This window comes from Kitasatospora sp. NPDC101108 (assembly GCF_055584725.1).
Map to the genome: position 1 here is coordinate 1 of NZ_JBVJLM010000007.1, position 82,041 is coordinate 82,041.

General features: G+C 74.7%; 73 protein-coding genes and 2 pseudogenes. 40 read left to right on the forward strand and 35 right to left on the reverse strand.

The annotated features are described in order from the left end of the window. Positions 1 to 187 precede the first annotated feature (187 nt). The 5 genes from ACZ6Z8_RS17255 to ACZ6Z8_RS17275 all read right to left on the reverse strand — a co-directional run bounded on the left by ACZ6Z8_RS17255 (position 188) and on the right by ACZ6Z8_RS17275 (position 6,839). Positions 188 to 937: a hypothetical protein gene (locus tag ACZ6Z8_RS17255; RefSeq protein WP_465610563.1), complete on the reverse strand. Its 750-nt coding sequence runs from the start codon at positions 935 to 937 to the stop codon at positions 188 to 190. Between the two features lie 171 nt (positions 938 to 1,108). Beyond that, positions 1,109 to 3,769 (reverse strand): glycoside hydrolase family 31 protein, encoded by a 2,661-nt coding sequence (locus ACZ6Z8_RS17260; protein ID WP_465610565.1) that lies wholly within the window; start codon positions 3,767 to 3,769, stop codon positions 1,109 to 1,111. Between the two features lie 45 nt (positions 3,770 to 3,814). After that, positions 3,815 to 4,651: a carbohydrate ABC transporter permease gene (locus ACZ6Z8_RS17265; RefSeq protein WP_465610567.1), complete on the reverse strand. Its 837-nt coding sequence runs from the start codon at positions 4,649 to 4,651 to the stop codon at positions 3,815 to 3,817. After that, positions 4,648 to 5,550: a carbohydrate ABC transporter permease gene (locus ACZ6Z8_RS17270; protein WP_465610569.1), complete on the reverse strand. Its 903-nt coding sequence runs from the start codon at positions 5,548 to 5,550 to the stop codon at positions 4,648 to 4,650. The genes ACZ6Z8_RS17265 and ACZ6Z8_RS17270 overlap by 4 nt, the downstream gene beginning before the upstream one ends. An 11-nt stretch (positions 5,551 to 5,561) precedes the next feature. After that, on the reverse strand, positions 5,562 to 6,839 hold the full coding sequence (locus tag ACZ6Z8_RS17275) for an extracellular solute-binding protein (protein WP_465610571.1): 1,278 nt from the start codon (positions 6,837 to 6,839) through the stop codon (positions 5,562 to 5,564). A 380-nt stretch (positions 6,840 to 7,219) separates the two neighbouring features. Here ACZ6Z8_RS17275 and ACZ6Z8_RS17280 point away from each other — a divergent pair, with 380 nt between their 5' ends. The 5 genes from ACZ6Z8_RS17280 to ACZ6Z8_RS17300 are packed head-to-tail and all read left to right on the forward strand — an operon-like array spanning position 7,220 to position 16,833. Next, on the forward strand, positions 7,220 to 7,642 hold the full coding sequence (locus ACZ6Z8_RS17280; protein WP_465610573.1) for a CU044_2847 family protein: 423 nt from the start codon (positions 7,220 to 7,222) through the stop codon (positions 7,640 to 7,642). Beyond that, on the forward strand, positions 7,639 to 8,679 hold the full coding sequence (locus tag ACZ6Z8_RS17285; RefSeq protein ID WP_465610575.1) for a trypsin-like peptidase domain-containing protein: 1,041 nt from the start codon (positions 7,639 to 7,641) through the stop codon (positions 8,677 to 8,679). Before ACZ6Z8_RS17280 ends, ACZ6Z8_RS17285 begins: the two co-directional genes overlap by 4 nt. Next, a complete protein-coding gene (locus tag ACZ6Z8_RS17290; protein ID WP_465610577.1) occupies positions 8,679 to 10,208 on the forward strand; it encodes a VMAP-C domain-containing protein in 1,530 nt (509 codons plus the stop codon). Before ACZ6Z8_RS17285 ends, ACZ6Z8_RS17290 begins: the two co-directional genes overlap by 1 nt. A gap of 5 nt (positions 10,209 to 10,213) precedes the next feature. Continuing rightward, positions 10,214 to 11,377 carry an AAA family ATPase gene (locus ACZ6Z8_RS17295; RefSeq protein ID WP_465610578.1) on the forward strand — a complete coding sequence of 388 codons (1,164 nt, stop codon included), beginning with the start codon at positions 10,214 to 10,216 and terminating at the stop codon, positions 11,375 to 11,377. An 11-nt stretch (positions 11,378 to 11,388) separates the two neighbouring features. Then, positions 11,389 to 16,833 carry an SAV_2336 N-terminal domain-related protein gene (locus ACZ6Z8_RS17300; protein ID WP_465610580.1) on the forward strand — a complete coding sequence of 1,815 codons (5,445 nt, stop codon included), beginning with the start codon at positions 11,389 to 11,391 and terminating at the stop codon, positions 16,831 to 16,833. Positions 16,834 to 17,102: 269 nt separating this feature from the next. Here the strand turns inward: ACZ6Z8_RS17300 and ACZ6Z8_RS17305 are convergent, their stop codons facing one another. The 4 genes from ACZ6Z8_RS17305 to ACZ6Z8_RS17320 all read right to left on the reverse strand — a co-directional run bounded on the left by ACZ6Z8_RS17305 (position 17,103) and on the right by ACZ6Z8_RS17320 (position 20,880). Continuing rightward, on the reverse strand, positions 17,103 to 18,005 hold the full coding sequence (locus tag ACZ6Z8_RS17305) for an SAM-dependent methyltransferase (protein WP_465610581.1): 903 nt from the start codon (positions 18,003 to 18,005) through the stop codon (positions 17,103 to 17,105). A gap of 148 nt (positions 18,006 to 18,153) precedes the next feature. Continuing rightward, entirely contained in the window at positions 18,154 to 18,939 is a 786-nt protein-coding gene (locus tag ACZ6Z8_RS17310) for an FAD:protein FMN transferase (RefSeq protein ID WP_465611112.1), read from the reverse strand. Positions 18,940 to 18,970: 31 nt separating this feature from the next. After that, positions 18,971 to 19,456 (reverse strand): FMN-binding protein, encoded by a 486-nt coding sequence (locus ACZ6Z8_RS17315; protein WP_465610583.1) that lies wholly within the window; start codon positions 19,454 to 19,456, stop codon positions 18,971 to 18,973. A 56-nt stretch (positions 19,457 to 19,512) separates the two neighbouring features. Beyond that, positions 19,513 to 20,880 (reverse strand): ferredoxin reductase family protein, encoded by a 1,368-nt coding sequence (locus ACZ6Z8_RS17320; protein WP_465610585.1) that lies wholly within the window; start codon positions 20,878 to 20,880, stop codon positions 19,513 to 19,515. A gap of 231 nt (positions 20,881 to 21,111) precedes the next feature. Between ACZ6Z8_RS17320 and ACZ6Z8_RS17325 the strand changes: the two genes are divergently transcribed. Together ACZ6Z8_RS17325 and ACZ6Z8_RS17330 are read left to right on the forward strand one after the other, a co-directional pair. Next, complete coding sequence (locus tag ACZ6Z8_RS17325) at positions 21,112 to 21,852, forward strand: response regulator transcription factor (protein WP_465610587.1); 741 nt, start codon at positions 21,112 to 21,114, stop codon at positions 21,850 to 21,852. Positions 21,853 to 21,869: 17 nt separating this feature from the next. Beyond that, positions 21,870 to 23,318: a sensor histidine kinase gene (locus ACZ6Z8_RS17330; RefSeq protein ID WP_465611114.1), complete on the forward strand. Its 1,449-nt coding sequence runs from the start codon at positions 21,870 to 21,872 to the stop codon at positions 23,316 to 23,318. 51 nt (positions 23,319 to 23,369) lie between these two features. On the opposite strand, the gene ACZ6Z8_RS17335 is transcribed toward ACZ6Z8_RS17330, so the two are convergent. Continuing rightward, positions 23,370 to 24,371, reverse strand: coding sequence for a GlxA family transcriptional regulator (locus tag ACZ6Z8_RS17335; RefSeq protein ID WP_465610588.1), 1,002 nt, complete (start codon positions 24,369 to 24,371; stop codon positions 23,370 to 23,372). A gap of 139 nt (positions 24,372 to 24,510) precedes the next feature. Between ACZ6Z8_RS17335 and ACZ6Z8_RS17340 the strand changes: the two genes are divergently transcribed. Together ACZ6Z8_RS17340 and ACZ6Z8_RS17345 are read left to right on the forward strand one after the other, a co-directional pair. Then, a complete protein-coding gene (locus ACZ6Z8_RS17340; RefSeq protein WP_465610590.1) occupies positions 24,511 to 25,101 on the forward strand; it encodes an isochorismatase family protein in 591 nt (196 codons plus the stop codon). Positions 25,102 to 25,268: 167 nt separating this feature from the next. Beyond that, positions 25,269 to 26,252, forward strand: coding sequence for a hypothetical protein (locus ACZ6Z8_RS17345; protein WP_465610592.1), 984 nt, complete (start codon positions 25,269 to 25,271; stop codon positions 26,250 to 26,252). Positions 26,253 to 26,299: 47 nt separating this feature from the next. On the opposite strand, the gene ACZ6Z8_RS17350 is transcribed toward ACZ6Z8_RS17345, so the two are convergent. After that, the gene (locus ACZ6Z8_RS17350; RefSeq protein WP_465610594.1) at positions 26,300 to 27,061 is read right to left on the reverse strand and encodes an alpha/beta hydrolase; all 762 of its coding nucleotides are present in this window, start codon (positions 27,059 to 27,061) and stop codon (positions 26,300 to 26,302) included. A gap of 229 nt (positions 27,062 to 27,290) precedes the next feature. On the opposite strand from ACZ6Z8_RS17350, the gene ACZ6Z8_RS17355 reads away from it, so the two are divergent. Next, the gene (locus tag ACZ6Z8_RS17355) at positions 27,291 to 28,097 is read left to right on the forward strand and encodes a mechanosensitive ion channel family protein (protein ID WP_465610596.1); all 807 of its coding nucleotides are present in this window, start codon (positions 27,291 to 27,293) and stop codon (positions 28,095 to 28,097) included. Positions 28,098 to 28,110: 13 nt separating this feature from the next. Here the strand turns inward: ACZ6Z8_RS17355 and ACZ6Z8_RS17360 are convergent, their stop codons facing one another. Next, complete coding sequence (locus ACZ6Z8_RS17360) at positions 28,111 to 28,464, reverse strand: DUF6401 family natural product biosynthesis protein (RefSeq protein ID WP_402823608.1); 354 nt, start codon at positions 28,462 to 28,464, stop codon at positions 28,111 to 28,113. Positions 28,465 to 28,606: 142 nt separating this feature from the next. Between ACZ6Z8_RS17360 and ACZ6Z8_RS17365 the strand changes: the two genes are divergently transcribed. The 5 genes from ACZ6Z8_RS17365 to ACZ6Z8_RS17385 all read left to right on the forward strand — a co-directional run bounded on the left by ACZ6Z8_RS17365 (position 28,607) and on the right by ACZ6Z8_RS17385 (position 32,812). Next, positions 28,607 to 29,533 (forward strand): LLM class F420-dependent oxidoreductase, encoded by a 927-nt coding sequence (locus ACZ6Z8_RS17365; protein WP_465610598.1) that lies wholly within the window; start codon positions 28,607 to 28,609, stop codon positions 29,531 to 29,533. A gap of 143 nt (positions 29,534 to 29,676) precedes the next feature. Next, positions 29,677 to 30,300: a P-loop nucleotide/nucleoside kinase family protein gene (locus ACZ6Z8_RS17370; protein WP_465610600.1), complete on the forward strand. Its 624-nt coding sequence runs from the start codon at positions 29,677 to 29,679 to the stop codon at positions 30,298 to 30,300. A 100-nt stretch (positions 30,301 to 30,400) separates the two neighbouring features. Continuing rightward, positions 30,401 to 31,360 (forward strand): zinc metalloprotease, encoded by a 960-nt coding sequence (locus ACZ6Z8_RS17375; protein ID WP_465610602.1) that lies wholly within the window; start codon positions 30,401 to 30,403, stop codon positions 31,358 to 31,360. A 130-nt stretch (positions 31,361 to 31,490) separates the two neighbouring features. Next, positions 31,491 to 31,952 carry a universal stress protein gene (locus ACZ6Z8_RS17380; RefSeq protein WP_465610604.1) on the forward strand — a complete coding sequence of 154 codons (462 nt, stop codon included), beginning with the start codon at positions 31,491 to 31,493 and terminating at the stop codon, positions 31,950 to 31,952. Between the two features lie 53 nt (positions 31,953 to 32,005). Further along, positions 32,006 to 32,812: a DNA-formamidopyrimidine glycosylase family protein gene (locus ACZ6Z8_RS17385; RefSeq protein WP_465610606.1), complete on the forward strand. Its 807-nt coding sequence runs from the start codon at positions 32,006 to 32,008 to the stop codon at positions 32,810 to 32,812. 44 nt (positions 32,813 to 32,856) lie between these two features. Here ACZ6Z8_RS17385 and ACZ6Z8_RS17390 read toward each other — a convergent pair whose 3' ends face one another. Together ACZ6Z8_RS17390 and ACZ6Z8_RS17395 are read right to left on the reverse strand one after the other, a co-directional pair. Next, positions 32,857 to 33,492, reverse strand: a complete 636-nt coding sequence (locus ACZ6Z8_RS17390) for a nucleoside/nucleotide kinase family protein (RefSeq protein WP_465610608.1) — start codon at positions 33,490 to 33,492, stop codon at positions 32,857 to 32,859. Positions 33,493 to 33,542: 50 nt separating this feature from the next. After that, the gene (locus ACZ6Z8_RS17395; RefSeq protein ID WP_465610610.1) at positions 33,543 to 34,865 is read right to left on the reverse strand and encodes an outer membrane protein assembly factor BamB family protein; all 1,323 of its coding nucleotides are present in this window, start codon (positions 34,863 to 34,865) and stop codon (positions 33,543 to 33,545) included. Positions 34,866 to 35,012: 147 nt separating this feature from the next. Here ACZ6Z8_RS17395 and ACZ6Z8_RS17400 point away from each other — a divergent pair. The 9 genes and pseudogenes from ACZ6Z8_RS17400 (at position 35,013) to ACZ6Z8_RS17440 (ending at position 46,011) form a co-directional block, all read left to right on the forward strand. Continuing rightward, positions 35,013 to 35,583, forward strand: a pseudogene (locus tag ACZ6Z8_RS17400) (Uma2 family endonuclease). A gap of 135 nt (positions 35,584 to 35,718) precedes the next feature. Continuing rightward, positions 35,719 to 38,346, forward strand: coding sequence for a SpoIIE family protein phosphatase (locus ACZ6Z8_RS17405; protein ID WP_465610612.1), 2,628 nt, complete (start codon positions 35,719 to 35,721; stop codon positions 38,344 to 38,346). A 45-nt stretch (positions 38,347 to 38,391) separates the two neighbouring features. Continuing rightward, positions 38,392 to 40,059, forward strand: a complete 1,668-nt coding sequence (locus ACZ6Z8_RS17410) for a sensor histidine kinase (protein ID WP_465611116.1) — start codon at positions 38,392 to 38,394, stop codon at positions 40,057 to 40,059. A 137-nt stretch (positions 40,060 to 40,196) separates the two neighbouring features. Further along, complete coding sequence (locus tag ACZ6Z8_RS17415) at positions 40,197 to 40,865, forward strand: response regulator transcription factor (protein ID WP_465611117.1); 669 nt, start codon at positions 40,197 to 40,199, stop codon at positions 40,863 to 40,865. A 554-nt stretch (positions 40,866 to 41,419) separates the two neighbouring features. After that, positions 41,420 to 42,169 carry a LysM peptidoglycan-binding domain-containing protein gene (locus ACZ6Z8_RS17420; RefSeq protein WP_465610614.1) on the forward strand — a complete coding sequence of 250 codons (750 nt, stop codon included), beginning with the start codon at positions 41,420 to 41,422 and terminating at the stop codon, positions 42,167 to 42,169. A gap of 141 nt (positions 42,170 to 42,310) precedes the next feature. After that, the gene (locus tag ACZ6Z8_RS17425; protein WP_465610616.1) at positions 42,311 to 43,012 is read left to right on the forward strand and encodes a class I SAM-dependent methyltransferase; all 702 of its coding nucleotides are present in this window, start codon (positions 42,311 to 42,313) and stop codon (positions 43,010 to 43,012) included. Positions 43,013 to 43,156: 144 nt separating this feature from the next. Further along, entirely contained in the window at positions 43,157 to 43,912 is a 756-nt protein-coding gene (locus tag ACZ6Z8_RS17430; protein ID WP_465610618.1) for an SDR family NAD(P)-dependent oxidoreductase, read from the forward strand. A gap of 179 nt (positions 43,913 to 44,091) precedes the next feature. Continuing rightward, positions 44,092 to 44,697, forward strand: coding sequence for a TIGR03086 family metal-binding protein (locus tag ACZ6Z8_RS17435; RefSeq protein WP_465610620.1), 606 nt, complete (start codon positions 44,092 to 44,094; stop codon positions 44,695 to 44,697). Positions 44,698 to 44,733: 36 nt separating this feature from the next. Continuing rightward, a complete protein-coding gene (locus ACZ6Z8_RS17440) occupies positions 44,734 to 46,011 on the forward strand; it encodes an alpha/beta hydrolase family protein (RefSeq protein WP_465610622.1) in 1,278 nt (425 codons plus the stop codon). Between the two features lie 154 nt (positions 46,012 to 46,165). Here ACZ6Z8_RS17440 and ACZ6Z8_RS17445 read toward each other — a convergent pair whose 3' ends face one another. Then, complete coding sequence (locus ACZ6Z8_RS17445) at positions 46,166 to 46,630, reverse strand: (2Fe-2S)-binding protein (RefSeq protein WP_465610624.1); 465 nt, start codon at positions 46,628 to 46,630, stop codon at positions 46,166 to 46,168. Positions 46,631 to 46,678: 48 nt separating this feature from the next. After that, entirely contained in the window at positions 46,679 to 49,093 is a 2,415-nt protein-coding gene (locus ACZ6Z8_RS17450) for a xanthine dehydrogenase family protein molybdopterin-binding subunit (RefSeq protein WP_465610626.1), read from the reverse strand. 352 nt (positions 49,094 to 49,445) lie between these two features. Here ACZ6Z8_RS17450 and ACZ6Z8_RS17455 point away from each other — a divergent pair, with 352 nt between their 5' ends. The 3 genes from ACZ6Z8_RS17455 to ACZ6Z8_RS17465 all read left to right on the forward strand — a co-directional run bounded on the left by ACZ6Z8_RS17455 (position 49,446) and on the right by ACZ6Z8_RS17465 (position 52,088). Further along, a complete protein-coding gene (locus ACZ6Z8_RS17455) occupies positions 49,446 to 50,699 on the forward strand; it encodes an MFS transporter (protein WP_465610628.1) in 1,254 nt (417 codons plus the stop codon). Positions 50,700 to 50,803: 104 nt separating this feature from the next. Beyond that, on the forward strand, positions 50,804 to 51,535 hold the full coding sequence (locus tag ACZ6Z8_RS17460; RefSeq protein ID WP_465610630.1) for a Mut7-C RNAse domain-containing protein: 732 nt from the start codon (positions 50,804 to 50,806) through the stop codon (positions 51,533 to 51,535). A gap of 118 nt (positions 51,536 to 51,653) precedes the next feature. Further along, positions 51,654 to 52,088, forward strand: a complete 435-nt coding sequence (locus ACZ6Z8_RS17465) for a cupin domain-containing protein (protein ID WP_465610632.1) — start codon at positions 51,654 to 51,656, stop codon at positions 52,086 to 52,088. An 8-nt stretch (positions 52,089 to 52,096) separates the two neighbouring features. Here the strand turns inward: ACZ6Z8_RS17465 and ACZ6Z8_RS17470 are convergent, their stop codons facing one another. Continuing rightward, on the reverse strand, positions 52,097 to 52,912 hold the full coding sequence (locus tag ACZ6Z8_RS17470; protein ID WP_465610634.1) for a hypothetical protein: 816 nt from the start codon (positions 52,910 to 52,912) through the stop codon (positions 52,097 to 52,099). A gap of 130 nt (positions 52,913 to 53,042) precedes the next feature. Between ACZ6Z8_RS17470 and ACZ6Z8_RS17475 the strand changes: the two genes are divergently transcribed. Continuing rightward, positions 53,043 to 53,552, forward strand: coding sequence for an inorganic diphosphatase (locus ACZ6Z8_RS17475; protein WP_465611119.1), 510 nt, complete (start codon positions 53,043 to 53,045; stop codon positions 53,550 to 53,552). 123 nt (positions 53,553 to 53,675) lie between these two features. Here ACZ6Z8_RS17475 and ACZ6Z8_RS17480 read toward each other — a convergent pair whose 3' ends face one another. Beyond that, a complete protein-coding gene (locus tag ACZ6Z8_RS17480) occupies positions 53,676 to 55,013 on the reverse strand; it encodes a pyroglutamyl-peptidase I (protein ID WP_465610636.1) in 1,338 nt (445 codons plus the stop codon). A 69-nt stretch (positions 55,014 to 55,082) separates the two neighbouring features. Here ACZ6Z8_RS17480 and ACZ6Z8_RS17485 point away from each other — a divergent pair. Then, a pseudogene (locus tag ACZ6Z8_RS17485) lies at positions 55,083 to 56,278 on the forward strand (cytochrome P450 family protein). A gap of 82 nt (positions 56,279 to 56,360) precedes the next feature. Further along, the gene (locus tag ACZ6Z8_RS17490) at positions 56,361 to 57,401 is read left to right on the forward strand and encodes a TerD family protein (RefSeq protein WP_465610638.1); all 1,041 of its coding nucleotides are present in this window, start codon (positions 56,361 to 56,363) and stop codon (positions 57,399 to 57,401) included. A 97-nt stretch (positions 57,402 to 57,498) separates the two neighbouring features. Here the strand turns inward: ACZ6Z8_RS17490 and ACZ6Z8_RS17495 are convergent, their stop codons facing one another. Next, a complete protein-coding gene (locus ACZ6Z8_RS17495; protein WP_465610640.1) occupies positions 57,499 to 58,176 on the reverse strand; it encodes a C39 family peptidase in 678 nt (225 codons plus the stop codon). A 286-nt stretch (positions 58,177 to 58,462) separates the two neighbouring features. Beyond that, positions 58,463 to 59,128 (reverse strand): TetR/AcrR family transcriptional regulator, encoded by a 666-nt coding sequence (locus tag ACZ6Z8_RS17500; RefSeq protein ID WP_465610642.1) that lies wholly within the window; start codon positions 59,126 to 59,128, stop codon positions 58,463 to 58,465. A gap of 126 nt (positions 59,129 to 59,254) precedes the next feature. Between ACZ6Z8_RS17500 and ACZ6Z8_RS17505 the strand changes: the two genes are divergently transcribed. After that, complete coding sequence (locus ACZ6Z8_RS17505) at positions 59,255 to 60,292, forward strand: aldo/keto reductase (protein ID WP_465611121.1); 1,038 nt, start codon at positions 59,255 to 59,257, stop codon at positions 60,290 to 60,292. Between the two features lie 62 nt (positions 60,293 to 60,354). Here ACZ6Z8_RS17505 and ACZ6Z8_RS17510 read toward each other — a convergent pair whose 3' ends face one another. Then, a complete protein-coding gene (locus tag ACZ6Z8_RS17510) occupies positions 60,355 to 60,840 on the reverse strand; it encodes an FBP domain-containing protein (protein WP_465610644.1) in 486 nt (161 codons plus the stop codon). A gap of 71 nt (positions 60,841 to 60,911) precedes the next feature. On the opposite strand from ACZ6Z8_RS17510, the gene ACZ6Z8_RS17515 reads away from it, so the two are divergent. Continuing rightward, positions 60,912 to 61,481 (forward strand): TetR/AcrR family transcriptional regulator, encoded by a 570-nt coding sequence (locus ACZ6Z8_RS17515; protein ID WP_465610646.1) that lies wholly within the window; start codon positions 60,912 to 60,914, stop codon positions 61,479 to 61,481. 46 nt (positions 61,482 to 61,527) lie between these two features. Here the strand turns inward: ACZ6Z8_RS17515 and ACZ6Z8_RS17520 are convergent, their stop codons facing one another. Continuing rightward, positions 61,528 to 63,510: a BTAD domain-containing putative transcriptional regulator gene (locus tag ACZ6Z8_RS17520; RefSeq protein WP_465610648.1), complete on the reverse strand. Its 1,983-nt coding sequence runs from the start codon at positions 63,508 to 63,510 to the stop codon at positions 61,528 to 61,530. A gap of 156 nt (positions 63,511 to 63,666) precedes the next feature. On the opposite strand from ACZ6Z8_RS17520, the gene ACZ6Z8_RS17525 reads away from it, so the two are divergent. The 3 genes from ACZ6Z8_RS17525 to ACZ6Z8_RS17535 all read left to right on the forward strand — a co-directional run bounded on the left by ACZ6Z8_RS17525 (position 63,667) and on the right by ACZ6Z8_RS17535 (position 67,027). Further along, positions 63,667 to 64,545 carry an alpha/beta fold hydrolase gene (locus ACZ6Z8_RS17525; protein ID WP_465610650.1) on the forward strand — a complete coding sequence of 293 codons (879 nt, stop codon included), beginning with the start codon at positions 63,667 to 63,669 and terminating at the stop codon, positions 64,543 to 64,545. Positions 64,546 to 64,848: 303 nt separating this feature from the next. Continuing rightward, on the forward strand, positions 64,849 to 66,345 hold the full coding sequence (locus ACZ6Z8_RS17530) for an MFS transporter (protein ID WP_465610652.1): 1,497 nt from the start codon (positions 64,849 to 64,851) through the stop codon (positions 66,343 to 66,345). A 40-nt stretch (positions 66,346 to 66,385) separates the two neighbouring features. Next, positions 66,386 to 67,027 carry a maleylpyruvate isomerase N-terminal domain-containing protein gene (locus tag ACZ6Z8_RS17535; RefSeq protein WP_465610654.1) on the forward strand — a complete coding sequence of 214 codons (642 nt, stop codon included), beginning with the start codon at positions 66,386 to 66,388 and terminating at the stop codon, positions 67,025 to 67,027. Positions 67,028 to 67,042: 15 nt separating this feature from the next. On the opposite strand, the gene ACZ6Z8_RS17540 is transcribed toward ACZ6Z8_RS17535, so the two are convergent. Together ACZ6Z8_RS17540 and ACZ6Z8_RS17545 are read right to left on the reverse strand one after the other, a co-directional pair. Continuing rightward, positions 67,043 to 67,873, reverse strand: coding sequence for an ABC-2 transporter permease (locus tag ACZ6Z8_RS17540; RefSeq protein WP_465610656.1), 831 nt, complete (start codon positions 67,871 to 67,873; stop codon positions 67,043 to 67,045). Further along, a complete protein-coding gene (locus tag ACZ6Z8_RS17545; protein ID WP_465610658.1) occupies positions 67,870 to 68,781 on the reverse strand; it encodes an ABC transporter ATP-binding protein in 912 nt (303 codons plus the stop codon). The genes ACZ6Z8_RS17540 and ACZ6Z8_RS17545 overlap by 4 nt, the downstream gene beginning before the upstream one ends. Positions 68,782 to 68,906: 125 nt before the next feature. On the opposite strand from ACZ6Z8_RS17545, the gene ACZ6Z8_RS17550 reads away from it, so the two are divergent. Both ACZ6Z8_RS17550 and ACZ6Z8_RS17555 read left to right on the forward strand, forming a co-directional pair. Continuing rightward, positions 68,907 to 70,100, forward strand: coding sequence for a sensor histidine kinase (locus ACZ6Z8_RS17550; RefSeq protein WP_465610660.1), 1,194 nt, complete (start codon positions 68,907 to 68,909; stop codon positions 70,098 to 70,100). Next, positions 70,097 to 70,765: a response regulator gene (locus ACZ6Z8_RS17555; RefSeq protein ID WP_465610662.1), complete on the forward strand. Its 669-nt coding sequence runs from the start codon at positions 70,097 to 70,099 to the stop codon at positions 70,763 to 70,765. The genes ACZ6Z8_RS17550 and ACZ6Z8_RS17555 overlap by 4 nt, the downstream gene beginning before the upstream one ends. Positions 70,766 to 70,784: 19 nt before the next feature. Here ACZ6Z8_RS17555 and ACZ6Z8_RS17560 read toward each other — a convergent pair whose 3' ends face one another. The 5 genes from ACZ6Z8_RS17560 to ACZ6Z8_RS17580 form a co-directional block, all read right to left on the reverse strand. Further along, on the reverse strand, positions 70,785 to 71,561 hold the full coding sequence (locus ACZ6Z8_RS17560; RefSeq protein WP_465611123.1) for an SAM-dependent methyltransferase: 777 nt from the start codon (positions 71,559 to 71,561) through the stop codon (positions 70,785 to 70,787). A 137-nt stretch (positions 71,562 to 71,698) separates the two neighbouring features. Then, entirely contained in the window at positions 71,699 to 72,445 is a 747-nt protein-coding gene (locus ACZ6Z8_RS17565; RefSeq protein ID WP_465610664.1) for a hypothetical protein, read from the reverse strand. Positions 72,446 to 72,730: 285 nt separating this feature from the next. After that, on the reverse strand, positions 72,731 to 73,765 hold the full coding sequence (locus tag ACZ6Z8_RS17570) for a DUF1648 domain-containing protein (protein WP_465610666.1): 1,035 nt from the start codon (positions 73,763 to 73,765) through the stop codon (positions 72,731 to 72,733). Beyond that, a complete protein-coding gene (locus tag ACZ6Z8_RS17575) occupies positions 73,762 to 74,109 on the reverse strand; it encodes a GntR family transcriptional regulator (RefSeq protein WP_355672729.1) in 348 nt (115 codons plus the stop codon). The genes ACZ6Z8_RS17570 and ACZ6Z8_RS17575 overlap by 4 nt, the downstream gene beginning before the upstream one ends. A gap of 36 nt (positions 74,110 to 74,145) precedes the next feature. Next, complete coding sequence (locus ACZ6Z8_RS17580) at positions 74,146 to 74,439, reverse strand: hypothetical protein (RefSeq protein ID WP_465610668.1); 294 nt, start codon at positions 74,437 to 74,439, stop codon at positions 74,146 to 74,148. A 318-nt stretch (positions 74,440 to 74,757) separates the two neighbouring features. On the opposite strand from ACZ6Z8_RS17580, the gene ACZ6Z8_RS17585 reads away from it, so the two are divergent. Next, positions 74,758 to 75,312, forward strand: a complete 555-nt coding sequence (locus ACZ6Z8_RS17585; protein ID WP_465610670.1) for a universal stress protein — start codon at positions 74,758 to 74,760, stop codon at positions 75,310 to 75,312. A gap of 258 nt (positions 75,313 to 75,570) precedes the next feature. After that, on the forward strand, positions 75,571 to 76,203 hold the full coding sequence (locus tag ACZ6Z8_RS17590) for a GNAT family N-acetyltransferase (protein WP_465610672.1): 633 nt from the start codon (positions 75,571 to 75,573) through the stop codon (positions 76,201 to 76,203). A 14-nt stretch (positions 76,204 to 76,217) separates the two neighbouring features. Here ACZ6Z8_RS17590 and ACZ6Z8_RS17595 read toward each other — a convergent pair whose 3' ends face one another. From ACZ6Z8_RS17595 to ACZ6Z8_RS17610, 4 genes are all read right to left on the reverse strand, one after another. Continuing rightward, complete coding sequence (locus ACZ6Z8_RS17595) at positions 76,218 to 76,700, reverse strand: S1C family serine protease (protein WP_465610674.1); 483 nt, start codon at positions 76,698 to 76,700, stop codon at positions 76,218 to 76,220. Next, positions 76,697 to 77,200, reverse strand: coding sequence for a S1C family serine protease (locus tag ACZ6Z8_RS17600; protein WP_465610676.1), 504 nt, complete (start codon positions 77,198 to 77,200; stop codon positions 76,697 to 76,699). The genes ACZ6Z8_RS17595 and ACZ6Z8_RS17600 overlap by 4 nt, the downstream gene beginning before the upstream one ends. A gap of 71 nt (positions 77,201 to 77,271) precedes the next feature. After that, a complete protein-coding gene (locus ACZ6Z8_RS17605) occupies positions 77,272 to 77,883 on the reverse strand; it encodes a hypothetical protein (RefSeq protein WP_465610678.1) in 612 nt (203 codons plus the stop codon). Between the two features lie 146 nt (positions 77,884 to 78,029). Beyond that, positions 78,030 to 78,632 carry a CGNR zinc finger domain-containing protein gene (locus ACZ6Z8_RS17610; RefSeq protein WP_465610680.1) on the reverse strand — a complete coding sequence of 201 codons (603 nt, stop codon included), beginning with the start codon at positions 78,630 to 78,632 and terminating at the stop codon, positions 78,030 to 78,032. Between the two features lie 57 nt (positions 78,633 to 78,689). Here ACZ6Z8_RS17610 and ACZ6Z8_RS17615 point away from each other — a divergent pair, with 57 nt between their 5' ends. Continuing rightward, positions 78,690 to 79,895, forward strand: a complete 1,206-nt coding sequence (locus ACZ6Z8_RS17615) for an MFS transporter (protein WP_465610682.1) — start codon at positions 78,690 to 78,692, stop codon at positions 79,893 to 79,895. Positions 79,896 to 80,219: 324 nt separating this feature from the next. Here the strand turns inward: ACZ6Z8_RS17615 and ACZ6Z8_RS17620 are convergent, their stop codons facing one another. Together ACZ6Z8_RS17620 and ACZ6Z8_RS17625 are read right to left on the reverse strand one after the other, a co-directional pair. After that, positions 80,220 to 80,837 (reverse strand): TetR/AcrR family transcriptional regulator, encoded by a 618-nt coding sequence (locus ACZ6Z8_RS17620; protein WP_465610684.1) that lies wholly within the window; start codon positions 80,835 to 80,837, stop codon positions 80,220 to 80,222. Then, entirely contained in the window at positions 80,834 to 81,682 is an 849-nt protein-coding gene (locus tag ACZ6Z8_RS17625) for an oxidoreductase (protein WP_465610686.1), read from the reverse strand. The genes ACZ6Z8_RS17620 and ACZ6Z8_RS17625 overlap by 4 nt, the downstream gene beginning before the upstream one ends. Positions 81,683 to 82,041 lie beyond the last annotated feature (359 nt).

Sequence of the window (82,041 nt, forward strand, 5' to 3'; positions counted from 1 at the left end):
CTGCAGGGGGGACCCTGTGGGAGAGTAGGACGCCGCCGAACAATCATTCAGAAGAACCCCCATCCGGATTCCGGATGGGGGTTCTTCGCGTTTCCGGAACATGAATCGGCCGGTGAGCCGGGGGCCGGCGTCGCGAACCCGTAGGGCCGTGGGCCCGGCAGCTCTGCCGGGCGCACGGCGAGCACCGTCAGTCGACCGGCTGTCCGGGCCGTCCCGGCACCCACAGCGGGACGGGGCCGCCGCGCGGCATGGCGCGCGCCGCGTCCTGCTCCAGCCACCCGTCCACCCGCTGCGGATCGCCCTCGCTGAGTTCCACCAGCGCGGCCGCGGCGATCCGGGCGCAGCTCAGCAGGAGCGCGAGGGTGTCCTGGCGGCGGTGCCGCTCCCGCACGTAGGCCTCGCCGCGTTCCTCGATGCGCCGGCGGTGGTCCGGCGCCCCGTCCCCGGCGGTCAGCGCCTGGACGCCGTGCCACACCAGGGTGAGGGCGCAGGGCTCGGCCGGGTGGACCAGGCCCTCCCGGTCCGCCCGCTCGCGGCTCTCGGCCGAGCGCAGCCCGAGCCACTCCAGTGCCGTGGGCGCGTCCTCCCCGCAGGAGCGCAGGAGCAGTTCGGCGGCCAGTTCCGCGACGCTCGGCAGCACCGCCGAGGCCGGCAACCGCAGCCCGGGCGCGGGTGCGTCGCCGAACGACAGCCAGGCGTCCGCGAAGGAGGCGGCCTGCAGCCCGCCCATCCAGCCCGGCGCTGCACCGGTCGCCCCGCCCCTCCAGCCCGTCCCGCCCATCCAGCCCGGCGCCCCACCCGCTGCCCCGTCCGGGGCTCCGCCCGGCGCGACGCCCGTTGCTCCGAGCCACTCCCGGGCCCCCAGCCGGATCACTCCCACCGCGACCAGGTGTGCCGCGTCCTCGTCCAGTGCCGGCAGCCGTCGACTCCGCACCACGTACCCCCACCTGCGCTCGTGACCCCGTTGACCACATCCCATCACGCAGGGACGCGGACGAACTAGACAGGGTCACGTCACAAATCGGAACCGATGGCGGATGCGGCCGGCCCCGTCCCGCCCGGCGAGGACGATCCGGGCGGGACGGGGCCGCGTGGGGGCGGGTGGAGGTCAGTGGCCGCCGTGGATCAGGTGGAGGGAGAAGTCGTCGTCGGTGGGGACGGGCGCCGTCTTGACGTGGGTCACGCCGGCTTCCCGGTCGAAGTACCAGCCGGAGGCGGCGGAGTCGAGCGCGGCGGCCGAGTCCAGCCGGGGCAACGGGCCGCCCTGGGTGACGACCGTCCTGGGGGCGGACCGGCCGTGCACCGTGAAGCGGTACGAGCGGGCGTCGGGCTTGCCGCTGTAGCTCCCCTCACTCGCGCCGATCTGGACGGTGGTGACCGGTCCGTGGGCGTGGACGTCCACCTGCTGGGTGGCCGAGGAGCCCGCCGCGTACTGCCGGGTGACGCCGTCGTCCTCGTAGAGGGTGTAGGAGGAGTCGCCCTGGGGGTAGAGGTCGTAGTCGAGTTCGCCGCGGTCGCGGTTCTCCCAGGACAGCGTGCCCTGGGGCCACATCGGTACGATCGAGCCGCCCTTGACGAACAGCGGCAGGGTGTCGAGCGGGGCGGAGTACCCGTTGATCGTGGTGGGGCCCTGGTAGGTGCGTCCGGTCCAGTAGTCGGTCCAGGTGCCCTCGGGCAGGTAGATGCCGTCGCGCACCGAGGTGTCGGAGTAGACGGGGGCGACCAGGAAGTCCGGCCCGGCCAGGAACTCGTACTTGGCGTTCGGGCCGAGCGCGGCCGGGTCGTCCGGGTACTCCAGGGCGAGCGGGCGCACCGCGCCGATACCGGTGCGGGTGGCCTCGGCGGACAGGGTGTACATGTACGGCAGCAGCCGTTCCTTGAGCTGCAGGTACTTGCGGTTGATCGAGGTGTAGGGCTCGCCGTCCAGCCAGGGCTGCTGGTCGCGCTGCTGCTTGCCGGACATGTCCCTGGCCCAGCCGTCCATGGTCATGATGGTCGGCAGGAAGGCCTTCCACTGGAGGTCCCGGGTGTACATCTGGGGATCGCGGCGGAAGATCGAGCCGACGTCGCCGGTGTCGTAGGCGATGCCGGACATGGTGGCGCCGGCGTAGGTGGGGATCTGCCAGCGGATGTAGTCCCAGGACAGGCTCTGGTCGCCGCTCCAGAGCACGCCACAGCGCTGGGCGCCGGCCCAGGAGACGGGCAGCCAGACGAAGCCGCGGGCGTCGCTGTTGTCCTCGATGCCGGCCTTCGCCCGGTCGCAGGCGTTGAGCGCGAAGCCGTAGCCGTTGCCGACCCAGGCGACGTCGAGCTTGCGCACCCGGACTCCGGCCTTGACCTCCTCGGCCTGGTTGGGCAGGCCGTTCTGGGTCCACAGGCCGAGCTGGGCGTGGTCCTTGCGCAGGCCCTCGCCGGTCCGGGGGAGGTTCTCGTAGCCGCAGCCGTAGCCGTCGTTGACCAGCATCCAGCCGAGCGGCATCCGGTTCTGGACGTAGCCGTCGGCGACCTTGAGGGCGTCGGTGGTGTGGCGCTCGCCGCGGTTGGCGTTGTGCAGGTAGCAGTCGGAGTCGCCGGGCTCCAGGCCGTAGACCGGCGGCATGAAGGGCTTGCCGACCAGCGAGGTGTACTCGCCGATGACGGACTTGACGTCGCCGGTGAAGTAGTAGGCGTCCAGGCGGCGTTCCTGCTGCCCGGTGCGCACCGGGGAGCCGAAGTCGTAGATGCCGGGGGCGAAGGTGTTGCGGAAGACGCCGTAGCCGGCCGTGGAGACGTAGAACGGCTGGGAGTTGTTGTAGCCGCCCTCGTTCCAGTCGGTGCTGTTGGAGACGTGGACGGTCCGGTCGCGGTGGGAGAAGCTGCCGTTCTGCTCGCCGCCGCCGAAGAACTGCTCGTCGGCGCCGCGGGCCAGGCTCTGCCGCAGGCCGTTGGTGGACCAGCGCAGCGGGGCGGACTCCTGCCAGACGGCGGTGCGGTCGTCCGCCTGGTAGAGGCCGAAGCGCAGGGGGTGCTTGTAGACCCGCAGCACCAGGTGGCCGGAGCGGATGCCGTAGTAGTCGCCGGCGTCGAAGGTGGAGGTGCGGGTCTGGAGCGCGGGCTGTTGCCGGATGATGGCGCTGCCCACCGGGTCGGCGATGTCGCCGTCCGGGGCGGCGCGCAGGCGCAGCTGGTCGTCGGCGAGGAAGTCGACCTTGGCCCTGAGGGTGCCCGCGGAGATGTCGTAGCTGCCTCCGCCGCCGCCGAAGGAGGTGAGGTCGCCCGCGTCGGTGGTGCGGGGGAGGTAGGCGCGGCCGGTGAAGGAGCCGCCCTTGACGTCGTACGGGACGACCAGGACGTGGTAGGTGCCGGAGGCCTTCGGGATGACGGTGGCCTCGGGGTCGGCGGTGCCGGCGCTCTCGGCGACCTCCTTGCCGTTGGCGTCGTAGACGTAGAGGTCGAAGTCGTCGGTGGGGTTCTGCCACTGGATCGAGATCGGGACGCCGCCCTCGGGGTTGTCGTCCCAGTAGCCGGAGGGGACGTTGACCGTGAGGTCGAAGCGGCCGCAGACCGTGCCGTCCGGGTCCTGGGCGGCGGTGGGGCAGGAGGTGGCGCCGCCGAGGGTGCCCTTGGCGTAGGCGGGACTCTGCCAGCTGACGTCCTGGTGGCCGCCGTCCAGGACGGCGGCGGGTGGGCCGGCGGCGTGGGCCGGTACGACCGGGCCGGCCACGGCGGCGATGCTGGTGAGGGCCGCCGCGAGGGCGGCCCTCCGGAGGTGGGGTCGGAGCAGGCGCACGGGGGTCTCCTGTCGACTCTTGGATCAATCTGGCGGCTCGGAGGGTTACTTGACCGATCCGGCGGTCAGTCCGGAGACCACGTGCCGCTCGATCAGGGCGAACAGCACCACCACCGGGACGATCGCGACGACCGAGCCGGCGAACAAGTAGTTCCACTGGACGGTGTAGTTGCCGATGAAGCTGTTGATGCCGACGGTGAGCGGCTGGCTGCCCGGGTCGGTGGACAGGGTCAGGCCCATCACGAACTCGTTCCAGGCGGAGATGAAGGTGAAGATCACCGCGGTGACCACGCCCGGCAGGGCCAGCGGCAGCACCACCCGGCGCAGCGCCCCGAGCCGGCCGAGGCCGTCCAGCATCGCGGCCTCCTCCAGCTCCACGGGGATCGAGGAGATGTACGCCGTGAGGATCCAGACGGCGAAGGCCAGGTTGAAGGCGGCGTTGCAGAGGATCAGCGTCCAGACCGAGTTGAGCATGTCCAGCTGGTAGAACTCGCGGTAGAGGCCCACCAGCAGGGAGGTCGGCTGGAACATCTGGGTGACCAGGACCAGCAGCAGGAACAGCCGACGGCCCCGGTAGCGGACCCGGGCGGTGCAGTACGCGGCGGGCAGCGCGACCAGCAGCGCCAGCAGGGTGGAGCCGCCGGCGACCAGCAGGGTGACCCGCAGGTTGCCGCCCAGGGCCGAGTCGCGCCAGACGCCGGTGAGGTTGGACCAGGCGAAGTGCCGCGGCAGGTAGGTCGCGTCGCGCAGCTCGTCGGCCGGGCGCAGCGCGGTGACGACCATCTCCAGGTACGGGAACAGGAAGACCGCCGCCAGCAGCCAGGCCGCCCCCGCGAGGGCCAGGGTGCGCGGTGCGATCCGGCGCTGCCGGAGCTTCGTCAACTCTCCTCCTGGTTCCAGCGGCTGACCTTGAGGAAGGCCAGGACCATGAGCACCACGAGGGCGAAGTTGACCACCGACATCGCCGCCGACTCCCCGATGTCGGTGTCCTTCAGCTGGTACATGAACACCGTGCTGGTCGCGGTGTCGCTGCTCGGGCCGCCCTGGGTCATCCCCCAGATGACGGGGAAGGAGTTGAAGACGTTGATCAGGTTGATCACCAGGCCGACCAGGAAGGCCGGGCGCAGCAGCGGCAGGGTGATCCGCCGGTAGGCCTGCCAGGGCGAGGCGCCGTCCACCCTGGCCGCCTCGTACACCTCGGCGGGGACGGTCTGGAGGCCGGCCAGCAGGGTGTAGGTGGTGAAGGGCAGGGAGACGAAGACCGCGACGAACACCATCCAGGGCCAGGCGGTCGAGGGGTCGCCGAGCCAGTCCCGGGGGCCGTCGACCAGGCCGAGGTCGGTCAGCGCGGTGTTGAGCACGCCCGCCGTCCGGTCGAGCATCCAGCGGAAGCCGATCGCCGTCATCAGGACCGAGGCCGCCCACGGGGCGATCAGCGCCCAGCGGGCGTAACGCCGCCCGGGGAAGCGCTGGTCGAACAGCTGGGCCAGGCCGAGTGAGAGCAGCATCGTGAGGGCGACCACGGCGGCGGTCCAGGCGACGGTGGCGAGCAGCACGTGGCCGAGGTCGGCCTCGCCGAAGAGCTTGCGGTACTTGTCCAGCCCGGCGGAGCCGCGGACGAAGCCGCTGGTGCTGACCCGCAGGAACGAGGTGCGGACCATCTCGTAGACCGGCCACAGCACGACGGCGAGGATCAGCAGCACGGCCGGGGCGATCCACGGCAGCGGGCCGAACCGGCCCGGCCGGCGGCCCTTCCGCACGGGGGATTCGGAGGTCACCATCGGTTCGGCCGTCACTTGTTCGCGACGGCGTCCTGGGCCTTCTTCTGCAGGTCGCCCAGCACCTTGGCCGGGTCGCCCGAGACGGCGCTGCCGACGGACTTCTTGAGCTCGGCGGAGACCGCGTCCCAGGTGGTGTCGCCGAGCGGGTAGAACACGGCGTTCGGCAGCAGGGCGAAGAAGGGTTCGAGGTCCTTGTGCCTGCCGCTGCCGGTCATCTCGTGCAGCACGCTCTGGGTGACCGGCATCAGATTGTAGGTCTCGTCGAAGGCGAGCTGGTTGTCCTTGGCGTAGGCGAAGTCGAGGAACTTCCTGATCTGGTCGCGGTGGCCGTTCTTCTTGAAGGCCATCATCCAGTCGGCGACGCCGAGGGTGGACGTGAGCGGCCCGGCCTTGCCGGGGATCGGGGCGACGCCGTAGTCGACCTTGCCGTCCTGGGCCATCCGGATCAGCGAGGGGTGGCCGTTGAGCATGGCCGCCTTGCCGGCCGCGAAGTCGGCGAACGCGGTCTTGCGGTCGGTGGTGGCGGGGTTGGCGTAGGTCAGCCCCGGGTCCACCAGGTCGGACCTGAGCCAGCGGAAGGTGTCGATGTTCGCCTGGCTGTTCAGGGTGTAGGCGCCGTCCTTGCCGGTGGGCCCACCGCCGCTGCCGAGCTCCCAGATCATGCTCTCGCCCTGGGCCTCCTCCGGGCCGAGCGGCAGCGCGTACGGGGTGACGCCCGGCACCCTGGCCTTGAGCTGTTCGGCGTCCTTGCGCAACTCCTCCCAGCTGGTGGGGGGTTGGGTGATGCCGGCCTGCTGGAACAAGGCCTTGTTGTAGAACAGGGCGCGGGCCGAGGAGACGAACGGTATGCCGTACTGCACGCCCTTGACCTGTCCGGCCCGGGCGAAGCTGTCGATCAGATCGGCCCGGGTGCCGGGCGACAGCACGTCCTCCGCGGTGTACAGCAGGTCGTCGGCGACCTTGTCGGCGTAGCCGCCGGTCTGCAGGACGTCCGGCACGTTGCCGCTCTGGATCATCGTCTTGACCTGCTTGTCGATGTCGTTCCAGTTCACCACCCGGACGTCGACCTTGATGTCCGGGTGGGCCGCGGTGAAGGCGGTGGCGACCTTGTTCCAGTAGGCCTTCGAGCTGTTGGACTCCTTGTCGCCGTAGTCCGCGGCGACCAGCTTCAGGGTCACCTTGCCGTCCGCGTCGGTCCCGCCGCCACCACTGCCGCCGCTGCCGCAGGAGGTGAGGGCGAGCGCGCCGAGGGCGCACGCCGAGACGAGGGCCAGCACACGTTTGTCCACCGCAGTTACCGCCTTCGTGCGCGCTTGATCGGATGATCCAAGATGCTTGAAGAATGCTGGTTTTGAGCAGTTTCGAAAGAGCAGCTTGGTGCTTCGGGCGGTTCATGTCAATCGTGAGCGCAGTATTGAGCAAGGATGCGCCACGTTCGAGGCCTGCCGGGAGGCGCTCTGCGCAGAAACGCTCAAAGCCCCCGGGCGCACCGGACGCCCGGGAACCCGCTCGGCCGCAGGTGGCAACTCGGAAGCCCTCAGGAGTCCTTGAGGGTCCCTCTGGAGTCCTGGGGAGTGCCTCGGATGTCCGGCCCCGTAACGGTGGGTGGCCCGGACGCCGCGGTATTGTGGCGCGCGCAGCAGGGGCGGACGTGTGGGAGGGGAACGGCGTGGCCGGGGACGTGACGGTGCAGACGATCGACCTGGGGGACGGCACCACGGTGCGGGCCGAGGTCATCGGTGAGGTCGGCTTCGAGACGGCCGGCGACGAGGACGAGTTCGGGGACGTGGCGCTGCGGGACCGGGCCGCCCGGGTCGGCTCCGCGGTCGCGCTGTCGCTGGACCAGGTGCGCGGCACGGTGCAGGGCATCGGACGCTGGGCGGCGGAGACGATCGCCCAGGGCGGATCCGGGGCGCCGGACTCGTTCGAGGTCGAGTTCGGGCTCAAACTGGCCGTGAAGTCCGGGCAGTTGCTCGGCATCATCGCGGAGGCCGGGAGCGAGGCGGGGCTGACCGTCAAGCTCTCCTGGGACCTCGCGGCCCGGCGCGAGCGGGGCAACGGCACGGCGGCCGACCCTGCTGTTTCGGAGTGACCGGCCCGCTCCTCGATCGGGCCCGCGCCGAGGCGCTGCACCGCTGCGCCGTGCGGATCGAGGTGGCGAGCGGCTTCCGGGGCAGCGGTTTCCTGGTCGCCCCGGGGCTGGTGGTCACCTGCGCGCACGTCGTGCTCGACCGGCGCGGCGTGGCCGAGGGCCTGGTCGTCCGGACCGGGTCGGCCGGCTGTCCGGTGCTGCCCGGCGCCGTCCGGGCCGAGCCCGGGACCGTGGGCAACGGCTCGTTCGAGGCGTTCCCCGACCTCGCGCTGCTCGACGTCCCGGCGGCGGCCGCCACCGGCCACCCGGTCGCCCCGTTGGCGGACGGCGAGGCCGAGCCGGGCAGCTGGCTGACCGCCCTCGGCCACTCCGAGGCCACTCCCTCCCCGGGCGCCAACGCCGACACGGTCGCGCTCCAAGTGGTGGGCCGATCAGGGGAGTTCGTCCGGGTGAGCGGCTTCGTCCAGCCCGGCTTCAGCGGCAGCATGCTGGTCGGTCCGGACGGGCTGGTGCGCGGCGTGCTCAAGGGCAGCCGCTCGTACAAGCAGGACCTGGGCGGCTGGTACGTCCCGCTCGCCGCCCTGCTCGCCTTCCTCGGCCCGGCGGCCCCGGCCCCCGGGCTCGATCCGGCCGCCGGGCTCGGCCCGGCGCCTGAGCCGCCGCCCGGCGACGCCGAGTTGGTGACGGCGCTGATGGCCGTCCGGTACACCGCGCGGGCCGACGGGCGCTTCGACCTGCTGGAGCGGATGGGCGAACACCTCGGCCTGCCGCACTCCTTCGAGGTCGAGGAGCGCTCCGACCGCCGCGACCACCTGTTCCGCATCGTGCGCCGCTGCCGCCACCACCGCGACGCGGCGGCGGCCCTGCGCGCGCTGTACACGGCGCTGGAGGAACTCGCCCCGGACGACGGCGCGTTGGAGCGGCTCCGGTCCCTGGTGGAACGGGTGACGGGCGGTGCGACGGCGAACGGTGCGGTGGCGAACGGTGCGACGGCGGGCGGTGCGGTGGCCGACGGCAGGGGGAGCGGGCAGGGGTGATGGGCGCAGGGGCGTACGGCGGCTGGTCGCTGCGGACCGCCGTCGAGCCGGGGGCTGCCGCCGCGACCCCGTTCGAGGCGGCCGAAGGCCTGCTGGCCGAGATCCTGTTCGACTTCCAGGGGATCTCCCGACGGGAGTTCCGCCAGGGCGTCCTGGAGACGATGGGCCGCAGCCCGTCCTCCCGGCTGTTCCACCTGGACGTCAAGGAGGCCGACACCGCGCGCGAGCACGTCCGGGAGATCCTGCGCAGCATCCGCTGCGCCCGCGACCCCCGGGCCGTGCTCCGCTCGCTCGGCGAGGCGCTCCGGGACCACGACCCGTACGACGGCGCCCTGCCCTGGCTGGAGCTGGCCGTGCTGGCCCTGACCGCCGAGACCGGCCTGCCCACCGCCGTCCTGCTGCGCGTCATCGGCCTGCTGCGCGCGCTCACGCCCGCGCCGGGCCCCGAGCGGCTCCTCGTGCACGTGCCGCCGCGCGCCCCCGGCCGGAACCGGATCGACGGGCGGACGACCCTGCCGGAGCTCCTCGGCCGGCTGCTGGACCACTTCGGCGGCCCCGACCCCGGCTACGCACTGACCTTCCTGGACGGCCTGGTGCGGGACCCCGAGCTCGCCCTCCGGCATCCCCAACTCGCCGAGATCCGGTTGTTGTTGACCAGCCTCACGGTCGCCCGTCCGGCCCCCCGGGAGGAGGCGGCCGGCCGTCTCATCGTGCAGATCCGGCTGGACCCGGAGACCCCGGAGCACATCGAGGCGAGCCGCTACCACCTGCGGGCCGCCTACTACCGCCAGCCCCTGGCCGGCGGCCCGATCGAACGCCTCGACGACCTGGTCGCCGGCGACTCCCTCGCCAAGGAGGACCTGGTCACCGAAGGCAGCGCCCGACTGGCCGGCTGGCAGGCGCTGCTCACCGAGATGGCCAGGAGCAAGCGCAGCCCGGTGCGGATCGAGTTCCTGCTGCCCAAGGCACTGCTCGGCCACAGCGCCGAACTCTGGTCCCCGACCCCCGGCGGGTACCGGCTCGGACTGCTGCACCCCGTCGTGGTCCGCTCCCTGGACCGCTACATCAACCCGTGGCTGCAGACACCCGACTGGTACGAACGGTGGGAGCACCTGTTCGCCGAGACGATGGAGTGCGAGGCCGTCGACCGGATCGGCTGGCCGCCCCTGCACCCCGAACGGGCCGCCGACCTGCCCGGCTGGCTCGACGGCCGGCCCACCCTGGCCTGCCTCGGCCTCGACACCCCGTACGACGAACTCGACCCCCGGGTGCGCACGGCCGTGCTCGACGCCATGGTGTTCGACGGCGTCCCGGCCATGCTGTGGCGCCGCACCCCCGGCGCCCCGACGGACCTGGTCGAGGCCCTGCGCCGCGACCGCCCCCGCTCGCTGGCCCACCTGCCGGAGGCCGTCCACCGGCACCGCAAGGTGACCCGGGCGGCGGAGAGCCAGGACGGCATCACCCTGTTCTGGGACGACCCGAACTGCGTGGACCCGGACCAGGACGCCGGGTTTCCCGGGATGGTGTGAGGCGAATGGTTCCGAACGACCCCGACGACCCCGACGAGCGCAGTGACTTCGACGAGCGCTACGACTTCGACGAGCGCAGTGACTTCGACGACCGTAATCACGAGGAGCAGGCGGTAACGATGCCCGAGAACTGGTGGATCTACCGGGGCACCGGCGTGCCCCACGACGGCATCGCCGCCCTCCCGCCGGCCCCGGCCTGGCGCTCCTTCGGCGACTGGGTCGACAGCGAGGAGGAACTGCCGCCGCCCCCGGCCGACGACGCCACCGGCCCCACCGCCCGCAGGCTCGGCCGCACCCGGCAGGCCACCGCCTACCAGGCCGACGAACGCGAGATCCACCTCGTCAACCTGGCCCTGCACCTGCGCCGCCCGCTGCTGATCACCGGCAAGCCCGGCGTCGGCAAGTCCACCCTCGCCTACGCCGTCGCCCACGAACTCGGCCTCGGCCCGGTCCTCCGCTGGTCCGTCAGCAGCCGCTCCACCCTGCGCGACGGCCTCTACACCTACGACGCCATCGGCCGCCTCCACGAGGCCGGGCTGCGCGCCCCCCGGCACGACGGCGACCCGGCCGGCGACCGGCAGCCGCCCGCCATCGGCCAGTTCCTGCGCCTCGGCCCGCTCGGCACCGCGCTGCTGCCCTGGCGCACACCCCGGGTCGTCCTCATCGACGAGATCGACAAGAGCGACATCGACCTGCCCAACGACCTCCTGAACGTCTTCGAGGAGGGCGAGTTCGAGATCCCCGAACTCCAGCGCCTCGGCCCCGGCCCCCAGGAGGTCGCCATCGCCGACCCCGGCCGGCGGGCCACCGTGCGCGGCGGCCACGTGCGCTGCGCCCACTTCCCGCTGGTCGTCCTCACCAGCAACGGCGAGCGGGAGTTCCCCTCGGCGCTGCTGCGCCGCTGCGTCCGCCTGGAGATCCAGCCGCCCACCGAGGAACGGCTGGCCGCGATGGTCGCCGCCCACCTCGGCGCGGACCGGTCGGAGGACGGCCTCCGGCGCGCCGAGCTCATCACCGAGTTCCTGCGCCGCCAGCGCGAGGACGGTGCCGAACTTGCCAACGACCAGCTGCTCAACGCCCTGCTGATGGCCGAACGCGGCCTGTGGGGCAGCGGACCCGGGCGCGACGTCATCCACGACGTCCTGCTGCGCCCGCTCAACGAGAGCTGAGGCGGCGGCCGGTGGGCGCGTTCGGTACGGGCGGAGGGTTCGGGACGGCGGGGGAGTCCCGAGCGGCCGGCGAGTCCGGTACGGGGACGGACGTCGCGGGTACGGACGCCGCGGGGACGGACGCCGCGGCGCGGTCCGTGCTGCGCCGGGTGCTGGCCGCGCTCGTCGCCCCCGAGGGCGGGCAGCCGGACCCGCAGGACCTCGCCGACGTGCTGTGGATCGCCCGGCTGGCCGGCCTCGCGCCCGTGACCGACGGCCCGCCCGAGCCGTCCACCGAACGGCCGCCGGCCCCGCAATCGCCGGTGCCCCCGGAACCCGACCCCGTCCTGCCGCACCAGCGCACCGAGCGCGACGGACCGCCCGCCCCCGGACCGCCCGCCCCCACGCCCCCGCAGCCCGAGCCCACGGTCGAACTCCACCCCCGCTGCGCGCCCTCCGGCACCGAGCGGCCCGAGCCCGTCCCCCGCGGCGCCGAGGTCGTCCAGGTCACCCGGCCCACCGCCCTGCCCGGCGCCCTGGCCATCGCCCGCGCCCTGCGCCCGCTGCGCCGCCCGCTGGCCCAACGCCCGGTCGGCCACCGGCCGTTGCACCTCGACGAGGAGGCCACGGCGGCGGCGACCGCCGAAGCCGGTGTGCTGCTGCCCGTCTGGCACCGGGCCAAGCCCCGGTACGCCGTCGACCTTCTGGTCGACACCGGCGCCACCATGGCCGTCTGGCACGACCTCGCCGGTGAACTCGCCACCCTGCTGGAACGCCACGGCGCCTTCGAGGAGGTGCGCACCTGGTCCCTCGACACCGACCGGGACACCCCGCACCTCACCCCCTTCCGGCGTCGTCGCACCGCCACCCCACCGCCCGCCGACCCGGACCGCAACTGGTCCCGCCCGCTCGCCGACCCGCACGGGCGCCGCATCCTGCTCGTCCTCACCGACGGCGTCGGACCCGCCTGGTACGGCGACGAACTGGTGCCGTTCCTCGCCCGCGCCGCCACCACCGGTCCGGCCGCCGCCCTCCAGGTGCTGCCCCGCCGCCTCTGGCACCGTACCGCCCTGCGGGCCGCCCCGGTCGAGGCCCGGGCCGCCACCCCCGGCCGGCCCGCCCCGGTCCTGCGCACCGACACCGCCCTGCCCGGCATCCCCCGCGGCAGGGCCGGAGCCGCGGCCAGGGCCTCGGTGCGCTGGCTGCCGGTGCTGGAGATCGACGCCGACTGGCTCGCCCCCTGGGCCGACCTCACCGCGGGCCGCACGGCCGGCTGGACGCCCCTGCTCGCCGCACCGCTCAGCGGGGTCCCCCGCCCTCAGCGCCCGCGCGCCCGGGCCTCCGCCCCGCGCACCGCCGCCGACCGGGTCGCCGCCTTCCGGGCCGGCAGCTCCCCGCACGCGTACCGGCTCGCCTGCCACCTGGCGGCGGCGCCGCTGAGCCTGCCGGTGATGCGGCTGGTCCAGCGGGCGACCGTGCCGCGGTCGGGGCAGCGGGAGCTGGCGGAGCTGTTCCTGTCCGGGCTGATCGAGGTACGGGCGAAGGCCGCCGACCCGGACGAGGTGGTGTACGACTTCGTCGACGACGTACGGGAGGAACTGCTCGGGGAACTCACCCGGACGGAATCGGTACGGGTGCTGGACCAGGTGCTCGCCAAGGTCTCGGGGCGGGTCGCGGCGACGTTCGGCGGGACGCTCGACTTCCGCGCGCTGGCGGCCTCGGCGGGGGAGGGGCGGCACCGACTGCCGGACCGCAGCCGGCCCTTCGCGGAGGTCGCGGCGCGGGTGCTGGCGGGGGCGGGCGGTCAACACGCTTCGCTCGCACGGCACTTGGGACGTACGCTGGGCAGCGGCGGCCCGCCGGTCCGGAGGGAGCTGCTCACCCCGGCTCCGCCCGTCGTGAGCCCGCCGGACCCGCCGCGGATGATCGGGCGGCACGACGAACTCCACCGGCTTGAGCAGGCGTGCGCACCGGACGGGCAGGCCCGCGTGGTGGTGATCGATGCCGCTCCGGGGATGGGGAGGCGCCGGCTCGTCCAGGAGTACATCCGGCGCCACGGCGACCGCCATTCCTTCGTCCACTGGATCGACGGGCGGACCCCCGATGCGATGGAGGTCGGCCTCGGGCGGCTACGGGCCGCCCTCGGGGTGGACCGCGGCACCCCGATGAACGAGGTTCTCGGGGACCACCCGAACTGGCTGGTCGTCATGGACGCCCTGCGGCCGGGGATGTTGATCCACCGTGACCTGACCGCCCAACCGGCCGCCTCCGACTCCGGTTGCCTGATCGTCACCGTCAACTCGCGCGAGGGAATGCGCCTGCCCGCCGACGCGACGACCATCACCCTCGGCTTCCTCACCGAGGCCGAGCTGCGCGAGGAGATCCGCCACCGCCTCGGCGAGGACTACCAACGGATCGAGCACACCCAGGAGTTCGAGGCCCTGCTCGACCGGATGCCCCGGCGCCCGGACGAACTGGCGACCTGGCAGCTCGACGCCCAGCTGGCCGCCCTGGTCCTGCCCCCGAAGGCCGATGCGGCGAACGACTCGAAGAGCTTCCGCCTGCCCTGCCGGGCAGTGGCCCTGGCGGCAGTGCCCGGGCCGGACGGGCGCAGCGATCTCGCCGTCTACGGTGTGGACGGCCTGGTCCACTTCATCGACGCGGTGGACGGGCTGAAGTTCCGGAGCTCGCTGCTTCTCGACGTGACCTCCGACGTCGTCGCGATGGCCGCCCTCGGCGACGACCGGTTCGTCCTCTGCACCGCGGACGTCGACGGCGTGCTCCAGTTCTGGGACGCGGAGGACGGCTCCCTCACCGACAGCCAGAGCGGCCTCCCGTTCGAGCCGGTGGCGATGGCCGCCCACACCCATTCGGACGGGAGACAGTACCTCTGGATCTCCGACCTCCAGGGCCGCATGAGCCTCTGGGACGTCCAGAACGCAGTCGAGGTGGAACTGCCGGGCATCGCCGGTGGCTACCGCGCCTGGGCGCTGACCTCCGTGCCCCACCTGGACGGGCAGACCGCCCTGGTCGGTGTCGACCAGACCGGCACGGTGCGGCGCTGGCGGCCCGACACTCCCGACAGTCCCGACTTCGTCAGCAGCGACGGGATCGACCCCGATCTGGCGAGGACGATCGTCGGCATCGCCAGCGACGAGGACCACTGCGTCATCGCCTCGATCGGGGACCACGACGGCCAGGTCCACATCTGGGAGCTGGCGAACGGTCTGCGCGGCGGCGTGCACCAGGAGGCCGAACCCCGCACGGTCGCAGGGCGCTTCCGCCTGGTCGAGCGGATCGCCCAGGGACGGCAGAGCGAGGTGTGGCGGGCCAGGGACGAGCGGGACGGCGTGACCGTCGTCGTCAAGACCGTCGCGAGGGACCGCCTCGCGGTCCCCCTGGACGCGAACGAGTTCCTGGCGCAGGCCGCACGGCTCGCCGAACTCGACCACCCGGGCCTGGTCGCCTGCCACAGTGCCGGTGCCGACGCCGAACACCTCTACCTGGTCCACGAGTTCGTCGACGGACCCGACCTGCGGAGCCTGCTCGACGCGGGACCGCTGCCCCCGCCCGAGGCCGCGGCGATCGCCCACGGCGTGGCCGGGGCGCTGGAGTACCTCCACGGCCAGGGGCTCGCCCACGGCCGGATCGAGCCGGCCAACATCCTCGTCCGCCCGGACGGCAGCCCGGCCCTCTGCGACTTCGGGATCCACCTCGGCGGGCCGGCCGTCCCGGTCGTCCCGGCCGGTGACCTCCACGCCCTGGGCGGCGTGCTCCACGAGATGGGCATGCCCGAGGCCCTGCACGGGCTCGTCCTCGACCTGCTGCACCCGGACCCGCGCCGACGGCCGTCCTCCGCCGCCGAGGTCGCCCGACGGATCGCCGGCTCGGGCGCCCTGCGGCAGCCCGACCGGACTGCGGAACCCCCGGTCAGGTTCACCCTGCTCGGACCGCTGCGGGTCTGGCGGGACGAGCAGCCGCTGTCCGTCCTTTCGGCCGAGGAGCGGGCGGTCCTCGCAGCCCTGCTCCTGCACGCCCCGGAGCCCGTCCCGACGGCGAGCCTGGTCCACGCGGTCTGGGGTGATCAGCCGCCGCCCCAGGCGGAGGGCGCGCTGCGCACCCACGTCCTGCGGCTGCGGTCGGTTCTGGACGATCGCTCACAGCCGAGCGGCGCGGCCGAGACCGTGCACCTGGTGAGGGACGGCTACCGGCTGACGGTCGACCCGGGCTCGGTCGACGTGACCGTCTTCGAGGAGCAGCTCGCCGCTGCCGTACAGGCGGAGAGGGCCGGCGACATGCTGGCGGCCCACACGCTGGTGCGGTCCGCGCTCGACCTCTGGGAGGGCCCCGCGCTGGACGGCGTTCCGGGACCGTACGCCTCCCGGGAGCGCACCCGGCTCAACGAGCGGCGGATGGCGGCCACCGATGACCTGTACGCCACCGGGCTGGCGCTCGGGCGGCACCGGGAGCTCCTGACGGAACTCGAACTGCAGGTCGCCGAGAGCCCTTCGGATGAGCGGTTGTGCGCGCTGCTGATGCTCGCCCTCCACCGCTGCGGGCAGCAGACCGAGGCGCTGGAGGTCTACAGCCGCCTCGGGGCGCGGCTGCGGGAGGAGTTCGGCGTCGAGCCGGGCCGGGTGGTGGCGAGGATCCACCGGATGATCCAGGCGGACGACCTCCAACTCCGCAGGCCCGGCTGGGCCGAGGCGCTCATCGTGCCGCCGGGCGGCTCCGCCGCGCCCGCCGTCGTCGACGCCGACCAGCTCCCGCGCGGCGACGCGCTCCGGGGCGTGGCGATCGGGGTGGACGCGGCCCGACAGGCCCCCGTCTTCGTCGACTTCGACGCCGACCCGCTGTTCGCCGTGTTCGGCGAGGAAGGGTCCGGGAAGACCGCGCTGCTCCGGCTGCTGGTCAAGCAGCTCACCGAGCGGTACACCGCGGACCAAGTGGGCTTCCTGGTCGCCGACTTCCGCCGCACGCTGCTCGACGAGGTGCCGTCCGAGTACCTCATCCACTACGCGTCGAGCACACCGCTTCTGGAGACCATGGCGCGGATCCTGCGCGTCGCCGCCACCAGCCGTACGCCGGAGGCCCAGCAGAGCGCACCGGGCCGGCGGCGCCACAAGGACGTCTTCCTCATCGTGGACGACTACGAACTCCTCGCCGCCGACGGCGAGGACCCGCTGTCATCCCTCGCCGAATTCCTCCCGCAGGCCCGGGAACTGGGCCTGCGCGTCATCGTCGCCCGCCGCGCGGAGGGCACCGGCCGGGCCGGCTCGACCGAGCCGTTCCTCCGCACGGTGTGCATCCTCGGGGCCCACGGCGTGCTGCTCTCCGGCGACGGAGAGGAAGGCCCCCTGCTGGGTCTTGCGGCGCCCCGCTCCTTCCTCCCGGGCCGGGGAATCCGGGTGACCCCGAACGATCCGTCCGGGACACTGATCCAGACCGGCTGGCTCCCCACCCGAATCGGCGGATGACCGGCCGGTGGATCACCCGACGCACCCGCTGTACCTCGAACCCGGAGTGCCGGCAGGGGTGGTACCAGCGGCAGTGCGGGTTCTGCCGGTGCTGGTTCCCGATGGCCGGCAGGCTCGGGCCGGACTACGGGGCCTGCGCGAACGGGGTGTCGGAGTTCGACGGGACGGTGCGGTTCGAGCACGACGGCTGTGAACGGTTCGAGGACTCGGGTCGGTGGTCCATCCCGTCGGACTTCTGACGGCCGGGGCGCAAGGCAGGGTTCAGCGCCTCAGGGGCGGACGGCGAAGACCCAGCGGTTGGCGGCGAGGGCGTCGTCCGGTTCGGGGAGCGGGCCGCGGCCGTAGTGCCGGGTGAACTCGTAGGGCGTGTGGACGGTGGTGGACCAGCCGCGTGCGGTGAGGTCGGCAAGGGTGTCGGGGCGGGGGTCCGCGTCGAGCAGGGCGGGCAGGTCGATGCCCGTCCGGTCGCGGAGCGCGGTGTGGACCGGGTGGTCGCGGACCGCCGTGGACTCGGGGCCGAGCCTGGCCTCGTAGGCCAGGGTGGAGCCGGGGGCGCTCAACCGGTCGACGGCGGCGAAGAGTTCGCGTTCCGCCGGGCCGGGCAGGTGGAGCAGCAGGCCTTCGGCGAGCCAGGCGGTCGGGTGGCCCGGGTGGAACCCGGCGGCGGTCAGGGCCCCGGCCCAGTCGGTGCGGAGGTCGGCCTCGACGGCCGCCCGGTGGGCGGTGGGCAGGTCGGTCGCTGCGGCTTCCAACCCGTCCAGTACGCGCTCCTTGAAGGCGAGCACTTCGGGCCGGTCGACCTCGTAGAGGGTGCAGTCGCCGGGCCAGTCCAGCCGGTACGCCCGAGCGTCGAGTCCGGCCCCGAGCAGGACGACCTGCCGGGCGCCGAGTTGGACGGCCCGCAGCAGCTGGTCGTCGAACGCCCTTGTCCGCAGCGCGAAGTAGCGGCCGAGTCGCCCCCACAGCGGGTCGGCCTCGCCGTCGGGGACGTCGCGGGGGTGGACGGGCCAGTGCGCGGCGGCGGGGGCGGCGCGCACGAAGTGCTCGGCGTACCGGTCCCGGGCGAGGGCGTCGGGGCGGTGGGTCTCGATCGCCCGGGCGGCGGCGACCAACAGGGTGGTGAGCTCCACGCCCCCGGTCACGCCGGGGTTCTCCGTCACGCCGACACTCATGCGCCGCTCCTGCTGCTGGGGGACGGGCGGTCCGTGCCCGATCGGTTCCCCACTATCCGTCACCGGGCGGAGATCGGCGCGCCATGATCGCCGGGGTTCACCCGATGGGGGGAACTCGGGCCGACAGGAGCAAAGTTGGCACGGCCGGTCAGTATGCGGCGGTCGGCTGCCGGGCACCCGGCTGCCAGGGACCCGGCAGCCAGTCGGCCGGCCCGGAGGGTGGGAGGTGTCCGGGCAGTCCCGGCGTCCAGCGCTTGGACCCGTCCGGCAGCACCGCGAGCGCCTCCACCCCCGGCCGGCGGGCCGCCCAGGCCAGCGCGCGATCGGGGCCCATCGCGAAGGCGGCGGTCGCCCAGGCGTCGGTGCGGGCGATGCCGGTGCCCGGGGCGCCGACCAGGGTGAGCGAGGCCAGGCCGTCCGCCGGTCGGCCGGTGCGGGGGTCGAGGATGTGGGCACCGCGCTCGGCGGTGCCGGAGGTGGCGACGGCGAGGTCGCTGCCGGCCAGGACGGCGGCGAGCATGCCCGGTCGTCCGGGATGGGCGACGCCGAGCCGCCACGGACCGCCGCAGGTCTGCACGTCGCCGCCGCCGTTGACACAGAACTGCCGGGCGCCGGAGGTGCGCAGCAGCCGGGCGGCCTCCTTGATCGCCCAGCCCTTGACCCAGCCGCTGGGGTCGAGCCGGCCGCCGGGCCGCTCGGTGAAGTAGCCGTCGGTCTCGGCCGCCACCTCACGGCAGGCGGCGAGCACCGTGCGCACCTCGGGATCGCAGTCCTCCGGGGCGATCTCGCCCCGCCCGAGCCGGCTGATGTCGCTGTCGGGCCGGTAGGTGGAGAACACCGCGTCGATCCGGTGCAGCCGTTCGACGATCCGCCGTACCGCCTCGGGGGTGTCCGGTCCGGGGTCGCGGACGGCGATCGAGAACACGGTGCCCATCACGGGTTCGGCGTGCCGCAGCACCGGGGCCTCAGCCCTTCGCCCGGTCGAGGGCGCTCTGCAGCGAGCGGATGTAGCCGTCACTGGTGTAGGTCGCGCCGCTGACCGCGTCGATCCGGGCGTTCTGCGCGGAGATCGCCTCCTGGTTGAGCACGGGCAGGGCGTCGGCGTTGATCTCGCGGTCCCGGCGGTCCTGGCTCGGGTACTTGACCACGTCGACGGTGGTGATCCGGCTGCCGGCGAGGGTGACCTGCACCTGCACCGGGCCGTACCGGGTGTTCACGGTGTCCCCGCTGACCTTCCGGGTGGCGCCGCCACCGGTGGCGGGTGCGGGGGAGGCGGACGGGCCCGGCGAGGTGTCGGTGGTGCCGGAGCCGGACCCCGACCCCGGCCCCGACCCCGGCCCCGACCCCGAGCTGATCACCGGCGCGGACCCGGTCGCCTCGTGCGGTTTGAGCGAGAGCAGCAGCACCACCCCGGCAGCGGTGGCGGCACTGGTGACGACGGCTCGGCGCATGGACAGGACAACTCCTCCGGAAGCGTGGACGTGTAGGCGTGGGAAGTGGAAAGGGGTCAGAGGACGAAGGACTCGCGGTGGATGCGCCCCGCCCGCACCCCGGCCGCCCGCAGCGCCCGTACGGCCTCCTCGGCGACGGCCTCGGGCCCGCACAGGTACACCTCGTGCTCGGCCAGGTCCGGCACCAGCCGCGCGAGCGCCGCGCCGAGGTCCCCGACCTGTTCCCGCGAGCCGAGCAGCTCGTGCACCACCCCGCCGCGCCGCCGGGCGACCTCGGCCAGCTCGGCCCGGAACAGCACGTCCTCCGCGCGCCGCGCCCGCTGCACCAGCGTGACCTCGCCCGGCAGGGTCTCGAACAGCGCCCGCAGCGGCGTGATCCCCACCCCGACCCCGAGCAGCAGCACCTGGCGCTGCCGCTGCTGCCGCCCGGTGAACGCCCCGTACGGCCCCTCGGCCCGCACCCGTGTGCCCGGCCGCAGCGCGGCGACGGCGGCGCTGTGCCCGCCGAGGTCCTTGACGGTGAAGCGGAGGAAGTCCGGACGCGGCGGCGCGGACAGCGAGTACGGGTTGGCGGCCCAGCGCAGCCCGGGCGCCTGGAACTGCAGCCGGAAGAACTGGCCCGGCTCGGCGCGGAGTTCGTCCAGCCGTCGGCCGGAGAGGAACAGCGACACCACACCGGGGCCCTCCTGCCGCACCTCGGCCACCCGCAGGCCGTGCCGCCGGTCGAGCAGCCACGGCCGCAGCAGCCGGAACCAGCCGATCAGCGCCGCCGTGCCGAAGTAGAGCGCGTACCAGGCGGCCTGGCCGGGGCCGCCGCCCAGGTCGGCGCCGGTGGCCAGCTGGTGGGCGAAGGCGAGCGCGACGGCGAGGTAGGTCGCCAGGTGCAGGTAGTACCAGGTCTCGTAGGAGAGCCGGCGGCGGGCCGCCCGGGCGGAGACCAGGCCGGTGCCGAGCATCAGCAGGGTGCCCAGGGAGGCCTTGATCATCTCGGGGTAGTGGAAGACGATCTCCACGCCCTCACCGACCGGCCCGCGCCCGTCGGTGAGCGCGTAGCCCTGGACGACGGTCAGCACGTGCACCGAGACCAGGGCGACCAGCCAGCGTCCGCCGTACGCGTGCCAGCGGGCCAACCGGTCGGCGCCGACCCCGCGTTCCACCGGCGGCAGCCGGGCCATCAGCAGGAGCAGCACCGGTGCGGCGTACCCGGCGAGCAGGCCGGTGATCCGCCCGGCGCCGGTCAGCCACCCGGCCGCGCCGACCACGGAGGCGGTGTTCACCCACCACAGCCCGAGCACGCCGAGCGCCCCGGCGGCGATCAGCGCGAGCGCCGCGTTCGGGGGCAGGGCGAGCGGCGGACGGGCCGCCGCCCGGTGGCGCGGACGGGCGGGCACGGGCCGGGACTTCGGCGCGGTGGCAGTGGTCATCGGGTCCTCCTCGACTCCCGGCGGCGGCACGGCCCCGCCGAGGCGGTCCACGATCGCACCGCAAGCTCTGAGTCCCCTCTGAGGACAGCCCGCTCCGGTGCCCTCCTGGAGTGCCATCGCCGCAGGTCAGAAGTCATGTCAGGGTTCACGAACCAGATCCGGCGATCTCACGGGTTTCTCATCGCGGCGGGCCAGAATGACCGTCGCCCACCGCCCGACCCAGGGAGCACCATGGACGACACCGACGGCCGCCCGGACCGGCACCCGGACGACCGACCCGACTGGCGCGTCCTGGTCGTCGACGACGAACCGGACCTGGTGGAGGTGGTCTGCGGCGCCGTCCGCTACGAGGGCTGGCAGGCGCGGGGCGCGACCACCGGCCTGGAGGCCGTCCGGGAGGCGGCGCGGTGGCGCCCGCACGCCGTGGTGCTGGACGTGATGCTGCCCGACCTCGACGGCCTGGAGGTGCTGCGCCGGGTGCACGCCGAGCAGCCCGAGGTGCGGGTGCTCTTCCTCACCGCCCGGGACGCCGTCGAGGAGCGGATCGCGGGCATCGCGGCGGGCGGCGACGACTACGTGACCAAGCCGTTCAGCCTGGCCGAAGTGGTGGTCCGGCTGCGCGGACTGCTGCGCCGGGCCGCCCCGCCCGCCGGCCCGGCGCAGCCGCCCGCGCACGCCCTGGTGCTCGGCGACCTCGTCCTCGACGACCGGGCCCGCGAGGTGACCCGCGACGGCGAGACCATCGAGCTCAGCCCGACCGAGTACGCGCTGCTCGCCCACCTGATGCGCCACCCCCGGCAGGTGCTCAGCAAGGCGCAGATCCTGGAGGCGGTCTGGTCGTACGACTTCGGCGGGCAGGCCCACATCGTGGAGCTGTACATCAGCTACCTGCGCAAGAAGCTGGACGCCGGCCGCAGCCCGATGATCCACACCGTGCGCGGCGCGGGCTACCTGATCAAGGCCGCGCCGTGAGCCGTGCCGTGCGCCTCCTGAAGCGGCTCTTCCCCCGGACCCTGCGCGCCCGGCTGATCGCCGGCCTGCTGGTGCTGCTGGTCGTCACCTGCGCCGCCGTCGGCTTCGCCACCGCCGCCGCCCTGCGCCACTTCCTGGTCGACCGGCTCGACCAGCAGCTCGCCGAGACCGGTGGCCGCTACGCCGCCAGCCTGGAGCACACGGGTGCCGGCGCCGGCCCGGACACCCGGGCCCAGACCCCCGGCACCCTGGGCGTGCGGCTGCTGGGCGGCCGGGTGACCGCCGCCGGGGTGGTCGACGGGGACGCCGACGACGTCGGCGACCCCGGTGACGAGGACGACCGGGTCTCCTTCCCGCCCGACCGGCAGCGTGCCCTGGCCGCCCTGCCCGTCGGCGGACCGGCCCGAACCCTCGACCTCGGCGGCACGCTGGGCCACTACCGGGTCCGGGCGGTGGCCGGTCGGGACGGCGACGTGCTGGTCAGCGGGCTGCCGGTGAAACCCGCCGAGGACACCGTGGAGCGGCTGGAGACCCTGGAGCTGACCGTCTTCGCGATCGCGGTCACGGCGGCCGGCGCGGCCGGGGCCCTCTGGGTCGGCTTCTCGCTGCGCCCGCTGCGGCGGGTGGTCGGCATGGCCGAGCGGGTCAGCGCGCTGCCGCTGGCCAGCGGCGAGGTGATGCTCGCCGAGCGGGTGCCGGACGACGATCCCCGCACCGAGGTCGGCCGGGTCGGCGCGGCGCTCAACCGGATGCTGGGCCACGTCGGCGACGCGCTGGCCCGCCGCCACGCGGTGGAGGAGCGGCTGCGCGGCTTCGCCGCCGACGCCAGCCACGAGCTGCGCACCCCGGTGGCGGCCGTCCGCGGCCACGCCGAACTGGCGCTGCGCCACCCCGGGGAGGTGCCCGGCCAGGTGCGGCACTCGCTGGAGCGGATCGACGCCGAGGCGCTGCGGATGGGCGCGATCGTCGAGGACCTGCTGCTGCTCGCCCGGCTGGACGCCGGCCGCCCGCTGGCCGAGGACGAGGTGGACCTCACCCGGATCGTGCTGGGCGCGGTGGCCGACGCCCGGGCGGCCGGGCCGGACCACCGCTGGCGCCTGGTTCTGCCGGAGGAACCGGTGCTGGTGCGCGGGGACGAACACCGGCTGAGCCAGGTGGTGGCCAACCTGCTGGCCAACGCCCGCACCCACACCCCGGCCGGTACGGCGGTCGAGCTGCGCCTCGAACTCGCGCGCGATGGAACGGAGTTGAGCGTCACCGACGAGGGTCCCGGGATCCCGGCGGAGCTGCTGGAGCGGGTCTTCGAGCGGTTCGTCCGGGGGGACCGCGCCCGCTCCCGGGCCACCGGCTCCACCGGCCTGGGCCTGGCCATCGTCCGGGCCGTGGTGCGGGCGCACGGCGGCACGGTCGAGGCGGCCAGCCGGCCCGGGCGTACCTCGTTCACCGTCCGGCTGCCGGCGGTGTGACGCGGTGCTCGTCCACGGTCCGGCCGGCGGGGCCGTGATGCCGTAGGCCGTTCACGGTCCGGCCGACGGCGGCGGGGCCGTGCGGAAGCGCCGCCGGTAGTCCGTGGGCGTGGTGTCCAGGCGGCGGCGGAAGGCGCGCACCAGGGTGTCCGTGGTGCCGAACCCGCAGGTGGTGGCGATGCGTTCGAGGGTGTCGTCGCCGGACTCCAGCCGGTGGCGGGCGAGTTCGACCCGGGCCGACTCGACGTAGGCGCTCGGGGTGGTGCCCAGCTCGGACTTGAAGATCCGCACCAACTGCCGTTCGCTGACGTTGGCGTGGGCCGCGAGGTCCGGCACGGTGAGCCGGCCGGAGAGGTTGCGCAGGATGTGGTGGCGCAGCTCCTCGATCCGCCGGGTGGTGGAGACCGGCTCCAGCGGCACGCTGAACTGGCTCTGGCCGCTGGGGCGTTTGAGGTACATGACCAGCTGCCGGGCGACCCGCAGGGCGAGCTCCTCGCCGAAGTCCTCGGCGACCAGCGCGAGCGAGAGGTCCAGGCAGGCGCTGATGCCCGCGCCCGTCCACACCTCGCCCTCGCGGATGAAGATCGGGTCGGCGTCCACCTCGATCTGCGGGTACTCGGCGGCGAGTTGGCCCGCGGTCGACCAGTGGGTGGTGGCCCGTTTGCCGTCCAGCAGTCCGGCGGCGGCCAGCAGGTGGGCGCCGACGCAGACGGAGGCGACCCGGCGGGCCCGGGCGGCCAGGGTGCGGACGTGGTCGACCACCGCCGGGTCGGTGAGTGCCTGGACCCGTCCGCCGTCCACTTCCACCGCCCCCGGCACCAGCAGGGTGTCGATGCCGCCCTCGGCGGCGGCCCGGTCGAAGGTCAGGTCGGGCAGGATCCGCACCCCGGCGGCGGTGGTGACCGGCTCGGTGGTCGCGGCGGCCAGCACCACCCGGTAGCCGACCGCGTCGGCGGTCTCCCGCCGGACCAGCGAGAACACCTCCGGCGGTCCGGTGACGTCCAGCAGGTCGACGCCCTCGAACAGGACGATGACGATCAGCCGCTTCTCCACGCACTGCCCCCTCGATGTCGGAATCTGCAGGTTAGACGGCATTGCCGCCGTGCCGAGCCCGCCCGTAGCGTTCCAGAGGCAGGCCGCACCCGGTGTGACCTGCGAAGAACCCCCTCCACGCGACGAAGGCGGAACAGCCGTGCCCACCACCACCCTGCGCACCCTCAACGGCCTCGACGACAAGCCCGCCGCGCTCGGCGGGGCGACGCTGCTCCTGATCGACTACCAGAACACCTACACCCGCGGTGTGATGGAACTGACCGGCTGGCGCGAGGCCCTCGACGCGGGCGCCGAACTGCTCGCCCGGGCCCGGGCCGCCGGTGCCACCGTCATCCACGTCGTCAACGACGGCGGCCCGGGCACCCCGTACGACGTCCGCGCCGAGATCGGACGGATCCACCCGGACGTCGCCCCCGCCGAGGGCGAGCGGGTGGTCGTCAAGCAGGCCCCGGACGCCTTCGTCAGCACCGAGCTGGGCGAGCTGGTGGACGCGGCCGGACACCAGGACGTGGTGATCGCCGGATTCATGACCCACCTGTGCGTCGCCTTCACCACCGCCGGGGCCTTCCTGCGCGGCAACCGCCCCACCGTCGTCGCCGACGCCTGCGCCACCCGCCCGCTGCGGTCCGGCGGCGCGGAGCTCACCGCGGATCAGGTCCACCGGGGCGCGCTCGCCACGGTCGGGGACCTCTACGGGGTGGTGGTGGAGTCGGCCGCCGACCTCGGCTGAGGCCGGTCACCACCGGTCGGGCCCGCCCGCCGGCGGCGGGCCCGGTCCGTCATCCGCACCCGCCGCCGGCGGGACGAGTCTCGCCGCGCCCGGCCCGTTCCGCCATGGATTCGGTTCTCGCCGAACGGTCTTGCGGACCGGGCGCCCGCGGGGTGACGATCGCGTCCGTGCTGCGAATCTTCTTCGGTGCGGACGACCTGGAACGGATCCGGGTCGCGGAGCGCCCCGACATGTCGATGGAGCTGTCCCTCAGCGTCCACGCCCTGGTCAGCGGCCGCTGCGACCCGCGCTTCCAGGCCTGGCGCAACCGGCTGCGGGCGTCCTGGAACCCGCGCACCGCGCTGCTCTTCGACCTCTACACCCCTTCGGCGATCCCGGAGTTCCTCACCGTCCGGCGGGACCCGGGCGCCACCGAGAGCGCCACCGCCGGGGCACCCGAGGAACCGCTCCGCGACCACCTGCGATCCGTCGGCGGAGAACGGCAGTTGAGCGCCTTCGCCCGCGGCGTGGCGGCGGGGGACCGGCGGGCCAGGAAGCTGCTCGGCCACGTCACCGCCGAGTACCAGACCCGGGCGATAGACCCCTACCGCCGGCAGATCGAGACCATCGTGACCACCGAGCACGGCCGCCGCCGCCGGAACACCGCACCGGACCAGGTCCTCAACTCGCTGCACCCGTCCGTGTCCTGGCGCCGTCCCGTGCTCAGCTTCCCGCTCGCGAACGGCTGCCGGCACGACGTCCGGCTGGACGGCCGCGGACTCCTGCTCCAGCCCTGCGTGTTCGGCCCCCGCCGTCCCGTCATCGCCCGCTTCGAGGACCCGCGCCAACAGCCCGTCCTCCTCTACCCGGCGAGGATCGGCGGCCCCTTGCAGCCCGAGTCCGAACCCACCCCCAGCCGCACCCTCACGGCCCTGCTCGGCCAGACCCGCGCCGCCGCCCTGGCGGCCATCGCCAGCCACGGCCCCTGCTCCACCAAGGACCTGGCCGCCCTCCTCGACATCTCCACCGCCTCCGCCAGCGAACACGCCACCGTCCTCGCCGACTCCGGCCTCACCGCCAAGGACCGCACCGGCCGCACCGTCACTCACCGCCCCACCCCCCTGGGCCGCGCCCTCCTCGCCGGCCACCTCCCCGCCCCACGCGCGGAGTAGCGCGCCGCGGCGATCGCGAGGCCGGTACCGGTGGGCCTCGTCCGGGATCAGGCGGGTGTCCCCAGCGTGGGCGCCGGGCGGGGTTGGCGGGGGAGGGGGAGGGTGAGGGCTTCCGGAGAGGTGGACGGGAGGGCGAGGGCGGAGGCGGTTTCGGCGGGGAAGGGGTGGAGGCCGAGGAGGGCGGTGGTGAGGCGGGTGGTGGCGCGGTGCCAGTCGGGGATGCGCTGGAGCATGGCGTGGCCGCTGCCGGTGACGGTGTAGCCGCAGACGCGGGCGCCGGCGGCGCGGCTGCGGGCGGCGAAGGCGCGGGTGTCGGCGGGTGGGGTGACGGTGTCGCGGTCGCCGTGGAGGAGGAGGACGTCCCGGCCGGCGAGGTGGTCGCAGGGGTCCTCGGCGGGGCACCAGGGCGCGAGGGCGACCAGGCCGGTGACGGCCGGGTGGCCGCCGGCCCGCAGGGCGGCGCGGCCGCCCATGGAGTGGCCGACCAGGACGGTGGGCACCGGGCCGAGGGTCGAGGCGAGTTCGTCGAGTGCGGCGAGGGCGTCCAGGGCGGCGTCGGCGCGGGCGCCGTTCCAGCCGCGGTGGCGATAGCGGACGGTGCCGAGGGCGATGCCGGTGCCCGCCGTCGCCCTGGTCAGCGCGCGGACGAAGCCGTGCATGCGCAGCAGGGGGAGGTTGAGCGGGCGGGGGCGGGCGAGGTTGTGCTCCTCACCGCCGTGGAGGACGAGGACGGCGGCCCGGGCCGCCGGGGGGCGCACCCGCCAGCGCAGCGCGTCGTGAGTGGCCGCGCCCGTACTGCTTGTCGTCACCTCTGCACCGTCCAGCTCCGTAACCCGTCACCTGCACGGGACCCGTGACCCGCCAACCCCCGGGCCCCGGCCCGGACCGCCACTGTACGCGGGCGTACGGGCGGCGTGTTCACCCGAGGGAACCATCCCGCCGACCGGGCGCGCGCGGGAGCGGCGGGGGGCTGCTATCCACGAAGGGTGGGGGGTCGACCGCGCCGTTCTGGCGCCGTGTCACCGAGTGGAGGACTCCGTGGCTCAGCAGCTCGCACTCTCCGTCGACTTCGGGTCGGGTTTCACCCAGGCCTGGTCCAAGATCGCCAAGGTCATTCCGCAGTTCCTCGCCTTCCTGGTGATCCTGGTCATCGGCTGGTTCGTGGCCAAGGCGATCGCCGGGGTCCTGGACCGGGTGCTGCGCCGGATCGGATCGGAGCGGGTCGCCGAGCGGGCCGGGATGGCCCGTTACCTGAGCGGCTCGAAGTACGACATGACCGGCATCATCTGCAAGATCGTCTACTACGCGATCCTGCTGATGGCCCTGCAGCTGGCGTTCGGCGTCTTCGGCCCGAACCCGATCAGCGTGATGATCCACGGCATCGTCGCCTGGCTGCCCAGGGGCATCGTCGCGGTCGCGATCGTGGTGGTGGCGATGGCCATCGCCAACGCCGTGCGCGACATCGTCGGCAACGCGCTCTCCGGTGCCGCGTACGGCCGCACCGTCTCGACGGTGGCCTGGGGGTTCATCGTGGCGCTCGGCGTGATCGCGGCGCTCGGCCAGGTCGGGATCGCGACCGCGATCACCGGTCCGGTGCTGATCGCCGCGCTCGCCACCATCACGGGTGTGCTGGTGGTCGGCGTCGGCGGTGGTCTGATCATGCCGATGCGCCAGCGCTGGGAGCGGTGGCTGGACAGCGCCGAGCAGGAGACCGCCCGGCTGCGCGGCAGCGCGTACCAGGCCGGCCGCTCCGACGCGCTGACCAACCAGCCGGCGCGGCCGACCACCCAGACCGGCCAGGGCTACCCGCCGGCCCCGGGCATCGACCCCGGTCAGGACCGCTGAGGGCCGGCGGCCGTCACACCCCCAACAGGCCCTGCTCGCGCACCAGCCAGCAGATCGCGGTCAGCCGGGTGACGGCGTAGTCGTAGCCGACCGGCTCCCGCCAGCCGATCTCGGTGAGCGCGTCCAGGAAGCCCAGCGCGTAGTCCGACAGTTCCTCACGGTCCAGGGGCCGGGGCGCCAGCTCCGGCCCCTGCGCGTACAGCAGTTCGCGCAGCATCGCCGCGTGCTGGTCGACCGCCGCGACGAAGCCGGGCTCGAAGGCGAACTCGGCCAGCCGGGGCGTGAAGGCGGCCACGATGCCGGGCAGCGGGCAGCCGGCCGGCCCGTCGGGGGAGGGCCGGTAGGACTCGTCGGGGGTCGCGAACATCCGTCCACGGTAGGCGAGCGGCCGAGCGGGCAGGCCGGGCTGTGACGGTTCCGTGCTGAGACCTTGGCCACCTCCGGAACGTTCCGTGGCATGGCCGGTTCCCTGCGTTTCCGAACCGGCGGTCCGTACCAGAATGGTCCGCATGGATCTTCGTATCTTCACCGAGCCCCAGCAGGGCGCGACCTACGACACCCTCCTCCGGGTGGCCCGCACCGCCGAGGAGCTCGGGGTCTTCAGCGCCTTCTTCCGTTCCGACCACTACCTGAAGATGGGCGGCGTCGACGGCCTGCCCGGCCCCACCGACGCCTGGATCACCCTGGCCGGCCTCGCCCGCGACACCAGCACCATCCGCCTCGGCACCCTGATGACCGCCGCCACCTTCCGGCTGCCGGGCGTCACCGCGATCCAGGTCGCCCAGGTCGACGCGATGAGCGGCGGCCGGGTCGAGTTCGGCCTCGGTGCCGGCTGGTACGAGGCCGAGCACACCGCCTACGGCATCCCCTTCCCGAAGGAGCGGTTCGGGCGGCTGGAGGAGCAGCTGGAGATCATCACCGGGCTGTGGCGGACCGAACTCGGCGACACCTTCGACTTCGCCGGGAAGTACTACACGCTCACCGACTCGCCCGCGCTGCCCAAGCCCGTCCAGGAGCACATCCCGGTGCTGGTCGGCGGTCTGGGCCCGAAGCGCACCCCGGCGCTGGCCGCCCGCTTCGCCGACGAGTTCAACCTGCCGTTCGCCTCGCCGGAGGACACCGCCGCCCAGTTCGGCCGGGTCCGGGACGCCGTCGAGCAGGCGGGCCGTTCGGCCGACGAGCTGGTGTACTCCAACGCCCTGGTGCTCTGCGTCGGCCGGGACGACGCAGAGGTGGCGCGCCGGGCCGCCGCGATCGGCCGCGAGGTGGACGAGCTGAAGGAGAACGGCCTGGCCGGCACCCCGGACGAGGTCGTGGAGAAGATCGGCCGGTACGCGGCGGTGGGCAGCCGGCGGTTCTACCTCCAGGTGCTGGACCTGGGCGACCTCGACCACCTGGAGCTGGTCGCCTCCCGGGTCGCCCCCCAGCTGGGTTAGCGGCCCCGGGGCGGCGGTTCCTCGCACCCGCCCTGACCACTGGCCTTTACTCGTTCTTGGGAATGCGCCATGCTCCAGGGACGGTAACGGCGGGGGAGGACCGGGTGACGGGCGTACGAACACCGCGGGCGGCGGTGCCACGGGTGCCGCCGCCCCGCGGCGCCGACGGCCGTGGTGCCGGCAGTCGGGTGGTCCGCAGCGGCGTGCACGGGCTGCGCGGCCCCGGACCGGCCGTCCTGCGCTACCCCGCCGGTGACCTGCTGATCGTCACCGGCCTGCCCGGCAGCGGCAAGAGCACCCTGATGCGCCGCTGCGTCCGCGCCCCGCTGGTCGACTCCCAGCTGGTCCGCGAGGAGTACGCGGCCCGGCTGCCCGGGCGGCTCCCGTACGCGCTCTACCGCCCGCTGGTCCGGCTCGCCCACTACCGGCGGCTGCGCCGGGCCGTGCTGGACGGCGGTCCGCTCGCGGTGCACGACTGCGGCACGCTGCCGTTCGTCCGGGCCTGGCTCGTCCGGGCCGCCGAACGGCAGGGCCGCCGGGTGCACCTGCTGCTGCTCGACGCCGACCCGGCCGAGGCCCGGGCGGGGCAGCGGCGGCGCGGGCGGCGGGTCTCGCGCTACGCCTTCGCCCGGCACCGGGCCGCGGCCGCCCGGCTGCGGCGGCTGCTGCTCGGGGCGGGGCGGCCGCCGGCCGGCTGTGCGTCGGCCGTGGTACTCGACCGGGGCGCCGCGCGCGCCCTGCGGGAGATCGACTTCTCGGCGTCGTAGTCTCGTGCGCGTCCGCGCCGGGCGCCGGGCGCCGGCGGTTGCCGGTGGGCGGGCCCGATGGGCGGCCGAAGCCCCGTCGACTCCCCCGTCAGGAGCGCTGATGCGCCGTACTGCCCGGGTGCGCTCGCGTGCCCCCCGCCTGTTCCCCTGCGCCGTCGCGCTGGTCGCCGCGGCAGGCCTGAGCCAGTTCGCGGCGCCGGCCCCGCACCGCGCGGTGGCGGCGGCCGTCTGCGAGGGCGGTGACGCCGCGGCCCGCAAGCCGGCCGGCAGCCGGGCCGGCGGGGACCCGAACGCGGTGAGCGCCGACCGGGCCCGGGCGATGCAGGCGGACCTGGCGGACCGGCTCGCCGAGCTCGGCCCCACCCACGTCCCGCTGGCCGCCGCCCCGACCGGCATCCCGGTGTACGTCCACGTGATCCACGCCGGGGACGCCGGCCGGCTCGACGAGGGCGTCGTCGCGGCCCAGATCGACCACCTGAACGCCACCTACGGAGGCCAGGGCGAGGGCAACACGCCGACCCCGTTCCACTTCCGGCTGGTGGGCACCGACTGGACCGACAACGCCGGCTGGTACCACGGGCTGATGCCCGGCTCCGCCGCCGAGCAGGCGATGAAGTCCGCCCTGCGCAAGGGCGACCAGGGCACCCTCAACCTGTACACCGCCCACCTCGGCGACTCCCTGCTCGGCTGGTCGACCTTCCCCGACGCCTACCGCACCCGGCCGGCCGACGACGGCGTGGTCGTCCTGGACGACTCGCTGCCCGGCGGCCCGGCCACCCACTACAACGAGGGCAACACCGCCACCCACGAGATCGGCCACTGGCTCGGCCTCTTCCACACCTTCCAGGGCGGCTGCCTGTTCCCGGGCGACTACGTGGACGACACCCCGCCCGAGCGCACCCCCGGCTACGGCTGCCCCGAGGGCCGCCACAGCTGCCCAGGCGGCGGGCTCGACCCGATCCACAACTTCATGGACTACAGCTACGACTCCTGCATGACCCAGTTCACCCCGGGCCAGGTCCAGTTGATGACCAAGTCCTGGGCCGCCTACCGCAGTTGAGTCGGTGGCAGGGCGGTGGGGGCCCGGCGTGCGAAACGCCGTACCCGGCGCGGCAATTGCCTGCCATTTGTCCGATTTGATCTATGTTTGGCGGGTTGGGACGAGCAGGAGCAACCGAAGGAGACACGGCATGACTGGCAGCCCCCGGATCGTCGTCGGTGTGGACGGCTCGCCCGCCTCGGAGCAGGCGCTGCGCTGGGCGGTCGACTACGCCAAGGCCGTCGGCGGGACGGTCGACGCGGTCGCGGCCTGGGAGTACCCGGCCTTCTACGGCTGGGGCGGCACGAGCGTGCCGGCCGAGGTGTACAACCCGGAGGAGCTCGCCGGAAAGACCCTCTCGGAGAGCGTCCTCAAGGTCATCGGCCAGGACGCCGGCGTGCTGATCAGGGAGAGCGTGGTGCCCGGCAACGCGGCGGGCGCACTGCTGCAGGTCGCCAAGGGCGCGGCGCTGCTGGTCGTCGGCAGCCGCGGCCTCGGCGGCTTCTCCGGCGTGCTGCTGGGCTCGGTCAGCCGCCACCTCACCGAGCACGCACCGTGCCCGGTGGTCGTGGTGCGCGAGGGCTACGTCGAGGGCGGCGCCCACTCCCTGTAGCCGCCACCGGGGGCGGCGCCGCGCCGGGCCGCCACGCGGACCAGAATGGAGTCATGCCAGAAGGTGACTCCATCTACCGCGTGGCGGCCCGGCTGCACGACACCCTCGCCGGACAGCTGCTGACCAGCGCCGAACTGCGGGTGCCCGCGCACGCGACCGCCGCGCTCGCCGGGCGCCGGGTGCTGGAGGTCCGCCCGCGCGGGAAGCACCTGCTCACCCGCCTCGAAGGCGGCCTCACCCTGCACACCCACCTGCGGATGGACGGCCGCTGGGAGGTCTACCGGCCCGGCGAGCGCTGGAGCGGCGGCCCCGCCTGGCAGATCCGCGCCCTCCTCGGCACCGAGCACGGCACCGCCGTCGGCTACCGGCTCCCGGTCGTCGAACTGCTGCGCACCACCGACGAGGGGCGGGCCGTCGGCCACCTCGGCCCCGACCTGCTCGGGCCCGACTGGGACCCGGTCGAGGCCGTCCGCCGCCTCCTCTCCCGCCCCGCCCGGCCCCTCGCCGAGGCCCTGCTCGACCAGCGCAACCTGGCCGGCATCGGCAACGTCTACGCCAACGAACTCTGCTTCGTGGCCGGGGTGACCCCGTGGACCGAGGTCGGCGAAGTCCCGCATCCCGACCGGCTGGTGGCGCGCGCCCGGCAGATGCTGGAGGCCAACAAGCTGCGCCCCGGCCACATCACCACCGGCGACACCCGGCCCGGCTACCGGCACTGGGTCTACGGCCGGGCCGGGCGGCCCTGCCCGCGCTGCGTCACGCCCGTCCTGACCGGGCGCCAGGGCGACGCCCCGCGCGACCGGGCGGTGTTCTGGTGCCCGTACTGCCAGCGGGGACCGGCCCCGGTGGGCAGGGGCTGACCGGAACCGTCCCCGCCGGGCTCGGAACTCCGGCCTGACCGGCCCTACGCGCGCTCCACCAGCGCGGGGTGGCGCGGGTCGTCCACCCGGACGACGACGTCGGCGGCCCCGGCCGGCCCGGTCTCCGCCTCGTAGCGGGCGAAGGCGGGCAGCGTCCACTGCCGGTCGGCCGGGGTGCGGCGCGCCAGTGCGGCCGGGGTGAGCGCCAGATGGACGGTCAGCTCCAGCGGCAGCCAGCGGCCGAGCAGCAGCGCGCCGTCCAGCAACAGCACGCCCCCCGGCGGGAGTTGGACGTACGGTGCCCGGGTCGAGCGGTCGGTCGCCGGGTCGCGCAGCGAGGGCAGCACCCGGCCGCTGCCACCCGGCTCCAACGGGTCCAGCACCTCGCGCAGCAGGGCGCCGTCGTCCAGCCAGAGGTCGTGGAAGGCGTCGGAGTCCTGGTGGCCGTACTCCAGCCGAATCGAGGCCGGACGCAGGAAGTCCTCCGCGGACACCCGCAACGCGGGGCGGCCGCGCAGCCGCAGCGGCTCCACCAGGGCGTCGGCGAGCAGCCCGGGCCGGGCGGCCGCGGCGCCGTCCACGGCGATCCGCAGCCACCGCTCGCCGGCGCCGGGCAGCGCGGTGATCCGGTCGGCGAGCAGCTCGGCCAGCTTGTCGGGGGAGATCGGGCGTACCTGCACCAGGCCATCCTGCCGTCCGTCGGGCCGTCCGGGTCAACGGGGGCGGGGCGTCAGGCCGTCGGGATCGCGTGCAGGACGTCGTCGTGGCCGGCGTAGAGGCGGGTCCCGTCGGTGGCGACGGTCCACACGTCGCGGCCCGGGCCGGAGTCGTGGAAGGTCCAGCGCGGGCGGCCCGTCGCGGCGTCGATCGCGCAGACCCCGACGGCCGCCGGTCCCGGGACGTACAGCGTGCCGCCGACGACCAGCGGGCGGCTACGGCTGTCCAGCGGGAACGGCAGCTTGCGGGACCACAGCACGGCACCGGTGGCCAGGTCGTTGCAGGTGACGACGCCGCTGTCACGCGGGACGAACACCCGGGCGCCGTCCGGGACGGGCGGCAGCGCCCGCCAGGACTCGCCCCGGGCGGGGAAGTGCGTCCAGCGGGGCTCTCCGCCGGGGCCCAGCATGCGCACCCCGCCCGTGCCGTCGGGGACGAGGAAGCCGTCGCCACCGGCGACGCACCAGCGCAGGCCCTCCGGGCCGGGGGCGGTCCACAGTTGCCGCCCGGTGGCGGCGTCCCGGACGGCCAGCTCGGAGCCGTCGCCGAGCGAGCGGGCGCAGGCCAGCAGGCCCGCGCCGCCCCCGGTGGCGGGGGCGACCGGCTGCTCCTGGTGCGGGGCGGCGACGGACCAGAGCACGGTGCGCTCGTCCAGCCCGAGGGCGAAGAGCCTGGTGCCGGGGAAGAGCTCCTCCTGGCGGAACGGGGCCCAGGCGAAGCCGTAGAGGACGCCGGTCGCCGTGCAGGTGAGCTGGAGCCGGGTGGACAGCTCGTCGGGCAGCGGCAGGCTCCAGTCGCCGGCCGGATCGCTGAGGTGACGGGCGTCCAGGTGGCCCTTCGACTCGACGCTGAACAGGTGGTCCGGCCCGATCGCGACCTTCCCGCCGGACGGCTCGGCGTCACTCGGCCAGTTCGGGGGCGGCGGCGGGTCGAACACCAGCAGCCGGCCGGGGCCGCCGCCGACCGGGTCGAGGACCTGCAGGCCGGCCTTCGACAGGAACACCGGGCGCCGCGGCGCGGCGACCAGCCGCTCGGGGGTCATCGCCTGCTCGCCCCGGTACGTCCACAGCGGCGTCGGCCCGGACACCGCGGTCGGTACCGGGAGGGGCGGCCGCGGCACCGGCCCGCCGTCCGAGCGGCCCAGCGCCCACACCGCTCCGCCGACCGCCAGCAGCCCGGCCCCGGCCAGCAGCCCCCGCCGGCTCAACCGCGGCCTGCCCCCGCCCCCGCTCCCGCTCCCGCCGAGCACGTCCGCGGGCGCCTCGGCCCCGCCGGCCGCCTCGTCCCACTGCCACGAACCCTCCCGCGCGGCCCCCTCGGACGACGGCGACTGCATACCGCTCCCACCTCCACCCCTGGCGGCCTCGGCGCCACCGCTCGCCGGGAGGATATCGAACGGTCCCCGAACCATCCGAGGACATCGCCGTGCCGCACTAGGCTGTGGCGCAGCACAGGCCCGCGCAGGAGACCGGGGAGGTCCGCCGTGACGGCCGAGATGATCGCACCCGAGTGGATGCACCGGCAGATCACCAGTGAGGAGTACGACTCCTGGACTGAGGAACAGTGTGCGGGGATCGAGATCGTCGACGGCATGGTCGTTGTGAGCCCCAGCGCCTCAAGGCGTCACAACCGGATCGGACGCCTTCTGGCGAACGCCCTTGACAGGGCGGGCGGTGAGGAGTGGATCGCGGACACCGACTTCGACGTGCGGCTCCAGGACGTGCCGCTCAACAACCGTCGGCCCGACGTGGTGGTCTACCGTGTTGACGCTTTCGACGCGCCGCTTGTCAGACCGGAGCACGTGCTGCTGCTGGTGGAGGTTGTCTCGCCGGGCTCGGAGACAACCGACCGGCTGGTCAAGCTCGACCAGTAGTGCGAAGGCGGGTATCCCCTTCTACTGGCGGGTCGAGCAGGCGGCGGGCCGGGTGCCGGTCGTCCACACCCATCTGCTGGACGCGGAGAGCAGGACCTATCGGGTCGGTGAGGTGTTCACCGGACTGGTGAAGGCCGCCGTGCCGTACCCGGTGGAGGTCGACCTCACCGAGCTGCCGTAGGCCCGTCACCTGCTCGGGGGAGTACGTCCATCGGGTGTTCGCGGCGTTCGGGCTGGTGCGGGTGGGGTCCGTGGGCCGACCGGGGCGGTGGCGGCTCGCCTTGACAGGGGTGCGGGCCGGACGTAGCAAGGGAGCATGCGCCATCCGCAGGCGGCCGGCGGGGCCGCCGAGCCGGCCCGCGGGGCGGGCCCGGAGACGGCTTCGGAACCGGTCCTGGAAACGGCTCCGGAACCGGTGTCGGTGGCGCCCCCGGAAGGCGACGCACTCCCCGACGCACTCCCCGACGCACTCGCCGACGCCGACGCCGTGCACGAGCGTGACGCGTTGCTGGCGAAGGCCGTGCGGCGGGTGCTGGGGTCCACCGGGGCGTACGCGGCGATGGTGTACCTGCGGTCGCGGGACCGGCGGTCGCTGGTGCTGCGCACCGTCGCCGGGGTGCCGCTGTCGATCATGAGTCCGTTCCGGCGGATCGCGGCCGCCGGGCCGTTGCCGGTGGCGGTGTGCTTCCGGACCGGCCGGAGCGTCACGCTGTCCGACCCCGAGGACACCATGCGGCGCTTCCCGCAGCTCGCGGTCGGGCTGCCCTACGACTTCGCCTCGGCCTTCGTGCCGGTGGAGCACGGCGGGGAGCGGTTCGGGGTGCTGAGCGTCCTGTGGCCGGCCTCGGACGACGGCGTGCCGGCCCACGAGGGCGAGCAGCTGGCGCCGATCGCCTCCCGGCTGGGCGCCGGGCTCTCCGAGCTGGCGGCGGCCGGGCAGTCGGTGGAGCCGGGGAGCGACGCCGCGGTGGTGGAACTGCCGCCGCCGTCCGCGCCCATCACCCGGGTCGGGCTGTTCGACTGGGACGTGGTCACCGGGGCGCTGGCCGCGGACACGCAGTTCCGCGCGATCTTCGGCCTGGCGCCCGGTGAGTTCGACGGCACGGTGGGCTGTCTGACCGGGCGGATCGCTCCCGGGGACGTACCCGAGTTCCGGGCCGCCGCCCGGACCGCCCTGGTCAGCGGTGAGGTGCTGGCCGCCCGGGTGCGGGTGCTCGGGCCGGGAGGGCACCCGTACCCGGTGGAGCTGTGGGCCCGGGTGCCCGGCGCGATCGCCGGGGGCGGGACCCACCTGGTCGGCGCGGTCCTGGACGTGCGCACCCTGACCGCCGCCGCGGCCGCCGTGGAGCGGCTGCGCGAGGGCGTCTTCTCGCTCGACCCGGACGGCCTGGTCGGTTACGTCAACCGGGCCGCCGAGCCGCTGCTGCGGGCGACCCGGGAGGAACTGGTCGGCCGCCGCCCCTGGGAGGTGCTGCCCTGGCTCGCCGACCCCTTCTACGAGAACCGCTACCGCGCGGCCCTGCTCTCCCAGCAGCCGACCACCTTCCTGGCCGCCCGCCCGCCGGACGCCTGGCTGGCCTTCTCGCTCTTCCCCGACGGGCACGGCATGACCGGCCGGGTGGTCGCCGCCGAGTCCCCACCGGACGCGGCCGAAGCGCCGGCCGGGCCCGGCCCGGGCGCCGGCCGGGGAGGCGTGGGCAGCACCCACCACCTGCTCCAGCTGGCCAGCGCGCTCACCGAGGCGGTCACCGTACGCGACGTGTGCCGGGCGGTGGCCGAGGAGATCCTCCCGGCGTTCGGCGGCCAGGAACTCGCCATCTACGGGGTGCACGGGCAGCGGCTGCACCTGGTCTCGCAGGCCGGTTACCCGGACGGCTTCCTGGACGGCTTCGAGGGCACCCCGATCGACGCCCGCGTTCCCGGCGCCGAGGCGCTCAGCACCGGCAGCCCGATCTTCTTCGAGTCGGTCCGCGAACTCGCCGCCGCCTACCCGGGCCTCGCCCTGGACGAGATGGGCGCCTGGGCGTTCCTGCCGCTGATCGCCTCCGGCCGTCCGGTCGGCAGCTGCATCCTCGGCTTCGACCGCGCGCGCTCCTTCACGCTGGAGGAGCGCGGGCTGCTCACCGGTCTGGGCGGCTTCATCGCCCAGGCGCTGGAGCGCGCCCGGCTCTACGACGCGGAGTTCGCCGTGGCCCGCGGCCTCCAGCAGGCCCTGCTGCCGCACCGGCTGCCGCGGGTGCCCGGCATCCGGACCGCCGCCCGCTACCTGCCCGGCACCCAGGGCATGGAGATCGGCGGCGACTGGTACGACGCGATCGTCACCGGTGCGGACCTCACCCTGGTGATCGGCGATGTCGAGGGCCACAGCGTGGCCGCCGCCGCCGCGATGGGCCAGCTGCGCAGCGCCGTCCGCGCCTTCGCCAGCAGCGGCGAGCCGCCCGACCAGGTGCTCGCCCGTACCAACCGGCTGCTGCTGGACCTCGATCCCGGCCTGCTCGCCAGCTGCTGCCTGGTCCGCCTGACCCCGGCGGACGGCACGGCGCGGATCGGCCGGGCCGGGCACCTGCCGCCGGTCCTGCGCCACCCGGACGGGCGGGCCGAGGCGCTGTACGTCTCCGGCGGGCCGCTGCTGGGCGTGGACGAGCGGGCCGCGTACCCGGTGAGCGAGCTGCGGCTGCGGCCCGGTTCGCTGCTTGTCCTCTACACCGACGGCCTGGTGGAGGACCCGGAGGTGGCGATCGACCAGGGAGTGGACCGGTTGCGGGCCGCGCTGGCGCACGGCCGGGCGGGGGAGGAGCTGGAGGAACTGGCCGAGCGGCTGCTGCGCGAGGTCGGCTCCACCGGGCGGGTGGACGACGTGGCGCTGCTGCTCACGGCCTTCGAAGGCACCGGGCGGGCCGGCGGACCGGCGACTTTCGTCGGCGCGGACGGCGACGAAGGGTGACCGCGGCCGCGTCGGCCGGCCGGTTAGCCTCGACGGGTGGAAGCAATGGCACGGGCCTGGTCGAAGGCGGTACGGACGGCGCTGCCGGGGCCCTGGCGGCCGCGGCGGGTGGTGGGCGAGGCTCTGCTGGCCGTGTTCATGGGCGTGGTCGCCGCTCTGCTGGAGGTGCTCTCCCGGACCGACCTGGCGGTACCGTTCGGGCTCGCGGTCGCCGCGCTGTGGGTGCTGCGGAAGGGTTTCCCGGCCACCGTGCTGGTGTTGACCGGGGTGATCGCAGGCTGGTCGCTCGGGCCGATCGTGCTGCTGGTGTGCGCGGGTTGGGCGGCCGGGGCGCGGATCAGCCGGGTGTGGCGGCTGGTCGGCGCCTTCGTCCTGAGCTATCTGATGTTCTCCACGTTCGGGATGCTCAAGGACGGTGCCTCGGGTGCCTCCAAGCTGATCATCGGACTGTCGCTGGGCTTCTTCCTGGTCTTCGCCGTCCTGCCCGCGCTCTACAGCCGCTACCGGGCGCAGCGCCGCGCCCTGCTGGACGCGCTGCGGGAGCGCAACGACCAGCTGGTGCGCGAGCGGGCGATGGTGGTCCACCAGGCGCGGCTGCGCGAGCGGCACCGGATCGCCCAGGACATGCACGACAGCCTCGGCCACCAGCTCGCGCTGATCTCCGTGCACTCGGGCGCGCTGGAGGTGGACCGCACCCTCAGTGACCGGCAGCGCGAGGCCGTCGGAGTGCTGCGTCAGGCGGCGGTCGCGGCGATGCGCGAGCTGCGCGAGGTGGTCGGGGTGCTGCACGACGAGTCGACGGCGCTGCCGCCGGCCGTCGGCGCACCGGGCGCACCGGGCGCGCCGACGGCCCGCGGCGGGGTGGACGGGGTCGAGGGGCTGGTGGACTCCTCCCGGGCGGCCGGGGCCGAGGTGGCGTTCTCCACCGAGGGCGAGCGGTGCGCGCTGGCGGCCGCGGTCGACCACGCGGCCTACCGGATCGTGCAGGAGGCGCTCACCAACGCGCACAAGCACGCCCCCGGCGCGCCGATAGCGGTCGCGCTCCGCTACGAGCCGGACGCGCTGGTGGTGGAGGTGACCAACCCGGGCGCGCCGGTGCTGGTCGGCGCGCACGCCGGCGCGGGCCCGGTGGTGAGCGGCGGGCAGGGGCTGACCGGCTTGCGGGAGCGAGCCCGGTTGGTCGGCGGCATGGTGCACGCCGGGCCCACGCCGGAGCAGGGCTTCCGGCTGGCGGCCGTCCTCCCGTACCAGGGGGCGGAGGCCGAGGGCGGCGCCGCCCCGGCGGGCGAGGAGGACTGGGAGTTCGGCGGCCTGCCGCCGCAGGACGGGACGGACGGCCGGCGGCGCCGCCCGGCGCTCGGCTGCGCGGCCGGGGTGGGCGCGGTCACCCTGGTGCTGGCGGGCCTGACGGCCTGGGGCGTGACGGCCTTCGTCCGGGGCGCCGGCGACTCGACGGTGTCGCAGTCGGTCTACGACGGGATCCAGCCGGGCCAGTCGCGGGCCGAGGTGCTGCGCCGGCTGCCGCCCGGCAACGACTTCTTCACCGCCGACTACCAGGGCGCCGGGCCGCCCCGGCCGGAGGGTTCGCACTGCCGCTGGTACTCGCTGGCCAAGGACGAGCCCGGTGACTCCTGGCTGGACAACCACGTGGCGCGGTTCTGCTTCAGGGACGGGACGCTGGCGGAGAAGGTGGAGTACGTCGCCAAGGACTGACCCCCGCCCGCACCGGCCCGCATCCCGGCCGCCCCGTCCTCCGCCCCCGCCGCCGCCCCGGCCCGGGAGGGAGGCGGGGCGGCCGGGATGTGAGGATGGTGCCCCAGTCGCATCACCGTTCGAGGGGAATGACCAGCGTGATCCGAGTCCTCGTCGCCGACGACGAGCCGCTCATCCGGGCCGGGATCAGGATGATCCTCGGATCGGCCGACGACATCGAGGTGGTCGCGGAGGCCGCCGACGGCCGGGAGGCGCTGGACCTGGCCCGGGCGCACCGGGTGGACGTCGTCCTGCTGGACATTCAGATGCCGGTGATGGACGGACTGACCGCGCTCCGGGAGCTCGGGAGGGTCGCACCCGGCGCACGGGCGATCATCCTCACCACCTTCGGGGAGCGCGAGAACGTCCTGCGCGCCGTGAGCGAGGGCGGTGCCGGGTTCCTCCTCAAGGACACCGCGCCGAACGAGCTGATCCAGGCCGTCCGGGCGGCGGCCGGCGGGAACGCCTTCCTCTCCCCGGCCGCGACCCGGTACATCGTCGACTCGCTGGCCTCCGGGCGCAGCGCCTCGGCGGCCGCCCGCGGCGCGGAGGCGCGGCGCCGGCTGGAGGTGCTCACCGCGCGCGAGCTGGAGGTGCTGGGGCTGCTCGGGGAGGGCCTGTCCAACGCGGACGCGGGGGCCCGGATCCACATGAGCGAGGCCACGGTGAAGACGTACGTCAGCCGGATCCTGGCGAAGCTGGGCTGTGAGAACCGGGTCCAGGCGGCGCTCCTGGCGCGGGACGCCGAGCTCGACGGCCGTCACTGAGGGAGTTCGTACCGTCACCGAGCGCGCCGGCAGTGGCGGATGCCACTCAACTGCCGCCCCGAAGCGGGAACTCCGGATACCGCGGTGACGGTCCGTCAGCGGCCGGTCGCGGACGGTCGATGGTGTGCGGGACTTTACGGATGGACAGATGTGAGCGTTGGCACGGAAATTGATCGTTAGGCCCTGAGAATGCGGTCAAACCCGGTCAAACCGGGCGCGATTTCTTGATCGATACCGCCGGTAACAGTCAACTGACCTGCGAAGACCAAGAACTGCTTGCTGCGCCCCGGACATGCCCCTAGCTTTCTTGGCGGCGCAACGAGCGCCACCCGGGTTCACCCCGACGCACCGTCCGCCGACTGACCACCGGCGCGAGGGCGGTGCCCGCCGACGAGACCGGCTCGAACAGGCCGTCGGCGAGCGGAGGTGACCGGGGCGGCACGGCACGTCCGACACGTGTCCGGCCGCCCGACGAGTGAGGTGAGCGTGACCGACCGGCCCATGTCCCGGGCCTGGTTCCGCCTGCCCGCCCGGGGCTTGTCGAGAGGACATTCATGACTTCCCGTCACGAGACCGCCGCTGCCACCGACACCACCGCCACCGGCAAGCGCAACCGCCTGCGGATGGCGGTCGTCGCAGGTGCCGCAGTCGCGGCCCTGCCGGTGGCCGGCCTCGTCACGGCCACCTCGGCCTCCGCCGCACCCTCCTCCACCTGGGACGCCGTCGCCCAGTGCGAGAGCGGCGGGAACTGGAGCATCAGCACCGGCAACGGCTTCCACGGCGGACTGCAGTTCACCCCCTCCACCTGGGCCGCGTACGGCGGGACCGCGTACGCCTCCCAGGCCAACCAGGCGACCAGGGCGCAGCAGATCGCCGTCGCCGAGAAGGTGCTCGCCTCGCAGGGGCCGGGCGCCTGGCCCGTCTGCTCCAAGAAGGCGGGCCTGAGCAAGGGCGGCGCCCCGGCGGCCGCCGACACCTCCTCCGACCAGGGCTCGGCCGACGCCCAGCCGGCCGCCAAGCACGCCGCGAAGGCGGCGCCCAAGGCCCCGCAGCAGGCCGCCCCGAAGGCGAAGCCGCAGGCTCCGAAGGCCGCGCAGGGCCGTCCGTCGGCCAAGCCGGCGGAGTCGGCGCCCGCGGCGGAGAAGAACACCTCCGGTGGCAGCTACACCGTCAGGAGCGGTGACACGCTGAGCGGGATCGCCGCCAAGTTCGGCGTCGACACCGAAAGCCTGTACGGGAAGAACGTCCGCACCATCGGCGCCGACCCGGACCTGATCTTCCCGGGTCAGACCCTCACCGTCTGACGCCCCGCCGCGCCGCGCCCCGCCGCGCCCCGCCGCGCTCCGGCGCGGTCCGGCGTGGTTCGGCGCGGCCGAGTGGCCACCCCAGCTCAGGGGTGGCCACTCGGCGCGTTCGGGCGAACTCCCCGTCAGTAGGGTTGGCTGATGGTCCGACTGGTCAGTGACAGTGAGCTCACCGCCTCCTCGGTGGTGGCCAACAGCACGATGAACCGCGAGCGCGGGCTCGGCGGAGTGAACAGCTACGCCCGCGAGCTCGGTTTCGACCCCGCCGCCTGGTTGCGGGAGCACGGTGGGGCCGCGCCAGGCTGGCTGGACCTGTGCAGCGGGGAGGGCCGGGCGCTCGCGGAGGCCGCCCGAGTGCTGCCCGCGGCGGCCGAGCTGACCGGGGTCGACCTGGTCGGTCCGGTGGGGCGCGCCTTCCGGATCCCGCAGCCCGGCCCGCGGCTGCGGCTGGTGACGGCGGCGCTCGCGGACTGGGCCCCCGAGCGGTCGTACCACCTGATCACCTGTGTGCACGGCCTGCACTACCTCGGCGACCAGCTCGGCGCGATCGCCCGCGCCGCCTGCTGGCTCACCCCGGACGGCCGGTTCGCCGCCCACTTCGACCCCGAGTCGGTGCGCCGGCCCGACGGTTCCAGTGCGGCCCGCCCGGTGGTGGCAGCGTTGCGGGCCGCCGGGTTCGACTACCGGGCGCGCCGTCACCTGCTGCTCCTGGACGGCGGGCGGCCGGTCCGGCTGCCGTTCGAGTACGCGGGCGCCGACCCGGCGGCCGGCCCGAACTGGACCGGGCAGCCGGCGGTCGGTTCGTACTACCGCTACGCGCCCCCGGAGCGCCCGGAGTCGTAGTTGAACGTTGAACGCAACGTCCGAATGCCGCCGGAGATGTCAAGGAATCCGGAACAGGATCGACTCACACGCCGAGAGCGGGACACCGGCCGGAACACCGGCCGGGGCCGCGATCGGACCACGTGATCGAGGAGACCTGGAGAGATGACGATGAACGGTGCGGCGGCGCTCGACGGCAAGGTGGCCCTGGTGACCGGCGGCAGCCGGGGGATCGGGGCGGCGGTCGCGCTGCGGCTGGCCGAGGACGGTGCCGACGTGGCGCTGACCTACCAGGGCTCGGCCGAGCGGGCCGAGGAGGTGGTTGCGAAGATCACCGCGATGGGACGCAACGGCTGGGCCGTGCGCGCCGACAGCGCCGACCCGGAGGCGGTGCACGCCGCGGTCGCCGCCGTCGCCGAACGGTTCGGACGGCTGGACATCCTGGTGAACAACGCGGGGGTCGGCGCCGGCGGGGCGATCGAGGAGGTCGCGACCGAGGAGCTCGACCGGGTGCTGGAGGTCAACGTCCGCGCGCCGTACCTCTACGCCCAGGCGGCGGTGAAGCACCTGACCGAGGGCGGGCGGATCGTCGGCATCGGCAGCTGCATCGCCCAGCGGGTCGTCTTCCCCGGCGCCGCGCTCTACGCGACCAGCAAGGCCGCGCTGATCGGCCTCACCAAGGCGCTGGCCAGGGAGCTCGGCCCGCGCGGGATCACCGTCAACCTGGTCCACCCGGGCCCGATCGACACCGACATGAACCCGGCCGACGGCCCGTCCGCCGAGTTCCAGCGCGGCTTCGTCGCCCTCGGGCGGTACGGCACGGTGGAGGAGGTGGCGGGCGCCGTCTCCTACCTGGTGGGGGAGGACGGCCGGTACGTCACCGGTGCGGAGTTGTCGGTGGACGGCGGTTTCGCCGCTTGACCGTGCCGCTTGACCCTCCCGCCCGGCTCTTCCACCCGGCCCGCCCGCCCGGCTTCCCATCGGACCGGGAGCGGCGGCGGCGTCGGGCCGGGCGGTCGGGTGTCGTGCCCGGCGGTCGTCGGTGCCCGTGCTTACGATCGCCCGGCACGACCCGTGCGCCCCCGACCGAGAGGTGTGCCATGACCGCGGTGGACGACCCGATCGAGCTGCTCGCCCGGGCCCTCGCCCAGACGGCGGGCCTGATCGACGGCACCGGCGTCGAGCTGGCCGGCCACCCGACCCCCTGCCGCTCCTGGGACGTCGGCGACCTGGTCAGCCACCTCCTGTTCGACCTGCGGCAGTTCACCGTGCGGGCCGAGGGCGGGCAGCCGGACCGGTCGCAGTCCTTCGAGCGGGTGGAGGAGGACTGGCTGCACGCCTTCGAGGCCGGCGCGGAACGGCTGGTCACGGCCTGGCGCGCCGCCGGGGACCTCACCGGCACGACGCCGGCCCCCGGCGGCGCCATCCTGCCGGCGCGTTTCCCGGTCGACCAGCAGATCGCCGAATTCGCCGTCCACGCCTGGGACTTGGCACGCGCGACCGGCCAGTCGACCGAGGGGCTGGACCGCGAGGTCGCGCGCGCGGCGCTCGACTGGGCCCGTGGCGCCCTCAGGCCCGAGTACCGCGGTGACGAAGCGGAGCACCGCGCCTTCGGCCCCGAGGTCCCCGCCCCGGCGGGCGCCCCGGTGTACGACCGGCTGGCCGCGTTCTTCGGCCGCGACCCGTCGGCTGCCGTCGAGGACTGACTCCTCGAACTCCCTTTCCTGGTAGCCTTCTTGGTCATGGGGGAGAACGAGAACACGGTGAACGAGAACACGGTGTTGGAGGCGGCGCGCGCGTTTGCCGCGCTGCTGCGGGCCGAGGACTTCGCCGGGGCCGTCGAACTGTTCGCGCCACCGCTGCGGGCCGCCGTCCCGGCCGGTGCGCTGCGGCTCGCCTGGACGACCGAGACCGGCGGACGGGGCGGGGTGACCGCGATCGGGGAACCGGTCGTCCGGCCCGGGGACGAGCCGGTCCGGGTGCACCTTCCGGTGAGCTGCGGGGACGGCGGGTTCACCGTGGTCACCTCGGTCGGTGCGGACGGGCTGCTGCACGGCCTGCGGCTCGATCCCGGCGAGGCCGCCGCCTGGCAGCCGCCGCCGTACGCGGACCCGGCGCGCTTCACCGAGACCGAGGTCCGGCTCGGCGGCGGACCGCTCGCCGTCCCCGGCACGCTCAGCCTGCCGGTCGGCCCGGGGCCCTGGCCCGCCGTGGTGCTGCTCAGCGGCGGCGGCGCCTTCGACCGGGACGGGAGCAGCGGCCCCAACAAGCCGCTCAAGGACCTCGCCTGGGGTCTCGCCAGCCGGCAGGTGGCCGTTCTGCGCTTCGACAAGCCGACCTTCGCCCACCCGGACCGGCTGCCCGCGGACTTCACCGTGGTCGAGGAGTACCTGCCGCCCGCGCTGGCCGCCGTCGAACTGCTCCGCGCCCGGCCGGAGGTCGACCCGCACCGGGTCCACCTGGTCGGCCACAGCATGGGCGGCAAGGTGGCGCCCCGGATCGCCGCCGCCGCGGAACCACCCCTCGCGGGACTGGTGCTGCTGGCGGCGGACGCCCAGCCGATGCACGAGGCGGCCGTCCGGGTCGCCCGCCACCTCGCGGCGCTGACGCCCGGGCCCGGGGCGACGGAGATGGTGGCGGCGCTGGTCCGCCAGGCCGCGGTGGTGGCCGGCCCCGACCTGACCCCGGACACCCCGGCGGAGTCGCTGCCCTTCGGGCTCTCCGCCGCCTACTGGCTGGACCTGCGCGGCTACGACCAGCTGGCCACGGCGGCCGGGCTCGGTCTCCCGATGCTGATCCTCCAGGGCGGGCGGGACTACCAGGTGACCGTCGAGGACGACCTGACGCGCTGGCAGCAGGCGCTCGCGGGCCGGCCCGGGGTGAGCATCCGGATCCACCCGGACCTCAACCACCTCCTCATGCCGGGCACCGGCCCCGCCACCCCGGCCGAGTACGCCCGACCGGGGCACGTGGCGGCCGCGGTGGTGGAGGAGATCGCGGACCGGCTGCTCGGGCGCTGAAGGACTGTGCGCCGATCTGGTCACCCGAGGGCAGGCATGATCGGCGTCGACGGACACCTGGCCGTGCTGGGCGTGGCCAGGCCGTCCGCCCCGTTGTCGGTATGACGGTGAGCCAGGTGTCGTCGTCGCCGCTGCGGGGAACGGCGACTCCGCGTCAGTGCACCTGTCCGCCCGCCGCGGCGCGCTTGATCGCCTCGCGGATGCGCGGGTAGCTGCCGCAGCGGCAGATGTTCTGGATCTGGTCGATGTCCGCGTCCGTCGGGTTCGGGGTGCGGCGCAGCAGGGCGACGGCCGTCATGATCTGACCCGGCTGGCAGAAGCCGCACTGGGCGACGTCGCAGTCGATCCAGGCCTCCTGGACGGGGTGGAGGGTGTCGCCGTCCGCGAGGCCCTCGATGGTGGTGACGGTGCGGCCCTCGCAGTCCTTGACGGGGTGGGTGCAGGGCTGGAACTCCTGGCCGTCGAGGTGGCTGGTGCAGGCCCGGCAGACCCCCACCCCGCAGCCGTACTTGGGGCCGGTGACGCCGAGCTTGTCGCGAAGCACCCAGAGCAGCGGCATGTCGTCCGGGGCGTCGACGGTCACGGGCTGCCCGTTGAGGACGAAGGTGTGGGTGGGCATGGGGAGGCGATGTCCTTGGTTCCGGGCGGTCAGGTGGGTGGCGCTGGGTCAGAAGTTGATCGGGAAGGAGCGCGGGCTGGTGCCGGTCGCCCGGGCGTAGGCGTTGGCGACCGCGGCGGAGGCGGCCGGCACGCCCAGCTCGCCGGCCCCGCCCGGGGCCCCGCTCGGGGGCATCAGGTGGATCTCGACCGTGGGCGGGGTGTTGCGCTGCCGGGCGTAGTGGAAGTCGGCGTAACTTCCTTCCCGGAAGGCGCCGTTGTCGAGGTGGTTGCCGGCCTGGAGGATCACCGAGATGCCGTCGCTCAGGGCGCCGGTCAGCTGGGCCTCCAGGCCGCGGGGGTTGATGACCTGGCCGACGTCGGCGGCGACGACGGCCTTGGTGACCCGGGGGTCGGCCCGGTCGGTGGCGTCGAGTTCGACCAGGTAGGCGGCCCGGCCGCCGTTCTCTTCGTGGTAGCCGACGCCTTGGGCCTGGCCGGCCGGCATCGGACGGCCCCAGCCGCCGGCCTTGGCGACGGTGTCCAGCACGGCCCGTCCGGCGGCGTCGCGCAGCCGGGCACGGCGGAAGGCGACCTCGTCCTGGCCCATCCTGCGGGCGAGTTCGTCCATCATGATCTCGTCGGCGACCCGGACCGTCCCCGAGTAGACCGAGCGCCAGCTGCCGGTGTGCATCTGCAGCGGCAGCTCGGCGAGCAGCTGGGTGGGGGTGCCGACGTCGTACGGGTTCTTCTCGGTGAGCAGGAAGAAGGCCTGGGCCAGGCTGATCCCGGCGACCGAGAGGTTGAACCCGGCACCGGTGAGCGCCTCGCCGAGCCCGTGCGAGAGATCGGTCCGGACGGTGGCGGCGCGGTGCTCCCAGGTGAGCACCTGGCCGAGGCCGTAGGTGGCGCGGATCCGGTGGTGGCTGGCGGGGCGCATCCGGCCGTGGCGCATGTCGTCGTTGCGGGTCCACATCAGCTTGACCGGACGCCCGGCGGCCTTGGAGACCTGGGCGGCCTCCAGGGCGGCGTCGAAGAACAGCCGACGCCCGAAGGAGCCGCCGCCGCGCACCACGTGGACGGTCACGGCGCTCTGCGGCAGGCCGAGTTCGGCGGCGACGGCCTGCTGGGCGATGATCGGGCTCTGCGAGGCGAACCACAGCTCGGCGCGGCCCGGCCGGACGTCGGCGACGGCGGTCAGCACCTCCATCGGGGCGTGGTTGACGAAGGCGAAGTCGAACTCACCGTCCAGGTAGGGGGTGAGCAGCGGCGGCAGCAGGAACGGCGCGTGGGCGGCGCGCAGTTTCGCCCGGACGTCGGCGTCGGACAGGTCGGCGACCGGGCCGGGGTTCCAGGTGGTGCGCAGCGCGTCGCGGGCCTTGAGCGCCTGGTCGAAGGTCTCGGCGAGGACGGCGACGCCGGTGGGGATCTGCACCACGGCGAGCACGCCGGGCATGGCACGGGCGACGGAGGCGTCCAGGGACTTGAGGGTGCCGTTGACAGTGGTCGGACGGGCGACCACGGTGGGCGCGGCGCCCGGGATCCGCAGGTCCCCGGCGTACTCGGCGCGACCGGTGACGATGTCGCGGGCGTCGATGCGGCCGGTCGGCCGGCCCGCCAGGCGGCGCTGGTCGGCGGACTTGGGGGTGGCGGGCACGGCCGGCACGACCACCGAGGCGGCGTCGGCGGCGAGTTCGCCGAAGCCGAGGCGGCGGCCGTCGGGGGCCAGGACGGCGGAGTCGGCGGTGCGCAGTCCGTCCGCCGGAACGTTCCAGCGCCGGGCGGCGGCGGTGACCAGCCGGGCGCGGGCGGCGGCGGCCGCGGCGCGCACCGGGTCGTGGAGCGAGCGCACCGAGTTGGAGCCGCCGGTGAGCTGGTTGAAGAGCAGTTCGGGGCGGCCGTCGGAGAGCGGCACGTCCACGTCGGTGAGCCTGGCGTCGAGCTCGTCGGCGACCAGCACGGCGATCGCGGTGGTCAGGCCCTGGCCGACCTCCAGCCGGGGCAGGTGGAGCGCGGCACGCCCGGTGGGGGTGATTTCGAGCACCAGCAGGTGGGCGGTGGGCAGCCCAGCCAGGATCATCGCGTCGCCGAGGTCGAGGACGTCCGGGATGCCCGGCAGGCCGAGCAACTGCGGGGGCGCGGCGGCGTCCTGGGCGGCCGCGGCGGCGCGGACGGCGGCCTGCGCGGAGGCGGGCGCGGCGGCGTCGAGGCCGAGCCGGGCGGCGACGGTGAGGGTCGGGGCGGCCAGCAGGTAGGTGAGGAAGCGGCGGCGGCCGGTGGCCTCGGCGGGGCCCGCGGTGCCGTCGGGGGCTGCGGCGCCGGCCGCTCCTCCGCCGTCGCCCGGGTGGCCGGCGGAGTCCGAGGGGGCGGTGGAGGTGCTGATGGGAGGAAACCCTTCGAGCGGGAGACGGCGCCGGATCGGGCGGGCACGGACGGCCCCGGCCCCGGTGCCGGATCGCGAACGCCGTTGAGCATAGGAGGGCACTACTGAGGGGTCAACATGGCCAATCTTGGCCCTCCGGCCGGGTGGTGGAGTGCTTCCGTCCGCTTCCGGCGGCGGCGTCGGAGCGGGTACGGACGGCGCTTCGGACGGGCGGGGGAGACCGGTCCGGGGCGGCGCTCCCGGGGCAACGGGTGCTCCTCGTAAGGGAGTTCACGGCTCGCCCGGCGGTGCGGCGGAGGCCGGCCGACGGTGGGCGAGTGGCCCAGGAAAATTCAAGATCATTGGATCTGTCGGCCGGTCCATTCCGCCCCTAGGCTGGGCGGTGCCCCGCTGAGAGCCGCCCCGGACGGTTGTGAACCTCCGGCCCGCGCGCCGCCCGTCCGACAGGAGAGAAGTGCCGAACCAGAGCGCCGCAGGCTTCGCCCTGCTGCCCCCCGCCGGTCCCCAGCGCACCCTCGCCGCAGCCCAGTTGGCGAGCTCGGTGGGCGACGGCGCCTACTACACCTGCTCCGCGCTCTACTTCACCCGGGTCGTCGGGATGTCGCCGACCGCCCTCGGCCTCGGCCTCGCGATCGCCTGGGCGCTCGGCTCGGTGGCGGGCGTGCCGCTCGGCCACCTCGCCGACCGGCGCGGCCCCCGCCGCACCGCCGTGGCCCTCGCCCTCGGCACGGCGGCCGTGGTCGCCGCCCTCCTGGTGGTGCGCTCCTACGGGCTGTTCCTGCTCGCTGTCTGCCTCTACGCCACCGCGCAGTCCGGCCTCACCGCCGCCCGGCAGGCGCTGGTCGCGGGCCTGGTGCCGCGCGCCGAACGGACCGGACTGCTCGCCCACCTGCAGTCAACCCTCAACGGCGGACTCGCCGTTGGAGCCGCCATCGGCGGCATCGCGCTGACCGTCGGCACCCGGAGCGCCTACCTCGCCGCCTTCGCCGTCACCGCGGTCGGCTTCCTGGCCGGGGCGCTGGTGCTCCGGCGGCTGCCCGAAGTCCCGCCCGCGCCACAGGAGTCGGGTACCGGCCCGCGCCTGGCCGTGCTGCGCGACCGCCGCTACGCCGCCGTCACCCTGGTCAACACCGTGCTGCTGCTGCGGATGCCGCTGCTCAGCCTGATCCTGCCGCTGTGGATCGCCCAGCGCGCCTCCGGCCTCGGCTGGCTCGGCTCGGTGCTCTTCGTGCTCAACACCCTGGCCGTGCTGGCCTTCCAGGTCCGGGCGGCCCGCGACGTCAGCGGACTGGACTCGGCGGTCCGGGCGGTGCGCGCCTCCGGGGTGCTGCTGCTCGCCTCCTGCGTGGTCTGCGGACTCTCGGCCCTGACCATGCCGGTCTGGGCGTTCGGCGCGCTGCTGGTCGTCGCGGCCGTGCTCCAGGTGGCCGGCGAGATGCGGCAGTCGGCCGGCTCCTGGCAGCTCGGCTTCGACCTCGCGCCGCCCGAGCGGATCGGCCAGTACCAGGGCTTCTTCGGCACCGGCGTCGCCGTCGCCCGCACCCTCGGGCCGCTGCTGCTCACCGCGCTGCTGCTGGAGGGCGGGCTCGTGGGCTGGCTGGTGCTGGGCGGGGTGTTCCTGGCCGCCGGGTACGCGATGGGACCGGTCGCCCGCTGGGCGGCGCGCGACCGGCAGCCGGCGCCCGTGCCGGTCGTCCCGGCCGCCTAGGGTCCTTCCGACGCCCGGGCGGGCGGCGCGGCCCGGAAGCCTCGCCGGCGGCGGGGCACGGAAAACGGTGGCCCCGGCCCGCCCCCCGCTGGCATGCTGGCCGCGTGGACCGACCCCAGATCTGGCTCGACTTCGCCCCCGAGCTGCACCTCTTCGTCTCCGCGCCCCGACGGGCCGGCCGCACCGCGCTGCGCACCGACGGCACCTCCACCCTCGGTCACGTGGTCGAGTCCCTGGGCGTGCCGCTCACCGAGGTCGGCACCCTGCTGGTGAACGGCAAGCCCGTGCCCGACTCCCACGTTCCGGCCGACACCGAGCACGTCAGCGTCGGGGCGGTGGCCCGGCCCCAGCCCTCGCCCGCCCCGCCGCGCTTCCTGCTGGACGTCCACCTCGGCACCCTCGCCCGCCGACTGCGCCTGCTCGGCATCGACGCCGCGTACGAGAACCCGGACATCGGCGACGCGGCCCTGGCCGCCCGCTCCGCCGCCGAGCAGCGGGTGATGCTCTCCCGCGACCGCGGCCTGCTGCGCCGCCGCGAACTGTGGGCCGGCGCCTACGTCTACAGCCACCGCCCCGCCGAGCAACTGCGCGACGTGCTCTCCCGCTTCGCCCCGCCGCTCGCGCCCTGGAGCCGCTGCACCACCTGCAACGGCGCGCTGCGCACGGTGAGCAAGACCACCGTGCGCGAGCAGCTCCACGACGGCACCGAGCGCTCCTACGACGCCTTCGCCCAGTGCGCCGACTGCGGCCAGGCGTACTGGCGCGGCGCCCACCACGCCCGGCTGGAGTCCATCGTCACCGAGGCCGTGCGTGACTTCGGGGGCGTCCCGGGGTAGTCCGGGACGCTCCGGGGTAGTGGCAGCCCCGGGGCAGCGGCAGCCCGGGATCGGCAGCCCGGGGAGCGGCAGCCCCGAGGAGTGAGGTACTCCGTCACACGAGAGGCCGGGTCGTCGGATGAACGAACAACCCGTACCGCCTGTCCACCAGCCCTTCGAGAGCGCCGGGACCGCTGACGCCCCCGCGGTGACCGCCCCGGACGGCGCCGTGGTCCGCCCGTTGCTGGTGCTGGACGGTCTCGGCAGCCTCGCGGTCTTCGAGCTCGCCCCCGGGCAGGTCACCCACGCGGTGTCGCACGCCACCGTGCAGGAGCTGTGGCAGGTCACCGCGGGCAGCGGCGAACTGTGGCGCCGCCAGGGCGGCCGGGAGGAGACGCTCCGGCTCGCGCCCGGAACCGCGGCGTCGATCCCGCTGGGCACGGCCTTCCAGTTCCGGGCTGACCCGGACGCCGACGGGCCGCTGCGGATCACCGCCGTCACCATGCCGCCCTGGCCGGGCACCGACACCGAGGCGCGCCCCGAGCAGGGCCCCTGGAGGGCGACCGTCCGCTGAGCGGGTGGTCAGAGTCCGACCAGGCCGAGCACCCAGCGGTGGGTGGTGTAGCTGCCCATCCGGGTCGGGTGGCGCTCGACGAGCGTCGCGCTCAGGCCCTCGGCCGTCCGGCTCAGCCCACCGGTGAAACGGTGCTGCTCCTCCGGGGCCAGCGGGAGCAGTTCGGCGAGCACGGCGTCGTCCAGCTCCCGCCCGACCGCGCGCAGCACCCCCGCGTCCAGCACCAGCAGGGTGCCGTCGGGCAGCGCCAGCGGCTCCGGGGCCTGGGGGTCGGTCAGCAGCGGGCCGCGCTCGACCGCTCCGCCGGGCAGCAGCCGCACCACCCGGCTGCCGGTGGGGCGGCGGCGGTCCGTCTCGACCACGCGCAGGCCGTCGCCGACCACGTAGTGGCCGTAGCTGCGCCAGGAGTCGACCACCGCGCCGTCCCGGTCGTGGGCCCGGGTGTCGAAGGCGCCGTAGCCCTCCAGGCCGAGGACGAACCGCCCACCGCCGATCGCCGCCCCGCGCTCGCCGGCCAGCTCGGCGACCGGTGCGCCGTCCGCGAGGTCCAGCAGCAGGGCCGGGCCGAGGTGGCCCCGGGCCGTGTACTCGAAGGAGTCGGTGGTCACCAGCACCCGGTCGGCGGAGAGGTGCGCCGCGTTCGGCCGCCCCGGGCAGGGCCGCCGCCAGCGGACCAGACCGGTCGGGTCGACGCAGCTGAGCTCGCCGTGCCTGCCGTGCACCTCCCACCCGTCCCGCCGGGCCAGCGGCCCCTCCGGGCGGCCCTGCGGACGTCCGCCCGGCGTGCGATGGTGGTGCATGACCGTGACCCGCCAACTCCCCATGGTCCGGATGCTAGCGGCTGACCGTGAACCGCGGGGGCCGTTCCGATGGTGCCCGGGGAGTCCGGACGGCGGACAATCTCCCCACGAGCCGAGGAGGAGGCCACCGGTGGAACCCGCCGAGTTCGACGTGATGATCGAGATCCCGCAGGGGTCGCGGAACAAGTACGTGATGGACTTCGACGCGGGCCGGATCCGCCTCGACCGCACGCTCTTCACCGCCACCCGCTACCCCGCGGACTACGGCTACGTCGAGGGCACCCTCGGCGGCGACGGCGAGCCGCTGGACGCCCTCGTGCTCGGCGGCGAGCCCGCCGTCCCGGGCTGCGTGCTCACCTGCCGGGCGGTCGGCATGTGGGTGATGCGCGACGAGCGCGGCCCCGACCAGAAGATCCTCTGTGTCCCGGCCCACGACCCGCGCTACGCCGCTCTGCAGGACATCGGCGACCTGCGCGAGTACGACCTGCTGGAGATCACCCACTTCTTCCAGGTGTACAAGGACCTCGAACGCGGCAAGTCCGTCCGGGGCTCGCACTGGGCCGGCCGCGAGGCGGCCGGCACCGAGATCGCCGCATCCCGCGCCCGCGCCGAGGGCACCCGCTACTCCCGGGCGGCAGGCACCCGCTTCGCCCATCCGGCCTGACTCCTCCCCCCCCGCCGCCCGGCTGCCCGGCTGCCGGGCGGCCGGGCGGCCGGGCTGCCGGGCGGTCGGGCTGCCGGGTGGTCGGGCTGTCGGGGAGAGGAACCGGGCCCGCGCCGCCGGTGCTCAGAGCCGGGCGCTGCCCAGGATGGCGCGGACCTCGTCGGAGATCGCGGCCTCGTTGTGCTCGAACTCCGGTGAGGTGACCTGGTCCTGCTGGTCCGGCAGACCGGTGAGGACGGGGGTGTGGAGGTGACCGCCGGGCAGGTCGGGGTCGAGGGTGAGGCGGAGGCGGTTGGAGCGGTAGGCGACCTCGTTGGAGAGGTAGCCCCCGCCGCCCCCGGCGACGGCCCGGGAGCCGGGGGTGGGGCCGTCGGTGCGCCGGACCGGGGCGGTGGCGCCGGCGGGGATCTCGACGACCGGGGTGTTGAGCAGGACGGGGTACGGCTGCTGGACGGCCGTCATGGCGTCGGTGGGCAGGGTGGTGCGGATGAACTGCGGGCCGGCGGCCAGGCCCGGGGCGTCCACCGGGTGGGTCGTGGTGCCGCCGGAGAGCGCGCCGACGTTGTCGGTGGCCGGGTCGGCGGAGCGGGCGCGCCCGGCCCAGGCCTCCAGGGTGAACATGCCGGGGTAACCCTGGCTGATGCTGGTGATCAGGTCGGCGGACTGCGGGCCGCCGGGCCGCAGGTGGGGGCCGAAGGCGCGCTCCACGATGCCGTCGTCGAAGTCCCCGTAGCGCACCGGCAGGACGACCGCCCGCACCTCGGCGGTGCTGCCGTCGGCCAGGGTGATCCGCCGGCCGTCCAGTTGGAGGACGGCCGCGCCGGAGGGATTGGCCCGGCGCGGCTCGGTGTCCAGGCCGTACGGGTCGAAGCCGCTGACGAAGATCCGCCGGATGCCGGAGCCGGAGTCGGGGCCGGACTCGTCGCCGAAGCCGTCGTCCAGGCCGCGGGAGGCGTCCTCGAAGCGGGCCCGGAGCTCGGCGTGGTCGACGTCGAACCCGGGCTGCCAGCGGGCGAGTTGGACGGTCATGGCGAGCCGGGCCCAGTACAGCGGACGGTCGTCGAGGGCGGGCAGCTCGCCGGCGGGCCGGCGGCCCTGGGCGCGGTCGAGGCCGGCCTGCCAGAGCCTGCGGCCCCAGGCGTCCACCACCCGCTGGGCGCGGTGGGCGGTGCGGGCGGAGCAGAGCGCGGTGGGGAAGCCGTGGAGCAGCTCGTCGAGGCCGGAGCGCTCGGTGAAGACGGCGGTCCGGGGGTCCTGGAGCCTGGCCTGTTCGGCGTCCAGCGGCGCGGTGGTGACGGTCCGGCAGCCCGCCGGTGCGGCCTGGGCGGCGGCCGGGGCGATCAGGGCGGCGAGGGTCCCGGCGAGGGCGGTGGCCGTGGCGGCGGCCCGGCCGAAGGCGCGTCCGGTGGCACGTCCGGCAGCACGTGCGGTGCGGTCGGCGGCGTGGCGAGTGTTTGTCATGAACGCCGACAATAGGTGCGGCACTGACGCCCCGCCAGAGTGCCTTCCCCCGCCCCGTAGGCTGACCGCGTGACACCCCTCGACCCGACCGTGAAGTCCCTGCTCACCGACCCCTACCGCGCCTACGCCGAACTGCGCGCCGAGGCGCCCGTCCGGCGGATCGCCGGCCCGGACGGACTGCCCGTCTGGCTGGTGACCCGCTACCCGGACGTCCGCCAGGCCCTCACCGACCCCCGCCTCGCCCTCGACCGGGCGCACGCCGCGCCCGGCAACTACCGGGGCTTCGCGCTGCCGCCCGCGCTGGACGCCAACCTGCTCAACATGGACCCGCCGGACCACACCCGGATCCGCCGCCTGGTCGCCCAGGCCTTCACCCCGCGCCGGGTGGCCGCCCTGCACGCGCCGATCGAGCGCGTCGCCGAGCAACTCCTCGACGCCGTCGAGGACACCGCCGGGCCGAGCCGCCGCGCCGACCTGCTCGCGAGCTACGCCGCGCCGCTGCCGATCACCGTCATCTGCGACCTGCTCGGCGTCCCCGAGGACGACCGGCACGACTTCCGGGCCTGGACCGACACCCTGATCACCCCGGACCCGGACCGCCCCGAGCAGGCCCGCGACGCCGTAGGGGCAATGCTCGCCTTCTTCACCGGCCTGATCGAGCGCAAGCGCGCCGAGCCGGCCGACGACCTGCTCTCCGACCTGATCGCCGTCCGGGACGAGCAGGACCGGTTGAGCGAGGAGGAACTGACCTCGCTCGCCTTCGTCATCCTCTTCGGCGGCTACGAGAACACCGTCCACCTCATCGCCAACGCCGTCCTCGCCCTGCTCACCCACCCCGAGCAGCTCGCCGCCCTGCGCGCCGAACCGGAGCTGATCACCGGCGCCGTCGAGGAGTTCGCCCGCTTCGACGGACCGGCCCCGCTGGCCATCCGCCGATTCCCGCGCGAGGACGTCACCATCGGAGGCGTCAGCATCCCGGCGGGGGAGACGGTGCTGCTCTCGCTCGCCTCCGCCACCGCGACCCCGAGCAGTTCGGCGACCCCGACCGGCTCGACCTGCGCCGCCGGGAGAACGGCCACCTCGCGCTCGGCCACGGCATCCACTACTGCCTGGGCGCCCCGCTGGCCCGGATGGAGACCGCGCTCGCGCTCACCGCCCTGCTGCGCCGCTTCCCCGCGCTGGCCCTGGACGTCCCGGCCGAGCGGCTGCGCCACCGGCCCACCATGAGGGCCCGTGGCCTGCTGGAACTCCCCGTCCGGTTCTGATCGGGACACCGGGAACCGGCGTGGCATCTACAGCGTTGTCGTGGTCGAACAGCGTGATTCGGACGGTGGTGGAGGAAACCCCATGAGTGTGGCCCTGACGAAGGGCGGCAACGTCTCCCTGAACCGGCAGGCGCCCGGCGTGCGGTCCGTCAGGGTCTGCCTCGGCTGGACGGCCGGCCCCGGGTACGACCTGGACGCCAGCGCCCTGCTCTGCGGGGCGTCCGGGAAGGTCCTCACGGACCAGCACTTCGTCTTCTTCAACAACCTGCAGAGCCCGGACGGCGCGGTGCGCCACCTCGGCGCGGACGGCGGGGGCGAGGACCGGGAGCGGATCGAGGTCCGGCTCGCGGACGTCTCGGCCGACGTCCAGAAGGTCGTCTTCGCGGTGGCGATCTACGACGCGGCGCAGCGCCGGCAGACCTTCGGGCAGGTGCGCGGCGCGTACGTCCGGCTCACCGACGCGGACGGCGGCGCCGAGGTGGCCCGTTACGACGTGACGCCGGAGGCGGGCAGCGAGACGGCGATGGTGTTCGGCGAGCTCTACCGGAACGGCGCGGACTGGAAGTTCCGCGCCGTCGGCCAGGGCTACGCCTCGGGGCTCGCGGGCATCGCCACCGACTTCGGTGTCGACGTCCTCCAGCCGGCCCCGGCCGCCCCCTCGGCCCCGGCGTCGGCCCAGGCGCCTCCGCCCCCGATGCCGGCGGCCGCGCCCGCCGCCGTCGTTCCCACGGTTCCGAAGACCCAGCCAGTACCAGGGAGTTCCCCCGTGACGTGTTTCTTCGACCCCACCCACGGCGTCGGCTCGGCCGTGGTGCTGTGGCAGCCGCAGTGGGGCGTGCCGCGCCAGGTCGAGGCCTGCGCCGCCTGCGCCCAGCGGGTGCAGACCACCGTCCCGCCGTTCTACACCCCGCCGCAGGCGGGCTACCCGCAGCAGCAGGTCCAGCCGCAGGTGCCCGCCCAGCAGCACCAGGACCAGGGCGGCCGCCGCTTCGGCACCGGTGCCGTGCTCGGCGCCGGTGCGGCGGGCCTGGTCGGCGGCATGCTGCTCAACGAGGCGCTGAGCGACGACGAGCCCCAGGTGGTCGTCAACAACTACTACGAGGACGACGACTCGTTCTTCTAGGCCGTCGCCGCTCTTCCTCCCGCCGTCCTCCTCCCGCCGTCCTCCTCCCGCCGTCCGCCACCGGCCGGAACCGCTGTCCGGGTTCCGGCCGGTCCGGTCAGCCGACGACGACCGCCATCTGCCCGTAGGTGGCGTAACCGTCGGCGAAGTCCTGCTCGGAGACCGTCGTGCGGCCGCGCGCCGGGTCGTTGACCGACACCCGGCCGTCGCTGAACCCGGTGACGACGACGGTGTGTTCGGCGGGCCCCGCGTACGGGATGATCCGGCCGTCGTACGCCGTGTACGGGGTGGTCGCGAGGTGCCGCCAGAGGTAGTCCACCCAGACGATCGCCGGGTGGCCGGCGGCCAGTTCGTCCTTCAGCTGCTGGACGGAGACGCCTGCGCCGTCCTGGCGCACGGTGAGCCCGTAGGAGCGGGCGGCCCCGGCGACCGGCGGGGAGTACACGCCGTACCCGGTGCCGTCCGTCTCGGAGCCGTTCGGGTCGCCGACGAACGCCCGGTAGGGATCGCCGGACCGCGGGCCGGAGTGGCCGAACTCGGGGTGCTCCCGGTCGACGCCGATCCGGTCCAGGATCTGCTGGTCGTCCGCCTGCACCCCCCGCGAGGCGAGGACCATCCGCAGGGCGGCGGCCTCGCAGTCGTTGTCGAGCTGCTGGTGGTAGTAGGGGACGCTGGCGGTCCTGGGGGCGGCCTGTACGGGGCCGGCGCCCGCGGCCAGGGCCGCGGCGGTCAGGACGGCGAGCCAGGGCGCTCGCGCTCGTGCGGTGGTCGTCATGGCCACTGACGCTACGAAGGCCGGTTGCGCTCCGCAGCCGGTGGGCGGCGAACAGGTGACGGAACGTGCGCGGCGGCGTCCCGGTGGAGCTGACCCGGTGTCGGCCGCTGTCGGCGCGGTGCGCCGGGGCGACGTCATCGCACCGCTCTGACCGGGGAAGACGCACCCGATGACGAGAACGACGAGGACGGACCCTCACGCCGTCCCTCAAGAGCCCGAACGGCCGCACCGCGCACCCGCGTTGTGCGGCCGTTCGGGCTCTTGAGGGCCGTGCGACCGCGTCCGCTCAGGCCTCCTGCCGCCGGTACGCCCCCGCGCGGGCGGCGGCCTCGGCGGCGGCCGCCGCACGGTCGGCGGCCGGCTCGTCGAGCGGCTCGGCGGTGGTGAGCATCCGGTAGTAGAGCGGTGCCGAGACGGCCCGGATCACCTCGAACGGGTCGGTGTCGGACGGGAGTTCGCCGCGTTCGACGGCCTCGGTGACGCACGGCGCCCACTCCTCGACCCGGCGCCGGTAGAAGTGGCGCAGGGCCTCGGCCGTCCCCGGATCGCCGTTGGCCGCCACGATGACGGCACGGAACAGCGCGCCCTGCCGGGGGTCGGCCAGGGTGCGCTGGACCAGTCGGGCGTTGGCCCGCAGGTCCTCGGCGAGCGACCCGCTGCGCGAACGCGGCAGTGACTGCTCGGCCATGTCGGCGAGCAGGTCGGCGACCAGGGCGGTGGTACTGCCCCAGCGGCGGTAGACGGTGGTCCGGCCGACCTCGGCCCGCTGGGCGAGGTCGCCGAGGTCGAGGCCACCGAAGCCGTGCTCGACCAGGGCGTCCTCGGCGGCCCGCAGGACGGCGGCGCGGATCCGGGCGGTACGGCCGCCGGGGCGGACGCTCCCGGGCGCACCGGTTGCCCCGGGCGCGGCGGGGTCGGCGGGCTCGACGGGTTCAACCGGCTCGACAGCCATTAACGGGATTCCTGTTCCATTAGTCGGACGGAGTCTGCTAGCTTCGAGACATTCTAACGGAACGGGAGTCCCATTAGTGGCTCCGAGGGGAGAACGGTCATGGCAGCCACCATGGAATCGAACGGCATGGAGTACCGCCGGCTCGGCGCATCCGGACTCAAGGTCCCCGCGCTCAGCCTCGGCACCGGCACCTTCGGCGGCCGCGGCCCGCTGTTCGGCGCCTGGGGCACCACCGGCGTCCAGGAGGCCCGCCGCCTGCTCGACATCGCCATCGACGCCGGGGTCACCCTCTTCGACACCGCCGACGTCTACTCCGACGGCGCCTCCGAGGAGGTGCTCGGCCAGGCCGTCCGCGGCCGCCGCGACCAGGTGCTGATCTCCACCAAGGCCGGACTGCCGGTCGGCGACGGCCCGCAGGACGCCGGTACGTCCCGCGCCCGGCTCGTCCGGTCGGTGGACGACGCGCTGCGCCGCCTCGGCACCGACTACCTCGACCTGTTCCAGCTGCACGCCTACGACGCCGCCACCCCGATCGAGGAGGTGCTGGCCACCCTGGAGGACCTGGTCCGCGCGGGCAAGATCCGCTACACCGGCGTCTCCAACTTCTCCGGCTGGCAGCTGATGAAGTCCCTGGCCCTCGCCGACCGCCACGGCCGCCCCCGCTACGCCGCCCACCAGGTCTACTACTCGCTGGTCGGCCGCGACTACGAGTGGGAGTTGATGCCGCTCGCCCGGCAGGAGGGTGTCGGCGCCCTGGTGTGGAGCCCGCTCGGCTGGGGCCGTCTCACCGGGCGGATCCGGCGCGGCCAGGCCCTCCCGGCCGGCAGCCGGCTGCACGACACCGCCGACTACGGGCCGCCGGTCGAGGACGAGCTGCTGTACCGGGTGGTCGACGCCCTGGACGAGGTCGCGGCGGAGACCGGCCGCACCGTCCCCCAGGTGGCCATCAACTGGCTGCTGCGCCGCCCGACCGTCTCTTCGGTCATCCTCGGCGCCCGCAACGAGGAGCAGCTCCGGCAGAACCTCGGCGCCGTCGGCTGGTCGCTGACGGAGGACCAGGTCGCCCGGCTGGACGCGGCCGGCGCCCGCACCGCGCCGTACCCGTACTTCCCGTACCGCCGCCAGGCCGCCTTCGCCCGGCTCGACCCGCCGCTGGCCGGTTGACCTGCCGCTGGCCGGTTGACCTGCCGCCGGCCCGTTGACCTGCCCGGGGTTCCGGCGCCCGCTCAGGCGGTGACCTTGGCGACGAAGGCGGCGAGGTTGTCGACGGTGCGCCGGATCTTCTCCTCCAGGGTGAGCGACTCGTGGAGCCGGGTGCCGACCTCCCGCTTGCCGCGCACGTAGAGCGAGCAGGCGAGGTCGGAGCACATGTAGGCGCCGACGGAGTTGCCCTGCTTCCCGGCCTTCCCGGCCAGCGGCGCGACCATCAGCGAGACGCCACCCGTGTGGGTGGTCACGCAGAGCGAGCACATGCTGCGCCGGGCCTGCCAGGAGGTGGCACCGGAGGACCGCAGGGCGACGGCGACGGGACGGCCCTCCAGCTCGGCCGCGAGGTAGGCGCGATCGGGGGCCTGGGGGTCGCGCCAGCCGAGGAAGTCCAGGTCGTCCCACGGGAGTTCGGTCAGGTCGCGGGGCACGTGCAGCCGTTTCGCCTCGCCCTTGCTGCAGTTCACGAAGGCGGAGCGGATCTCTTGTTCGGTCATCGGCTTCATAGGAAGCAACGTAAATTACCTAGGAGGATTAGGCAAACGTATAATGGCTTCAGGCGATCGAAGGGAAGCCCATGGCACGCGTAGGACTGAACGCGGAACGACTCACCCGGGCGGGAGCCGAACTGGCCGACGAGGTCGGCTTCGACAAGGTCACGGTCTCCGCGCTCGCGCGGCACTTCGGGGTCAAGGACGCGAGCCTGTACTCGCACGTCCGCAACTCCCAGGACCTCAAGACCCGGATCGCCCTGCTCGCCCTGGAGGAACTCGCCGACCGGGTCTCCGCCGCCCTGGCCGGACGCGCGGGCAAGGACGCCCTGGCCGCCTTCGCCAACGCCTACCGCGACTACGCCCGCGAGCACCCCGGCCGTTACGCCGCCGCGCAGCTGGAGCTCGACCACGAGACGGCGCTCAACAGCGCCGCCGTCCGGCACTCCCGGATGACCCGCGCGATCCTGCGCGGCTACGACCTCGCGGAGCCGGACGAGACCGACGCGGTCCGCCTGCTCGGCAGCACCTTCCACGGCTACGTGGCCCTGGAGCGGGCGGGAAGCTTCCAGCACACCCCGCGCACCACCGAGGAGACCTGGGCGCGCGTCCTCGACGCCCTCGACGCCCTGCTGCGCAACTGGCCGAAGGCCTGACACGGGTGCCGGGCGGCGGGGCCGCCGCCGGTGGCCCCGCCGTGCGTCAGCGCACCGTCCCGCCCGCAGGGCCGTCGTCGCAGCCGGCGCAGGCCTCCGCCTCCGCCAGGTACCGCGCCACCGGGCCCAGGGTCAGCATCCCGCTGGCACCGCCCGCGTCCTCCGCGGCGGCGCCGCGCAGGGCGGCCGCGGCCCGGGCGGCGGCCGCGCGTTCGCCGAGGCGGGCGGCGGCACGGGCCGTCAGGCACCACAGGGCCTCCTGGAGGTGGTCGTGCGGCGGTTCGGGCGCTGCGGCGAGGGCGGCCCGGGCCTCCTCGGTGCGGTCCTCGGCCAGCAGCACCAGGGGCCGTGCCCAGGGCCGGTACGGTCCCCAGTCGAGCCGCGGGTCCGTGGGCGCCGGACGGCCGTGCAGCAGGCGCAGCCCCAGCAGGGCGAGCGGGAAGAGGCCGCGGTGCAGCCCCGGCATCCCGGCCGTACGGAGGGCCTCCTCGGCGGCACGGTACTCCGCGGCGGCCGCGGCGGCGGTCGGGCCGCCGGGTTCGGCGCTGCGGGCGGCCGTCACCCGGGCCCGGAACCACCCGGTGAGCACGGGGACGAGCGACGCCTCGGTGCGGAGGGCGATCCGTTCGGCCGCCTCGGCGTGGCCGGTCGCGGCGCCCAGGTCGCCGAGGGCGGAGGCGGATTGCAGACGCACGAGCCGGCCCAGCACGGCGAAGTTCGCCAGTCCGTGCCGACCGGCCAGGTCCAGGAGTTCGATGCCGATCCGGTCCCGGACCTCGGCCAGCCCGGGACGCCCGAAGGACTGCAGGTACACCCCGTTGAGGGCGAAGGCCAGCAGCCCGGGATCGGCCAGGCCCCGGGCCAGCGCCTCGGCCTGCCGGGCCGCCCGGTCGGCGCGCCGCAGTTCGGCCCCGGTCAGGTCGGCGCCGCGGCTCTCGACGGCGACGGTCGCCAGGAGGCGGGCGGAGAGGTCGGCGGGTCCGTCGGGGCCGAGCGCGCCGAGGGTGCGCTCGGCGGCCGCCACGACGGCGCGCGACTGTTCGGGGTCGTCGGCCCGGCTCCAGAGGGCCGGCACGTCGTAGGCGCCGATGATCCGGGCGGTCAGCAGCAGGTCCCCGGTGCGTTCCGCCGCCCGGATCGCGGCGAGCCGGTCGCGCCGGGAGTGGACCAGGGCGTCCCCGCCCGCCAGGGCGAGGGTGCGGGCCAGTTCCACGGTGGTGCGCGGGCCGAGCCGGACGCCCGGGCCGAGCCGGACGCCCGGGCCGGGCCAGGCGGTGCGGGCGGCCCTGACGGGTGCGGGGCCGTTGAGGATCTCCGTCTCCAGGTGCCGCAGTTCGGCGCCGGGGTCGAGCCCGAGCTGGTCGACGAGCATGGCGCGGGCGCGCCGGAGGGCGGCGAGCGCGTCGGCCTGACGGCCCGCGCGGTGCAGTGCGCGGGCGAGCAGACCCCAGGCCGGTTCGCGCCACGGGTGTTCGGCGACGTGGGCGCCCAGCTCGGCGACGAGCTCGGCGCCCTCCCCGGAGTCGAGCAGGATCCGGGCGCGCAGTTCCACCGCCTCCAGCCGCAGCTCCTCCAGGCGGGCGCGCTCGCGCCGCGCCCAGGCGGAGTCGGGCACGTCGGCGTAGGCGGGCCCGCGCCAGGCGGCGAGCGCCGCGCTGAGCTCGGCCGCCGCGCCGGGGTCGCGCCGGGCCCGGGCCAGGGTGTCCTGGAACCGATGGGCGTCCACGTCCTCACGGGGCAGGCGCAGCGCGTAGCCGGGGCCCTCGGTGACGAGGAGGCGCGGGGCGTCGCGGGGCGGCCGGTCGGGTTCGAGGGCGCGGCGCAGCGCGGCGACGAAGGTCCGCAGGGCGCCCACGGCGCGCACCGGCGGGTCGGTCCACAGGTCGTCGACGAGGGTGTCGGTGGTGACCATCCGGCCCTCGGCGGCGACCAGCCGGGCCAGCACCTCGCGGTGGCGGGGGCCGCCCAGCTCGACCGGGCTGCCGTCGTCGCGGAGGGCCCGTACGGCTCCGAGCACGTCGATTCGCATGCCCCCATCCTCGGTGCCGGGGGTGGGCCGCGCCGCGCCGCACTGATCGGTTGCTGATCGGGGTGGACCACGCTGATCAGGTCGGTTCCCCCGGCACCCGGTTCCCGGCACCCCGGTTCCCAACAACCCGGTCCCGCACCCGAGAGGACACCCTCCATGGCCCCCACCATTCCCGGCTTCGACCACCTCCGCCTGCCCGGCACGGACGGGGTGGAGCTGGCCGTCGCCGTCGGCGGCAGCGGCAGCCCGGTCGTGCTGCTGCACGGCTTCCCCCAGACCCACCTGATGTGGCGGCACGTCGCCGAGCGGCTCGCCGACGGGCACACGGTGATCTGTCCCGACCTGCGGGGCTACGGCGCCAGCGGCAAGCCGGCCGAGACCGGCCCCGAGGTGTACGCCAAGCGCACCATGGCCGCCGACGTGGTGGCTCTGGCGGCGGCGCTGGGCCACGACCGCTTCGCCCTGGCCGGCCACGACCGGGGCGCCCTGGTCGCCTTCCGGGCCGGGCTCGACCACCCGGAGACCGTCACCCACCTGGGCATCCTGGACGTCGTGCCGACGCTCGACATGTGGAAGGTCCTGCACGGGGTGTCGGCGGCGGTCGGCTACCACCTGTACCTGATGGCGCAGCCGCCGGGCCTGCCGGAGACGATGATCACCAACAGCGCGGACGCGTTCTTCGGCTCCTTCCTCGACGCCTGGGCGAACGACCCGGCCGCCCTGCCGCCGGAGGTGCGGGCCGAGTACCTGCGGGCGAGCGCCGCCGCGGTCCCGTCGATCGTCGCGGACTACCGGGCCTCGGCGGGCGTCGACGTCCGGCACGACCAGGCGGACCTGGACGCCGGGTCGCAGCTGGCGATGCCCGTGACGGTGGTCCAGCAGGACTGGGGAGCGCAGCTGGGCTACGACGCCGCCGCGGTGTGGCGGGCGTGGGCGCCGGACCTCGACCACCGGCTGACCGGCGCCGGGCACTTCATGGCGGAGGAGGCGCCCGAGGAGATCACGGCGGCGCTCCGGGACCTGCTGGCCCGCTGAAGGGCCCGCTGAACGGCCGGTCCCGGGCGGCCCCGCCGGCCGACCCGGGGGCCGACCCGGGGGCCGGAGCCCGCCGTGCCTCCCTCGCCCTGACCGCCCTCACCCTCGGCACCGGCGCGGCACCGGCGAGACAGCGGCGCGGCACCCGCGCAGCTCCGACACGGGGACGGACGGGCCGCGCGGCGCGGTGGGCGAGGGTGGCGGCGGACCCGGGTGGCGGCGGGCTGGGGGGCGGGCGAGGATGAGCCGGAGCAGAGCCCGGACCACCCGGGACGAGTGCCCGGACCCCGGGAAGAGGCCCCCATGACCTCCCAACCCCCCTCCCGAGACGCGGAGAAACCGCAGTCGCCCGGTTCCACCGCCGCCGGTGGGCGGGCCGAGGCGCGGCGCTGGCGGGCGCTGACGATCTGCCTGGTCGCCGGTTTCATGACCTTGCTGGACGTCAGCATCGTCAACGTCGCGCTGCCCACCGTCCGGGCCGGGCTGCACATGTCGGACAGCGGACTCCAGTGGGTGCTCAGCGGCTACGCGCTCGCCTTCGGCCTGGTGCTCGTTCCCGCCGGGCGGCTCGGGGACGCCCGCAGCCGACGGGCCGTCTTCCTCGCCGGACTCGCCCTGTTCACCGCCGCCAGCGCACTGGCCGGGGCCGCCCAGGACCAGGAGTGGCTGGTACTGGCCCGGCTGTTCCAGGGCGCGGCCGGCGGCGTGCTGGTGCCCCAGGTGTCCGGCTTCATCCAGACCCTCTTCCAGGGCGCCGAACGCGGCCGGGCCTTCGGCGCGCTCGGCGCCACCATCGGACTGTCCACCGCCGTCGGACCGCTGCTCGGCGGCCTGCTGATCCACCTGTTCGGCCCGCAGGACGGCTGGCGCTGGGTGTTCCTGGTCAACCTGCCGATCGGCGTGGCCGCCCTGCCGATCGCCTACCGGCTGCTGCCGCCGCCCCGCCCGGCCGCCGAACGGGCCGGGCACCGCGACTTCGACCCGGTCGGGGTGCTGCTGCTCGGCGCCGGCACCGTCGCCCTGCTCCTGCCCTTCGTCCAGCAGCAGCAGTGGCACAGCGCGGCCCGCTGGCTGCTGCTGCCGCTGGCGGCCGTACTGCTGACCGCGTTCGTCGGCTGGGAGCTGCACTACGCGCGGCGGCGAGAACCGCTGGTCAGCATGGCCCTGTTCGCGGTGCGGCCGTACGCGGCGGGGGTGCTGCTGTCGCTGGTGTACTTCGCCGGGTTCACCGCGATCTTCTTCATCTACACGCTCTACCTCCAGGCGGGCCTGCACTACTCGGCGCTGACGGCGGGCCTGGCGATCACCCCGTTCGCGGTCGGCTCGGGCGTGGCAGCCGCGGTGGGCGGGCGGCTGGTCAGCCGGCTGGGGCGGCGACTGGTGGTGCTCGGGCTGCTGCTGGTGCTGCTCGGCCTGCTGGCCTCCGCCCTGGCCGTCCAGTTGTGGTCCGGGCCCTCCGTGGGCTGGACCACCCTCGGCCCGCTGCTGGTCGCCGGGGTGGGCAGCGGCCTGGTGATCGCCCCCAACCAGACGCTCACCCTCCAGCACGTCCCGCTCGCCCGGGCCGGCAGCGCCGGCGGCGTCCTGCAGACCGCCCAGCGGGTCGGCTCGGCCGTCGGCATCGCCGTCGTCGGCTCGGTCTTCTTCGCCCACGCCGCCGGGCCCCACCCCGACTGGGCCCTCGCCTTCCAGCTCGGCGACACGGTCGCCTCGGGCCTGGTCCTGGCGGCCCTGCTGGTGGCCCTGGCCGACGAATGGGCGAACCAGCGGGAGAACGCCGGTCGGTCCCGGATGCCCTGACGCCCGTGAGCCCGGACCGCGAGGGGGTAGGAGGTGTGGCATGACGGATACCCGAGCGGACTTCCTGGCGGCGGCCGGCGCGGCGGAGGCGCTGCTGCGCCGGTCGGAGGTGGCCGACGGATGGGCGCGGCCGAGTGCGCTGGAGCAGTGGAGCGTGGGCGGTCTGGCCGGGCACCTGGCGTACCAGGTGCTGTGCGTGCCCGAGGCGCTGGCCGCGCCGGTGCCGGGCGAGGAGACGGTGGGGCTGCTGGAGCACTACCGCCGGTCGCAGTGGGTCGGGGCCGGGGTCGACGCCGAGATCAACGTGCGGATCCGGCAGGGCAGTGAGCTGGTCGCGGCCTCCGGGGCGGCGGCGCTGAGCGGTCGGCTGGCCTGGACGCTCGCCGGGCTCGCGGACGTCCTCGCGGGCGAGGACGGCGCCCGACCGGTCCGGTTGCCGTTCTGGGGGCCGTGGTCGCTGGCGCTGGACGACCTGCTGGCCACCCGGACGATGGAACTGGCCGTCCACGCGGACGACCTGGCGGTCAGCGTCGGGGTCCCGACCCCCGAACTTCCTCCGGAGACGGCCCAGTCGGTGCTCGGCCTGCTGACCCGGCTTGCGGTGCGCAGGCACGGCCAGGCGGGCGTGCTGCGGGCGCTCAGCCGGGCCGAGCGGGCGCCGGGCAGCATCGCGGCGTTCTGAACCGCGGCCCGATCGTCAGTGGTCGCGGCGCTGGATCACCACCGTCGCGACGGCCACCGAGCCGAGCGCCCACATCGCGTAGGTGGTCCAGGCGCCCGCGACCGTGGCCGGGTAGTCGGTCGGCCGCATGCCCTCCAGGGTGATCCGGGCCAGGCGCTGCCAGGCGGAGTAGGGCAGGGCGTGCAGCAGGTCGGCGGTCCAGCGGTAGCGTTCGGTGACCAGGGACGGCAGGAAGAACAGCACCACCACGGTGCCCAGCACCGCGCCCGCGCTGTGCCGGACCAGGGTGCCGAGGCAGAGCCCGACCAGTCCGCACACCGGGGCGAACAGCGCGGCGGCGGCCACGTACCGCAGCGCCGCCGGATCGCCGAGGGACTGCCCGATGCCCCGGTCGGCCAGGATCGCCTGGGTGAGGCCGAAGGAGACGCCCGCGGTGACCGTCCCGAAGCCGAGCAGCACCCCCGTCAGCACGGCCGCCTTGGCGAGCAGCACCGCGCGGCGGTCGGGGACGGCGGCCAGGGTGGTGCGGATCAGCCCGGTCGCGTACTCGCCCGCGATGACGATCGCGCCCAGGCCGCCGCCGACCAGCATCAGGATGTCGGCGGAGGCCGTGATGAAGGAGTCGAACAGCGCGACCTGCGCCATCAGCGCCGGATCGCCGTCGCCGGGCGTGTAGTGGTCGTGGGTGTACTGGGCGGACTTGAGGTTGGCGGCGACGACGAGCAGCGTGGCGAGGCCGAGCACCCAGGGGATCGAGCGCAGCGACCAGAACTTGAGCCACTCGGCGGCCAGCAGGTCGCCGAAGCGGTGGCGGCGGACGGGGGTCGGGAGGGTGGCGGTGCTCATCGGGGCTCTCCGGCGAGGTATTCGACGCTGTCGGCGGTCAGTTCCATGAAGGCCTCCTCCAGGGAGGCGCCGCGCTCGGTCAGGGCGTACAGCAACAAGCGCTGCTCCAGGGCGAGTTCGCCGATCCGGCCGGCGTCCAGGCCCGTGACGTCGAGGCTGCCGTCCGGGAAGGGGCGTACCTCGGCGCCGGCGGCGCGCAGCACGGCGGTCAGCCGCCCGGGTTCGGCGGCGCGCACGACGACGGCGGCCCGGCCGGCCCGGGCGGCGAACTCGGTGAGGCTCTCGTCGGCGATCAGCCGGCCGCGGCCGATCACCACCAGCCGGTCGGCGGTGTGCTCCATCTCGGCCATCATGTGGCTGGAGACGAAGACCGTCCGGCCCTCCGCGGCGAGTCGGCGGAACAGCCCGCGCACCCAGAGCACGCCCTCCGGGTCCAGTCCGTTGAGCGGCTCGTCGAAGAGCAGCACGGGCGGGTCGCCGAGCAGGGCGCCGGCGATGCCCAGGCGCTGCTTCATGCCCAGCGAGTAGCCGCCGATCCGCCGCCCGGCGGCGTCGGTGAGTCCGACCTCGGCCAGCACCTCCTCCACGCGAGCACGGGGGATCGCGTTGCTGCGGGCCAGGGCCCGCAGGTGGGCCGCGCCGGTGCGTCCGCCGTGCACGTCGCCCGCGTCGAGCAGCGCGCCGACCTCCCGCAGGCCGCGCGGCAGCCCGCGGAAGGACCGGCCGTCGACGGTGACGGTGCCCGAGGTGGGGTCGTTGAGGCCGAGGACCATCCGCAGGGTGGTGGACTTGCCCGCGCCGTTGGGGCCGAGGAAGCCGGTGACGTGGCCGGGGCGGACGGTGAAGGTCAGCCGGTCGACGGCCGTCCGGCGGCCGTAGCGCTTGGTCAGTTCGATGACTTCGATCATGGGCACCACGGTGCCGGGGAAGCCCCGGCCGCCGCATCGGACCGGTGTCGACACCGCGGGTCGGCCCCGGTCGTACAACCACGGTTGGATGTCCGGGCACACCTCCGTCGTTACGATCTTGAACCATGTCCGCGACCCCTACGCCCCCGCTGATCCGGCGCGTTCCGCCCGAGGCCTGGACCGCCCTCGCCTGGTGCGTGGCCGTCGCCTATCCCGCCCTGGCGCTCCGCGACACCGGATGGCGGCAGTACGGCGGCGCCGCCGCGCACGGCGGCCTGCCGTTCACCCTGGCCGATACGGCAGTGGCCTTCGCCGGCGCAGCACTGGTGCGCCGGATGCCGGTGCTCTCGGTCGCCGTGCTGCTGATCGCCACCTGGACCGAGACCGACGGCTGGTCCGCGAGGCATTCGCAGGTGCCCCCCACCGCGCTGCTCGCCGTGGACGTCGCGCTCTTCGTGATCACCGCCGGAGCGGCGCGCCGCAGTTCCCGCGCAGCCTTCGCGCTGGTGATGACCTTCCTGGTGCTGCACATCGGACTGGTCCCCGGCAACACCGTCGGCATCTTCACCGGGACCCGCATCGGCTCGGCCGACGGCGCCGCGCTGCTCGCCCTGGTCGCCTGGCTGGCCGGGCGCTCGGTGCGGCAGAACCGGGAGCACGCCGAGGCGTTGAGCAGCCGGGCCGCCGTCGAGGCGGTGACCGCCGAACGGCTGCGGATCGCCCGGGAGATGCACGACACCGTCGCCCACAGCCTCGGCATCGTCGCCCTGCAGGCCGGCGCCGCCCGCCGGGTGATCCACCGCCGGCCCGAGCGGGCCGAGCAGGCGTTGGGCGAGATCGAGGCCGCCGGCCGGGAGACCCTGGCCGCGCTGCGCCGGATGCTGGTCGCATTGCGGCAGGCCGACGGCGAGGTGTCGGACACCGTCCCGCAGGGCCTGGCCGACCTCGACCGGCTGGCCGGGACCACCACCGCGGCGGGTGTGCGGGTCGAGGTGCGGCGCTCGGGCGAACCGGGGCCGCTGCCACCGGAGATCGACCTCTCGGCGTTCCGGATCATCCAGGAGTCGGTCACCAACGTGGTGCGCCACGCGGCGGTTCGCGACTGCCTGGTGTCCGTCGACCGCACGGCGGGGGAACTCCGGGTCGAGGTCACCGACCGCGGCCGGGGCCACGGCGCCGCGCCCGGCGGCGGGTTCGGCCTGGCCGGACTGCGCGAGCGGGTCGCCCTGCTGCACGGCGAGTTCGAGGCCGGACCGCGCCCGGAGGGCGGCTTCCGGGTCGCCGCCCGGCTGCCGGTCCCCGGGGAGGAGACCGCATGATCCGCGTCGTACTGGCCGACGACCAGCCGCTGGTACGGGCCGCCCTGGAGATGGTGATCACCGAGACCACGGACGTCGAGGTGGTCGGCGAGGCGGGCGACGGCGCCGAGGCCGTCCGGCTGGCCGCCGAACTGCGGCCGGACGTCGTGGTGATGGACATCCGGATGCCCGGCACCGACGGCATCGAGGCCACCCGGCAGGTGACCGCCGCCGGCGGGCCGACCAGGGTGGTGGTGCTCACCACCTTCGACGAGGACGAGCACGTGTACGCGGCGCTGCGCGCCGGGGCGTCCGGGTTCCTGGTCAAGGACATGGCGCTGGACGACATCCTCGCCGCGGTGCGGGTGGTCGCCGCGGGGGACGCGCTGATCGCGCCGAGCGTCACCCGGCGGCTGATCGGAGCCTTCGCCGGGCAGCACCCGAAGCCGAACCCGGTCGCGGTCCCGGCGTCGCGCCGGCTGGACGCGATCACCGACCGGGAGCGGGAGATCCTCACCCTGGTCGGCCGGGGCCTGTCCAACACCGAGATCGCCGCCGAACTGGTCCTCAGCATCGCCACCGTGAAGACCTACATGACCCGGCTGCTGGCCAAGCTGGACGCCCGCGACCGGGTCCAACTGGTGATCCTGGCCTACGAGACGGGCCTGGTCTCCGTCCCCGGCTGACCGGGCCCGCGGCGTCGCCCTACCGCTTGACGGCCACGCCCGCGTACATCGCGATGTCCCGGTCGCGGATCGCCGGGGCGTCGGCGTCCGGCCGCCAGTGGTGGACCAGGGTGACGCCCGGGTCGAGCAGTTGGTAACCGTCGAAGAAGGCCTCGGTCTCGGCCCGGTCGCGGATCTGCAGCGGGATGCCGCGGGCGTTGTACTCCCGGCCGACGCCGCCCACCCCGACCGGGTCGGTGTCACCGGTGAAGACGGTGAGGGCGAGGAAGCTGCCGGGCGCCAGCGCGTCCATGAAGCGGCGCACGATGCCCTGCGGGTCGTCCTCGTCCAGCACGAAGTGGACGATGGCGATCAGCGACAGGGCCACCGGCCGCGAGAGGTCGAGCACCTCGCGCAGCCGGGGGTCGCCCATGATCGACTCCGGGTCGCGGAAGTCGGCGTCCACGTAACAGGTGCGGCCCTGGGGCGTGCTGGACATCAGGGCCCGGGCGTGGGTCAGCACGATCGGGTCGTTGTCCACGTACGCGACCCGGGACTCGGGGGCGATCGCCTGGGCGATCTCGTGCACGTTGGGCGAGGTGGGGATGCCGGTGCCGATGTCCAGGAACTGCCGCACCCCGTACTGCTCGGTGAGGTGGCGCACCGAACGCTGCATGAAGTCCCGGGTGGTGCGCATCGAGATCGGCAGCGCCGGCCAGGCCCGCACCGAGGCATGCGCGGCGGCCCGGTCCGCCTCGAAGTTGGTCTTGCCGCCGATGAGGTAGTCGTAGACCCGGGCGGAGTGCGGCACGTCCATCCGCAGGTCGACCGACGGGTGGTCCTCGTTCGTCACGCTCGCGCTCCCCGTTGATGGGCATCCGTCACCGGCCGCCGTCGGCGGGCGGCCCTGGTGCGGATGGTAACGGTTCGCCGGTGCGACAAGGTGACGAACGTTCAGGTCTGGGGCGCCTCCGGAGCCCCCATCTCCAGCCCCACCGCCTGGCGGGGGAGCGCCCCGGAACCGGCGCGCCCGCCGCGCCCGGCCGCCAGCTCCACCGCCGCACCGATCCAGGCCGCACCGAACGCCCAGGTCGCCGCCCACTCGCACAGGTACATCGGCCGGACCGTCCAGTCCGCCCCGAACCCGGACAGCCCCGTGACCGCCGCCGCCACCAGCGCGACCAGGATCAGCACCCCCGCCGCCAGGTACGCGGCACCGACCCGGGCCGGCTGCGTCGAGCGCGGATTGCGGAAGGAGTACAGGCAGAACAGCGCCAGCATGACGAACAGCAGCGCGGCGAAGACCAGGTGGAACACCCCGACCGTGCGCTGCAGCCCGGTCGGATTGCCCGGCGCCGTGGGGCACAGCGCCACCCCCAGCGCGAACAGCCCGGCCGCCGTGCTCCACCGGTCGTCCCGCCGGTCGAAGCGGTAGCAGACCAGGAACACCCCGAGCGCGCACAGCGCCCCGACGAAGACGTCGCGCGTCCCCGTGTAGTACGCGGCGCTCATCGACGCGGGCCAGAACCCGCCCGTCGAGCGGCCTGTGATCTCGTCCGCCAGCCAGTTGCCCAGCGGCAGGGCCGGCGGCAGCAGCACGCCGATCGCCCCGACGCCGAAGCGCAGGAAGGTGACGGTTCGTTCGTCCTGGACGGTCTGTGGTGAGTCGGTCGTTCTCCGGATGCTCCGCTCGTCACTCACGGACGCCTCCTCGCTGGTCCGCGCGATGATTGGCCGCCAACTGGTGTACCCAGCCCAGGAGATCACTCCACCACCGCATCGGGTGGTTTGGCGGCGTTGCCCAGCGGGGGAATGCGAAGGTCGTGTTCCGGGCCATCGACGGGGAGAGGGCGACGACCGCCGGGCGCGAGCCTCTCCGCAGACCGACCGGCCCGCCACCGGAGGGCTGCTCACGGGAGGCGGGCCGGTCGGGGCTCGGCGGAGGTACGGGCGATCAGCGCGTCGAGGTGCCTGCGGTGCGGGCGATCAGCGCGTCGAGGTGCCTGCGGTGCGGGCGATCAGCGCGTTGAGCAGGGCGGCGCCGCGCTCGGCGTCGTCGACGCTGACCGTGAAGTCCCGCCCGCGCGCGGTGCGGACCACCAGGCACTCGCCCCGGCGCAGGAACACGATGCTGCCCCCGCGGTGGACCCGGTAGCCCCAGCCGCCGGCCTGGCGGGCGGTCAGCCGCTCGACCCGGGCCGAGACCAGTTCGGCGGGGGCCAGGCGCCGGGCGGGCCAGCCGAACGGGCCGAAGCCGACGTGCAGGCCCGCCTCGGTCACCCGGACCCGCACCGAGGAGCAGAGCAGGGCGACCACGGCGCCGAGGCCGAAGAACGTGACCGCCCGCCAGTCGACGGAGCCGGTGCGCCCGCTCGCGGCCAGCATCACTCCGGGCACCGAGAGCAGCCCCAGGACCGAGGAGAGTGTCTGCATCCAGTGGTTGGAGGCCTGCGAGAGCCAGACCAGCCGCTCACCGGCCCTCGGCTCCAGCACCGGCGCTCCGGGCCGGGCGGCCGGGGCCGTGGTGCCGGTGCCGATGTCGGTGGTGGCGGGCCGTCGGGTCGCCAGCCAGGCCAGGGCACCCGCCAGACCGGCCGCCACGATGATCAGGACCACCTCGAAGCCCATCGGCGCGGCGTCCTGCCAGCGGGCGCGGTCCAGGTTGGCGCGCACGATGGAGGCCTGCGCCCCGCTCAGCAGCACCCCGGTGCCGGCCAGTACCGGCCCGGCGAGGCCGCGGGTCTGCCCGGTTCGGAACCGGAGCGCGACGGCGAGCGCGACCGCGACCAGCAGCCAGATCGCGGCCGGGAACAGCGCCGCCGTCGTCAGCGGCATGGAACCGTCCGGTCGGCTCCCGCTCCAGTGGGTCGCCACCCGGTCCGGCAGCCGGTCGCGCGCGCTCATCGGCATCGCGACCAGCAGCGCGGCCACCCCGAGCGTCCAGACCACCGCTCCCCACAGCGCGCCCCGCCGGACCGGCTCGACTGGGGCGGGCTCTCCCGCAGGCTCTTCGTCCCTCACGACATCCCCCTGATCAGATCCACGAGATCGTTCCTGCTGTAGCCGGCCCTGGCCGCGTCCGCGATCAACTGCCGTACGCGGTCGACCAGTTCGGCTCGGGTGCCGGCGTCCGCCGCGACCGTGATGCCACGGCCCCGGCGGAACTCCAGCACCCCCTCGTCGCGCAGGGCGCGCAGCCCGCGCAACACGGTGTTGGTGTTCACCCCGAGGGCCCGGGAGAGCTCCCGGGCGGGCGGCAGCTTGTCGCCGGGGGCGCACTCGCCCTCCGCGACGGCCCGTCGGATCGCGCCCGCCACCTGCTCGTGCAGGGGGCGGGCGTCGCCAAGGTCCAGCTTCAGCAACATGGTGCCAGTGACGATAGCACCATGAGTCGGTTCGGGTCAGGGGATGGAGAGGCTCTGCGCCCCGGTGACGCGACTGTCGTCGCCGGCCTGGATCACTTCGAGGACGTCCCCGGTGCAGTCCGCGCCGGAATGGATCTCCGCCGGCTCGTCCGTGAGGTTGTCGACGATGCTGGCGGTCCCGTCCAGTGCGTAGCACCCGGACGGATCGGTGTGGGTGGTGCCGTTGACGGCCAGGTCTCCGGTGGCCGCGGCGGCCGGGCCGGCGCCCGGACCCAGGGCGGCGGCGATCATCAGGGGGACGCCGAGGACGGCGTTGAGGGTGATCTTCATGCCGGATGCATAACCGTTTCGGGCCGGCCCCTCGCCGGAAGCGGGCTGGGGTCACCTCCGGAGGGCGGCGAGGTGGGCCGAATGACCGTGAGCGGTTGATGACGCCCGCTCCGCTCTCCGTCGGCGGTCCCGGCGGATCTCCTTCGACCGCCGACGGACCCCGGGGCAGGTCCGGGGTCGGTGGGCGCACGGCCCGCGTACGGAGTGCGTAGGGAACGCCGCCCGGCGCGTCAGGAAGCCGTCAACAACGGCCGACCGACCGGCCCCGCAGCGCTTGGGTGGAGATCGACGGAACACCGAACCAGACGAGGACGGACCATGCACGGCAACGGGCGGCAGCACGACGGCGCGGCACCCAGGGTGGTGGTCGGGATCAGCGGGTCACTGGGGAGCCTGGTGGCGCTGCACCGCGGCGTGGCCGAGGCCCGGAACCGGGGCGCGGAGCTGTGGCCGGTGCTCGCCTGGGAGCCGCCGGGCGGTGAGCACGGCTACCGGCGCTCGCCCTGCCCGCCGCTGCTTGCCGCCGCCCGGGAGGCCGCCGAGCAGCGTCTGGACGAGGCGCTGGAGGCCGCCTTCGGCGGCGCCGACCCGGGCGTGCCGGTGCGGCCGGTGGTGATCCGCGGCGAGACCGGGCCCGCCCTGCTGCACGTCGCCGACCGGGCCGACGACCTGCTGGTGCTCGGACGCAGCGGCGGCCCGCTGCGCCGCCGGCTGCGGCGCCCGGTGTCCGCGTACTGCGCCCGCCGGGCCGGCTGCCCGGTGCTGACCGTCCCGGCGCCCGAGCTGCTGCACGACCTGGAGGCGCTGCACCGCCGCGCCCGCTGGCACCTGCCGGTGGGCCCGGCGCCGGAACTGCTTCCGGTGAAGGGGTAGCCGGACTCGCTGCCGCGGTTCGACCGGACCGGTCCGAACCGCCCCATGGACGGCCCCCGGGCCCCGGCCGGCACTCCGGAGCCCGCGCGGGCCGGAGGCGTCCCCGACGCCTCTCGGTGGAGTGGCCGCCGTTCGGACAGCGGGTCGTCGCCCGCAGCGGCCACTCCACCTCCTGCTCACCGTCGGAGAGTTGACGGTCGGACAGTCGCCCCCGCCCGGGCGCGGTGGCATAAGGAGGCGCAGAATGTCCGTATGCGGATGACGAACACCAATGCGAACGCCAATGCGGACACCAACGCGGACACGAGCACGCCGAGGGCGGCGACGGACGAGGACGTCGGGGAGATATCCCGGGTGCTGGCCCGGGCCTTCGAGGACGATCCGATGATGTGCTGGTTCTTCCCGGAGGAGGCCACGCGCCCGGCCGCGCTGGGGAGTTACTTCACAACGCTGCTCACCCGGCAGTACCTGCCGTACGGGCTGTGCGAGCGCACCGAGCACGCGGCCGCGTTCTGGGTGGCGCCGGAGGCGCAGGAGAAGGCCGTCCCGGACGAGGAGACGATCCGGGAACTGGCGGGCTTCCTCGGCGACCGGGCCCACTGGTTCCGCCAGTGCGTCGAGGCGGCCGCCGCGAGCGCGCCGCAGGAGGCGCACTGGTACCTGGCGGTGATCGGTGCGGACCCGCTCGCGCAGGGCCGGGGGCAGGGCGCCGCCCTGCTGCGCTCGGGGCTCGCCCGGGCGGACGCGGCGGGGCTGCCGGTCCACCTGGAGTCCTCGAAGGCGGAGAACCTCGCCGTCTACCGGCACTTCGGCTTCGAGGTGCTGGAGGAGGTGCCGCTGCCGGGCGACGGGCCGACCCTGTGGACGATGCGGCGTGCGCCGCGCGCCTAGGGCCTGGACAACCCTCAGTCGTCGGTGGCGAGTTCGGTCGGCACGGCGAGCACGTCGACCAGTGCCTCGCCGCGCAGGACGGTCAGCGGGAGGGGGCGCCCGATGGCGTCCGCGAGCATCAGACGCTGGAGGGCCTGGGCGCTGTCCATCGGTTCGTCGGCGGCGGTGAGCAGCAGGTCGCCTGCGCGAAGGCCGGCCCGGGCGGCCGGGGCGGCGGGGACCACCTCGACGATCCGCAGGCCGGTGCGCTGACCGGTGCGGTCCCGCAGGGTGGGCGGCAGCGGCGCCGGGACGCCGGCCAGGCCCAGGTAGGCGCGGCGGATCCGGCCGTCGCTGAGCAGGGCGGCGATGATCCGGCGGCCGGTGGTGTTGATCGGTACGGCCAGGCCCAGCCCGTTCCCGGCCACGGCGGTGGTGATGCCGACCACCTCGCCGTTCGCGGTGGTGAGCGCGCCACCGGAGTTGCCGGGGTTGAGCGCGGCGTCGGTCTGGATCACGTCGTCGATGATCCGCACCGCGCTGCCGGCCGGGCGGGCAGCGAGCGGCCGAGCGCGCTGACCACGCCCGCCGTGACCGTCCCGGCCAGACCGAGCGGGTTGCCGACGGCCACGACCAGCTGTCCGACCCGCAGGGCGGTGGCCTCGCCGAGCGTCACCGGCGAGGGGGTGCGGCCGTCGGCGCGCAGCACGGCCAGGTCGGAGAGCGGGTCGGCGCCGATGGTGTGGAAGGGAGAGGTGGTGCCGTCGGCGAAGGCCAGCTTCCCGGCGTCGGCGTGGTCGACCACGTGGGCGTTGGTGAGCAGGAAGCCGTCCTCGGTGAAGACCACCGCCGAGCCGAGCGCGGTGCTGAACCAGCCGTCCCGGCCGCGCCGGGGGACCTGCAGGGCCGCGACCCGCGGCGTCACGGCCGCGGCGACGGACGTGACGATCCGCGAGTAGGCGTCCAGCGGCGCCTCCGCCTCGGGGGCCCGCTCGGGACCGGGGATCGTGTCGGCCATGGTGCTCACCCCTTCCGGTCGCGGGTCCACCCGGTAGCAACAACGGAGGGCGCTCGGGGCTTCCGCGCCGGTCAGTGCGCGAAGGGCGGCTCGAAGCAGCCGGACTCGGGGTACGGCCCGCTGGTCCTCACCTGGTAGTTGCTCCGCTGCACGAACGCGATGACGCAGGCGTCGGGGTGGACGCGGAGGCTGACCACGGCGCCCTCGGGGGTGACGTAGTGGTCGGTCTCGAAGCGCGAGTCCATGCTCCGCACGATCAGCGGTCCGTCGACGTTCCCGCGGTTCGGCCCCTTCGGCTCCTCCGGCCCCTTCGACTCCTCCGGGTACCCGAGCCCGAGCAGCGCGGTACGGACGGTCTTCGGGTCCCAGGTGCCGGCCTGCCAGAGCCCCTTGAGGATCGGCTCGATGCGGTCGGCCTCCTTCTTCGCGTCCTTCTCGCTCGCGGGGGACATCTCGCCCGCTGTGCGGGACCCGTTGTTCTCCCGGTAGTGCGGTGCGCCGTCGCCGGCTCCGGGCTCCACGTAGGGCGTGGCGTTCGGGACGTCCGTGCCGGACGGCGTGGCCGCGCCGCCCGCAGTCGAGTGCTCGGGACGCTGTCCGCCGCACGCGGTCAGGAGGAGTGCGGCGGCGCCCAGGAGGGCAACTGCGGCGACGCGCCTGGGCCGTTGGCGTAGGAAGATCATGGAAATGACTCTCTCATGACGTGGAGGCCGCCGTTCTCGGTTCGCGCCGGGGCCCGGGAACAGCAGCGCGCCCCGGAGGGAACGGTCCCTCCGGGGCGCCGTCATACCGGCCGACCGTCCGTCGGCCCGCGCGGCCGCCCGGCCGGTCAGCCTCCCTGCTGGTCGGCCTCCTGGGCGCGGGCGCGGTGGGCGGCGGACTTGACGCGGTTCTGGCAGGCGGTGGAGCAGAAGCGCCGGGTGCCGTTGCGCGAGACGTCGACGTAGACCCGGTCGCAGGCGGGGGCCGAGCACAGCCCCAGCCGGGAGACGAAGCGGCTGCCCAGGGCGGTGGCGAGGCCCAGGGCGAGGCGGGCGGCCCAGTCGGAGGCCTCGTCGCCGGGGGTGCTGCGGAAGTAGAGGTGCCAGGGTTCGTCGCGGTGGCGTTCCAGGACGGGGAACGGGCGCAGGTCCGCCAGCAGCGCGTTGGCGGCCCCGGCCGCGCGGTCCTGGTCGCCGGCCGCGAGGTGTTCGAAGACCGCCCGCAGCCGCGGGGCCAGGGCCGCCAGCCGTACCGCCTGGGCCTCGTCGAGCGCGTGGGCGTGGCGGTCGGCCGTACGCAGCACGGTGTTGGTCCGCTCGGCCAGTTCGCCGTCGGGCGGGGGCTGGTAGGGGCGGGTGCGGGACAGGCCCGGCGTGGCGAGGTTCACCAGGTCCGCCGCGCCCTGCACCATCGCGGTGTTGTGACTGTCGAAGTCCACTTGACCAGTCACGCATCCCTTCGTCATAGTCATGACCGTCAAAACAGGAAACGACAGTAACGGGGTTCCGTGTCCACCGCCACCTCACCCGAGACCCGCCCGCGCCCCTCCACCTGGTCCCGCACCTCCGCCACTGGACGGGCCCTGCTCACCACGGTCCTGGCCACCGGCGTCACCACCTTCATGTTCCTGCCGCTGCTCGCCCTGCACCTGAGCGCCACCGGCACCCCCGTGGGACGCGTCGGACTGCTCATCGCACTGCTCTCGCTGTGCGGACAGGGCTTCTCGCCGATATCCGGCCTCCTCGTGGACCGCGTCGGCGCCCGCGCCACCACCACCGCCGGCTTCGCCCTGCGCATCGCCGGCTACCTGCTGATCGCCACCGGGGGACCGGCCCTGATACCCGGCATCGCGGCCGTCGGCATCGGCGGCTCCCTGCTGGTGCTCTCCGTCAAGGCCCGGCTCGTCACCGAGGCCGCCGCACACGACGACACCCGCGGCATGCTCGCCCTGCGCTCCACCTTCGGCAACGTCGGCGTGGTCCTCGGCCCCGCCCTCGGCGCACTCGCCTACCCCCTCGGCTTCGACACCATCCTCGCCGCCGCCGTCCTCTCCCACCTCCTCCTCGGCTTCCACCTGACCTTCCTCGCCAAGGACGAACCCACCGCGTCCCAGCCCCCGCACACCACCCACCCCGCCCCCGCACCCACCCCGGCCCCCAGCCGCCGCGGACCGGTCCTGCTCTTCACCGCCGCCATCGCCTACTGGGCCATCTACAGCCAGCTCAACACGGTCATCCCGCTCACCGCCAAAGCCCTCACCGGCACCAGTACGGCCATCTCCGTCGTCTTCACCCTCAACGGCGCCCTCGTCCTGCTTTGCCAGTACGCCCTGCTGCGCCGCCACCTCGCCCACCTGCCGCCGCGCACCCTGCTCGCCGCCGGCTTCGCCGCCTTCGCCCTCGCCTACCTCGCCCTCCTCCCACAGGCCGGATGGCTGTCCCTGCTGCTGTTCACCGTCCCGGCCACCCTCGCCGAAATGCTGATCGGCCCCAGCCTGGACGAACTGGCCGTCACCACCGCCCCCCAGCGCCGCACCGGCCGCGCCCTGGGCCTGCTCGGCCTCGCCGGAGCCATCGGCTCCCCCCTGGGCGCAGCCGCAGGCACCCACCTCCTCCAGACCCTGAACGGCGGCCCCGCCCTCTGGCTCACCATCACCACCGCCGCCGCCCTCGCCGCCGCCACCTGCCTCCTCCTCCCGCGCCCACCGCGCTAGGTCTGTCCGGCGACCGGTGTATCTCCCGATCAAGGAAGAGCACTTGGCCGGCTCGCCCTTGGTGCGAACAAGCCATTCGGGTCACCTTGTGGCGACAACGGGGCGATGCAGGTGGTGAGTTCACCCGCGCCGAAGTTCCAGGTGGCGAGCAGCTCACCCCGATCGGGGGCGACGCTGTAACGGGTCATGAAGCCGATACCTCCACGGTTTTCTGGACGCGCCGCGCACCTGCCTGCCATCGAGTCCGCCCGCCGCGTCTTCGACGACCGGGAGGAGAGCGGCCTCCGCCTCGGCTGAGCACCCCTACCGCCCTGCGGTGCGTGGTCAGCCGCCCAGTCCGGCGCTGGTCAGCCAGATGTGCTCACAGGTCGCCGATGCCACCCGCAGTTCCTGAGGGGACTGCTGCGAGGCGTGGTAGAAGGTCCGCTCGATCATCCAGCACAGGGCGCGCGCCATCGCCGGGGCGTCCTGCGGCCCGGTGCCGGTCCGGACGCCGGCGCGTTCCAGGACGGCGGTGATGGCCGCCGTGAACAGGTCGGCCGTGCGGCTCCACAGCTCCCCGATCGCGGGGACGGTCAGCGACAGGTCGATCGCCGTGCGCATCACCAGGCCGTGCTCGTTCCACAGCTCCACCGTGCGCCGCATGGCCGCCGCGACGGCCAGGCGCGGGTCCTCGGCCTGCGCGGTGGCCCGGGACCGCTCCCACAGGTGTTCCACCGTCCGGGCCACCAGGGCCGTCACCACCTCCTGCTTGGAGCCGAAGTAGAAGTACAGCGCGCCCCGGGTGATGCCGGCGCCCTCGGCGATGTCGCCGACGGTCATGGCCTCGTAGCCCTTCTCGGCCAGCAGGGCCTCGCAGGTGTCGAGAATGGCCCGCTCCCGCGCGTCGCCCTTGCGTTCCCCAGCCCTCCGGCTCCTGGCCGGGACGTGGTCGGGCGTCACAGCTGCGCCCCGTCGGGGAAGTCGGTGGTGAGGGAGAGCGCCTCCCAGGTCCGGATGTCCGCGTCCACGGCGCGGCGTGCGGCGCCGACCAGCCGCAGCGCGTCCGAGCCGAGCAGGAGGTGGGCCGGCGGCTGCTCGACGGTCGTGATGTGCACGACGGCCTCGGCGGCCTTGACCGGATCGCCCAGCTGGTTCCCGCTGGCCTGCTGCCGTGCCTCGCGGATGGGGGCGAACAGCTCGTCGTAGTCCTCGATGCTGCGTTCGGCGCGGGTCATGGACCGTCCGGCCCAGTCGGTGCGGAAGGAGCCGGGCTCGATCGCCGTGACGTGGATCCCGAACTGGGCGACCTCCTTGCCCAGTGCCTCCAGGGCGCCCTCCAGGGCGAACTTGCTGGCGCAGTAGGCCGACATGCCGGGCACGGCCATCAGGCCGCCCATCGAGGTGACGGCCATCAGGTGGCCGCGGCGGCGCCGGCGCAGGTGGGGAAGTGCGGCCTGCAGCGTGGCCATCGCCCCGAACACGTTGACCTCGAACTGCCGTCGTACCTCGGCCAGCGGGGTCTCCTCGAAGGTGCCCTCCAGCCCGTAGCCGGCGTTGGCGACGACGACATCCAGCGGGCCGACGTTCCGCTCCACCTCCGCGACCGTGTCGACCACCGCGCGGTCGTCGGTCACGTCGAGGATGCGGCCGTGGGCGCGCCCCGGCTCCGACTCCTCGAAAGCCCGCAGGTCGCCCGTCGAGCGGACCGTGCCGACCACGGTGTGCCCGGCGTCCAGGGCGGCCCGGGCGAATGCTCGTCCCAGGCCCGTGCTGACGCCGGTGATGAGCCAGTTGCGCTTCTCCATCGTTTCCTCCAGGAGGGGTTTCCGAAGAGGCGGCACCGCCTCTTCGCTCGAAAATCTACACTACGTCGATTTTTACTGTCGGAGCGTAGATTTTTGGAAGTGGGGCCGGGCCGCGTCGCCGCGGTTGGAGCGGGACCTCCGCGGCGGGAGAACCGATCGCCTTGGGAACCGCCGGCCGACGGAACATCGGTGGTGCCCGGCGACCTGGCCGGGCAGACCGCCGGGTATCGCACGACCGCCGTCGACCTGCCCGGTACCGGGCAGGTCGACGGCGACAGGCTCCCCGCGGGGGGGGCGGGTGGCCCCCCGGGGGGGCCCGTGTTGGAAGGGGGGGCCCGGTGGCTTGGGCCGCCGGCGGC

Excerpts from the sequence above, each read along its gene's own strand:
- ACZ6Z8_RS17270 (WP_465610569.1), bottom strand. The coding sequence starts at position 5,550 with ATGGTGACCTCCGAATCCCCCGTGCGGAAGGGCCGCCGGCCGGGCCGG.
- ACZ6Z8_RS17290 (WP_465610577.1), top strand. The coding sequence starts at position 8,679 with ATGGGCGCAGGGGCGTACGGCGGCTGGTCGCTGCGGACCGCCGTCGAG.
- ACZ6Z8_RS17295 (WP_465610578.1), top strand. The coding sequence starts at position 10,214 with ATGGTTCCGAACGACCCCGACGACCCCGACGAGCGCAGTGACTTCGAC.
- ACZ6Z8_RS17305 (WP_465610581.1), bottom strand. The coding sequence starts at position 18,005 with ATGAGTGTCGGCGTGACGGAGAACCCCGGCGTGACCGGGGGCGTGGAG.
- ACZ6Z8_RS17310 (WP_465611112.1), bottom strand. The coding sequence starts at position 18,939 with ATGGGCACCGTGTTCTCGATCGCCGTCCGCGACCCCGGACCGGACACC.
- ACZ6Z8_RS17315 (WP_465610583.1), bottom strand. The coding sequence starts at position 19,456 with ATGCGCCGAGCCGTCGTCACCAGTGCCGCCACCGCTGCCGGGGTGGTG.
- ACZ6Z8_RS17320 (WP_465610585.1), bottom strand. The coding sequence starts at position 20,880 with ATGACCACTGCCACCGCGCCGAAGTCCCGGCCCGTGCCCGCCCGTCCG.
- ACZ6Z8_RS17325 (WP_465610587.1), top strand. The coding sequence starts at position 21,112 with ATGGACGACACCGACGGCCGCCCGGACCGGCACCCGGACGACCGACCC.
- ACZ6Z8_RS17360 (WP_402823608.1), bottom strand. The coding sequence starts at position 28,464 with ATGTTCGCGACCCCCGACGAGTCCTACCGGCCCTCCCCCGACGGGCCG.
- ACZ6Z8_RS17365 (WP_465610598.1), top strand. The coding sequence starts at position 28,607 with ATGGATCTTCGTATCTTCACCGAGCCCCAGCAGGGCGCGACCTACGAC.
- ACZ6Z8_RS17375 (WP_465610602.1), top strand. The coding sequence starts at position 30,401 with ATGCGCCGTACTGCCCGGGTGCGCTCGCGTGCCCCCCGCCTGTTCCCC.
- ACZ6Z8_RS17380 (WP_465610604.1), top strand. The coding sequence starts at position 31,491 with ATGACTGGCAGCCCCCGGATCGTCGTCGGTGTGGACGGCTCGCCCGCC.
- ACZ6Z8_RS17385 (WP_465610606.1), top strand. The coding sequence starts at position 32,006 with ATGCCAGAAGGTGACTCCATCTACCGCGTGGCGGCCCGGCTGCACGAC.
- ACZ6Z8_RS17395 (WP_465610610.1), bottom strand. The coding sequence starts at position 34,865 with ATGCAGTCGCCGTCGTCCGAGGGGGCCGCGCGGGAGGGTTCGTGGCAG.
- ACZ6Z8_RS17405 (WP_465610612.1), top strand. The coding sequence starts at position 35,719 with ATGCGCCATCCGCAGGCGGCCGGCGGGGCCGCCGAGCCGGCCCGCGGG.
- ACZ6Z8_RS17410 (WP_465611116.1), top strand. The coding sequence starts at position 38,392 with ATGGCACGGGCCTGGTCGAAGGCGGTACGGACGGCGCTGCCGGGGCCC.
- ACZ6Z8_RS17420 (WP_465610614.1), top strand. The coding sequence starts at position 41,420 with ATGACTTCCCGTCACGAGACCGCCGCTGCCACCGACACCACCGCCACC.
- ACZ6Z8_RS17425 (WP_465610616.1), top strand. The coding sequence starts at position 42,311 with ATGGTCCGACTGGTCAGTGACAGTGAGCTCACCGCCTCCTCGGTGGTG.
- ACZ6Z8_RS17430 (WP_465610618.1), top strand. The coding sequence starts at position 43,157 with ATGACGATGAACGGTGCGGCGGCGCTCGACGGCAAGGTGGCCCTGGTG.
- ACZ6Z8_RS17435 (WP_465610620.1), top strand. The coding sequence starts at position 44,092 with ATGACCGCGGTGGACGACCCGATCGAGCTGCTCGCCCGGGCCCTCGCC.
- ACZ6Z8_RS17440 (WP_465610622.1), top strand. The coding sequence starts at position 44,734 with ATGGGGGAGAACGAGAACACGGTGAACGAGAACACGGTGTTGGAGGCG.
- ACZ6Z8_RS17445 (WP_465610624.1), bottom strand. The coding sequence starts at position 46,630 with ATGCCCACCCACACCTTCGTCCTCAACGGGCAGCCCGTGACCGTCGAC.
- ACZ6Z8_RS17465 (WP_465610632.1), top strand. The coding sequence starts at position 51,654 with ATGAACGAACAACCCGTACCGCCTGTCCACCAGCCCTTCGAGAGCGCC.
- ACZ6Z8_RS17470 (WP_465610634.1), bottom strand. The coding sequence starts at position 52,912 with ATGGGGAGTTGGCGGGTCACGGTCATGCACCACCATCGCACGCCGGGC.
- ACZ6Z8_RS17475 (WP_465611119.1), top strand. The coding sequence starts at position 53,043 with ATGATCGAGATCCCGCAGGGGTCGCGGAACAAGTACGTGATGGACTTC.
- ACZ6Z8_RS17480 (WP_465610636.1), bottom strand. The coding sequence starts at position 55,013 with ATGACAAACACTCGCCACGCCGCCGACCGCACCGCACGTGCTGCCGGA.
- ACZ6Z8_RS17490 (WP_465610638.1), top strand. The coding sequence starts at position 56,361 with ATGAGTGTGGCCCTGACGAAGGGCGGCAACGTCTCCCTGAACCGGCAG.
- ACZ6Z8_RS17495 (WP_465610640.1), bottom strand. The coding sequence starts at position 58,176 with ATGACGACCACCGCACGAGCGCGAGCGCCCTGGCTCGCCGTCCTGACC.
- ACZ6Z8_RS17500 (WP_465610642.1), bottom strand. The coding sequence starts at position 59,128 with ATGGCTGTCGAGCCGGTTGAACCCGTCGAGCCCGCCGACCCCGCCGCG.
- ACZ6Z8_RS17505 (WP_465611121.1), top strand. The coding sequence starts at position 59,255 with ATGGAGTACCGCCGGCTCGGCGCATCCGGACTCAAGGTCCCCGCGCTC.
- ACZ6Z8_RS17510 (WP_465610644.1), bottom strand. The coding sequence starts at position 60,840 with ATGAAGCCGATGACCGAACAAGAGATCCGCTCCGCCTTCGTGAACTGC.
- ACZ6Z8_RS17515 (WP_465610646.1), top strand. The coding sequence starts at position 60,912 with ATGGCACGCGTAGGACTGAACGCGGAACGACTCACCCGGGCGGGAGCC.
- ACZ6Z8_RS17520 (WP_465610648.1), bottom strand. The coding sequence starts at position 63,510 with ATGCGAATCGACGTGCTCGGAGCCGTACGGGCCCTCCGCGACGACGGC.
- ACZ6Z8_RS17525 (WP_465610650.1), top strand. The coding sequence starts at position 63,667 with ATGGCCCCCACCATTCCCGGCTTCGACCACCTCCGCCTGCCCGGCACG.
- ACZ6Z8_RS17530 (WP_465610652.1), top strand. The coding sequence starts at position 64,849 with ATGACCTCCCAACCCCCCTCCCGAGACGCGGAGAAACCGCAGTCGCCC.
- ACZ6Z8_RS17535 (WP_465610654.1), top strand. The coding sequence starts at position 66,386 with ATGACGGATACCCGAGCGGACTTCCTGGCGGCGGCCGGCGCGGCGGAG.
- ACZ6Z8_RS17540 (WP_465610656.1), bottom strand. The coding sequence starts at position 67,873 with ATGAGCACCGCCACCCTCCCGACCCCCGTCCGCCGCCACCGCTTCGGC.
- ACZ6Z8_RS17545 (WP_465610658.1), bottom strand. The coding sequence starts at position 68,781 with ATGATCGAAGTCATCGAACTGACCAAGCGCTACGGCCGCCGGACGGCC.
- ACZ6Z8_RS17550 (WP_465610660.1), top strand. The coding sequence starts at position 68,907 with ATGTCCGCGACCCCTACGCCCCCGCTGATCCGGCGCGTTCCGCCCGAG.
- ACZ6Z8_RS17555 (WP_465610662.1), top strand. The coding sequence starts at position 70,097 with ATGATCCGCGTCGTACTGGCCGACGACCAGCCGCTGGTACGGGCCGCC.
- ACZ6Z8_RS17560 (WP_465611123.1), bottom strand. The coding sequence starts at position 71,561 with ATGGACGTGCCGCACTCCGCCCGGGTCTACGACTACCTCATCGGCGGC.
- ACZ6Z8_RS17575 (WP_355672729.1), bottom strand. The coding sequence starts at position 74,109 with ATGTTGCTGAAGCTGGACCTTGGCGACGCCCGCCCCCTGCACGAGCAG.
- ACZ6Z8_RS17580 (WP_465610668.1), bottom strand. The coding sequence starts at position 74,439 with ATGAAGATCACCCTCAACGCCGTCCTCGGCGTCCCCCTGATGATCGCC.
- ACZ6Z8_RS17585 (WP_465610670.1), top strand. The coding sequence starts at position 74,758 with ATGCACGGCAACGGGCGGCAGCACGACGGCGCGGCACCCAGGGTGGTG.
- ACZ6Z8_RS17590 (WP_465610672.1), top strand. The coding sequence starts at position 75,571 with ATGACGAACACCAATGCGAACGCCAATGCGGACACCAACGCGGACACG.
- ACZ6Z8_RS17600 (WP_465610676.1), bottom strand. The coding sequence starts at position 77,200 with ATGGCCGACACGATCCCCGGTCCCGAGCGGGCCCCCGAGGCGGAGGCG.
- ACZ6Z8_RS17605 (WP_465610678.1), bottom strand. The coding sequence starts at position 77,883 with ATGATCTTCCTACGCCAACGGCCCAGGCGCGTCGCCGCAGTTGCCCTC.
- ACZ6Z8_RS17625 (WP_465610686.1), bottom strand. The coding sequence starts at position 81,682 with ATGGAGAAGCGCAACTGGCTCATCACCGGCGTCAGCACGGGCCTGGGA.